Below are 112684 nucleotides of genomic sequence, written 5' to 3'. Positions count from 1 at the left end.
CGCCATCAAGGCCGGGTTGGGCGTTGAGATGGGGGTCGGGCGCCGACTGCTCGGTGTATTCGAGCGCCGCCCGGGATTCGTCCATGCGACGATCACCGGGCTACGGCCTGCGTGGCGCGTCTTCGCTGACATCACACGGGGTTCGACGACGCTGGCGGGCCTGGTCCGCACCAGTGGGGTTGCCCGTCGGGCCCTGGAGACCTTGGACCGCCGCAGCCAGGGGTGACCACTCGCCGATGGCCCCGATGGCCGAGCCGAAGCACCCACATGGGGGCCGACGGGGCGATGAGGGCCGTGCTTGGCTCGGCTCCCTGACGTCGATTCGCCCACCGATGGAGGCCACGGCACCGCCGTGACCGTGGGGTACCGGAACTTCGACGAGATGGGTTCGGCGGTTCCCTGATCCACTCTGGCGCTGCTTCTGTGGTGGTTGTTGCGATGCGGGTGGGACCTGCGGTGGCTGTACGCGCCTAAACGGTGCTGTACGCAGTGGTCTCTGCGGTGGTCTCTGCGGTGGCCTTCGGGTGGCAAGGGCCGCGGCAGTGGTCATGACGGCGGTTCTGTGACAGCTGTTCTGCGTTGGTGGTTCTGTGCCGGTGGTTCTGGACTGGCGGTTCTGTGCCGGTGGTCCTGCTGTGGTGACTCTGCGATGGTTCCGGCCGCTGGGTGACTCTGCGGGAGTGCCGTTTGTTTCCTCTGCTTCCTCTGCTTCCTCGCGGTTCGGTCCGTCGCTCCTCGATCACTCGTCACTCATCGCCCATGGGGCTGGTCGATGGCGGGCCATCGCTCGCTCGGGTGCCGCTCAATGGGTGATCGTCATCCGGAAGGCCGGGTGCCGATGGGCAGCGGCCAGTAGTTCCTCATCCGACGACTTGGCGTTGATATCGCCGAAGAAGCGGCCCACCTCCCAGCCCCAGCGCTCCAGATAGGTGCGCAGGAGCGCCGGCTTCTCGTTGTCTGCCAGTTCCACGACGGTGAACTGTTGCACCTTCCGTCCCACTTTGAGCTGCCCGCCGCCCGCTGCCCGCATATTGCGCACCCACTGGGACTCGCCACGGGCGGAGATCAGATAAGGGCCGCCCTCGTAGGGGAGCGGGTTGACGGGGATGCTCCGCCACTCGCCACTGGTGCGACCGCGCACGGAAAGCTCGGCGGTGCCCATCAGGCTCACGCCATGCCGGGCGAGCCAACCAATCGCCTTGTTGATGATGGTGTCGATGCGGTTGGGCTTGATGTAGTGCGTCTGTGTCATGGCGGGGCTCCAGGGATCAAAGGCCAGGTTTCGCAAAGGTCCGGTACGCGGCTCGCCCATGAAGTACGAGTTCAACGATGAGGCCAATGCGTTCGCATGGACAGCGGGTCGGGACTTCGTGAGCAGTGCTCTCGCTTGAGATCAGTGTGACCGGATCGACGCTCTAAATCAAGAGCAGTGCTCTATAAAGTGAATGATGCTCTGGCTGGTGATCGGCTGAGCCGATCCGAACTCTGGGAGCTCGGCGCTCGGGCCCTTCGCGACCTTGCGCATGCGGTCAATGATTGTGGGCGTGCTACGCCTTCCCGGAGCCCGGAGCCCGGAGCCCGGAGCCCGGAGCCCGGAGCCCGGAGCCCGGAGCCCGGAGCCCGGAGCCCGGAGCCCGGAGCCCGGAGCCCGGAGCCCGGAGCCCGGAGCCCGGAGCCCGGAGCGCCGGCTCAGCGTCGGGGACTGCCCGGCGAACGGAACTGAATCGGCGGAGTCACTCAGTGCACTGCTCTTGCTTCAGTGCATCGATCTTGCTTCAACTCATCGCTCTTCTTTGAGTGCGCCGCTCGTGTTTCGGTACGACAGTCTCGTTATTGGTCACTGCTCTGGAACGTGGCACACTCTGTTTCCATGACCAAGATCCGTGGGGCCAGGGAACGAGCCCGAGTCGAAGTCACCGCCGCCATCAAGGACGAGGCCAGGAGGCAACTCGCCGCGGAGGGGGCGGCGAAGCTCTCGCTGCGCGCCGTGGCCCGTGAGCTGGGCATGGTGTCCTCGGCGCTCTACCGCTACTTTCCCAGCCGCGATGATCTCCTCACTGCTTTGATCATGGACGCCTATGACGCCGTCGGCCAAGCCGCCGAGTCCGCGCTCGCCGCCCCCATCCCTGGCGCCGCCCCCATCCCTGGCGCCACCCCTAGCGCCCCTGGCGCCCCCCGTACATCCGTGGCCCCGGATGCCTCGGCCCCCGCCCCCGCCCCCGCGGCTGCCACTCGTACCTCCGGGGCGCCCGCATCCCCTGTTGGCTCTTCCGATTCCTCCTCCCGCCCCCTCACGGACCAACGCGCCCGCTGGACCGCGCTCTGCTCGGCCATCCGTGCCTGGGCCTTGGCCCACCCCCATGAGTACGCACTGATCTACGGTTCCCCGGTGCCCGGCTACACCGCCCCGATGGATACCGTCGGCCCCGCAGCCAGAGTGGGCATGGCCATGATCGCCATCGTCCGCGATGCCCATCGCACCCGTGGCCTGGCCCTGCCGCCCCTTGATCAAGAGTTGCGCCCCGAGGCGGAGCGACTCACCGCCCAACTGGCCCCTGATCTCCCCCCATCTGTCGTGGTGGCCCTGGTGGCCGCCTGGTCGCAGTTGTTCGGGCTGATCTCATTTGAGCTGTTCGGTCAGTTCAACCGGGTAGTGGCGGAACGGGACATGTTCTTCACCCAAGCCGTCGGTCGACTTGCTTACGAGGTCGGGCTCCTGGGCCCGCTCTCCGGCAGCGCACCACCACGCTGATCCTGTGCCGACGCGTCCGCCGCTCTCGCCGAACATCATCACCCGGTGTGTGCCGGGTGCCGTCCTGGCCATCACCACAGCTCACCCCGCGGCCGTGCCCCCGCCTCTTCTGTCCGTACTCCGCTGGGAGTAGGACCGGGCACCACGTTCAGCGGACGCCTCGGCGCCGCCGTCGGTCTAGCGTGGTCGCCATGGAAGACCACCGCGCCCGTCACCGAGGAGGCCCTCTTTGGGCGCTGGGCGGCCCACCCCGGGTCGAAGGGGCTGAGGGGGCCGGAAGAGGCGCCTCGCCTGTGCTGCGCATTTGCGAGGCCCGCCGTGGCTCCGGCGCAGTCCCCTGGCCCTCGACCCTCCTCGTCGCGGTGCTGGTGCTGGTGGGCACCGGGTTCGCAGCCAAGGGCCAGGACCGAGAACAGCTCGATGCGATCGGCCGGGTGCTACTGCTCCTGGGCCCGGCGTTGCTCCTGCTGCGCAACCGCTGGCCCGTCGTCTCCGTCTTCGGCACCGCGGCAACGACACTGCTCTACCTCGGCGCCGGCTATCCCTACGGACCCGCGTTCGTCCCTCTTGCCGTTGCGGTCTTCGCCGCCGTCGTCTCCGGACATCGGCACGCAGCCTGGTGGGCACTCGGAGGTTTCTGGACGGGCAGTCTCCTCCTGGCGCACTGGCTCTACCGCTATCTCCCACCCAGCGGTGACCAGGGCGCGCCCTGGGGCCAGGAAGTCGCGTTCGCCGCGTGGATCGCGGCGGTGCTGGCGGCTGCGGAGTTGGTACGTCTACGAGGTGAAGCACTGGCAAGGGCCAGGGTGGAGCGAGCGAGAGCGGAAAACCGTCGCGCCGACGAGGAGCGGCTGCGGATCGCCAGGGAACTGCACGATGTGCTCGCCCACTCGATCTCCGTCATCAATGTTCAGGCCGGGGTCGGCCTCGCCCTGTTGGACAGCGACCCTGAGCAGGCTCGCACCGCCCTCACGACCATCAAGGCCGCGAGCAAGGAGGCGCTTGGCGAGGTACGCCAGGTGCTCGATCGGCTCCGTACCCCTGGAGCCGCGCCCCGGGCGCCCGTTCCCGGTTTGGATCGGCTGCCGGAACTCGCCGAACAGGCCGCGAGCGCAGGCCTCAAGGTCACGGTCACCCGGGAGGGCAAGGCCGAACCGCTGCCGCCCGGAACCGACCTCGCGGCTTTTCGCATCGTTCAGGAGGCGCTCACCAATGTCGTTCGGCATTCGGGTTCGCGGGCGGCCCGGGTCGGGATCGTCCGTATCCGGGGGCGACTCGTCCTGAGGATCGACGATGACGGTCCGGCCACCGGTTCCGACGCGGGCGGCAGCGGCAATGGCCTCGCCGGGATGCGGGAGCGTGCCGCCGCGCTCGGTGGCACGATCGACGCCTGCGAACGGTCCGACGGCGGGTTCCGGGTGGTGGCCGATCTACCGGTGCGATCCCCGGGGGACGATGCGATCGAGAGGGAGGCACGGTGATCCGCGTACTGCTCGCCGATGACCAACTACTGGTGCGCGCGGGGTTTCGGGCCCTGTTGGATGCCCAGTCCGACATTGTCGTCGAGGGGGAGGCCGCTGACGGGGACCAGGCGGTGCGCTTGGTGGGCGAACTCCGCCCGGACGTGGTGCTGATGGACATTCGGATGCCGGTGCTCGATGGGCTCGCGGCCACCCGCCGGATCACGGAAGACCAGCGGCTCAGCGAGGTGAAGGTCGTCATGTTGACGACCTTCGAACTCGATGAGTACGTCTTCGAAGCGATCCGCTCCGGGGCGTCGGGCTTTCTGGTGAAGGACACCGAACCGGCTGAACTGCTACGCGCGGTAAGGGCGGTGGTGGCCGGGAACGCCTTGCTCTCGCCGGGGGTGACTCGCAGGTTGATCGCTGAGTTCGCGGCCCGCTCCAAGGCCCCGACACCTGCGGAAGGCCTGGCCGATCTCACCGAACGTGAGCGTGAGGTGATGGCCTTGGTCGGCATCGGTCTGTCGAACGAGGAGATCGCGCGCCGGCTGGTGGTTTCTCCGTTGACGGCGAAGACCCATGTCAGCCGGACAATGGTGAAACTGGGCGCACGAGATCGCGCCCAGTTGGTGGTGCTGGCCTATGAGTCGGGATTGGTGAGGCCGGGCTGGTTGGGCTGACGGACTCGATCGGCTTCGCCGGATGCGGCGGTGAACCGCCAGAGAACGGACACCACTCGTACCACGAAGACCAGGACCGCCGCTGCCCAGGCCGCGAGGAACAGTCCGCGCTCGACGACGTACGGTGCGAGGAACAGCAACTTGATTCCGGCGATCGCGCAGAACACCACGGCCGCGGCGAAAACCCCGCTCAGCAGGGCGTATCCGATCTCGACGGTAATTGCGTCCCGGTGTGCCTGGGTGCGTCGTCCGGCCATTTCCATCCTCGTCTCTTCCCCCCATGGGGCAAGTGTCACAGGGGCGAAGGCCAGCGGGCAAGGATTCCCGTCGAACGCCTGCCCGAAACCCGTGGGTGGGGGTGGGGGAGTGCAGAACAGTCCCGGACGGGAGGCCGAGTGCGTCCGTGACCGGCCGGGCACTCCACACCGAAGCGAAGCCGCTCCCATGCGCAGTGCTCGCCCGGATGCTCGTCGGCCCAACGGCCTCATCGCCCTCGGCCTGCGGGCGCCTTTCCCTGGGCCAGCTGCCTGCCTGGTGAGCCTCCTGGTGAGATGCGGGTGTCGGTCCAGGGCCTGCGGGCGCCTCATGCACCGCCGGTCGGTGCGGTACGGGTCAAACGTGTTCGGATCGTCCGGCCGGTGGAGTGCGCGATCGGTGAAGTGCGTGATCAAAGTCGTAGACAGCTGCGCGGCTGGTGTCAGACAGCCGACCTCTCCTGCCACAGCAGTGCCGGCCCCTGGTCTCCGTCGATCGTCACCGTGCTCAGCGGCAGTCGGTTCCACAGTGTGAGGTAGAGCTGCTGGGCCGTGCCGATCAACTCACAGTCGACAGGCCCGTCCCCATCCCTCACCGTATGGGGAGTATCCGTCGTGATGTGGACCGTCCAGACGTCTTCGGTGTCGGTGGTTCGCACCCGAAGTGTGAGTGGTACTTCGGAGCGCACCCTGCTCTTGGGACGTGCGTGAAAGCCGGTCAACAGTTCATCGATGCCGTCCGCTGCGAACACCGGAGGCAACGGGCTCGGCGCACCGCCCAACGCGGACTCCGCGTCGACCCGGTGGATCGCCGTCTCATGCGCCTGTCTGCGGGCCCAGAAGGAGAGCGGGGACGGGGCGGGCAGAAAGGTCCAACACCGCAACTCATCGGGGGCCCTGACCAGCGCATCGACCAGTGCCTCATGGCCTTCTCTGAACCAGGCGACCAGCTCGGCACCATCCAGGGCCGTTTCACTGACGGCAGGGTGGTACTCGGTGTGCTTCTCGACGAGAAAGGCAGTGGCCCAACGGTGCACCTCACCGGTGTGGCGCAGAACGTCCCGCACCTGCCAGCCGGGGCAGGTCGGCACCGCGGCCTCTAGGCCTGCCGTGCTGGCCGCGGTGGCCAAGGACCGGCCGTCCTCGACGAGTGATGTGATCAGTTCGGCGGTTTCCATGTCGCGATCTTGCCATTGCGGCGGGCGCCCGGTACCGCTCGACGTACCCAAGCCTCTCGGCTCAGTAGTCGGCGGTGAACCCAGCGCACGCTCCCGTACGGCACCCCCAAGCCCCGGCACGCATCCGCGCGTGCCCTCGTACGGGCGGCCCCCAGCCCCCGGTACCGACCCGGGCGGCCATCCAGCCGGCCTGATGCGCTGGTGGAGGGTTGTCGCGTGCCGCATAGCCGAGGATTGCGGCAGCTGCGGAGAGTGCCGCAACCGTGGTCAGCGCCATCGGCGGGGAGAACCAGTCGGCGAGAAAACCGATCACCGGCGGCCCCAGCAGCATTCCGCTGTAACCGAGGGGTTGAGGTGGCCGCCACCCCCGCCGACCCGGCCAGCGCGCCCGCTCTGGCGACGGCGGCGACCGGGACCATAGTCGCCAGGCCGAGCCCCGCCACCCGAAAACCGACCAGTGCCCACCACACGGCTGGCGCCGGCGCACCCAGCAGCATCCCGGTCGCGGCTGTGGCACCGCTGAGAACGAGGGTACGCGTCTGCCCGAGCCGTTCCGGGAGGAGGGTTCCGGACAGTCTGCCCGCGGTCATGGTGAGGGCGAACAGGGAGTATCCGAGCGCGGCGACGCCCGGTTCCGCGTCGAGTTACCGCTCCAGGTGGAGTGCGACCCAGTCCGCCATCGCCCCTTCGCCGCAGGCCGTGCAGAGTGTGATGAACGTAGGGAAACCACTAGCAGAAGGCCTATATGAGGTTTCCCTACGTTCATCGCGCTCAACGCACGAGGCCACCAACAGGTCTTAGGTGACACGAAGAAGCCCCGCCGCAGGAAGATTCCGGTCCTCGAACGGCGGGGCCTTGCCCTACCCAGCCAGGGGATTCCGGCCCTCCAGCGGGGGTGGGCGTTCTGGGGAGCGCGACCCTTGACCCGTCTCGGTGGCGCGTCCAGCTCCAACTGCTGGAGCAGACCCGCCACTGGATCGCCACCCAGGAACAACGCGCCCGCGAACAGGGTGCCGCACCACCCCCTGTCCCGGCCCCGCCCGTGCGGGAGCGGATCGCGTACACCCCGCTGAAGGCCCGCAGCCAGTGAAGATCCATCGGCCGGATTGCTTCGTCAAGCTCTCGGCGCGGCGGACCCGGGCGATCACGCGGAAGCGCGGCAGCTTCTCACCAAGGGCGGTGGCCTGTGAGGCATGCCGGCCAGACCCGGGATCAGGGGATGTGCCGGGGTCGAGCAGGTGTGCCGCATCGGTCAGCCCGCCGAACGGGTGCCGGTCGGAGCCGCCGGAGGGCGCGGCGCCTGGCCTGTAGTCGGCCATGCTCCACAGGCAGAGGAGCGCGCCCTGGGGGGCCATCCGTGGGGAGCACCGAACAGCACCAGGACGAGGCCCAAGGGGAGCGCTGAATGAGTCAACGGAGGGAGGGCGATGCTCAAGGAGGGCAGTGCGGAGCCGGTCACGACCACGGGAGCATTGCCAAAGCGGCGCAGGAGCCGTCCGGTGAGTGTCATCGCCACGATTCCGCCGATGGACACCCCCGGGAGGGCGAGCCCCAAGGCGCTTGCCGATGCCCCGGTCTGCTCCTTGACCGCCGGGATGCGAACGACCCAGTCGGCGAAGAGACAGCCATCCAGGCCGAAGAACACGGTCAGAGCCGTGCGCAGGCGGGCCGGATACGAAGTCGCGGCGCGTCCGTGGGATTCCCCCGGGACGGCCGACCCTAGTTTGTTTCATTGCTGCATAAAGCGTGTGCAGGGGTAGGGGCGCGATCCGGACAAGACGGCTGCACAACCTCCGGACCATGGGAGACTCGCCCCCATGAACGGCAAGGTGACGAGCGCCAGGACAAAGCTTGAACGGGGCCGCAGCGCGCTCGGCCCCGCCCTGGAATTGGTTCATACGGGCCGTGCGCCCACCCGGTCCGTCCTCACCGCCGAACTCGGTGTCACCCGCGCCACGGCGGGCGCCGTAGCCGCCGAGTTGGAAGCCTTGGGACTGATCCGTGTCGACTCCAGGCCGGCCGCGGCAGCCGGCTCGCAGGGCAGGCCGTCCCATCGGCTCTCAGTCGATGACTCAGGGCCGGTCGTTCTCGCCGCTCAGGTGCACGCCGATGGCTTCCGGGCCGCTCTGGTGGGACTCGGCGGCCGTATCGTTGCCACCGCACCTGGTTGTCTCACCGTCTCCTCCGATCCCGCGCACGTCCTCGGTGCGGTGGTCGAAGCGGGCGAAGCCCTACGGCGCGAGAGTGGCAGACGGTGTGTCGGCGCCGGCCTCGCGGTGCCGTCCGCCGTCGCGGAGCCCGAAGGCACCGCCCTCAACCCCTTGCACATCGCTTGGCCCGCGGGAGCGCCCGTGCGCGATATCTTCGCCGAGCAGGTGCGTGCCGCCGGCATCACCGGCCCTGCCTTCACCGCCAACGACATCAATCTCACCGCTCTGGCCGAGCATCGGCACGGCGCGGGCCGTGGAGCCCAACATTTGCTCTGTGTCGCCACGGGACACCGCGGTGCCGGTGGGGCGCTCGTCCTCGAAGGCCGACTCCATACGGGTAGTTCGGGTCTTGCCCTGGAAGTGGGCCACCTTCCCGTCAACTTCGAGGGCCGCCCCTGCCACTGCGGCAGCCGCGGTTGCCTGGACGTCGAAACCGACCCGATGGCCTTTCTCAGCGCGGCGGGCCGCGCCCCGGGGCCGGAAGTCGGGCTGCTCCATCAGACCGCGGAAATGCTGCGGTACGAGTACGACGACCCCGCGGTCAGAGCCGCTGCCGAGGCTCTTATCGACCGGCTCGGCCTCGGCCTCGCCAGCCTGGTCAACATCCTCAACCCCGACCGCATCATTCTGGGCGGTCTGCATCGCGAACTGCTCGCCGCCGACCCGGATCGGCTGCGTGCCGTGGTCGCCGACCGCAGTCTCTGGGGGCGCAGCGGTGGCGTACCGATTCTCGCCTGCACGCTGGAGCACAACACCCTGGTGGGCGCGGCGGAGCTCGCCTGGCAGCCGGTACTGGACGACCCGCTCGGCGCCCTGGCCTGACGACGTCGTTGGTCCGACGTCCTTCCGGCTCCTGTGTATCCGGACCGGTTCCGCGCCGTATCCGGATCGGACTGCGCCGTCCCTGGACCGGTTCCGCGCCGTACCCGGATCGGACTGAGCCACCATTGCCCCGGGGAGCATCCTGGTCTACGGCGATGCGTACCTCCTCGGTCCGCGGGGGGCCCAGGCGCTGGCCCCGCCTCCCCGGTGATGGGGCAGGAACGGCAGGCCCGATCGGGCCGATATCCGGTTCGGTGCCCAGGGCCCGGCGCAGCCGCTCCAGATCGCCCCGCGCCAGCGCCGAGCCAGTGGCTGATCCCGTTGGACACCTGGCGTTCTCGCCGCCGACGACCAGGTAGGCAGGGAGGACCGATTGGGCGGATCACACCGCCGGCGGCAGGATGTCACCATGAACGACGAGGAAGACGAGGCCACCGGCGCCCCCACGGCGGCCCGGGTGACCGACTGGATCACCACCCCCATCACCAGCGACCTGTTGCGCGGCGCGCTCGATGTGGAGCGCACCGAGCACGGGGTACTACCGCACCGGCTGCCCGCCCGGGCCCGCGCACAGTGCGCCGACGGGCAGCTGGCGATGGCGGAGGCCCAGCCGTCGGGCGTCCGACTGGTGTTCCGCACCCGGGCCACCGCCGTCGAACTGGATACGCTCCCCACCAAAATGGTCTACCAGGGCGCCCCACCGCGTCCTGACGGTGTGTACGACCTCCTCGTCGACGGCCGCCTGTTCGGGCAGACCAGTGTGACCGGCGGCAATGTCCTCGCCGTGGACATGGCTACGGGCTCCGCCGAGACCCGGCCGGGCGCGGTCGGCACCGCCCGATTCCCCGGCCTTCCCGGCGGCGCCAAGCAACTGGAGATCTGGCTGCCGCACAACGAGATCACTCAGCTGGTGGCCCTGCGTACCAACGCCGCCATCGAGCCCGTATCGACCGGGGACCGCAAGGTGTGGCTGCACCACGGCAGTTCCATCAGCCAGGGCTCCAACGCGGCTAGCCCCAGTACGACCTGGCCCGCGTTGGCCGCGTCCCTCGGCGATATGGAGCTGATCAACCTCGGCCTCGGTGGCAGCGCCCTGCTCGATCCGTTCACCGCCCGCGCGCTGCGGGACACCCCCGCGGACGCGATCAGTGTGAAGATCGGCATCAACCTGGTCAACACCGACCTGATGCGCCTGCGCGCCTTCACCCCAGCGGTGCACGGTTTTCTCGACACCGTGCGCGAGGGCCACCCCACCACGCCGTTGCTGGTCCTCTCACCCATCTTCTGCCCCATCCATGAGGACGACCCGGGTCCCAGCGTCCCGGACTTCAGCGAGCTCGCGGCGGGACGGCTCCAGTTCCGGGCCGCGGGTGACCCCGGCGAACTGGCCAGTGGGAAGTTGTCGCTCAATGTCATCAGAGACGAACTGGTCCGCGTTGTGAAACAGCGGGCAGCCGACGACCCCCACCTGTACTACCTCGACGGCCGGGACCTCTACGGCGAGGCGGACTTCGCTGAGCTGCCCCTGCCCGACCAGCTCCACCCGGACGCCGCCACCCACCGCCGCATCGGGGAACGCTTCGCGGCTCTGGCCTTTGGCGCAGGCGGACCGTTCACCGCCCTGCGCGCCCGACACAGCCGCTCCTGATCTGGCTTCGTGGCGTACTCGGCCCGGGACAGCGGTCAGCTGCCCGGGCAGACTCCTCCCCGCTCGCGCGGCAGGGCGCGCTGCCTCAACTTCCCGAATCGAGCTGCTGAGCCGCGGCGTCGACCGTCTGCGCCAGCAGCACCGCGATGGTCATCGGACCCACCCCACCCGGCACCGGAGTGATCAGTTCGGCACGGGTGCGGGCCGCGTCGAAGTCCACATCGCCCACATTGCCCGCGTTGTATCCGGCGTCGAGCACCACCGCGCCCGGCTTGATGTCCTCACCCCGTACCAGCCGAGGCCTTCCCACGGCCGCCACCACCACATCCGCCTCCCGGACGAGTGCCGAAAGGTTCCGCGTACGGGAGTGGCAGTACGTCACCGTGGCGTCCTGGGCGAGCAGCAGCATTCCCACCGGCTTGCCGAGAATCGCGCTACGGCCCACCACCACGGCATGCTTCCCGGCGAGATCAACCCGGTACTCGGCCAGCAGCCGCATGATGCCGCCCGGTGTGCAGGACACGAACCCGGGCAACGAGAAACTCATCGCCGCGAAGGAACTCAAGGTGACGCCGTCGACGTCCTTCTGCGGTGCGATGGCCTCAAACGCAGCGCGCTCATCGATATGGGGCCCGACGGGGTGCTGGAGCAGGATGCCATGCACTCCGGGGTCATCGGAGAGCGCGCCCAGTGTGTCCACCAACTCGGCGGTGCTCGTGGTGGCCGGCAGCGCGATATGGCGTGAGGTGATCCCGGCCTTGGCGCTGCGGGACCGCTTCATGCGGACATAGGTGACCGAGGCGGGATCGTCACCGACCAGTACGGTGGCCAGGCAGGGTGTGGCACCCGTCCGGGTGGAGATCTCCGCCGCCCGTGTCGCGGCGTCTTCCACTATGCGCCGGGCGAGGCCGGTGCCGTCCATGAGTCGGGCCGTTGTGGTGGGGGACATGGTCGCCTCCAGGCGTCATCGACCAATCGCCCAGGCGCACGGCATCGACGCGAGTGTCGGGACCGCTCCCCGGTGGTGCTCCACCTCAGCGCCAGTCACGGTCCAGCCGGAAGTGTAGTGCGGTCGGGCGACGGGCCGCGGACGGGGTAGCTCCCTCGCCTTGTTCCCGACCGCTTTTCGCCGGGGCGGCCGTACCGCGCCGGAAGCGTCCCCGGCTGGACAGTGCGGGGACCAGGCCACCCATCCGGGGGCATCGGGGGCGCTTCGCCCACCATGAGCGGGTAGTCCACGACCCATGACCCATGAGCCCATCAGCGCGGACGTTCATCCGCACCGGTTCCAGCGCCTGTACCGAAGATTCCTGGCCTCGCAGTTGAGCCTCGCCTGGAACCGCGGTCGGGAGATGGAACTGCTGCACCGCGCCATGGGCTTTGCCGCACTGGGTTTTCTCACCCTTGTCCCCCTACTGGTCCTCGTCGCCGCGGCGGACCCCGCCAGCAGCCAGGGATTCGCCCGCTGGCTCGGGCAGGCGCTCGGTGTCTCCGAATCCTCCCAGGAAGAGGTCGAACGGCTCTTCGGTGTACCTGGGACCGCCCTGCAACGCACGACGGCCTTCGGACTTGCCGCGCTCGCCGTCTTCGGGCTGACCTTCGGGTCGGCCGTCCAGACCGGCTACGAAAAGGTCTGGGACCTCCCCACGGCGCGCTGGCACACGATGTGGCGCCATATCGTCTTCCTCGCCCTGCTGGTGTTCTTCCTCCTGCTCTCCGTCAACACCCCCACCCCCGCGCCCTCTCGATCGGCCATCGGCACGATCGGCGGTGCGCTCGCCGACCTCGTGGGCACCTTTCTCTTCTTCTGGCTCGCCCAACGGCTACTGCTCGGGGGACGGGTCCGCTGGCGTGCCCTGTTGCCCGGTGCCATCGCCACCGCGCTGGCCATGCTGGGGCTCCGGATCTTCTCCCAACTGGTCTTCTCGCCCCTGATCGCGTCGAACGCGGTGACCTACGGACCCTTCGGCACCGTCCTCGTCCTTCAGTCCTGGCTCGTGGGCGTCGGGGTGGTGGTCTATGGCAGTGCCCTCGTCGGACGGCTCTTCCACGAAGAGCGCCTACGCCGACGGCTAGAGCGAGAAATCCTGACCTCAGACCCAGCGGCACCGAACGAAAACCGCTAGGCGCAGCCGTATGGCGGCCCTCGGGGAGCAGGGGAACGGAGGCGCGCGACAGCGGCACGATCCTGATTCCGGTTCGGCGGTGTCCCTCTTCTGCCTGCTCAACGGGCTCTACCTGCCTGATCACGCCGGTGGTCCCCTGACGAAACCGCGGTACCGGTTCCTTCCCCACGAGGGACACCGCAGGCTGACCGGTGCACCAGTTCAAGCCGCCGTCGATATCGCAGCCCTGGTCTGGGCACTCCTTCAGCAATCGGGAAACCACACGGGCGGCGTCGCCGTCCACACTGGGCAGGCGCGAGCGAGCCGGGGCGGATCGGCCGTTGCAGGCGTCGAGCGCCTGACGGGTCGAGGGGGGAGATGAGGGGGAACGGTCATGGCCAGGGCAGAAGAGTACCCAGAGAGCCCCAAGGACGCCGCTGGCGCAGAGGTGGCCGTTACCGGCACCGGGCGCGCCACGGCCGCATCCGAGGCCACGGCGGTGACCGGCTACCACGGCCCGGCACCAGGTATCGACGGTGTCCCCGCTGCCCCGGTACGGGTATCCAGGACCGGACAGGCGAGGGCCTCTGATGGTGGGCTGGCCAACGCCGGCTATATCCACCAGTTGACCGTGGTGCAGCGCGCGCTCCGCGAGTCAGCCCCCTGGCCGCACCAGGTCGGCGTGATTCCGTCCCGCGCGCAGTCCTTCCAGCACCGCGCCGAGGCGGAGAATCTGCGGGCGGCGGTGGACGGCGGAGGCACGGTGGTGCTGCGCCAGGTCCCGGTTGGCTTGGGCGTGCCGCACCAGGTCCTGACCGGGACGGGCGGGGTGGGCAAGACCCAGCTCGCCGCCGACTATGCCCGTACCGCCTGGGACGACGGCAGCCTGGATGTCCTGGTCTGGGTCACCGCGAGTGCTCGCTCCTCTGTGATCAGCGGATATGCGCAGGCTGCCGTCGAACTGTGCCAGGTCAGCCCGGAGGATCCCGAACGGGCCGCGCGAACGTTCCTGGCCTGGCTGACCCCGAAGGCCGGGGCGACGCCCTGCCGGTGGCTGATCGTCCTGGATGATGTGGCCGACCCCGACGACCTGCGCGGTCTGTGGCCGCCTGCCAGCGGACACGGCCGGATTCTGATCACCACCCGCCGTCGCGACGCCGCCCTGACCGGTGATGGTCGCCGTCTGATCGAGGTCGGCCTCTTCACCGAGCCCGAAGCCCTCGCCTACCTCACGGCATCCCTGGCGGCCCACGGAAGACACGCTTCCGTCGGCCAACTCGCCGCCCTGGCGGCGGATCTCGGCTACCTTCCGCTGGCCCTCGCTCAGGCCGCCGCCTACCTCATCGACTCCGGTGACGACATCCCGACCTACCGGGCGCTGCTGGCCGACCGTGCCACCGGCCTCGCCGACACCGCCCCCGATGTCCTGCCCGACGAGCAGGTCATACCCCTCGCCGTGGCCTGGTCCCTGTCCCTTGAGCGAGCCGACCGACTCCGTCCCCCCGGCCTGGCGCGCCCCATGCTCCATTTAGTGGCTCTGCTGGACCCCCATGGCATCCCGGAAGCCGTTCTGACCAGCGAACCCGTTCTGACCCACCTCGCCCAGCACCGCACCCGAACCGGCCGGGGCTCCACCGGTGCGCCGGCCCCGGTCTCCGCCCGGGACGCCGTGCGCGCCCTGCGGGCCCTCTACCGGCTCAGCCTCATCGACCACGCCCCCGACGTCGCCCACCAGACCGTACGAGTCCACCAACTCATCCAGCGCGCCACCCTCGACACCCTCAGCTCCGCCCAGCACCACCAACTCGCCCGCACCGCCGCCGACGCCATTCTGGGCGCCTGGCCCGATATCGAACGCGACACCGCACTCGCCCAAGCTTTGCGCGCCAACACCAACGCGCTCACCAGCCACTCCGAGGACGCCCTCTACCGGCCCGACGCGCATGAGGTGTTGTTCCGTACCGGCACGAGCCTTGGCGAAGCAGGCCAGGTCGCCGATGCGATCGTCTACTGGCGCCGACTGCTCGGTACCGCCGACAGCGCCTGGGGACCTGACCACCCCGGGACTCTGCGCGCTCGGGGACGCCTTCTGCGCTGGCAGGCGGCGGCAGGGGACAGAGCGGGAGCCGCTACCGCCTACGCGGCCCTGCTGCAGGACATGACCAGGGTGCTGGGAGCCACCCACCCGGACACCCTGCGCACCTGTGGGGCCCTCGTCTGGTGGCAGGGTTGGGCCGGGGACCACAGAGGCGCGGCCGAGGCCAGTGCCGCCCTGCTGCAGGACATGATCGCGGTGCTGGGTCCGGACCATCCGGACACCTTGCGGACCCGTGCCACTCTGGCGTGGTGGCGGGGCCAGACGGGAGATCCGGCCGGCGCGGCAGCCACCTACGCGGAGGTACTCGCCGGCCGACTGCGGATGGTGGGAGCGGACCACCCCGACACCCTACGTACCCGCAGTTACCTGGCTTGGTGGCAGGGCCGGGCAGCAGACCCAGCAGGTTCCGCGGAGGCCAGTGCCGCGTTGCTGCAGGACATGATCAGAGTGTTGGGACCCGATCACCCCGACACCCTGCGCACCCGAAACAACCTTCACTTCATGCAAGGGGTAGCGGGAGACATCGACGGAGCCGTGAACGGTTTCGAACAACTGTTGCCCGACATGGCAAGGGTGCTGGGAACGGACCACCCCGACACGGTGGCCTCCCAGCGCAACTGGGCCTGGTTGCAGCAACGGTAGGGGAATCAGTCAGGCCGATACCGCCGCCGTAGATGACACGCGATCACCAACAGTGCCTGTCGCAGGGGTACCGAGGGCCATAGCGCCCCCGTACTCCCTGGGGGGTATGCCCACTGCCGCTAGCCGTATGACGACTTCGGCCGTGGCTGGCGGCAACCTCGAAGGTGATGGAGAGAGAACACCACCGAGGAGTTGAACCACGATGAACACGCTGGCCTACGGACCGGGCCCCGGGCCCTGGATCCTGCTGATGCCACTGATATGGGCGGCCGTCATCATCGGTCTCCTCACCGTCCTGCGGCGCACGGGAGTCTGGCGCACGGCAGGTCGCCATCCCGGTGTCGGCGGGCGGGGGCCCTGGCAGAGCCGCGGTGGCCAGCCGAGACGGGAGGCGCGGGGTGAGAACTCGCCGATCGCCGTCCTCGGCCACCGGTTCGCCAGGGGTGAGATCGATGAGGATGAGTACTGGCGTCGCCTGTCCGTTCTCGACGAGCAGTTCGGCCGACCCATCCGGGACGGCGACGCCTGACGATCGGCGTACCGCAGGGAGGCGCACCGCCCCAGCCGGGCCGATCGCCGTCGCACAGGGCCCTGCGCCGCAAGGCCGTGCACCGCCCCGCCCGGTCGCTCCGGCGGAAGACCGACGGTGGCCGGGTGGCCCTTCAGTGGCACAAAGCCCCGTGACCTCGGAGTCAGGCGGGGCGGCGTCGGTACTGAGGGTCATGGCCGTCGCGACCGCGGCTGGGGCCCCCGCGGTTCGAGTGTGTTGACGCGCGGGGCGGTCGCATCGCGACCCGTTGGGGCTTGCGCCCCAGGGGTGAGGCGGGTCGCGCACCGCCCGATGTCGCTCGATCAACTGGCGAGCGCGGATCGGGCCTCGGAGTGTTGGTGCGTCCGCTCAGGTGATTCGGCCAACTCGCCCTGGTGCGCCTGGGGATACGCGGAGAACTCCACCGCCGGAGCGGTCACTGATGGCAGGGCGAGCGTGAACCACACACTCTTGCCCAGGTCGCCCCGGGGGAGGATGCCCCACTCCTCACTCACCGCCGCGATCAGTTCAAGGCCCCGCCCCGAAGTGGCGAAAGGATCGGGGTCCTGGACTTTTCGTAGGAGCGGAAGACGTGGATCACGGTCATGGACCGAGACGGTCAGCCGGTCGAGTAGCCACTCGATATCGACCACACACGTCTTGTCCGGTTCCGCATGCTGATGGACGTTGGCCAACAGTTCCGTGACGCCGAGCGCCGCCTCGTCGACCAGTGGATCGAGATGCCAGTAGCGCAACTGCGCCGAAACGATTCTGCGGACCTGGCCTATCCGCGACGGTAGGGCTTGGAGCTCCACCGTGCAGTGCCTGCTTGGCTCGCTGATCACGGCTGCGACTCCCCGAAATGAGTCGGAAGAAGACGAAAGTCCGATCCAGCAGTTGATGCCTGCTGATCCTTGGTCGGCGGCGACCTCATCTCAGCGTCATCGCCGATGCACCCTGAGTTATGTGTGACCAGCGTTAACCAGCCCTGGCCGTCCCGCAACTCAGAGGTACGTCCGGAACGCTCTGAGCCATGCTCGGAGCAGCCGAAATCCAGGTCTCGACCTCTCCCGCCCTCGCCGTGGGACAAGGGAAACCTGAGCCAGGTCAGTCGTCGGCGATGCCTGCCCCGTGTACCGCCTTCAGGAACTGCCCGTTCAGCGCCTCGGCCTCCGACTGATGGTGGCCACGCTGGCCCATGGTCAGCCGATAGCGCTTGCCGTTGACCGTCAGCGCGGTGCTCGCCTCGTCGGTGAACCAGGCCTTCCCCGCCCTGACCGCCCGTACGGGGGCACTGTCGATCACCCGGCCGTAGCTGGTCAGCAGCTCCAAACGGCCATTCCTGATCAGCACCTGCCCGGCCTTGGTGAGCGAGCGTGGCCAACGCTCGATCCGTACGCCCGTGGCCCGAAATTCGAGCTCAGTCATCCCCATCGGCCCTCAGCCCCCTTCGTCGCACTATCTGCTGGCAGTCTGCCCAACTCCGGCCGCTCACACCAGTACATGAAGGGCCAGCCCACCCACAAGAGTCTCCTATGGCTGCCCAAAGCAAACGTTTGTGCAGGTGGGGGGCTTACTGTGGCAGGGAGGGGCAAGCGATCCAGGTATGGCTAGGGATGGCGCATATGAGCATCAATGACAAGCGCGTGACGGGCGGGGCGATGGCGACGGGTGATACGGACCGTAGCGATCCCGATTACCGAGCCTGGCTCAAAGAGGCCGTTCGAAAGGTCCAGGCTGACTCCAACCGCTCCGCCGATACCCATCTGCTGAAGTTCCCCCTGCCCGAGGAGTGGGGTATCGACCTCTACCTCAAGGATGAATCCACCCATCCGACCGGCAGCCTCAAGCACCGACTGGCGCGTTCGCTCTTTCTCTACGGTCTCTGCAACGGCTGGATCAGGCCCGGAAAGCCCGTCATCGAGGCGAGCAGCGGTTCCACGGCCGTCTCGGAGGCGTACTTCGCCAAGCTGGTCGGCGTTCCCTTCGTCGCCGTGATGCCCCGTACGACCAGCCCGGAGAAGATCCGGCTGATCGAATTCCACGGCGGACAGTGCCACTTCGTCGATGACTCCCGGAAGATGTACGAAGAGTCCGCAGCGCTCGCTGAGCGGACCGGCGGCCACTACATGGACCAGTTCACCTATGCGGAACGAGCCACCGACTGGCGCGGTAACAACAACATTGCTGAATCGATTTACCAACAGCTGGAACTGGAGCGCTACCCAGAACCCGCATGGATCGTCGCTACCGCCGGCACCGGTGGTACGTCGGCGACCATCGCCCGGTATGTGCACTACATGCAGTACGACACCCGGGTCTGCGTGCCGGACCCGGAGAACTCATGCTTCTACGAGGGCTGGACGCTGGGTGACCCGCGAGCCACCAGTGCGTCCAGTTCTCGGATCGAGGGCATCGGCCGGCCCCGGATGGAGCCGAGCTTTGTCCCCGGTGCCATCGACCGGATGATGAAGGTCCCCGATGCGGCCAGCGTCGCGGCCGTACGCGCACTGGACGCGGCCATCGGGCGCAAGGCCGGTGGTTCCACCGGGACCGGGCTCTGGAGCGCTTGGAAGATCGTTTCGGAGATGGTGGCCACCGGACAGCGGGGAAGTGTGGTGACCCTGCTCTGCGACCCCGGTGACCGGTACCTCGACAAGTACTACTCGGATGACTGGCTGCGGGACCAGGGGCTGGACATCACGCCCTATGCGCGGGAGATCGAGGTGTTTCTGACGACCGGCAGCTGGCCGCACTGACAGGGGAGGGCGCCGAGTGGCCGTCCAGCCGTGCCTCACCGCCCGGTTGGACCCGTGGCCCGGTCGCTGTGTCCGATGGGTCGAGCTTCCGCGGCGCCGGGCGACCGCCCGGGGCCGGGCCCGTACCGAGGCGGAGTCCTCCGGTGTGATCGTCGACAGACCGCCTGACTCCACCGAGGAGTACGGCCACTCCTCGGTGCGGGCGGTCAGGCCCGCTGCACGGTTGGCATCGACGCGGTACGCCCAGCGCCTACGCGTGGGGCGAGCAGGGATCGTCCCGGTGAAGTGGGCCCCGAGCCGGAGCTTGCTGCTCCGCCCCGCGCCCGGGGTTGCACGGCGCCTTCAGTCATACGGCTGTTCCAGCAACCCGTTGAGCGCGCGACCGAACACCGCCCGTCCCACCCGCGCCACCAGCCGGTCGAACAGCCCCGGTAGGGGGCGAATGTCCAACTGCTCGGTCCACACCACGATCGACCCCGAGCCCTGCCGAAGTACCTCGACCTCCGCCCAACCGCCGACGATCCGGCCCCGCTTCTCCAGCCGGTAGCCGCCCGTCGGCCCCTCTCCCGGAGGCTCCCAGCGGACGACCTCCATCGGATCGTCGAACCCGATGGGTCCCCACGCTGACCGCACGGTGAAGACCGTCCCCACGCCGGTTGGCCCGTCCGTCACCGAGGAGAGCCGTGTCAGCGGCACTTGCGCCGCGTGGGATCGCCAATCGGTCACCCGTTGCCACACCTCGTCGACGGGGAGGGTGACTGCTCGTGTCAGTCGGAACACGGACACGGTGACCTCAGCCGCCCTGCGCGTCCGCGCTACCTGGGCCGCCCGCGACCACCAGTCCCGGCAGATGCTCCGAGATCTGCTCCTGGGCTTGTTTGGACAGCCCCGCATCGGTCACCAGAGTGTCCACTTCGGCGAGCCGTGCGAACGAACTCAGGCCCACAGTGCCCCACTTGGTGTGGTCGGCGACCACCACCACTCTGCGCGCGGCCCGTACGAAACGCCGGTTGGTCTCCGCCTCCGCGAGGTTGGGCGTCGACAGTCCAGCCTCCACCGAGATCCCGTGCACCCCCAGGAAGAGCACATCGAAGTGGAGCGAGCGGATCGCCTGGTCGGCCACCGGACCCACCAGCGAGTCCGAGGGGGTCCGCACCCCTCCCGTGAGGACGACGGTCGCGGCGCCCGGCCGGGCCGCTCCGTTCGCTCCAGCCCGCTGGGCCGTGTGGAAGACGTCAGCGACCCGAACCGAATTGGTGACCACCGTCAGATCCGGCACATCGAGGAGGTGGTGGGCCAGCGCGAAGGTCGTGGTTCCACCCGATAGGGCGATCGCCGTACCGGGCACCGCCAGCGGCGCTGCGAACCGGGCGATGTCCTCCTTCGCGCTCAACTCAAGCGCGGACTTGGCCTCGAACCCCGGCTCGTGGGTACTGGCCTCGACGACCGGCACCGCTCCGCCGTGCACCTTCTCGATGACGCCCTGGCGCGCGAGCGCGTCCAGATCACGACGTACCGTCATATCGGAGACGCTGAGCTTGCGGGTGAGCTCGTTCACCCGCACCCCACCGCGCCTGCGCACCTCGTCGAGAATGAGAGCACGCCGCTGCTCCGCGAGCAGGTTCTGATTGTCGGTCACTGCCGTGGCCGGTCCTTCCATGTCGTCCTGCGCCGCCTGATGTCAAGGCGGCCCAATACTCCCACGGCGGGTTGGGCGCGGTGTCGCGGAGATTCGGTGAGGGCGGTGCGACAAGCCACCGGTATCCGGGATTCTTGGGAGGAATGACGCGCGCCGTAGCGCGGTAGCCGTCCCCGTCGAGAGAGCGAGTCAAACCGGTGCCATCTGCAACCCCGGCCCCGAGAAACGAGGGCCCCGCGCTGGAACTGCTGGTCCACGGAGTTGGTGGGGCCACCCCGGAGGAGATGCTCTGCGATCCCCGTACGGTCCGGATCTCCGGAGACGAGAAGGCGGCCGTCTTTCGGCGCCGTGACGATGAGAAGGCCGAAACAGATCGTCAGCGCGACACCGATCAGCCGATTCCGGAGGCTTACTGCTGGTCCAACCTCACCTCGGGCAACAGCGCCCGGGCGCTCTGGCTGCTGTTGCTCCCCTTTATGGTCGTCAACCTGGCGCACTGGATGCGTCCGCGCGTCAGCGGCAGCGCCAAGACCACCAGGGCCTATGGAGTGTTGGTACGACTGGTCGCGCTCAGTCTCACCGTTCTGTTGACGGCCGCCGCGTGCGAGGTGGCGCTCGATCTGGTCGCCTGGCAGTGCGCCGGCGTCGCCTACTGCTCGAACGACCGTTCCTGGCTCGGGTTCCTCTCGGTTGAGCAAGGTGGCTGGTGGTCCCAGCCAGGCCGCCGGTTGGCACTCGCCTCCCTGGTTCCCGCCGCCCTGGTGGGGCTGCTCTGGTACCTCTCCAACCGGACCTGGAGCGCGTATGAGTCCCAGCGGCCCCCGACGGGCGCCGAAGTGGCGGAAGGCGAGGCGGGCCCCCGGTGCCCGGCACCCGATGGCACTCCCCGGACCATCGGTGGCTCGGCGAACACAAGCGATATCCCCGCCACCCCCGCAGCGGTCGTAGCGGCCGAAGGTGCCGACGACACTGACGCAGCCGACGGCGCGGAGGGCGCCGAGGAGGCGGAGTGCGCGCAGGAGTTCGGAGGCCGCCTCCCCGTACGGCCCGCGCTGGGGCGCCCCGGGTTCTGGTACGGCCGCAGGCTGGTCGCCCGGCTGCGCGCCGCCCACACCGCTGCCGGATTCCTCACCGTCGCCGCCGCCGTCGCCGGGGCCGCTGCCCGCCGGGATCGGGCCGCAGACAGCGTCCTTCTGCAGATCTGGGGTTGGGCGCTGGAGATCCTGCTCGTCCTCGGACTGCTGATCGTCCTCGCCGTCGTCTTCCGCCGGGGCCGCAGTGAACGTCGATTCGACGCGAGGTTCGACCGTGCCGCCGTCCGTCAACTGCCCGGCGCCGCCCTCGGCGTTCTGGCGCTCTCCCTGCTCTACGCCTGCTGGTCCCGGCCTGGCTGGGTTTCCCATGGCACCCTCCCCGGCGATGTCACCTTCCGAGTCATCGCCCTTGCCCAGGGGGTGCTGATCGTCTCCCTGGGCGTGGTCGCCCTGGCGTTGCAACGACGGGCCCGCCAGCCCCGGGCCGCGTTGCGGGGCCTTGCCGGACCCGCCGTCGCGATGCTCGGCTGCGGCCTCGGTGGAGTGATGACCGGAGGCATCGCCCAGCGGGTCGCCGACTGGCTCGATGGACCGGGGACCCCCGGCATGGATGGCGACGGGCACATCCCCGGCCCTCCCGTACTGCTCAGTTGGCAGGCCTCCGTCATCCCGGTGCTGCTGCTCCTGCTGATCGGCCCCGCGGTGGTCCTCGCCGTACGCACCTGGCTGACGGCCCGCCGCCTCGCCGACCCGATCGAAGCGGAGTACGCGGCGAGGGAACGAACGCGGCCGGACGGGGTGTGGCGGCCAGATCAGGTCCGCACCCGGCGGATCGCGAGCGCCCGGGCCCGCGCCGCCGTCACCGACGCGGCACCCTGGACGGTGGGGATCGTCGCCGGTGCCACGCTCCTCCTCGGGGCGGGGGCGGTCATGGGGGCCTGGGCGACCGGGGAGGTACCCGGGCAGGTCTTCGCGAACGACGGACTGGCCGACACCATGGCCACCACCGCGCAGGCACTGGGCTCCTGGCTGGTCGGCGTCGGTTTCATACTGCTGGTGACCTGGGGCCGACGCGCCTACCGCGATGCCGCCGCCCGGCGGACCATCGGAACCCTGTGGGACGTCGGCACCTTCTGGCCCCGCGCCGCCCACCCCTTCGCCCCGCCCTGCTACGCGGAAAGGGCGGTTCCGGACCTCACCTGGCGCATGTGCACCTGGACCGAACGGACGGGCGGCCGGCTGGTGATCTCCGGGCACTCCCAGGGCAGTGTGCTGGCCGCTGCCGCCGTCTGGCAGCTCCCCGCCAAGACACGTGGCCAAGTCGCGCTGCTCACCTACGGTTCACCGCTGGAGCGGCTCTACGGACGCTGGTTCCCGGCCTACTTCGGCCCCGGCGCCCTCACGTCACTGAGCGACGAGGTGGACAGCTGGCGCAATCTCTGGCGGCCCACCGATCCCATAGGAGGTCCGGTGCTGGTGCCGGCGGAGGCCGGACACCGCCCGGTCGACGGCGCCCCGCTCCATGACCCGGTGGTCTACGGACGCTCCCGAAGCCATCCCCTGCCCGAGCCGATCCGAGGCCACTCCGACTATCAGGCCGACCCGCGCTTCGCCCTCGAACGCCAGGGACTGCTGGAACGGCTGCCACCGGCCATCCCCACCCAGCAGCGGTCCAACGAGGCCCCGGTTCAGGGCAGCTCGGGCAGATCCTCGGGGTAGAGCAAGGTCAGATCGTCGGTACTGACCTCGGCCAGATCGGCTACCCGGCTGGCGTGCCGCTCCACCATCGACTCAAAGGTCTGGCGTGCGGTACGGCCGTTACCGAACGCCGGGCCCTTGGGCAGCACGGCGAAGTACTTCAACAGCGCCTCACCCGTACCGTCCGCGAGCCGGTACTCATGCTCGTCGGCCTGCCGCTGGACGATGTTCAGCAGCTCATCGGCCTCGTAGTCCTGGAAGGTGATGGTTCGGGAGAATCGCGATGCCACTCCGGGGTTGACCGAGAGGAAGCGCTCCATCTCCGCCGTGTAGCCGGCGACGATGACCACCACCGCTTCCCGATGGTCCTCCATCAACTTCACCAGCGTGTCGATGGCCTCCTTGCCGAAATCCCGGCCGGAGTCCTCGGGGGAGAGCGCATAGGCCTCGTCGATGAAGAGCACTCCGCCGCGGGCCCGGTCGAACGCCTCCTGGGTACGGATCGCGGTGGAACCGATGTGCTCACCCACCAGATCCACCCGCGACACCTCCACGAGATGACCGCGCTTGAGCACGCCGAGCGCGGCGAGGATCTCGCCGTACAGACGTGCCACCGTCGTCTTGCCGGTGCCGGGGGAGCCGGTGAAGACCAGATGCCGGCGTACCGACGCGGCCTTCAAGCCCGCCTCCTGGCGGCGCCGGCCGACTTCGATCATGTTCGTCAGTGACCGGACCTCACGTTTCACGCTGTCCAGACCGACCAGCGCGTCCAGATCGCCGAGGACCGCGTCCGAGCTCCGGGCCAGGGCGGTCTCCTGCGGCTCGGGTGTCGTCGGTGTCACGGGTGGGGTGGGCGACGACGCCAACGGCCCGGCGGGTTGAGGGGACGGCAGACGGTTGGCAGAGGGCTCCGGTACCGCCCGTCCATGCGCCCCCAGCACCGCCGACTCATCGCTGGTGCAATCCTCGATGACCGGGAGCGAGGGATCGACGAGTTCGTATCCGCCGCGCGTACAGCGCTCGGTGCGGCACTTGCTGAGCGTCGTACGGCAACCGTCCATGACATGGAAGCCGTAGCCGCCGCTCCCGGTCACCCGGCAGCCGCGGAAGGTGCCGCGGCCCTCCGCCGACACATAGAACCCCGCCTCCGCCGGCGAGGTGACCGTACAGCGCTCTATCACCGGGTCAGCGCCCTTGGTGACGATGACACCCGTCTGCGCCGCGTCGATGGTGCAGGAGTTCAAGGTGCCGCCGCTGCCGTGGTCGCGGAACCAGGCACCCGTGGAGGCCTCCCTGATCCGGCAGTCATCGAGCTGTGCGCTTGCCCCGTCGCTCACGGACACCGCCGTGTTGCGGATCTGGGAGAGATCGCTGTCGACCACGTCGACCCGGGAGCCCCGATCAAGCACGAAGAGGGCGTCGGGGACATCGTGCACCCGGCAGGAGTCCAGTACCGCCGTCGCCCCGTCGCTGACCCAGACGGCCGGATAGTCGCCCGTACTGTCATGTATCTCGCACTGGTTCGCATCCACCCGGGTGCCCGGGTCCCACACCGAAAGGCCGTTGCGGCCGAACCGCCGGACCGTGGACCGGGTGAGGGTCAGCACGGAACGCGAGCGCAGATCGATCGCGTTCTCCGGAATGTCATGGATGTCGCAGTCCGAAAGGGTCAGGACCGCGTCCGTGTCCAGGGTCACCCCATCGGCGGAAGTGCGGTGCACACTGGAGTCGGTCAGATGCGCCGTGGCCCGGGAGGCGATCTGCAACCCCGCGCCCTTGATCTCGTACACCTCGCAGCCGACGGCCTCCAGACCACTGCCCTCGCCGGTGATGGTCAGCCCGGCACCCGAGGTGTGATGCACCCGGCAGCGCTCCAGCCGCGGATGGCCACCGCCGCGGACCGAGACGCCCGACTGGCCGGCCGAGACCACCTCGCACTCCTCGAACACCCCGCCCGCGCCGTCCAGTACGGCGATGCCTACCCCGGCGGGGTTGTCGATCGTGCAGCGGCGGACCGTGGGGCGGGCCGCGCCGCGCACTTCGAGCCCGGCGGCCGAGCGGGTGGAGATGCGTATGTCGATCAGCTCGGGGGTGCCGTCCTCGACCAACAGCGCCGGCACGGTCGTGTCCTGGCCCTCCACATGGAGGTCCTGCACGGTGGCGGAAGCCCGCACGGTCAGGGCCACGCCGTCGGCGGGCGCGATGCGCACCGAGCCCACGGAGCCTTCGGGGCCGCGCAGTGTGACGGCTCGCTGGACCACGAGGTTCTCGCGGTACGTCCCCGGGGCGACGGTGAGGATATCGCCGTCCCCGGCTGCCTCCAGGGCTGCTGCCAAAGAGGCGTACTCGCCCGTGCGGCGCCGCCACCGGGATGTGCCCGTGTGGGTCACCTGGACCGTGCCCTGTGCCATCGTGTTGCTCTGCCCCCACCTCGTGTAATCGGTTTCGGCGCGCCTCGGGGAGGGGAACGCCCCCTGCAGACCTGTCACCATCGTGACTGACTCGTCGACGGCTACCGCGCCCGCCCGAAACTCTGTCCTGACTGCGCCCTGATCGGGCGACAGGTCCCGACCCCGCGATGGGGTCGCCCCACCGTAGCGCGCGCATCGGTCGGGAGTTGACGAATCGGGAGGTCAGCTGCCCGTACCGGTGCGGCCCCAGTCCGGCCCAACAGCGGCCCAGGCCCGGTCCAGCCGCTCATATCTGCGTCGTACCAGTCGCCACAGCACCAGGCGTCTGGCGCATTCGAGCGTTCCCGCGGCGGTCAGCGCGCCACCCACGCCGGTGAGGGCCGCATGCGTCCGCACGGTCGTGCCGTTCAGCGGACGGCCGACCGCATGGCCCTGAGCATCGGTCCAGATGGTGATCCGGTCGCCCGCCCGAGGTTTCGCCAAGACGGTTGAGACGGTCCCGGTGCGCCGCTGGCCGTCCACCGCCCGCCATTGAGCCCGCACCGCACCTCGCTGGCGATGGGACGCGGTGGCGTCGGGGTCGTACGAGGGGGGCTTCGCCGGCGGTGCGGGGCTGAGCACCGTCGCGGTCGTCGGGTGGCGCTGCTGACGCTGGAGGCGCATGGACTGGCGCAGCGAGTCCTCGGTGGCCGAGCCGACCAGCCAGCCGATCGCCGGACTCAGGGTGACCAGAAGCAGCGCGGCGATCAACGCCACCCATGCCTCGATCAGATCGGTGGCCCGGCGCAGGGGATTGCCGCGCCAACGCCAGACTCCTCGTACCGCCCCCATGTCCGCACCCCCTTCGCCGTCCTGGACAGCGCAGTGCCGCACAACATCAGCACGCATCTTACGAGCCCTGGCTGAGCATCGGTGCGTGCTGCTGTCGTACGGCGACTCTGCGTTGTCCCGCTCCTCCTCTCCCAACGTGCGCGGCGGGGTGCCGTGTTCCCACAGACCTCACCGGAAGGGAACATCTCGCACCAAGGGGCCGTAGGCCCAAGGCAGCCAAGGGCGCCCGGCTACGCGGGAGATGGGAAGCGGGGGAAGGGGGACGGGCCGACGAATGCCCGCCCGCGCGCGAACGCCCTTCCGCGCGGGGCTAGTAACCCTGCCCCGGATACGGGCGGTTGTAGGGGTCGGTGTAGCCGGGCCCCGGTGCGGGTGCGGGCCTGGGAGCGGCCGGACGCATCGCCTCGTAGCCGGTGGCCGGCGGGCGCTGCTGCGGGTAGCCCTGTTGGCCGGGGTAGCCACGCGGGGCGACCGGCTGTTGCTGCGGGATGTACGGGGCCGGAGCCTGCTGAAGCGACATGGGCTGGGGAGTCTGCTGCCCATAGCCGTACGCGGGCTGCGGTGCCGAAGGGCCGGCAGGGAGGGCGGGCAGAGCCGCGGGGAGCGCCGGCAGGTAGTTGCTGCCGGTGTCATAGGCGGCAGGCACTCGGATCGGAGCGATCTGAGGCGTGCCCCGCTCTGCGACCAGCGAGTCGTAGATCGGGGTGTCAGCGAACGAGGGAGCGGAGTAGTAGCCGCCGCCGTAAATGGAGCGGGGGGAGGTCATGGCACATAAGTTAAGCGCACGATGTGTCTTTGGGGAGCCCGATAAGAGGGTTGTTTCCGGAGATATGACCGGCCGCTGAGCCCCAATGTGACCGAACCCGGGAAAATCGGTCGCGCAGCGGCGCAAGAATCGTGTAAAGGGCGAGCTGGAAGTGGGTTACCCGTGGGTCGGCGGGGGCGCCCGAGGGCCCCTCAAGGTTAGGTTTGGCCATCGGTGAACCAATTCGGATGCCGAACTCGTGATGGGGGCAAGCATGTCCATGCCTAAGGGAGGCAATACTCCGGTGCCTGCGCCGCAGGTCCGGGTCGAACTGGGATGGCGCTCGGGTAACCGCGCGCCTGATGTGGACGCTTCGGCGCTGCTGCTCGACTCCAGTTCGGGCAAGGTCCGCTCCGACGCGGACTTCATCTTCTACAACCAGGCGACCCATGCCTCTGGTGCTGTTCGCCATGAGGGGAAGCAGACCGGCCCCGACGGGGTGACCGACACGCTGTGGGTGGACCTCGCGGCAGTGGAACCCTCGATCGAGCGGATCGTTCTGGCGGCCTCGGCCGACGGGGGCGCTTTCGGTCAGGTCCCCGGCCTCTACATTCGGGTGAGCGATGCCTCATCCGGCGCCGAGGTCGCCCGCTACGACAGCCAGGACGCCACCGTGGAGACGGCGTTCGTGCTCGGTGAGCTCTACCGACGTCAAGGAGCGTGGAAGTTCCGGTCGGTGGGCCAGGGGTACAGCACCGGCCTGGAGGGTCTGGCGACCGACTTCGGCATCACGGTCGACGAGCCTCAGAAGGCCTCCGCCCCGGCTGCTCCGGCGCCGCCCACCCCGTCCGGCGCCACCATGCATCTTCGCGCCGAGCCCGTCACACCCCCGGCCCCGGCCACCGCACCCCCGGCCCCCGCGGCCCCCGCGCCCACTCCGGTGCGGCTGTCGAAGGTGACCCTGACCAAGGAGGCCCCGTCCGTCTCGCTCACCAAGCAGGGCGGCACCTCCGGCGCGATGCGCGTCAACCTGAGCTGGAAGGTGCGTAAGCAGTTCCAGGGCTGGGGCGCGAAACTCGGTCGAGCCATGGCCATGCACGGCGACCTCGATCTCGACCTCTGCGCCCTCTACGAACTGACCGACGGCCGCAAGGGAGTCGTCCAGGCCCTCGGCAACGCCTTCGGAGCGCTGAACCAGGCCCCGTACATCCATCTCGACGGCGACGATCGCACCGGCGGCACCTCCGGCGAGAACCTCACCATCAATCTCGACCACAAGGACGAGCTCCGCCGGGTCGTCATCTTCGTCACCATCTACGAGGGCGCGCGCAGCTTCGCGGACCTGGACGCGACGGTGACTCTCCAGCCGCAGCACGGCGCGGCCATCGAGTTCTCGCTCGGCGAATGCACCGTGCCCTCCACGGTCTGCTCCCTCGCGCTGATCACCAACACGGGTTCCGACCTCGTCGTCCAGCGCGAGGCCCGCTTCCTGGTCCCCGATCGCGGAGTGAGCCCGCAGCGCACCATGGACAAGACCTATGGGTGGGGTATGAACTGGACCCCGGGCCGCAAGTGACCCCGTCAGCTCGTTAGTTCAGCGTTCCGGTGCCGGCCGGGGACGGGCGTAGGTACGCCCCTTCCAGGCCGCGCCGCGGCCGCGATAGTGCTGAACCGCCGAGTCCGCCGTCATCAACAGGTACAGGAACGCGGTGAACGGCAGCAGTGGCGCCAGCAGCGGCGACTGCCGGTAGTAGCGGAGCACCGGCAGATAGGTACCCGCCATCACCGCCCAGGCCAGCCCGCCGGCCCACCCCGCGGCCGTATCGCCGGTGAGCAGGCCCGCGCCGAGGGCGATGGGCGGTACCAGATAGACCAGGACCAGCCCCGCGACGGTCGCCGTGAGCAGGAAGGGGTTGTGCAGCAGTTGTGCGTAGGCGCTGCGCGACACCATCCCCCACAGATCCGCCAGACCCGGATAGGGCCGGACGCTGTCCACCCGATCGGCCAGCCCCAACCAGATCCGCCCACCGGACCGTTGTACGGCCCGCGCCAGCGACACATCGTCAATCACCGCCTGCCTGATCACCTCCGGCACACCGGCCCGCTCGGCCGCCTCGGTGCGCAGCAGCACACAGCCACCGGCCGCCGCCGCCGTCCGCGCCCCCGCCCGGTTGACCCAACGGAACGGATAGAGCTGACCGAAGAAGTAGACGAAGGCGGGCACCACCAGCCGTTCCCAGCGGCTCACCGTCCGCAACCGCGCCATCTGGGAGACCAGGTCGAAACCGCCCGCACGGGCCGACGCCACCAGGACACGCAGACTGTCCGGTGCATGGGCGATGTCCGCGTCCGTCAGCAGCAGGTAATCGGGGGCATCCGCGCGGGCCACCTCGATTCCATGCCGTAGCGCCCACAGCTTCCCGGTCCAGCCGGGCTCCGGTTCACCCGGATGGACTACCGTCAGCGGCAGCCCTCGGTACCGCGCCGCCAAGTCCCGGGCCGTGTCGCCCGTACCGTCCGTGCTCCCGTCGTCCACCAGCACCACCCGGGCACGCCCCGGATAGTCCTGTGCCAGCAGGGACGGCAGGCTCGCCGGAAGCACTTCCGCCTCGTCCCGTGCGGGGACCACGACCGCGATATCCGGCCAGGGGCCCGCCCATGGCGCATGGTGCGGCAGACGCTGGTCGGTACGCCAGAAGAAGCCCTGGCCAAGCAGCAGCCAGCCCCAGGCACCCAGTGATCCGGCGGCGGTCCAAGCGAGCGCTGTCATGAGCCGCAGTCTGCCCCAGCCGACCGGTGCACCAGCGGGTGTCGACTATGGTGACCGGGTGAAGATCGCGCTCATGGATTCCGGAATCGGCCTACTCGCGGCGGCGGCTGCGGTGCGCAGACTCCGGCCGGACGCGGATCTTGTGCTCTCCTCGGATCCCGACGGAATGCCCTGGGGTCCGCGTACGCCGGACGATGTCACCGAGCGCGCCCTCGCCGTGGCCAGAGCGGCGGTGGCCCATGAACCCGATGCGCTGATCATCGCCTGCAACACCGCGTCCGTGCACGCCCTGGCCACGCTGCGCGCCGAGCTGGAACCGACCGTGCCCATCATCGGCACGGTCCCCGCGATCAAGCCGGCAGCCGCGGCCGGTGGACCCGTCGCCATCTGGGCGACACCCGCCACCACCGGCAGCTCCTACCAGCGCCGGCTCATCCAGGACTTCGCCGGCGGCGCCGACGTCACCGAGGTGCCCTGTCCGGGGCTCGCGGACGGCGTCCAGCACGCCGACGACGCCGGAATCGACCGGGCCATCGCCGCCGCGGCAGCGCGCACCCCCGGTGACGTCCGGTCCGTCGTGCTCGGCTGCACCCACTACGAACTCGTCGCCGACCGCATCAGCGCCGCACTCAGCGCACCCGTCGTCCTCTACGGGTCGGCGCGGGCGGTCGCCGCGCAGACCTTGCGCCGACTGGGAGTTGACAGGTTCCCGGCGGAGCCCGGCGCGGTCCGACCGGGACGTCTCACCGTGCTGCTCAGCGGCCGGGAGTCCGCCCTGTCCGAACAGGCCCTGAGCTATGCCGAGGGCCGGCTGCTACAGACGGTGGCCCCGGTGCGCTGACCCCAGCTCGGTCCGTTTTGTCGGCTTACGTACTGCTCTGTGATGTTCGTCATGGAATCGGGCCGACCTTTCGGAAGCTGGGTACTCTGCTCGCATGAGGGACCACTTCGATGACTCGACGCGTCCCGCCGCGCACTCCGTCGAAACCGTGCCCGCGGTGTGGACCGGCCGTGCCACCAATCGGATGCAGTGGCTGCTCGCCGTGGCGGGAGCCGCCTGTATCGGACTCGGCGTAGAACTCGCCATCGTCTCCACCTGGACATCCGGGATCGCCCCCTTGCTGATGTCGGTCATCGGCTGTGTCGCCGCGGGCCTGCTGATCCTCTACGGGACCCTTGCCTTCGTTCATGTGGCGGTCACCGTGACCAGCGACTTCATCGAGATCCGCTGTGGCCATATGGGGCTACCGCGCCGAAGGATCCCGCTCTCCCACGTGGTGGGGGCGGAATTCGCACCGACGGTCACCCCACGTCATTGGGGCGGCTGGGGTTACCGCTGGCGCCCGGAAATGGGCACGGCGGTCATCGTCCGCCGAGGGGAAGCAGTGGTCTTCACCCTGGGTGACGGCAGAACCTTCACCGTGACCGTCGACGACGCCGAAGCCGCCGTACGCGCGGTGCGCGACCGACTCACCCCCGGCCCGGGGCCCGCAGCGCCCGTACAGGCCTGAACCCGTGGCCCTCCCACCCCCGAACCCGTAGCCTCCTGGACTCAGTCGGCCAGGAATCCTGCCGTCGCCGGGGTCAGTCCGCCGCTCGGCTCCGGGGCGTCACCGCCTGCCAGCCGTGCGGTGGCCACCCCCGCCAACAGGCCCGCACCCGCGGTCACCGGTGCGAAGCTCAGCGCGTTGCTCGCCGATGCCACCACCGCGAGCGCCGCGAGTGCCGCACCCGCGCTGAGCACGGTCGGGGTGGGCCGCGGTGAACGCCAGAGCCCCAGGAGCAACCACCCGAATGCCCCTACGAGCAGCACCACCCCCCCCACCCCCTGCTCGGCCGCTTGCTGAAGCGGTGCCGAATGGGGTTTGCCGTCCGAGCCCACCGACTGCTGGGCGGTCAGGCTCCGTTCCCCGAAGCGGCCCGGCCCCACGCCCCGTATCGGTTCAGCCTCGGCCAGTGACACCGCGTCCTGCCACAGGGCTGCTCGATGGTGGGTCAGCCCGCCCTTCAAGGAGTCGGTCAACCCGTTCGGCAGCGCGTCCTTGGCCACCCCCCACGAAACCACCGCCACCAGAGCGGGGATCAGCGCGAGGGCGCCGAGTGCCACGGTCCGGCGCCGCATGCGTGAGGTCGCCAGGGAGCAGAGCAGCACGCCCGCACCCGCCACCGCCCCGGTGATCGACTCCAGCACGAGCGCCGTACCGACGGCCGCGATCGCCAGCACCCGCGAGATGACCCGGCCGGTTCCCGAGCCGGCCGCCCCCGCCGCGCAGCAGGCGGCGCCGACCGCGAGCACCAGCAGACCGGCGGAGGCCCCCAGATGGCCGGGCTGGATGGGGGCGCTCGTATGCGCGCCCGGCACCCCGTCCGGCGATGCGATGGCAAGACCGAGGGCCGCGACGGAGATCGCGGTGGCCGCCGCCACCGGTAGCAGGGTGCCGCTGATCCTGCCGCCCGCGTATCCCGCGGCCACGGCGAACACGGCCAGGAGCACGCCCTCAGGTCTGGCGTCCCGTCCCACGGCGCTGATCAGCGACCACACGGCGCAGCCGCCCAGCACAAGAACCCCGATGACATCAGCCGTGCGGCCATGCTCCCGCGCCCCGGCACGCATGCCCGGTCCAGCCATTCCGCCGACCCCCCGACCTATGACGGAACCCCCGTACGCCCTTGCGTTCGGTGTGAAGCCGTACGGCAGGGCTGGCGCACACGGTAACGGCAGAGACACGGCTTTGTGGATGGGGGGTACGGGAACACCCGATTGGCGGACATGAGCCATGATGCTGTTGGGGCGGGAAAAGCGCTGTTGCACCTCATATGCGGACAATCGTCTGAGGGTTGTGCAGGGAGGCGTCTCGATTGGACTGAGGTGCGATTGCGCTGGGATCACAATTGGCGCGGGCACTCCCCAGGTAGATCATTTGACCGTCGCACGGCATACATTCGGGCCTCACGACGATTCCGAGTGAGTAGCGCCGAGATGAACTCCGCGCCGGGGAAGCGTCGTTCACCGACTCGAAGGAAAGCCCCTCTCATGCGCCGCACGACCGTCCGCCGTACTGTTCTTGCCGCTTCCGCCGTCTCGCTGGCCCTGTTGGTGACCGCATGCGGTTCGGATGAGCCCGCGGCGAAGGACAAGCCGAAGGCCGAGGCGTCGAAGAGCGCGCCCGCCGCCGCCCCTGCCGCCAAGGCACTGTCCCAGGCGGAGGTGGACAAGCTGATGCTGACGCAGAGCGACCTCCCGCGCCACAAGATCAACCCGGCCACCAAGGCGGATTTCGCCGCCGCCAAGGCGGCCAGCGCCGACAGGAAGGAGTGTGCCCCGCTGGTGGACGGCATGGCCCTGCGAGGCACCGGCGACGCGGCCGCCTCCTCGGTGCGCAAGGTCATCGCCATCCCGGAGAACCCCGGCAAGGACGCCACCGAAGAGGAGAAGCTGGCGGCGGCCATGGAGACATTGAGCGGCACCATCACCGCCGACACCGTGGCCTCGTACGAGGGCCAGGGCGCCGCTGACACCCTGGCGGCCATCAAGAAGGCCGGCACGGACTGCGGTAGCGGTTTCACCATGCTGGTCGGTACCGACAAACTGAAGTTCACCAAGGTCGCGCCGGCCGCCTACCCGGCCGGAGACGAGGCGGTGAACTTCGCGCTGACCGTTGACATGGAGGGCAAGCCGGGCAACGCCTACTTGACGGCGGTCCGCAAGGGCGGCACCGTCGCCACCTTCTACGCCCTGAGCCTCGCCGGGAAGAGCGAGCTGCCGAAGGCCGTCATCGACGCCCAGGTGAAGAAGCTCGGTTGATCGTTCGGCCGGCCCCGGTGCCGTACCGCTCTCCGCCGGGCGGTACGACACCGATGGGCTCGCTCCGCACGGCCGGGCCGGGCGGGTGGTCAGCGGCCCGGGCCGCAAGGGGATCGGGCACCCCCGCGCGGTGCCCGGACTGCCGGGCACCTGCCCCCTCGCCGTAGACTCCGGCAGGTGAGCGCCACCATGACCCCCGTAGACGCCCCGCGACCCGAACCCATCGGGCGGCGGCCCCTGCTCCGTCGGCTGCTGCGTCCGGGGGCCGCCGCGCTCTCCGGGGTTCTCCTCTATCTGAGCTTTCCGCCCCGCCCCCTGTGGTGGCTGGCGGTGCCGGCGATCGCGCTCCTCGGCTGGAGCCTGTACGGACGCCGGGCACGGACCGCCTTCGGGCTCGGCTACCTCAACGGCCTGGGCTTTCTGCTCCCGCTCCTGATCTGGACGGGGGAGGAGGTCGGCCCGGTGCCCTGGATCGCCCTGGCCGCGGTGGAGGCGCTCTTCATCGCTGGCGCCGCGGTCGGGATCGCCGCCGTCAGCCGGCTGCCGGTGTGGCCGGTGTGGGCCGCGGCGATCTGGATCCTCGGCGAGGCGGCACGGGCACGGGTGCCCTTCGGTGGTTTCCCCTGGGGCAAGCTCGCCTTCGGGCAGGCGGACGGGCTCTTCCTGCCGCTCGCCGCGGTCGGTGGGACACCACTGCTCGGTTTCGCCGTGCTGCTCACCGGTTTCGGACTGTACGAGTGCGTGCGACGCGGGCTGGCGTACCGACGCACCGGTGCTCTTCCCCGCGGGCCCCTGGCGGCGGCGCTGCTCACGCTCTTCGCCCCGGTCACCCTGGCCCTTGCGGCCCTGCCGTTGGTCGACGCCTCGGCCGAGGACGGCACCGCGACCGTCGCGGCCATCCAGGGCAATGTGCCCCGCCTCGGTCTGGACTTCAACGCCCAGCGCCGAGCGGTCCTCGACAACCATGTCCGCCGCACCGAGGAACTCGCCGCCGAGGTGAGCGCCGGCAAGGTGGCGAAGCCCGACTTCGTGCTCTGGCCGGAGAACTCCTCCGATCTGGACCCCTACCGCAATCCGGACGCCCGCCAGGTCATCGATCGCGCGGTGCGCACGATCGGGGTGCCGACGGTGGTCGGTGCGGTCCTCACCCCCGAAACCGGCAAGCTCCGCAACACCCTCATCAAGTGGGACCCCGAGCGCGGGCCCGTCGACACCTATGACAAGCGCCATGTGCAGCCCTTCGGTGAGTACATCCCGATGCGTTCCGTGGTGCGGATCTTCAGCTCCGACGTGGACCGGGTACGCCGGGACTTCGGGCCCGGCGACAAGGTGGGGGTCTTCGATCTCGCCGGTACCAAGGTGGGCCTGGTGACCTGCTACGAGGCCGCGTTCGACGACATGGCCAGGGACACCGTCACCGGTGGCGCGCAGCTCATCTCCGTACCGAGCAACAACGCCACCTTCGGCCGGAGCGAGATGACCTATCAGCAGCTGGCCATGTCCCAGGTGCGAGCGGTCGAGCACGGTCGGTCCGTGGTGGTGCCCGTCACCAGCGGGGTGAGCGCGGTGATCATGCCGGACGGGGAGGTCGTGCGGAAGACCAAGATGTTCACACCGGACGCGCTGGTGGCCGAAGTACCGCTGCGCTCCTCATTGACCCTGGCCACCCGGCTTGGAGCCTGGCCCGAGGCGATCCTGCTCCTGCTCGCCGGCACGGGGATCGGCTGGGTGACCATGCGGGCCGTACGACGCAGGAGGGAGTCATCGGGGCCGACCGCGGGCGGTCGGGAAGCTGCGGCGGACCAGTAGGGTCGGCCCAATGGGTACCCCTGACTTCATTCTCGACATCCGCGCCACAGCGGGAAATCAGCTGCTTCTGCTGCCGGGAGTGACCGCAGTCGTCTTTGACGACAAGGGCAGAGTGCTGCTGGGCAAGCGGGCTGACAACGGCCGCTGGTCGACCGTCGCCGGTATCCCCGAGCCCGGCGAGGAACCGGCCGACACCGCCGTGCGGGAGGTGTACGAGGAGACCGCGGTGCATTGCGTCCCGGAGAGTGTCGTACTGATCCAGGCGGCGGCCGAGCCGGTCGTCTACCCCAACGGTGACCGCTGCCAGTATCTCGACATCACCTTCCGCTGCCGTGCCACCGGGGGTGTGGCGCGCGTCAACGACGATGAGTCGCTTGAGGTGGGCTGGTTCGCCGCGGACGAGCTGCCGGAGCTGGATGAATGGTCTCGCTTCCGGGTCGAGCGCGCCATGGCCGGTGGACCCCTGTGGTTCCAGCCGCCGGGAGCGATGACACTCCCGGCCCACTAGCCCACCCGTGGGGCGAGGGGAGCGACCCCGAGTCCGTTTGCGTGCCCGGTGTTCGACCGGGGTCGCGGACGGTCGAGGGGGATCGCCGCGGCTGTCAGCTCCGGTCGGGAAACGAGTGGTGTTCGTGTGCGACCATCCAGCGACCGTTCTCCTTGCGCAGGCCCAAGGTCAGCCGCAGCCGTTGAGCCGGCTCGGTGCGCAGTGACTCCGCCGTGGCGCAGCGCAGCAGCGCGTGGGCGAAGGCGACCTCGTCCCCCGCGGTGATCTCCATCGAGTCGATCTCAAAACAGGCCCCCTGCCGCTGCCAGGTGAAGAAGGGCGGCCAGGTCCGTGCGTACGCGTCGATCCCCCGGACCCCTTGATCGGGTGGGGGTACGTCGAACATCACGATGTCGTCGGTGTGGTCGGCGAGCACCCCGTCGAGGTCCCCTTCGTGCACTGCCCTGGCCCAGCGGTTGACGATGGCGGTGATCTCCGCTGTGTCGTCGGTCATCGGTGGTTCCCTCCGGGAGCGGTCGTTGTGAGGTGCGTACTGCCGATGGGGGACTCAATCATCGCCGCTGTCCGATGCCCGGCGGTGCCGGGCTCGGCGACGGCGGGAGAACACCACCGGATCACCCGAAGCGGGCGAGCCACCGGGCCGTACGTCGTAGTGCCCACGTGATCGCGTCAGGGGAGGCGCCGAGCCGCTGAATGTCAACTTCGGGTTGACGGTCAGTGGCCTGTCAACCTATGGTTGACGCATGGAGAAGCCAACTCAAATGAACAACCCGGTCCGTCTCGACGATCTGATCGATGCCATCAAGACGGCTCACCCCGACACCCTGGACCAGCTCTCGGGGGCGGTCATCGCCGCTGACCACCTCGGCGATGTGGCGGACCATCTGATCGGTCACTTCGTGGACCAGGCGCGCCGCTCGGGTGCTTCGTGGACGGATATCGGCAAGAGCATGGGGGTCACCCGACAGGCCGCCCAGAAGCGATTCGTGTCCAAGGAGGGTGGCGAATCATCGGATCTCGATCCCCGTCAGGGGTTCAGCCGGTTCACCGCCCGCGCCAAGAACGTGGTCATGGGCGCGCAGAACGAGGCGCACGCGGCGCGCAACGGGAACATCGGCCCCGTTCATCTGGTTCTCGGGCTGCTGACCGAGCGCGAGTCACTCGCCGGCCGTGCGATCGTGGCGCAGGGCGTCGCGCTGGACACCGTTCGCCAGGCCGCGACCGACGCGCTTCCGCCCGCGGTGGAGCAGGTGCCCGACCTCGTCCCCTATGACGCCGGAGCCCGCAAGGTGCTGGAGTTGACCTATCGCGAGGCGTTGCGGCTCGGGCACAACTACATCGGCACCGAACACGTCCTGCTCGCTCTGCTGGAGCAGGAGGACGGCCGGGGGATCCTCGCCGCGGCCGGTGTGGACAAGGCTGCCACTGAGGCCCATATCGCGGATGGCCTGGCGGCCGCACTGGCGGCCAAGCAGGACGGCTGATCCCACCGTGGGGATTATGGCGGCCTCGGTCCAGGGGTAGACCGAGGCCGCCGAAGGGGCGTCCGCAGGGGACGGACTGCCCTCACGGATCACCACGAAGCAACGCGAGGAGGAACAAGCGTCTCTTCTTCGGTGTCCGGCTCTAGGAGGCCCGCAGGGGCCTAAGGGTGTTCGGTTCCGCCGATGCCGCCCGCGGGTGGGACGGGTCCCAACTCCGGGAAGCGGTGCGCACCTCTTAAGGCGGTGCGAGGGGTGATGAGCATCGTTGCGGGCTGCCGAATCCTCGATGGCGTGGGCCTTCCGGTGATCCGAGGATCTCCAGCTACTCGAACAGTAAATATATATACCGTTGAGTAATCAAGGGTATGAAAAAATTCATGCATATTCACCCATCGGGCAACTACCCCCTCAGACGGTGAGGAGTCAGTCCTCCAGGAAGAAGTCGTGCTGCTCGGTGGCGTGCTCGTAGCCCTCCAACCGGGTCTGTGTGCGCTGCGGATCGGCGTCCGCCATGGCCTGGAGCAGCGCGGCCGACAGCACCCCCGGCGCCGCGTAGGAGTCGAAGACCAGCCGGGAGCCGGTCGCGGCGGCAAAGGTCACATCCGCCTCGTCCACCAGCGGCCCGAGTGCCACGTCGGTGATCAGGGCGATACGCAATCCGGTGCTACGGGCGGCCCGCATGGCCGCCAGGGTCTCCTTGGCGTGCCGTGGCATCGCGAACGCCAGCACCCAGCTTCCGCCCGCCTCCCGGGACTGCAGAAGCGCGTCATAGGCGACACTGCCCCCCCGGGTCACCGTGCGTACATCGGGGTGGATGCGGCGGGCCGCATAGGCGAAGTACTCCGCGAGCGAGACGGAGATGCGCAGCCCGAGAACGGTCAACGGAATCGATTGCGCCAGTTCACGGCCGAGGTCGAGGACCTGCTGGGTATCCGCGACCAGCCTGCGCAGACTCTCCAGATTGCCGATTTCGGCGTCCACGGCGGCCTGCAACTCATTGCGCCGGTTCTCCTCGCGTGACTCCGGCGACGCGGCGACCGCGCTCAGCGCGATCGGCTGGAGGGCCTCGCGCAGCGCGGGATATCCGCTGAAGCCCACCGAGGCGGCGAACCGCGTCACCGAGGGCTGACTGACGCCGACCCGCTCCGCGAGGTCGGTGATCGACAGGAACGCGGCTTCGGTGAGGTGCTCGGTGATGTACTGCGCGATACGTCGCTGACCTGGGGAGAGCCGATGGCCGCCGAAGAGGGCCAGAACCCTGTCCGTGGGGGCGAGCTCCGTCTCCGGAGCCGGTCTTCCCGGCGTGATCGCAGACGCCTGTGCGCGTGCCTGCTGATCTGATGGCACCGGTGTCACTCCTTCTCGTCCCAATCCGGCCTCAACATAGCCCAGGAGCCGCTGTCGTACGGCGGAAGTACGTTCGGGTAGCACCTGTCGTCTCAGATGTCGGACAGCTGCTGGACCTCATGACCACGGGGAAGTGGCCGAGCCGGACCAGATGTCGCGGTGGACCTCTGCGGCAGAGGTCCACCCGGTGCGAACCCCGCTGCTGGCCTCCGGGGGTGCTCCCCCTCCACGGAGATGCGCGGTGGCGCGTCTCAGGAGCATATTGGCCTTGGGCGTGTCTTTCGGTCAGGCAGGATCACAGAGCGGGGTCGCTGACGTGCATCGCAAGGCGGAGCAGGGAGTCCGGCGGACGGGGGGCTCCGCCGTGCCGAAGGCTGGAGGCGGGGCGGCGCGCGGGGGTCGGGGGCGGGACGGGAGGGTCCTGCCGCGTCCGACGGACAGACCCTGATGACCTGGTACGACGCCACCGGCCGTACCCCGCCGGAGCGGCCAGCGACCTTCCCGGCGGCGCCCGGAGCACCTCAGAGCGGTAGCCGCGCACCCGATGAGCTGGAGGTGGTGCTCGCCCAGGCCGCCGTCAGCGCCGCCGAGGCGGTCGGTGGATACGCCGGCGGTGTCTACCTGCGTTCGCGTACGGAGGGCATGCTCCGGCTGGCCGTACTCGCCGGGCTGCCGGCCAGGCTCTTCCACCCGTGGTGGCGCATGCATGTGAACCGCCCCTTCCCGGTTGCCGAGGCCTACCGCTCGGGACGCGCCATCCACCTCGCCGACGCCGAGGAATCCATGCGCCGCTTCCCCCAACTGATGGCCGGGCTGCCCTTCCCCTTCAGTTCGCTGTACGTACCGGTCGTCAGCGGCAAGGAGAAACGCGGGGTACTGGCCGTGCTACGGCGAGCCACCCCCGGGAATCCCGTCGAGAACAGCGATCGTCATCGCATCCACAACGTCGCCCGCCGACTGGGCTCCTCGCTCGGCGAGTTGAGCGACCAGGGAGTCTCCCTTGAGTGGGAAGCCGAACCCCACCCCGTCCAACTCCCGTCCGTCACCACCCCCCTGGTGCGGATCGGCCACTTCACCTGGGAGCTGGACAGCGGGGCCCTCACGGTCGACGACGAGCTCTGCGCGATCCTCGGCCTCGACCCCGCGCGCTTCAGCGGAACCCTGGACGCGCTCACCGACCGGCTGATGCCGGCAGACGTCCTGGGGATCTGGGCGCTCGCCCGGCAGACGGCCGCCGCCAGCCGGCGGACCCGTCGCAGAATCCGGGTGCGGGGACCGGACGGTCGTCCCTATCTCTTCGAGATCTCCGCCGCGGGGGATGGGCCGTCGGGTACCCACCGGCCGGCTGCGCTCACGGGCTGCCTCGTCGACCTCGGCTCCGCGCCGATCGTCTTCGAGGCCACCGACCGGCTGCCGCGCGGGGTGTTCTCCCTCGACCGGCTCGGTCGCATCACCTATCTCAACAACAGCGCCGAAGCCCTACTCGGGCGAGCGGGACCCGAGCTGACGGGCCGTGTGTTGTGGGATGTGCTGCCCTGGCTGGGCCACACCATCCATGAGGACCACTTCCGGGCCGCCCTGATGTCCCACAGCCCGGTCCACTTCGTGGCCCGCCGCACCCCGGACGAGTGGCTGGCGTTCTCGCTCTACTCCGGCCATGACGGACTCACCGTCACCATCGTCGCCGCCGATGAGCCCAGTCATGCACCGGGGCCCGAACCCGAAGCCGCACCCGGCACGGCGATGGTGCCCGGGCCCAGCTCACCGGCCGACCGGGCTTCGGCGCTGTACCGGCCGGTCGCCCTCGCCATCGCCCTGACGGAGGCGGTGACCGCCCGTCAGGTCTCGGCCGTGGTCACCGAGGAACTGCTTCCGGCCTTCGGCGGCCGGCAGTTGGCGATCTACCTCCTGCATGAGCGCCATCTGTTCCTGGCCTGGGAGACCGGCTTTCCCCAGGGCTTCCTGGACCGCTTCGACGGGGTGGCGCTCGATGCCCGGCTACCCGGGGTGGAGACCCTCACCTCCGGCCGACCCCTCTTCTTCGAGTCGATGGAGAAGCTGGGGAACTCCTACCCCGGCATCCCCCTCGACGCCCATGTCGGCGCCCGGGCCTTTCTGCCGCTGATCGCCTCCGGGCGTCCGGTGGGTTCCTGCATCCTGGGCTTCGACCAGCCGCGGGATTTCGGCCCCGAGGAACGCGCGGTGCTCACCGCGCTCGCGGGACTGATCGCCCAGGCCCTCGCCCGCGCCCAGCGCTACGACACGGAGGCCGCGCTGGCCCGCGGCCTCCAGGACGCCCTTCTGCCGCACCAGTTGCCCGAACTCGACAACGTGGCCACCATCGGCCGCTATCTCCCCGGCACCCAGGGCATGGACGTGGGCGGTGACTGGTACGACGTGATCGAGACCGGCGATCGGCTGGCGCTGGTCATCGGAGACGTCCAGGGACACGGTGTCTCGGCGGCCGCCACCATGGGGCAACTGCGCAGCGCCGTACGGGCGTTCGCGCTGAGCGGGCACGATCCTCGGGAGGTGATGAGCGGGACCAACCGGCTGCTCATCGACCTCGACCCAGGCCAGTTCGCCAGTTGCTGCTACATCGTCGTCGACCCCAGGACCGGCCACACCCAGGCAGTGCGGGCCGGCCATCCCCAGCCCCTGCTCCAACACCCGGACGGTCCGACGGAGGTTCTCGACCTTGCCGGAGGTGTCGTACTCGGCGTGGACGCATCGGCTTCCTACCCGGTCACCGAATGGCGACTGGACTCCGGGGCAGTCCTCGCCCTCTACACCGACGGCTTGGTGGAACGACCCGGAATCGACATCGACCTCGGTGTGGAGCGACTGCGGAGCGCACTCGCCGAGTGCGGCTCCGCACCACTGGCCGAGACGGCCGACCGGTTGATCCGCGGGGCGGGCGCGGCGACCGACCGCCCGGACGACATCGCCCTGCTGCTCGCCTCGCGCTGGGGTGAAGACGACGGTGGAGGGCGCCGGGGTCCGGGGCGCTAGCCTCGCTGAAGCGTCAGTTGCGTGTCGCCCGCGGTCAGAACCGTCGGGAACGGCACCAGGCCGTGCGAGAGGTCCAGTTGGATCAGGGTCGCCTCCCCGCGTGCGGCCCCCGGCCGGAACGTGCCGGAAGCCTGGCCGGTGGCCCGCCAGGTCCGCTGCTGACCGTCGCAGTTCGCGACGATGCCGTCGAGACTCGCACGGGCGTCACCCTGAACCGCCTTGGAACCGATGAGGACCGGGCCCAGACGAGGTGATGAACAGCGGTAGGTTCCGGTGAGGGTGATCGCTCCGTCTTCGGCGATCTGGCCGATGCGATCGATGGTGACGGTGTCCGAGGCGAAGTGCGCACCCGCACTGACCGATAGGGGGCCGGTCACGAGAGCCGCCGCGATGCATGCCGAGGAAACGAGCGCTGAGCGCCGAGCGATGATCATGCCCGCCCAACGAGCACCCTTCGAAGAGGTGTCGACTGTCCGTGCGAACGGGTGAGTCGCCCGCAAATTCGATGTCCGGTCACCTTCACGATCGGTGATCAGGAGCCCGATGTGGTCATTCTTTCGCCATCGAACAGGCCAGGAACCTCTGCTATGGCGTACACGTTCGAGAAGAGTCCGGCAATCACAGGTGCGCAGGAGACGGCATATGCCAGTGCCCTCTGTGATGTGCAATAGACCCGGCCAACGTTCCCTGGATGACTGTTTTCCCTCTCACTCCGTCCTGAGTAGGGTGTGATCCCGCTGCCGGTGATCCACAGTGATCCGGCATTGTCCGGCGTGGCCGGAATGCGGGCGGACGGTGCCGTCCGGGGGGAAGGGGGAACAGATCGTGGCCGCTGGCCCGTTCCATGGGCAGTACGTTTGGCATCCGGCAGCCGATGACCACCAGCTTGCCCGCGCCTGCATCGACGTAAGGGCGGGTCGCTACCTCAGCGCACAGGAACTACTCCGGGAAGCACGCGGGGATTTCGAGATCAGGGCCCACCGTTCCCTGGTACTCGCATCCGAAGCGGCCGACTCGGATCTCGCCGAGCGCTGGCTGGACGAGGAGCCGGGGCCCGAATCCGCGCTGTTGTGGGCCCGTGTCGCGATGCTTCGCGCACTGCGCTCAGCGGACGAGCAGGGGCCGCACACAGAGGCCCTGGTGGACATCGCCAACGCCGCGGCAGAACGCGCCGCCCGGCTGCTTCCCCAGGATCCCACCCCCTGGGTCGCTCAATTGGCCGTCACCCGGATCAGACGACCCCTCGACCGTGCCCCCCTCGGGTTGTTGACCGCTCCCCCCGGGCCTTGGCAACTATTCGCCCGCATCCTCCGACTTGACCCCTGGAATCGCGAGGCGCACCACCGTTTTCTCGCCTTCTTCTTCACCCGGTACGGTGGGACGGCGAGCGCACGCTGGGATGTTGCCGCCTTCCTCAGCAACCGTGCGCCCATCTCTTCGCCGCTGCGCCTGCTGCCGCTGATCGCCCTCGCCGAGGAGTACGATCCTCACTCGCTGCTCGCTCACCACGCCTGGCGACAGCCCCAGTGCGTGGCCACCGCGGCAGCGGGCTACACCCACTGGTTCCCCCAGCTCTCCCGCTATCGCTACACCCCTGTTCTCGATCTCTCCTATCTGGCGCATGCGCTCTATCTGGGGCGCCGTGAATTCGAGGCACGCGAAGTCCTTTCGGCCATGGGCCCTTATGCCGCGCGTATGCCATGGAGTGTTTTCGGTGCCCCGGCAGCTCAATTGAGTAGAGCGAGACGGGCCTGTGGGTTGCCAGTACCCAATTCCGGCTGAATCTCAACCTTCGGTCTGCCCAGCGATGAAGGGAAATAACGCGGTTGTGTCCGAGCGAATGACTGCCATCCGACCGAGAAAACGTCATCACGATGATCGCGCCGTCGTTCTCGATGATGACGCGACACTCCATGCGATGGGATACCCGCGAAAACTCACCCGTCGCTTTCGAACGTTCGACAACTTTGCGATCTCCTTCACGATCATCAATGTCATCTCCGGAATCTTCTCCGCTTTTGGTTACGGCATGGGCGCCGGCGGCCCCTTGATTCTTGTGTTCGGTTGGATCGGCGTTTCCCTCATGGTGCTGTTTGTCGGGGCGGCCATGGGGGAGATCGCCTCCGCGTACCCCACGAGTGGCGCGCTCTACTTCTCCGCCGGCAAACTCGCCAAACGGCATCGTGGCGCCTGGTCCTGGTACACCGGCTGGCTGAACTTCGTCGGGCAGATCGGAGGCACCGCTGCCACCGGTTATGCCGCCGCCACCTTCATCCAGGCCTTCATCGTCATGCAGTGGCCCGGCTATCAGGTGACCGGGCACCGAACCGTGGCCATCACCACCGTGATTCTGCTGCTCCAGGCGCTCGCCAACACCTACACCGTGCAACTCGTCGCGGCCCTGAACCGTATCTCCGTGTGGTGGTTGGTCATCGGTGTGACCATCATCGTGCTCAGCCTGGCGCTGATCCCAACGGACCATCAATCAGTCGACTTCAGTACGCATTTTGTGAACAACACCGGCTTCTCCAATGCTGTTTACGCCGCAATGCTCGGGCTCCTGGTGAGTAGTTGGACCTTCACAGGATTCGACGGAAGCTTCCACATGTCGGAGGAGACGGTGAAGGCGACCGTGAGTACTCCCAAGGGCATCATGTGGTCCATCGCCTGCTCCGCGATCGCCGGCCTCATACTCATGATCGCCCTGGTGTGTGCGATCCGCGATTACGCGACTACAGCGAGTTCGTCCGCGCCGCCCGTGCGGATTCTCATTGATGCCCTTGGCGCCGGAACCGCCCGACTGCTCTTGCTCATCGTCATCGGCGCGATGCTCTTCTGCGGGCTCGCCAACATGACCAGTAATACCCGGCAGATCTTCGCCTTTGCGCGCGATGGTGCCATGCCAGGATCCCGGTGGTGGCATTCGGTGTCCCCCCGTACCCGTACACCCGTCAAAGCGGTCTGGTTGGCGGCTGGTTGCTCCTTCGTTCTGATCACTCCGGCCTGGTGGTCGCACACCGTGTTCGCCGCGATCGTCAGCGTCAATGTCGTGGGGCTCTATCTCGCCTATGGAGTGCCCATCTATCTCCGGCTGCGCCTGGGCGACGAGTTCCAGCGCGGCCCCTGGCATCTCGGGCGCTGGGGCCGGCCCGTGGCACGTACGGCGGTGGCCTGGATCGTCTTCAGCAGTGTGCTGTTCATGCTGCCGCACTCCTCGCCCATCACCCACACGACCTTCAACTACGCGCCGATCGCCCTGGGGGTGGTCCTCCTTGTCGCCGCCGCGTGGTGGTTCGCCAGGGCCCGGAGGAGTTTCCAGGGCCCCGTGAGTTACGGCAGCCCCGACGAAGTAGCGGCCATGGACCTGATCTAGGCCAACTCCAGCCCCCTGGGGCGGCGTTCCCACACGGGTCCGTACCGGTGGTCGAGAGCATCGGTAGCCCAGAGCCCGACAGCCCCGTCAACCGACAGCGAGAGAAGGGACAAACCCGCTCATGACCAATCCACTTGGCGAGACGGTCCAGACGTCCGACACCACCGGAGCGGCCCGCTTCAGCGTCAGCAGCGCCACCCGGGAGGAATGGCGCCTCGTCGCCGAATGGTGCGCCGCCGAGGGGTGGAACCCCGGCGACGGTGATGCGGAGTGCTTCCACCCCACCGACCCCGCCGGGTTCTTCATCGGCCGCCTCGACGGGGAGCCCGTCTCCTCGATCTCCGTCGTCAACTACTCGGACGAGTACGCCTTCCTCGGCTACTACGTGGTCCGTCCCGATCTGCGGGGGCAGGGGTGGGGGCTCGCGACCTGGCGTGCCGCCTTTCCCCATGCCGGCAACCGGCTGGTCGGCCTCGACGCCGTGCCCGCCCAGCAGGACAACTACCAGCGCTCCGGCTTCAGCCCCGCCTACGGCACGGTTCGCTACGGCGGGGTTCCCCAGCGGGTCGACGTCGTGGACGAGGGTGTCACCCCCATCACCGCGCAGGACCTGGAGGCGATCGCCGAGTACGACCGTGACTGCTTCCCCGCCGATCGGCGGGCCTTTCTCTCCCGCTGGCTGACCGCACCCGGGCACATCGCCCACGCCCGGTGGCGGGACGGACGCGTCACCGGGTACGGCGTCATCCGGCCCGGTCGGGACAGCCACCGGATCGGTCCGCTGTTCGCCGACACCGCACCGGACGCGGCGGCAGTCCTCGACGGTCTCACCGCACATCTCGGCCCGACCGACGAGGTCGCCGTCGATATGCCCCAGACCCAGGAGGCCGCCGCGGCCCTTGCCACCGACCGCGGGCTGACCGCGCAGTTCCCCACCGTACGGATGTACACCGGCCCCGCCCCTCAGATCCGTGCCGACCGTGTCTTCGGCGTCACCACCCTGGAACTCGGCTAGCACTGGCCTCCGCTGACGCCCTGTCTGCCCTGCTCCGGCGGTGCAGGGCGCCGCGGAAGGTGTCCTCAGCGGAGATAGGCCAGGCCCGGATGGACCTCCCTGTATCCATCGAGGAGCCGTCGGGCGACGCTCACCGAGTCAATGAGCGGATGCAGGGCGAACGCCTTCACCGCTCGCGCCCGTGAACCGCTCTCCGTAGCCGCCAGTACCTCGCGCTCCACCGCCTTCACCGCGCACACCAGGCCCGTGGCATGGTCCGGCAGGGGCGATACGGCGACCGGGTGCGCCCCGTTGGCGTCGACGAAGCACGGCACCTCGACCACCGCTTGCTCGTCCAGCGGCGCAAGCGCCCCTCGGTTACGGACATTGAGGATCAACGTGGTGCGCTGGTGATGGGCGATCGCGCGCATCAGCGCCAACGCGACATGCTCATAGCCCCCGGACTCCAGATCGGTGGCATCACGCTCGCCGGCGTCCACCGCCTCGCGGTTGTGCGCCATATAGGTCGACTCGCGCTCGGCCCGGGTACGGTCCCAACTCTCCCACGCCGGCGCGTCCGGCCGTTCCAACTCCGCGTAGAAGCGCGCCTGCTGCCGGTTGAGGAAGGCCCCGCGGGTCTGCTCGGCCTCCTGGTAGGCGCGAACCGTCTCCCGGTTGAAGTAGTAGTAGTGCAGATACTCGTTGGGGATCGATCCCAGGGACTGGAGCCACTCGGGCCCGAAGAGCCGTCCCTCCTCGAAGGAGCCCAGGGCGGTCGGGTCGGCCAGCAGCCCCGGGAGTTCATCGCGGCCGTCGACAACGAGCCCGCGCAACCAGCCGAGGTGGTTGAGGCCCGCGTAGTCGAACCAGGCCCGCTCCGGGTCCACGCCCAGTGCCCGCGCCACCCGGCGGCCGAGGCCGACCGGGGAGTCACAGATCCCGATCACCCGGTCGCCCAACTCGCGGGACATCGCCTCGGTGACCAGCCCCGCCGGATTGGTGAAGTTGATGACCCAGGCGTCCGGCGCGAGCCGTGCCACCCGGCGCGCGATCTCCCTGGCCACCGGAACCGTCCGCAGACCGTAGGCGATCCCGCCCGCCCCGACGGTCTCCTGCCCGAGCACCCCTTCCGCCAGGGCGATGCGCTCATCGTCGGCCCGGCCGGCCAGACCGCCCACCCGAATCGCCGAGAAGACGAAGTCCGCCCCGCGCAGGGCCTCATCCAGATCGGTGGTGACGCTCACCTCCGGTGCGTCCGACACCCCCTCGGCCTGGTCCGCGAGGACGCGGGCGATGGCGGTCAGCCGGCCGGCGTCCACATCGTGCAGAACCACCTCGGTGACCCTGCCCTCAGCGCGGTCGCCCAGCAGCGCGCCGTACACCAGCGGCAGCCGAAAGCCTCCACCGCCCAGGACCGTGAGCCTCATCCTTCAGCCACCTTCGCTTCCCTTACCCCTATGCCCCCCGGCCCGTCCGTAGGGGTGCGCGCGATACAGGCCGCACGCTACCCGTCGGTTGCGAGGCGCTCGCGGACACCGGGCACACCAGCGGTGGAATCCGCCGCCCGGGCAACCCCGGACGGCGGGTGACGTACGGCGCAGGATCAACCGTAGCCACTGCTCCGTTCGAAGACGTCCCAGCTCAGAACCTATGACCTCACCAGCTGGTGGGACCGGCCGGCCGCTGTCGGCAGGGAAGTCACCCCCGCCCGGGTGCAAGTTAGGGTTACCTAACTAGAATGGCGCTTCTGTCGTCGCACCGCATCGCCGACACCACCCAGGAGAGATGACTATGGAGCCTCGGACCACACACGCGCCCGATCTGGAGGAGATCCAGCAACCCCCGCTGTTCTTGCTGGGCGCCAGAGCCATGGACACAGCGAAGCGCCGAGGCGTGCTCCAAGACCTGCGTTCCGTGGAGATGGTCGACTCCATGGACGACGACTTCCCGCGGTTCAACGGTGCGCGCGGCCTGCTCGGCGCCAGCATCCGCACACTCCTCTTCGACACCTGGGTTCAGGACTTCCTCAACGACCACCCCCACGGGACCGTCATCGAACTCGGCACCGGGCTCAACTCCCGCTTCGAGCGACTCGACAACGGGACCGTGCACTGGTTCGACCTCGATCTGGCCGATGCACGCGAACTGCGGCACGCCCTCCGCCACGGCACCCACCGCAGACGCACCCTTGCCGCCTCCGTGACCGACCCCTCCTGGATCGAGGCCGTACGCCAGAGCCCTGGGCCGTACTTCCTCGTTGCCGAAGCCGTACCGATCCATCTCGACGAGGCTGAGGCGCGTCAGGTGTTCCGCATGCTCGCCCAGCAACTGCCCGGAGCCCAACTGGCCCTGGAGACCGCCTCCGCCACGATGCTGGACGGCCAGGACGGTCATGACGTCCTCAGCAGGGTCGCCGCGCGGATGCGCTGGCGCTGCGACGACCCGGCGGAGCCGGAGCGCTGGCACCCGGACATCGCCCTCACCCGGACGTGCACCTTCGCTCGGCTGCCCGCTGCCGTCAGCCGCCGCATCCCCCAGCGGCAGCGCGGAATGCTGCGTGCCATGGCCACCGTGATGCGCCGCCAGATCCAGGGATACCGCTTCAACCTCTACCAGCTCGGCCCCAAGGGCTGGCCCGCGCTCTGAGGCGGATCGGCCCGGTGCCAGCTGCGGTGCACCGCACGGCGGAAGAGCATTCCCACACGGGCCGCAGGGGGGCGAAACGGCAACGCGGCGTGGGGGTACGCCCGCGCTACGGGACGACTGCGGGACCAGGGGAAGCGCGGTCGTGCTCGCGCGCCAGCCCAGGCGCCCCGAGCCAAGCCGGCATGGGGGAGAGAGCACGGCAGGGGATGGGCCGCACCCCACCCCCTGCCCGTCTCCAGAGAGCGCCCCGATCACTACCGGGGCAGCTGGAAGGCGTCCAGGATACGCTCCGCCGCGACGGTGGCCGTCAACCGCCCGTCCCGTAGCTGCTGTTCGAGCTCCGGAGCGAGCGTCCGCACCTCGGGGTGGCTGCGCAACCGGTCCTTCAACTCATCGTGCACCATCGACCAGGCCCAGTCGACCTGCTGATTCCTCCGCTTGACGGCAAGCCGCCCGGTCGATTCCAACAGGGCACGGTGCTGGTCGATCCGCTCCCACACGGTGTCAAGGCCCATGGACTCACGGGCGCTGCACGACAGCACCGGGGGAGTCCACGCCGCGTCCACGGGGTGCATCAGCCGCAGCGCGCCGGCGAGTTCCCGGGCCGCGGACCGAGCGTCCCGCTCATGGGGACCATCGGCCTTGTTCACGGCGATCACATCGGCCAGCTCCAGCACACCCTTCTTGATGCCCTGCAACTGGTCACCGGTCCTGGCCAGGGTGAGCAGGAGGAACGTGTCCACCATATTGGCCACGGCGGTCTCCGACTGTCCCACCCCGACCGTCTCCACCAGGACGATGTCGTACCCCGCCGCTTCCATGACCAGGATGGTCTCGCGAGTGGCTTTCGCCACCCCGCCGAGTGTTCCCGCCGTGGGGGAGGGCCGGACAAAGGCCGCCGGGTCCGTCGCCAACCGCTCCATCCGGGTCTTGTCGCCCAAGATGGAACCACCGGTACGACTGGACGAGGGGTCGACGGCAAGGACCGCGACCCGATGTCCGAGCCCGGTGAGCATGGTGCCCAGCGCATCGATGAAGGTGGACTTGCCCACCCCCGGCACTCCGCTGATCCCCACCCGTCGGGCCCCGCCCGCATCCGGTAGCAGCCGGGTCAACAGCCGCTGGGCCAGCACCCGGTGGTCGGGGCGGGTGGACTCGACCAGGGTGATCGCCCGGGCGATGAACGCCCGGGAACCCTTCCGCACCCCGTCCGCGTACGTGTCGATGTCGATCGTCGGTGGCATCGAAGGCACGGACTACACCTCATGGCCGAGCGCGGCGGCCAGGGTCTTCAGAAGATCGTGGGCCGCGTCCGGGATCACCGTGCCGGGCGGGAACACCGCCGCCGCACCCGCCTCGTGCAGGGTCGGTACATCCTGCGGCGGAATCACCCCACCCACCACGATCATGATGTCCTCGCGGCCCTCCGCCGCCAACTGCTCCCGTAGCGCCGGCACCAGGGTGAGGTGCCCGGCGGCCAGCGAGGACACCCCGACGATATGGACATCCGCCTCGACGGCCTGGCGCGCCACCTCGGCGGGCGTCTGGAACAGCGGGCCCACATCGACGTCGAAGCCGAGGTCGGCGAAGGCCGTGGCGATCACCTTCTGGCCCCGGTCGTGTCCGTCCTGGCCCATCTTGGCCACCAGGATGCGGGGGCGGCGGCCCTCCGCCTCCTCGAACGCGGTCACCGCGGTCCGGGTGCGCTCCACGGCCGGGGACTCGCCCGACTCATTGCGATACACACCGGAGATCGTACGGATCTGACCCGAGTGGCGTCCGTAGACCCTCTCCAAGGCGTCCGAGATCTCACCGACGGTCGCCTTCGCACGGGCCGCGGCCACCGCGAGCGCCAGGAGATTGCCCTCAAGGCCGGGGCCTGGCCCGCGCTCCGCGGCCGCGGTCAGGGCACGCAGGGAGTCCTGGCACACCGCCTCGTCGCGTTCCTCCCGCAGCCGCCGCAACTTGGCGATCTGCTGGGTGCGCACCGAGGAGTTGTCGACCTTCAGCACATCGATCTGCTCGTCGGTCTCCACCCGGTACTTGTTCACACCGATGACGGGCTGCCGTCCGGAGTCGATGCGTGCCTGGGTGCGGGCCGCGGCCTCCTCGACGCGCAGCTTGGGGATGCCGGCGTCAATGGCCTGCGCCATGCCCCCGGCCGCCTCCACCTCCTCGATGTGCTGCCAGGCACGCCGTGCGAGGTCATGGGTCAGCCGCTCCACATAGGCACTGCCACCCCAGGGGTCGATGACCCGGCAGGTACCGGACTCCTGCTGGAGCAGCAGTTGGGTGTTGCGGGCGATGCGTGCGGAGAAGTCGGTGGGCAGCGCCAACGCCTCATCGAGGGCGTTGGTGTGCAGCGACTGGGTGTGGCCCTGAGTCGCGGCCATCGCCTCCACACAGGTGCGGGTGACGTTGTTGAAGACGTCCTGGGCCGTCAGGGACCAACCCGAGGTCTGGGAGTGGGTGCGCAACGAAAGCGACTTGGGGTTCTTGGGGTCGAAGGTCTTCACCAGCTTCGCCCACAGCAGCCGTGCCGCCCGTAGCTTGGCGACCTCCATGAAGAAGTTCATCCCGATCGCCCAGAAGAACGACAGCCGCGGCGCGAACGCGTCGACGTCCAGCCCCGCGCCCCGCCCGGCCCGGAGGTACTCCATCCCGTCCGCGAGCGTGTACGCCAACTCCAGGTCGGCCGTCGCCCCCGCCTCCTGGATGTGGTACCCGGAGATCGAGATGGAGTTGTAGCGCGGCATCTTCTGGGAGGTGTAGGAGAAGATGTCCGAGATGATCCGCATCGATGGCGTCGGCGGATAGATATAGGTGTTGCGGACCATGAACTCCTTGAGGATGTCGTTCTGAATGGTCCCGGCCAGCTTCTCGGGCGGTACGCCCTGCTCCTCGGCGGCCACGATGTAGAGCGCCAGTACCGGGAGCACCGCACCGTTCATGGTCATCGACACACTCATACGATCCAGCGGGATGCCGTCGAAGAGCTGTCGCATGTCGTAGATCGAGTCGATGGCGACCCCGGCCATGCCCACATCACCCGTGACCCGCGGGTGGTCACTGTCGTAGCCGCGGTGGGTCGGCAGGTCGAAGGCGACCGAGAGGCCCTTCTGGCCGGCCGCGAGATTGCGTCGGTAGAAGGCGTTGGACTCCTCGGCGGTGGAGAACCCGGCGTACTGGCGGATGGTCCAGGGCTGGTTCACGTACATCGTCGGATACGGTCCGCGCAGATACGGCGCGATCCCCGGGTAGGTGGCCAGGAAGTCCACACCCGCGAGGTCCTGCTCCGTGTAGAGGGGCTGGACGGGAATGCCTTCCGGGGTGTCCCACACCAGATCCATGGCGCTCTTGCCGGTGGCCTCCTTGACGGCGCTCTGCCACTGGTCCTTCGAGCCCGCGGCGCTGCTCGGCCCGAGTGCGATCCCGGTGAAGTCCGGAATGCCCATCACGCCACTCCCATCCGGTCGAGTGCGAGGGTGAGGACGGCAACGGCGTTGCCGCCCGCGAAGACGAACTCGTCCACCCCCGCCTGGAGATATGCCTCACGCTGCTCGCCGGGACGACCGGCGAGGTAGACGCGCTGTGCTCCGGCGGCCTTCAACGCCTCGGCGACCGGAACGGCCTGATCGGCGTAGAGGGCGTCACTGGAACAGATGCAGACGAGATCGGCGCCACTGGCGGCGAACGCCGCGGCAGCCGATGAGGCGTCCACCGAGACCGGGTCGTGGATCGTTTCGATACCGCCCGCCTGGAAGAGATTGGCGGCGAACGAGGTACGCGCGGTGTGCGCCGACGCGGGGCCGAGCGCGGCGATAAAGATGCGCGGTCGGTTTCCGGTCCCCGCGAGCCAGGCGTCCGAGCGGCTGCGCAGCTGTTCGAACTCCTCGTCGCGGCGAACCCTCGGCAGCCCACCGGACGGCCCTTCGGGTGCCCGATCGCGGTGTACCGGAGCCTCTGCGAGCAGGGGGAACTCGCTGACGCCCGTGATCGGCTCCTTGCGCTGGGCGATCTTCGCCTTTCGGGACCGCCAGGTCGCGTCGATCCGCTCGGAGATCAGTCCGCCGCGCAGCGCGGCGAGTGAGCCGCCGGTGCGCTCGATCTCCTGGAACCACTCCCAGGCCGCCTGCGCCAACTCATCCGTGAGCTGCTCCACGTACCAGGAACCCCCGGCCGGGTCGATGACCCGGCCGATATGGGACTCCTCGATAAGGATGGTGGAGGTGTTGCGGGCGATGCGCCGGGCGAAGGCGTCCGACAGACCGATGGCGTGGTCGAAGGGGAGCACGGTGACGGCGTCCGCGCCGCCGACGCCCGCGGCGAGGGAGGCGACCGTGGTCCGCAGCATGTTGACCCAGGGGTCGCGGCGGGTCATCATCACCGGCGATATCACGGCATGCTGCCGCTGCGCGCCGGCCGATTCAGCGCCGCTCACCTCGGCGATCCTGGCCCAGGTGCGTCGGGCCGCACGGAGTTTGGCGATGGTCAGGAACTGGTCGGCGGTGGCCGCGTAGCGGAACTCCAGTTGCCCGCAGGCCGCGTCGCTGCTCAGCCCGGCGGCGGTCAGCTCACGCAGGGCCGCCACGCCGGCGGCGAGGGAGCAGCCGAGTTCCTGTGCGGCCGACGCGCCGGCCTCGTGGTAGGGCAGGGCATCCACGGTCAGCGCGCGCAGCCCGGGGTACCGCTCGTGGCAGAGCCGGGCGAGTTCGGCGGCTGCCGCACTGAGCGTCGGCACCTCGTCATAGGCACCGGTCCGCGCGGCGTGACCCAGCGGGTCGGCACCCAGATTGCCCAGTACCGAGCCGGCCGGGGTACCCCGTTCACCGTGGATGCGCAGCAGTTCCCGCGCGGCGGCGTCGAAGGCGGCTCCGGCGTCGAGCACGATCGGAGCAAGGTCGAGATAGACCCCCTCCAGGACCCTGTCGAGCGCGGAGACGGGGATGCCGCCCTCGCCGATCGAGAGCCAGAGCGAGGTGACACCGTTTTCCAGATCGGCGAGCACGGCCTCGTTGGCGTGGGCCGGGTCGGGTCGATCGTGGCGTTGGCGGACGTCCCAGCCGGCGATGGCGCCGCCTTCCGGCCTGCCGCCCCGGGTGAAGGGGGCGAAGCCGGGGAATCCCACACCGCCGGTGTGGCCGTCCGCTGTGCCAGCCGTACTGCCCGCTGTGCCCGCCGTGTAGAGGGGACGGGTGGCGAGCCCGTCCTCCAGGGCCGTGGACAGCGCTTCCTCGGCGGCCGACTCCGGAACGTCCTTGCCCGATTTGCGCAGCACACCGGCGACAAGCCGCTGCCACTGCTCATGGGAGGGATTCGGGAATTCGGCGGCCAGCGAGAACCCGTCATCGGGGAGGACCGTCATGGGTCGGATGCTAGGACAAGGACACAGTGAGGCAGCAGGGGCACAGACTGTGACCTTGCACTCTCTGTGAGGACTTGATCCTTTTCGTCCTATGGACTACTCCGTTGGGGCGTACACCGGCTTCCTCTCGGCCGGCGCTGCGGTACGAGCCCTTGACCAGGTCGGTAGCGGAAGATTGGGGTCCGCCGGGTGCGACCCCGGGGTGTCAGCCGTACGGTGAGGGGACTGCCATCTGATGGAAGGCGGCCCCCGCTGTGACTGGTGAGATTTCCTTCTTCGAACTGGGCGTGGCCGATGCGGAGCGGGCCCGCGCCTTCTACGGCGAGTTGTTCGGCTGGACCTTTCGGCCCGGACCAGGTGGTGAGGGCGGGTACGCGATCGAGACGCCGACCGTTCCCGGTGGGGTGCACAGCGGGGATTCCGCCGCGGCTCCCTATCTGTTCTTCCGGGTCTCCGACATGAGCGCCGCACGGGAGCGGGTCATGGCACTCGGCGGAACGGTCGATGACTTCGACCTGGGTGAGGACGAGGCGACGGTTGCTCGTTTTGGCCGGTTCACCTTCTGCCATGACGATCAGGGCTCGCCCTTCGGACTGCATGAGCCTCCGTCCTGAGAGCGGTTCCGCGGCAGCCCGGCTGGGCTCGGTTCCCGGCCCATCGCGGCGATACCACGTCCCTGTGACGGTGACAGTGGGTGCGGGGAGTACGGTGCACTGCGCCGATGGCACCCGGTCCGCCTCCTCACTCCAAGGACGTCCATGCGTATCGCCCTGAGCCAGATCACCACCGGCCCCGACCCCGAGCACAATCTCCTCGTCGTACGGGAGCAGGCGCAGCGTGCGGCCGAATCCGGTGCACAGCTCATCGCCTTCCCCGAGGCCACGATGGCGTGCTTCGGCACCCGACTCGCCCCGTTGGCCCAGCCGCTGGACGGCCCATGGGCGGACCAGGTGCGAGGGATCGCCCAAGAGACCGGACTGGTCGTGGTCGCCGGGATGTTCACCCCCGCGCCGGACGGCAGAGTGGCCAACACACTGCTGGCCACCGGCCCCGGTGTGGAAGCCTCCTATGACAAGATCCACCTCTTTGACGCCTTCGGTTTCACCGAGTCGGCCACTGTCGCCGCCGGATCGAAAGTGGTCACCATCGAGGTTGACGACGTCACCGTGGGCCTTGCCACCTGTTACGACGTCCGGTTTCCCGAACTGTTCCGGGCCCATGCCGATGCCGGGGCCGCCCTCAGCCTGCTGCCGGCGTCCTGGGGAGCCGGTCCTGGCAAGCGCGACCAGTGGGAGTTGCTCATCCGGGCCCGAGCGCTGGACGCCACCCTCTGGGTCGCCGCCGTGGACCAGGCCGACCCGGTCGCCTCGGGACGGGAGACGCCCGCGAAGACTCCCGCGGGGATCGGGTACAGCGCGGTGATCGGGCCGGATGGGACGGTACGGGAGCGGCTGGAATCGGCGCCGGGGCTGCTGGTGGCCGATCTTGACCTCGCCGAGGTGACCACCGTGCGCAAGGCGGTGCCCGTGCTGGCCAATCGCCGGCTGGTCTAGCAGCCGGGGACGGTGCCCCGTTCCGCCACTGAAGAGGACCGGCCACGGTGGTACCCCCCAGCGCCCGGAGGACGCGCCAGGGAAGTCGCGCAACTGCGGCTACTCACCGGCCCGGCTCGGCCAGGATGGGCGCACCGAGGGAGGGCGGGGCGCTGATGCGTGTGGTGACCTGGAACGTGTGGTGGCGGTTTGGGCCTTGGCGGCAGCGGCGGGAGGCGATCCTCGCCGTCCTCGCCGAACTGAGGCCGGATGTGGTGGGCCTCCAGGAGGTCTGGGCGGATGGTGACGACAACCTCGCCGGCTGGCTTGCCGACCGCCTCGGAATGCGTTGGACCTGGGCCGCGTCCGACACCCCGGACCGCTGGCGCGGACAGGCCGGTGAGACCACGGCCGAGGTCGGTAACGCGGTTCTCAGCCGCTGGCCCATCGTCGATCGGGCGGTACTGCGGCTACCCGCCGAGGGCGGCCGGGACGATGGGCGGCTGGTACTGCACACCCTGCTCGACGGGCCCGAGCATCGGCTCCCCTTCTTCACCACCCATCTGAACCCGGGCCTCGGCGAGTCGGCGACCCGCTGCGGGCAGGTCGCCGCCCTCGCCCGGTTCGTCGCCGCCCAGCGGGGGGAGGGCCCCCTCCCGCCCGTGGTCACGGGTGATCACAACGCCTGGCCCGACTCCGATGAGATGCGACTCCTCGGCGGCTACCGCACGGCCCCGGTCGTCCCCGGGCAGGTACTCGTGGACACCTGGGAGTTCGCCGACCCCTCAGCCCCCGCGGCCACCTGGCTTGCGTCAAACCCGTACGTCCCGCGCTCCTTCGCACTCGATCTGCGCTGCGACTACATCCATCTTGGACAGGGGCCTGGCACGGTCCGCTCGGTGCGGCGCGCGGGTGACGGCCCCGTCGGCGGGGTGTGGCCGTCGGACCACACCGCGGTCGTGGCGGATCTGGATTTCGACGCGCCGGCGTGAGGTCCGGCGAGGGTGCGGCCCGCGCGTGGTCAGATGGGGCGGCGGCCGATGTCAGGGTCGGCCGGACCAGGCGCGGGAAGCGCCCGCTCGGGATGCGGCCGTCTTCGTTCCGTCCACTACGGCCCTGGGGTGTGCGCCATGTGCTGGAGCGCCACGGCGGATCTTGTCGCCGGTGCCGCCGTGGGTGCGACCGGGGTGTACTGCGTCAGCCAGGTGCACACGGTCCGTCAGTTGCCACTCGCCGCGCTACCGCTCCTGCTGGGCGCGCATCAGATCGTGGAGTCCCTCATCTGGCGCCACGGCGGCGGCACGGGATGGGCGACCCTCATCTGGGCGGTGATCGCCCTACCGCTGTTGGCTTGGTGGGTGCCGCTCGGGGTACTTCTCGTGGCGCCGGCCGCAGCCCGAAAACGCCTCACCATCCCCCTCGCGGCGGGACTTCTCACCACGGCCGTGCTGACGTACTGCCTGGCCACCCGGACGGTCGTGGCGGAAATCCGGGGGCACCAGGTCGGTTATCTGCTGGACCTTCCCCAACCACAGCTGATCATCGCCGGGTATCTGCTGGCGACGGTGGGCGCGCTGTTGCTCAGCGGCGATCCGACCCTACGAGTGCTGGGAGCCTTGACCGGGGTGGGCGCGGCGGTGTGCGCAGTGCTCTGGCGCACCGAGTTCGTCTCCACCTGGTGTGCGCTCGCGGCAGTGGTCTCGATGATCCTCGTCGTGTGGGTGCGCGGACAAGGACCGCACTCGCCCGATCAGCCCTCAACCGCCTGAAGGCTCTCCAGGGCCGGTGGTGCCGTGCCGTGATCGGCGGCGGTTCTCCGCATCGGTGGCTGATTCGGGGATTTCGGCGTTCTTCGTTACTCCTGGGGCAGACGGGTACCCGAGGCGTCGGTGAGTGCCGGCGATCGACTCAAGCCCCCAGGAGGACCGATGACAACCGGCAGGGTTCATCCCTTGCATCTGTCGATGGAACGAGCGACGCCGCGGCGGGAGCGGATACGCACCTGGGTCCCAGCCCTCGCCGAGCGGCAGCCGGACGACCCGCGGAGAAGCGCCCCCGACCCCGGGCGCGAGGGCAACGTCGTCCGAGGCGAGGACTGATCGCATGCGTCAGCCACCGCGCTTTCGAGCGGCTGTGCCAGAAGGCGTCCAGACCATGGAATGGCAGCGCGACGCCGCGTGCGTGAGCGAGGACCCAGAGCTCTTCTTCCCGATCAGCGCGGTGGGACCCGACGCCGAGCAGGTGGACCGCGCGCGGCAGGTGTGTGAGCGCTGCCCGGTGGCGGACGCTTGCTACGACTGGGCGAAGAGCACCGGCCAGCGCAGCGGCGTCTGGGGCGGGGTGAACGCCACCCAGCGCCGCTCCGTCAGCTACGACGGACCCTACGGCCCTCCCCAGCGCGCCGCAGTGCACTGAATCCGCCGTCCGACCCGCCCGCGACAACCGCGGGACAGCCTCGCCGATGTGGAGTCATCACCATGGCCGACACCCGCCAGCAAGACCGGGACCAGGACCAAGACCAGGACCGGGACCAGGAACAGGAACAGCACCCCGATCAGCCGGTGCCGAGGGATCTGCCCGATCAGCAGGTACAGGAAGGCGGCGACTATCTCGACGTCCCTCCGCCGCCGTCGTCCGACGAGTCCGCCGATGAACCCGATGAATCCGCAGACGACCCCGGTGACCAGCGGCTTCCCGAAGCGGACGAGGCCGGCGCCGGCCGTGGCGAGCCACGCAGCGGGTCCGTCCACCCCGAACAGCCCGTGCCGGATGAGCCCACCGGCTGATCACCCGCACCACGGGCGTACGCGCTTTCCGACTCGCACCCCGCCCCAGGTCGGGTGAGCCTGGAAGTGACACCCCTCAGGGAGAGTGAGGCACCACGGTGAACAGCGCCGAACAGTCCGGCTCACCGGTCGCGGTGACGATCAGCGACTGCGCCAAGGAAGACGCCGACACGGTCTTTCGCGTACTGGCCGAGTCCTACGCGTCCGATCGCGCGGCCGATGAACTCGCGGAGCATGTCTCCGAGGGCCATACGACCGTCTGGACCGGGACCTTTGAGGTCACCGGAGCACCGAGGGCCCCCGCTGGGCCCCTCACCCTGGGCTCCCCGGTGGTAGCTGAGTTGCAGGGCGGCTACTGGGCGGTCGACCGGATGCGGGAGACCCTGGCCACCGCGTTCCAGGTCAAGGACGAGGGCATGGCGGCCGGCGACCAGGAGAAGGACGTCCAGTTGCGGCTGGAGAGCCACGCACCGGCACATCGCTGAGCGACCCAGGCCCCAGCCCCCCGTGGCCGCACCCGGACCGGCCGCACGAGCAGGAGACAGCCCATGCCCATCGCGACCGTCAACCCCGCCACCGGTGAGACGCTCAAGACCTTCGAGGCCCATGGCCCCGATGAGATCGAAAGGCGCATCGCCCTCGCCAGGGCGGCCGTCGATGAGCAGCGAACCCTCGACTTCGACACCCGCGCCCGGCTGCTCAACCGTGCTGCCGCGCTGCTGGATGAGGACCAGGAACACATCGCCCGCACGATGACCGTCGAGATGGGCAAACCGATCGCGGCGGCCCGCGCGGAAGCGGCCAAGTGCGCCAAGGCGATGCGCTGGTACGCCCACCACGCGCCCCGACTGCTCGCCGATGAGCATCCCTCACCCGATGACATCAAGGACGCGGGCGCCGCCCGGGCGATCGTGCGCTACCGCCCACTCGGCGTGGTGCTGGCCGTCATGCCCTGGAACTTTCCGCTCTGGCAGGTCGTGCGCTTTGCCGCCCCCGCGCTGATGGCGGGCAACACCGGGCTGCTCAAGCACGCGTCGAACGTTCCCCAGACGGCGCTGTACCTCCATGACCTCTTTCGGCGCGCGGGCTGGCCGGAAGGCAGCTTCTCGACCCTGCTCGTGGGTTCGGGCGCGGTGGAGGGTGTGCTGCGCGACCGTCGGATCGCGGCAGCCACCCTGACCGGCAGCGAACCCGCCGGGCGCTCGGTCGCCGCGATCGCGGGCGATGAGGTGAAGAAGACCGTCCTTGAACTCGGCGGCAGCGACCCCTATCTGGTGATGTCATCGGCCGATGTCGACCGCGCGGCCGACACAGCCGTCAAGGCCCGGGTTCAGAACAACGGTCAGTCCTGTATCGCCGCCAAGCGGTTTATCGTCCACACCGCCGTCCACGACGCCTTCCTGGAGCGATTCACCGCGGGGATGCGGAAGCTCAACGTCGGCGATCCGCTGGATGAGTCCGTACAGGTGGGGCCGCTCGCCATGGAACAGGGGCGCGCGGATCTGGAAGAACTGGTCGAGGACGCCCTGGCACACGGCGCCGTCGCGCGGTGCGGTGGCAGGCGACCCCCGGGGATGGACCGCGGCTGGTTCTACGAACCCACGGTGCTCACCGGAGTGGACGCCACCATGCGTATCCACCAGGAGGAGACATTCGGGCCGGTGGCCACGGTCTACCGGGTCGCCGACCTCGACGAGGCGGTGGCCCTCGCCAACAACACCCCGTTCGGACTCAGCTCCAACGCCTGGACGCGGGACGAGGAGGAGATGGCCCGGCTCGCCCAGGACATCGAGGCGGGCGGTGTCTTCTTCAACGGGATGACAGCCTCCCATCCCGCGCTTCCCTTCGGCGGCGTCAAACGGTCCGGCTACGGCAGGGAGCTCTCCAGCCACGGCATCCGGGAGTTCTGCAACATCACCACCCTCTGGTACGGCGAGGACTAGCCGGGCCGATCACAGCTCCCCCGCCTGCTCATCCCCCCAGGGCCTGATCAGCGCTCCCCGCGCTGACCGTGCGCCATCGGACCGTGGCGGAGCGGTGCCCGTGCCGGTGCGGCAGCGGTTTGGGACACCCCAGGCGAAGACCCGGTCCGGAGAGAGAAGGCGACACCATGACCGATGCCCCCACCGTCACCGGCCTCCCCGACCGGCTCGGTGAAACCGAACTCGCCGCCCTCGACGCCCACTGGCGCGCCGCGAACTACCTCTCCGTGGGGCAGATCTACCTCCAGGCCAATCCGCTGCTGCAAGAGCCGCTGCGCCCCGAGCACATCAAACCCCGGCTGCTGGGCCACTGGGGCACCTCGCCCGGGCTGAACCTCGTCTACACCCACCTCAATCGGCTCATCGCCACCCGCGGTGTGGAAACCCTCTGCGTCTGGGGGCCAGGACACGGCGGACCCGCGGTGCTCGCGGGCTCCTGGCTGGAGGGCAGCTACACGGAGACCTACCCCGATGTGACCCGAGACCGTGCGGGGATGGAGCGGCTGTTCCGGCAGTTCTCCTTCCCCGGTGGGGTACCGAGCCATGTGGCGCCGGAGACACCCGGGTCGATCCACGAAGGGGGTGAGCTGGGCTACTCGCTCGCCCACGCCTTCGGCGCGGCCTTCGACCACCCCCATCTGCTCGTCGCCTGCGTCATCGGCGACGGGGAGGCCGAGACCGGACCGCTCGCCGCCTCCTGGCACTCCAACAAGTTCCTCGACCCGGTGCACGACGGAGCCGTACTGCCCATCCTCCATCTCAACGGCTACAAGATCGCAAACCCAGCGGTGCTCGCCCGGCTCCCCGAGCCGGAACTCGACGACCTGCTGCGCGGCTACGGCTATGAGCCGATCCAGGTGACCGGCGACGAGCCCGCCGCCGTACACCGTGCGCTGGCCATGGCCTTCGACACCGCACTGGACCGGATCGAGTCCATCCAGCGCGCGGCGCGCCGCGACGGCGCCCGGGAACGACCGCGCTGGCCCATGGTGGTACTGCGCACCCCCAAGGGCTGGACCGGCCCTCGCACGGTGGACGGCCTCCCGGTCGAGGGGACATGGCGCTCCCACCAGGTGCCGCTCGCGGAGGTCCGTGACAACCCGGAGCATCTCCAGGAGTTGGAGGCCTGGCTGCGCTCCTACCGCCCCGAAGAACTCTTCGACGGGTCGGGACAGCCCGTCCCCCAGGTGCTGTCCTGTGTGCCGAGCGGCAGCCGACGCCTCGGCGCGGTGCCGTACGCCAACGGCGGGGTACTGCTCCGTGAGCTACCGCTACCCGCCCTTGAGGAGTTCGCCGTCGAAGTTTCCCGTCGCGGTGGCAGTGTCCATGAGCCGACTCGGGTTCTGGGTGATCTGCTGGCCGCGGTGATGGAAGCGACCGCGCCACGGAGGGACTTCAGGGTCGTCGGCCCGGACGAGACCGCCTCCAACCGCCTCGATGCCCTCTATGAGGTCACCGGCAAGGCATGGCAGGAGCGCACCCTCGCCACCGACGAGCACCTGTCCCGTGAGGGCAGGGTGATGGAAGTCCTCTCGGAGCACCTCTGCCAGGGCTGGCTCGAAGGCTATGTGCTGACCGGTCGACACGGTCTCTTCTCCTGCTACGAAGCCTTCGCCCACATCGTCGACTCGATGGTCAACCAGCACATCAAGTGGCTGCGTACCTCGCGCAGACTGCCCTGGCGGCGCCCCGTCGCCTCGCTGAACTACCTGCTGACCTCACATGTCTGGCGCCAGGACCACAACGGCTTCTCCCACCAGGACCCCGGCTTCGTCGACCATGTCCTCAACAAGAGCCCCGAGGTCGTGCGGGTCTACCTCCCACCGGACGCCAACACCCTGCTCTCCGTGGCCGATCATGTGCTGCGCAGCCGTGACTACGTCAATGTGATCGTCGCGGGGAAGCAGCCCTGCTTCGACTGGCTCACGCTCGATGAGGCACGCGCGCACTGCGCCAGGGGCGCGGGTGCCTGGGCTTGGGCGAGTACGGAGCAGCCGGACCGCGAGCCCGATGTGGTGCTCGCCTGCGCCGGGGACGTCCCCACCCAGGAGATCCTCGCGGCGGCGCAACTCCTGCGTGAGCACGCACCCGAACTCTCCGTACGGGTGGTCAACGTGGTCGACATGGCCAGACTGCTGCCCAACGGTGAGCACCCCCACGGGATGACGGACGCCGAGTACGACACGCTGTTCACCCGGGACAAGCCGGTGATCTTCGCCTACCACGGCTATCCCTGGCTGATCCACCGGCTCGCCTACCGCCGCCACGGCCATGCCAACCTCCATGTCCGCGGCTACAAGGAGGAAGGCACCACGACGACCCCCTTCGACATGGTCGTCCGCAATGACCTGGACCGGTATCGCCTGGTGATGGACGTGGTGGACCGGGTCCCCGGTCTCGGGGCGCGTGCCGTGGTGTTGCGGCAGGCGATGGCGGACGTCCGCTCCCGCCATCGGGCCTGGATCCGGCAGCATGGGATCGACCTTCCCGAGGTCGCCGACTGGACCTGGAGCGGCTGAGCCCGGGCGAAGTCTCAGGGGTGGGATCCAGGGCGGTTCCACCATCGCCTTCCGCGGTGCGGGGTGGTCGCCGCGGGTCCGGCCCGGCAGCACCGCAGCGATCGGGGAAGATCATCCCGAGCGGGTGCGCAGATGGCCCGGTCCCGGCTGGACCGCACCGGCCCCGTGGGCCGCTGGATCGGCCGGGGAGAGGGCAGCGCCCGTCTTCGGTGAGACGCGCGCGCCATCGAGTGGACCGGTGCGGGCCTGTGGGTCGATCCACTTCACCGGTACGGGATCGAGGAAGGCCTCGGCGTGGGAGACATGCTCTCGCGGCTGGATCGACAGCGGCTGCGGATCACGGATCAGAGACCCTTCGGGCAGTCCGCACTCGAACAGCAGCTGGGCGGTCTCCTCGACGAACATCACCGGACCACAGAGGTAGACGCTCTCGTCGGGCCAGTCCCTGCGGGCCCTGAGATGGGTGTGCAGCCGTTCCGCCGCCCGCATCTCGCCCTCGCCGCGCTCCTGGTACCACCAGTAGGCGCTGAGACAGGGGTGATCACGAAGGAGGTCGTCCAGTGCCGCACCGTCATAGAAGTGCGCCTCGCCGCGAGCCACGGCGTCGATCCGCACCCGGGGGGCGGGCCTGCGGTCGAGTAACTCGTGGAGGACGGATTTCACCGGGCCCCAGCCCGTCCCGGCGGCGATGAGGGTGACGGTCGGGGTGCCCGGCGGCGGGGCGAGAGCGGCACCCGATGCGGCACCCAGCCGAAGCACCTGGCCGGGCACCGTGTGATCGCAGAGCAGCGTACTGAGGAGACCACCCTTGACGCGGCCCACGTGGAATTCGAGCAACTGGTGGTGGGCGGTCGATCCGGAGATCACGGACAGTGAGTAGGGCCGCCAGACGCCCGGCAGCTCCCGATGCTGAACCGTGGCGTACTGACCAGGCAGCCAGGGGTAGGGAGAGCGAACCTCCGCGCGGATGATGGCCGTGTGGTTTCCGTGGAGCCGATGGGAGACAACGGTGGCCTCCCAGCAGGGCGGCTCATTCTCGGCCTCGGAACGGTGCGCGCCGCTCATCATGGCGTCCGCCGTGACCGCGTACATCCGTCGCCAGGCCAGCTCGGTCCGCTCGTCCCAGCTGGCGGGGCTGTGCTGGCGGATCGCCGCGATCAGGCTCTCACCCACCGCCGCGTAGTCCGCGTCGACGACCCCGAACTTGCGGTGGTCCCTGCCGAGACGCTCCAGGTGAATGCCCAGGCCCGGGTGGTCGAGATGGCCCACCACCTGGACCAGCGCGGCGAACAGCCGCTCGTACTGATCGCCCATCGCGGTCGGAAACAGCGACCTGAGATGGGGGTGGTGGTGGAACAGATGGGCGTAGAACAGCTTGACCACATGGGCGGCCCGTCGTCTGACGCGCTCCAGGCTCGCAGCGACCAGTTGGATGTCATGGGCCCTGCCATCGTGCATAAAGATCCCCCGGGGCTGCACTGAGGCACGTCAGTTGAACGTGCGACTAGTGCTGAGCGACCGCACCGTATCAACTCGGCGGTCGAAAAAGAGCCGTTGTGAGCGGATTCTGTTCTGGCCGGAGCGAAATTGATGCAATGGCTGACACAAGATGTGTCGGGCGAGACAAAAAGGAAACGGCCGGCCCGAAGGCCGGCCGTGCGAGTCGCTCTTAGATGCCCTGCCACTCAGGCTTGGCGGCGAAGGTTGCGCGGAAGTAGTCGGCGAGCTTGAGCTGGGAGGCGGCGGCCTCGTCTACCACCACGGTGGCGTGCGGGTGGAGCTGGAGCGCCGACGCCGGCACCAGAGCGGAGAGCGGGCCCTCGACGGCCAGCGCGACCGCATCGGCCTTCGCCTCGCCGGTGGCGAGGAGAACGAGGTGGCGCGCCTCCAGGATCGTGCCGATTCCCTGGGTGATGACGTGGTGCGGCACATCGTCGATGCTGTCGAAGAACCGTGCGTTGTCCTTGCGGGTCTGCTGGGTGAGCGTCTTGATGCGCGTCCGGGAGGCGAGCGAGGAGCACGGCTCATTGAAGCCGATATGTCCGTCGGTGCCGATGCCGAGCAGCTGTAGATCGACCCCGCCCGCCGCGACCAGCGCCTGGTCGTACTCCTCGCAGGCGGCCGCTATGTCGTCCGCGGTGCCGTCGGGGCCGATGAAGGAGGATTCGGAGAGCCCCAGCGGCTCGACGACCTCACGCAGCACCACCGAGCGATAGGACTCCGGATGCCCGGACGGTAGGCCCACATACTCGTCCAGCTGGCATATCCGGGCCTGTGACGCGTCTACCGCGGCGGCGCGCACCTTGGCGGCGAAGGCTTCGTAGATCGGCAGAGGCGTCGAGCCGGTCGCCACGCCCAGCAGGGCGTCAGGCTTGCGGCGCAGCAGGTTGGCCATGGCCTCGGCGATGAGCTCGCCGCCGGCGGCGGAATCCGGAACGATGACAACTTCCACGAAGATCCCTGTCTCTGTGTGCGTCTCATACGCGCAATGGTGTAGACCAATCTACCGGTTCTCTGGTGTTCCTGTCGCGTATCGGGACGTGTGGGTACCACCACGCCGACTTCGCCTTCCTGCGACCCCGGGGCAGCGGGCTGATCCGGATCGGAGGGCAGGGCACGTTTCGGCCAGCTGGCGGCTGGCGGGCCCGGGGAGGCTGGTCCCGGGCCCGTCGGTACTAGTGGTGAGTGTCGGTGCCACCTTGTTCGGCCAGCGAGTCGAAGTACGCCTTCTGCGCTGGGTAGTAGGAGCCGAAGGACGGGAGCGCGGCACCCTGCCGCGCCGCGACGAACCTGTCCAGGTAGAACTCCCAACCAGGACCGATCTCACCGATGCCCGCCTCACCCGGATTCCCCGTCAGCCGGTGGACCAACTCCACCGTGGTGTGGCCGTCGGCCTCGGACAGCCGCAGCTCCAGCGGCCAGCCACCCGCGTCATCCCTGATCACGACGGCCAGTCTGCGCGGCGGCTCGCACGCCTCGATCCGCAGCTGGGACCAGGGGGCTCCTTCCTCGGACGTCATCCGCACCTCGACAGTGCGGCCGGGGCCCGCCTCACCGCGCCAGGGGCCGACCCACCGCGCGGTCAACTCCGGCTCGGTGAGCGCCGCCCAGATCGAGGCCTGGGAACCGGGGAGCGTACGGGTGAAGGCGAGGGCGCTGCCCTCTTCGGTGGACAGTAGGCGGCCGGTTGGATCGGGAGATGCCATGGGTCTCCTCCATGGGGGGAGTGCCGTCGCCCGTCGAAGGCGCCCGCCACTCGAAAGGGCTGGTCGCCATCACGGTAGTGGCCGATACTGACAAGCGCCGTGGAGACGCTCGCGACCTGCGGTGGCGACGCTGCCGATGCGTCGGCCCGCTGTCCGATGGATCAGCGCACATCGACGAGTCGGGCGAACACCACCACGTTCTCCTCGTACCCATCGCGCTCGCTGTACCGCCCACCGCAGGTGATCAGCCGCAGTTCGGCCCGAGGCCCGTCCGCGTAGACGCGCTCGGCGGGAAAGTCCCGCTGCCGATGGGTCTCCGTTCCATAGGTTTCGAAGACGGCGGTCCGGCCGTCCTTTCGCAGGATCTCCACCCGGCTGCCGGGTGCCAGCGCTCCGAGCAGGTAGAAGACCGCGGGGCCGGCCGTGTTGTCGAGATGACCGACGACCACGGAAGTCCCCCGTTCGCCGGGGGCGACGGCCCCCGTGTACCACCCGGCCAGATCGGGACGGGACAGCGGTGGCGTGATGATCGAGCCATGCTGATCCAGACCGACCCGGGCCAGCGGAGCGTCCACCCGGATCGAGGGCAACGAGATGCGCAGTGGCGGCGAGTGGGGGAGCGGTCCCGCTGCGGATGGCTTGGACACCACACGTTGGTGGGCGGCAGCGGGCTGTGGCGGGCCACCGTTCGGGCCGGGCCCCGGGGAGACTCCGGTGCGCAGGAGGAAGAGGCCGAGGAGCAGTACACAGAGGAGGGTGCACCACCTACCGCGCTGGGACGCCGTCCACATGGTCGATCCCTACCGTCGCTCAGACGCCGTTCCCGGTGCGACGCAGCAGCACCAGCCCGCCGCCGACCGCACCCGCCACAAGGAGTGAGCCAACGGCGATCTGGGCCGGACTCAGCCCCGCCAGACTGCCGCCCGCACCCGCCCTCACACCGCTCCCCGGCTTGCTGGGCGGCGTCGGGGTGCGAGTGCCGTCAGTGCCGATATCGGAGTGTCCTCCCGTACCGGTGTGGGAGCCGCTGTCGGTACCGGGGCTCGGGCGTCCGGCACCGGTACCGGTACCGATGGCGAGGGTGGCGGTGCCACGCTCACCCTCGCAGTCAAAGACCACGTCATACTCCGCGCCCGGTTCGGCGTCCGCGAACACCTTCGCCGTGGCGGGCAGCCCCTCGCTCAACGTCACATCGTCGAACACGCCCGAGCTGGCCGTGACGATCGGGGACTCGCACGCGCTGGCATGGAGCGTCACCGTCCCTCCCGGCGCGATGTTCTCGGGCGTGACGGTGAATCCGAATGAGGTGACACCGGCTGAGTCGTTCGAGACGTCATCGTTCGAGACGTCATCGTTCGAGACGTCATCGTTCGAGACGTCATCGTTCGAGACGGCATCTGAGACGGCATCTGAGACGGCGTCCGAGACCGACACGGATTCCGGGTTCGACGGGCTCCCCGTACTTGTTCCGGCATCCGGCCCCGGCACCGATGCGGCGAGTGCGGAGGGAGCCGCGATGCTCAGCGCGGCGGCGCAGATGAGGGCGAGGGACGTGACCCGTATGGTGGCGGACATGGTCAAATCTCCAGGAGTAGGAAACGCACCATAGCGAGACCGACGCTAGGAGCGCGGTCGCCACCCCGCCACTCAAGTGGGGCCATCCGGCGTCGACGCCCCTACTGCTTGCGGTAGCCGTACGCCTCCGAGGCCGCCGCCTCCACCGCGTCCAGATCGCCGCCCGCCGAGGCGGTCACCACCGCGGCAACCGCCCCCTCCACAAAGGGGGCATCCACCAGCCGGGTTCCCTCGGGCAGTTCATCCCCCTCGGCGAGCAGCGACTTCACCGTGAGGACGGCGCTGCCCAGATCGACCAGTACGGCCACTCCGACGCCCTGGTCCACTGAGGCAGCGGCCTGAGTGATCAACTCGGAACTGGTGCCGAGCCCCCCGTCCGGCGTGCCGCCAGCGGCGGCGATGGGGACCGTCACCCCCCGTCCCGCGAGGCCCCGCGCCAGTGCGGCCACGGCCGTGGCCAGCTCCGCGCTATGGGAGACAAGAACGATCCCCACCTGCTGTTCCCCACTCACTTGGTTGCCTCCGAGGTGTCAGCGAGTGCCGCGATGATCAGTGCGGATGAAGCCGCTCCGGGGTCCTCGTGCCCAGCGCTGCGCTCACCCAAGTAGCTGGCCCTGCCCTTGCGGGCGACCAGGGGCACGGTCGCCAGCGTTCCCTTGGCCGCGGCCTCGCGAGCCGCACCGAAGGAAGCGGACGAGTCATCGAGGGCCGCGACCGCAGGTTCGAGTGAATCCAGCATGGTCTTGTCGCCGGCCTTCGCACCACCTAGTTGGGCGACCGCCGCCACTCCCGCGCGAAGTGCTTCGCCGAGCTCCCCTGGGCTGACTTCGGTCGATTCGCCGAGCTCTTTCCCCGTACGTCGCAGCAACGTCCCGTAGAGCGGGCCGGACGCACCACCAACCGTGGAGATCAGCCGCCGGCCTGCCAGCATCAGCACCGCTCCCGGAGTCGCGGGCGACTCCTGCTCCAGCGCTGTGCGCACCGCGGTGAAACCCCGCTGGAGATTGCTGCCGTGGTCGGCATCGCCGATCGCCGAGTCGAGCTCCGTGAGGTGTGCCGCGTCCCGGTCGATGAGGTCGGCGGACAGCAGCAGCCAGCGGCGGAAGAATTCTGCGTCGAGCAACTGAACTCCCTGTGAGTGAGTCGGTCACGAGTGCTTCAGCGGCCCCAGCGCAGCCCCGGGGTCTGTACGGGTGCGTCCCACCACCGCAACAGCTCCTCGTCGGCCTGGCAGATGGTCACCGAGCAGCCCGCCATGTCGAGCGAGGTCACATAGTTTCCGACGAGGGTACGAGCGACGGTGACCCCCCGTTGCGTCAGCACCCGCTGCACCTCGGCGTTGAAGCCGTAGAGCTCCAGTAGGGGAGTGGCGCCCATGCCGTTCACCAGGACCAGTACGGGGCCGGTGGGCGGGCGGTCCTCCAACACCGCGTCCACGGCGAAGTCCGCGATCTCCCGGGAGGTCATCGTCGAACGCCGCTCCCGTCCGGGCTCCCCATGGATGCCGATGCCCAGTTCCAGCTCGCCGCTCGGGAGATCAAAGGTGGGGGTGCCCTTCGCCGGTGTGGTGACCGAGCTCAGGGCGACTCCGAAGCTGCGGGAGTTCTCGTTCACCTGCCGAGCGATGGCCTCAACCCGGTCCAGTGGCGCACCCGCCTCAGCCGCCGCTCCGGCGATCTTCTCCACGAACAGTGTTGCCCCGGTGCCACGACGGCCAGCGGTGAACAGACTGTCGATCACGGCCACGTCATCGTTGACCAGCACCTTCGCCAGCCGGATGCCTTCGTCCTCGGCGAGCTCGGCAGCCATGTCGAAGTTGAGGACATCGCCCGTGTAGTTCTTGACGATGAACAGGACCCCCGCCCCGCCGTCCACCGCGGTGGCGGCCCGGAGCATCTGGTCCGGAACCGGACTGGTGAAGACCTCGCCGGGGCAGGCCGCCGAGAGCATCCCCGGGCCGACGAACCCGCCGTGCAGTGGCTCGTGCCCCGATCCGCCTCCGGATACCAGTCCCACCTGTCCCGCCACCGGGGCGTCCCGCCGAACGATGACCCGGTTCTCGACATCCACGTTGAGTTCGGGGTGCGCGGCGGCCATCCCGCGCAGCGCGTCGGCGACGACGGTCTCGGGGGCGTTGATGAGCATCCTCAACGGTTCCTCCTAGGAGCGTTTCCAGTCGGCCCCCGTACGAGGTTCTGACTGGTCATCGGGTAGGTACGTCGGTCATGGCCGTTGGAGTTCGACGGCGGTGGTCATGCGGTTTCCGGTGGTGCTGATGCTGGTTCCTACCGAGGTGTCCGACCGGGCGTCACCGGTTATCCGGCCTGACGTTCGGCATTCTCGGTGACACCTTCAGTATCGGGGAGCCACTCCATATCGCCGAGCGACGCGGCGGCCGTAGCGGCGCTCCGCTGAGGTGGAGCAGCGCTACGCGTCCGAACTCGAACACCACTTCGAACTCTTCGGGGGATTGCAGCCAGGTGCCGGCGACCGAGACCAGTGCTCCCGAGACGCTGGCACCTGGGGCGGGTCTCGTTCTCCAGTCCGGGCAGAGCACGTCGGGTGACAGAGCCTGACCGGGAGGAACGCGGGTTGCGACCGGGGTCAGCTCACCCGGCGCCGGATCCGCCACACCGCGAACGCGGTGAGCACCCCGCTGAGCGCCAGGTAGATCCCGGTCTCCAGCCATTGGAACGCCCAGTAGCGGCTGCTGGGGTGGTAGCGGACGTCGATATGGAGGTCATGCTTGGCCAGACACACCGCGGTGTCACCGAATGTGCCTCCCCTGCCGGTCTTGGGCGGGCTGTCCAGGCAGGAGTTGAACTCGGCACCGTCGAGGGTCTTGCCGTCCTTGGTGCGCAGCGGGCTGGTCTGGGCGATCCACGCGTCGGGTTCGTGGGGCATCTTCACCCCGCCGATGACGGAGCCACCGCCGATGCTGCCCAGATTCTGTGCCCCGTTGATGGCTTCGACCGACATCGGCAACGTGGCCCTGTCCGGTGGTATGAGGCTGGGCCGCACCACGTTGGGGAAGAAGAACTGGAAGGCGAGGAAGACAACGAGCGTCACGGCCATCGAGGGCAGCGTCCGGCGCAGCAGCAGCCCGGCCACGGTGCCGAGGGTGACGGCCAGCGCGGCGTAGCCGATCGGCGCGACATCGCGCGCGCCGAAGACGAAGGTGCTGAACTCCTCCTTGACGACCTCGTCGAAGGGGCGGGCCGCCCAGGTGAGCAGGGCAGCGGCCGCACCCGTGAGGGCCATGGCGGCCAGCCCGACGAGCAGGACCTTGGTGAGGAGCCAGCGCGAGCGGGTGACGCTCTGGTTCCACACCAGCCGGTGGGTGCCGTTCTCCAGCTCCCGGGCGATCAGCGGAGCGCCCCAGAAGGTGCCGATGACGGCGGGGATCAGGGCGAGTCCGGTCGCCAGGAACAGCAGGGTGTTCTGGTAGGCGCTGCGGAACTGGCTCGTGGCCTGGGCACAGTCGGCCTGGTCCCGACAGGCGGCCTGGCGGGCGTCGTAGGCGTCGCGGATGTCCCCACCGAGGTACGCCGTATACGCGGCGGCAACGACCAGCGCGCCGACGGCGACCAGCGCCTGGATGCGGAACTGCCGCCAGTTCAACCACATCATCGCTGCGCCCTCCGGACCGCGGCCGTCGCGGGGGCGGTGGGGACGGCAGCCGCCCGGGCCATGTAGCCGAGGACCAGCTCCTCAAGCGTGACGGGCTCGACCCGACAGGGCAGGGCCTCGGGCGCGGTGCCCCCGCGGACGATGGCGCCACTGTGATCCGTCGAGATCACCTCGAACCCGGTGGGCATCCAGCCGGACTCGCCCCGAGGCGAGATGAGTCGGGCATGCCCGGCCAGGAGGTCCCGGGTGTCGCCGGCGAGTTGTATCCGCGAGTCGCACAGCACGATGAGGTAGTCGCAGACCTGCTCGATATCGCCGAGCAGGTGGGAGGAGAACACCGCGCTGGCGCCGAGCTCCCGTACGAACTCCCCGAGGCTGTGCAGGAATCCCCTGCGGGCCAGTGGGTCCAGAGCCGCCGCCGGTTCGTCGAAGATCAACAACTCGGGCCGCTTCGCCGCCGCGATGGTCAGAGCCAGCTGCGCTCGCTGGCCACCGGAGAGCTGCCCCGCCCTCTGGGTGGGGTTCAGCCCCACCTGGCTGATGCGCCGCTCGGCCAGGGACCGGTCCCACGCCGGGTTCATCGTCGCGCCGAGCTTGAGGTGTTCGGCGACGGTGAAGGAGCCGTACACCGGCGTGTTCTGCGCGACGAACCCCACCCGGGCCAGATGCGAGGCGTTCGCAGCCGGAGGTGACCCGAGCACGGTCAGGGAGCCCGAAGTCGGCTCGGTCAGCCCGCAGGCCAGGTGCAGCAGGGTCGACTTGCCGGCCCCGTTCGGACCGACCAAGCCGATGACGCGACCGGAGGGGACGGCGAGGTTCACATCGCTCAGGGCCAGTCTGCCGCGGCGGCCGTATCTCTTGGTCAAGCCCTCCGCGTGGAGCGTCGGAGGGGATTCTGTAGGTGCCATGCCGACATCCTGGAATTCCCCGGCGTGCCCGGCATCAGTCCACGGCACGGTTCCCTCCGCGCTGTTCCGTACTTTCGGCCGGTACCCGACGCGCGTTGGGGCTTTCTAGCCTGAGCGGCATGGACAGAGGAGATCGGTCGGCAGGCCCGGCCGGCAGGATGCCCAGTACGGGACTCGGCGTTGTGTTCGCCATCGGGACCGTCTTCACGGCCGTTGCCTTCATGACCAGCTGGGGCGGCACCTCCTGGATGTTCGGTTCCGCCGTCTCGGTCATCGTGGGCGGCCTCGCGCTGATGCGCGAGCGGCAGAAGACGCTGCTCGCGTTCGCGGGCCTGGTGGTGACCTTCGGTGCGGTCGTGGTGTCCCTGATCGCCGGGGATGACCTGCCGCAGGAGCCCGCGCCCATGACGGCGCTGGCCCTGTCGGTACTCGTCGGCTCCGCGATCAGGACGCTGCCGACGGGGGCGGCCGCCCAGATCGCCACGGGCGGTGTCGTGGTGACCGGAGTCATCTGGTTCGACGGATTGAGCGGTGTGACGACCCTGGCCACGATGGGGATGATCGCCGCCCTGGTGATCGGGCCGGTACTGCGCGGCCTCGACCGCGACCGGCACACCAACACCCGCGTACCGCGGGGGCCCTGGACCGAACCGCCGAGATCGTAGTGCGTTCCGAGACCTGGTGGACTCGGTGAGCGCCGCCGAGTCCGCCGTCAGGGCCGAGGAGTCGACCGGCACCCCGCGCAAGGGCCCGCCGAACGCCGCGGATCGCGGGTGGGGTTTCGGTAGCCTGATCAATGTGATCATTCCGGACCGATGGGCCAGAGGCATCTCCACCGTCGGGCTCGGTACCACCTTCCTCGCGGCGATCGCTTTCCAGTCCTTCGCGGTCGCACAGACCTGGGGAGCCGCGTTCTGGGTGCCCGGCGCCGCCGCCACCGCGGTGGTGTGCGCCCTCGCGCTGCTGCGCCATCGCGAGCGGACCTGGACGGCGGCCACGGGCCTTGCCGTCGCCGCGCTCTCGGTCCTTGCCCCGCTGCTTCCCGGCACCCGGCTTCCCGCTGGACTCGGACCCTCCCTGGCACTGGGCCTGGCGGTGCTCATCGCATCCGCGGTCAGGGTGCTGCCGCCGGTGCGGGCCGGGGCCATCGCGGGCGGCGGGCTGCTGGTGATCGCGGCCCAGTTCGCCGCCCGGCCGACATCGGCCGTGGCGGCCATCGCCGCAGTGGCCTGGCTGGCCGCCCTCGGGGTCGGGCTGTCGCTGCGCATGCTCGATGACCGGGCGGAGGCCGCCGCCGACCGGGTGCGCCGGGCCGAACGGCTGGAACTCGCCCGGGAACTGCACGACATCGTGGCCCACCACATCACGGGAATGCTGATCCAGTCGCAGGCCGCCCAGATCGTCGCGCGACGGAACCCGGAGAGGGTGTTGGACTCACTGACCGAGATCGAGACCGCAGGCTCCGAGGCCATGGCCGCGATGCGCCGCGTCGTAGGGCTGTTGCGCGACAGCGCCGACGCGCCTCCCGCTTCGCCCGGCCCCGAAGGGTTGAGCACGCTCGTCGAGCGCTTCAGCAGCCAGGGCCCGAAGGTGCGGCTGAGCATGCCCGACGACGACACGCAATGGCCACCGGAGGTGACCAGCACCGTGTACCGCATCGTCCAGGAGGCACTGACGAACGTCCTACGGCACGCGCAGCACGCCCGCTCCATCGAGGTCACCGTCGACCGCGCCCCGGACGGTGTCACCGTCGAGGTCGTGGACGACGCCCCGCCGGACTCCGCCCGCCCCCAGCACCGGAGTGGGTACGGTCTGATCGGCATGCGTGAACGCGTCCAGACACTCGGTGGTTCGCTGTGCGTCGGGCCCCGGCCCGGCGTCGGCTGGTCCGTGCGGGCGACCCTGCCCGTCCCGACCAGGGAGCCCGGATGACCACCAAGCCGCTGGTCGCCGACGACCAAGCGTTGACACCACCGCCGCGGACGTGTGCCGCTACCCGGTCGACTGCGAGGACCTGTTGTGTACGGAGTCGGCGGCGGTGAACGCGGAGCCCACGGGGACGGCCACCGTCCGCCGTGTATCCGTGCGCTCACCAGGGAGGTCGGCGTCAGCTTCGGCGAGCCAGTGGGTGAACAGGCCCGCCCCGGCACTCCGGTAGCTTGCCGGATGAACTCAACTCCCCCTGGAAGGACAGCCGATATGGGTAGGTCGCACGCCGTCGAGGTTCCGCAGTCTCTGGCGTCGTCGTACGCCAGCGGCTTCGGTGAGGAAGGGCGAGCCTGGATCGCCGCTCTGCCGGCTCTCGCCGAGGACCTCCTCGACCGTTGGGAACTGACCCGGGACGGGTCAGCCAGCGCCGGACAGGCCTCGCTGGTGCTGCCGGTACTGCGCGCTGACGGTGTGCGCGCGGTCCTCAGACTCCAACTGCCCAGGGAGGAGACCACTGCCGCACTCATCGGACTGCGCACCTGGAACGGGATGGGCATGGTGCGGTTGCTCGACCACGACCCCGAGACCAGCACCATGCTCCTGGAACGGCTCGACGGTGCCCGAACGCTGGCGTCGATGCAGAACGACGACATGGCGATGGGCGTCCTCGCCGAGCTTTTGAGCCGGCTGGTCTCCGTCCCCGCGCCGCAGGGCCTGCGGCGCCTCGGTGGTATCGCCGCGGAAATGCTGGCACAGGTTCCACAGGCGGTCACCGCTCTGGCCGACCCCGTCGACCAGCAACGACTACGCGGTTGGGCGTCGGCAGTGGCCGAGTTGATGGGCGAACCCGGCGACCGGATGCTGCATTGGGATCTGCACTACGACAATGTTCTCGCCGCGGAGCGCGAGCCATGGCTCGCCATCGATCCCGAGCCGCTGGCGGGAGATCCTGGCTTCGACTTCTGGCCCGCACTGGACAGCAGATGGGACGACGTGGTTGCGAAGGGCGACACGCTGCGCGTGGTGCGGCGCCGCTTCGACCTGCTGACCGAGGCCCTCGGTCTGGAGCGCCCACGGGCGACCGGGTGGACACTCGGACGGCTGTTGCAGAACTCGCTGTGGGACATCGCTGACGGCCGGACCGGGCTGGCCCCGCCCGCCGTCGCCATCGCGCAGGCGTTGTCGAACCGCTGACCAGGCCCATGAGCGAGGATGATCCAGCGCCGAGCCTTGCTCCCCTGTGAACGGCCTCATGGGAAGGGATCGCAGTGTGCTCCGCGGTGGTGGCGTCGTTGTCCGGAGCCCGCTCCGGGGATACCCGGGGTCCGTTGTGGGCATGGCGACCCCGCTGCCACGAGGCGGAGTCGGGCCGCGCTGACGACCTCGATCTCGGAGTGCGAGTCTGATCAGCGGCGGGCCAGGCTGATATGAGTGGCGGCTGCGGAGCTGATCTGCTCCACCACCCGGTAGCCGTCGAGAGCGTCGCCCATGCCGTCGAAGAGGCGCTCCCCCCGTCCGACCAGGATCGGGGCGATCACCAGGTGAAGCTGATCCACCAGCCCGGCACGGAGATACTGCCGGATGGTGGCCGGGCCGCCGCCGATCCGTACGTCCTTGCCGGCGGCCGCTTCGAATGCGCGCTGCAGCACGGTCTCGATGGGCTCGTCGGTGAAGTGGAAGGTGGTCCCGCCCTCCATCGAGAGGGCTGCCCGCTGATGGTGGGTGTGGACGAACACGGGGTGGCGGTAGGGCGGGGTGTCGCCCCACCAGCCCGTCCAGGTCTCGTCCTGCCACGGTCCACGCACTGGCCCGAACATATTGCGCCCCATGATGGTGGCGCCGATGTTCTCCTCGCCGAGATCGAGGCGATCGACATCGACTCCGGTCCTGCCGTTGGCCCGGTCCCGCATCGCGGCGAACATCCAGTCGTGCAAGCCGTCGATTCCGTCGCCGAAGGGCGCCTCCAGGCGCTGACGCGGGCCAGCGGCATAGCCGTCCACCGAGAGGGTGAGGTGGTGTACGCGCAGCTTGGGCACGGTGTTCTCCTGGTTCTTCGTCATGCGGCTGCTGGATCGCCGAGTGACTCAGCGGCCGGAGGCGGGGTGGTTCCCGCTCTCACCCCTGCGTCGAACAGGAGACGGCCGAATCGACAGCGCTCCCCGGAATCTTCCCCGGCACTCCGCTGCGACGGCGGGTGGGCGGCCGGCCCGTCGACCATCGCAGGCGTCGCGGCGTGCAGGGTGATCAGGCGGTCACCGGCACTGAAGGACCGCTGCGGAAGGGCGTCAGAACCACCGGTACTGAAGGGCGTCAAAGGGGACGGTCGCCATGCACCACAAACCAGATGGCCCGTGCCGTCGTCGTGCCCGCGTTGCGGAAGACATGCGGGGTGACCGAGTTGAAGGCGATGGAGTCACCCGGCCCAAGGACGTACTCCTCGTTCCCGGTTCGGATCGTCAACGCACCCGCGGTCACCACGCCGTACTCAAAGCCCTCATGTCCGGCCGAGTGATCGTCCTCCGTCGACGATCCGCCCGGTTCGTACACGATCTCCAGAAAATCCACCTGCGCGTTCGATGTGGTGGTGAGGCGTTCCCATCGGACTCCGTTGCCGAAGTCGATGGCCCGGCGGCTGTCCGCCCGCTGGATCTGGGCCTGGTAGGAGGGAGGGAGTTGCCGCAGTGAGCGGAAGCCCTCGGACGCCATGGCGGTGATGGAACCGGGAGGCCTTCCCTTGGCCCTGGTCCCGGCCGGGTGGGTGCGCTGGCCCTGACCCGCGGTGAAATCCCCCGCGGAGGGTGCGTCGGCCTCCGGCCTCAGCAGGAAGTCGATGGAGACATCGAGTTCATTGGCGAGGCTGTAGAGGACGCCGACCGATGGAGCGGTCTTACCCAACTCGATCTGCGACAGCAGGCTCGCCGAGCAGCCGAGTTTCCTCGCGAGCCCACGCACCGACTCGCCGCGTTCCTGACGTACGGCCCTGAGCCGGGTGCCGAGCGCCGTGGTGCGGGAGTCTGGGGCCGGATGCGCGGTCGTATCAGTCACGGATGTCAGTCTAGGCGGTACGAATGCTGTGCAGTGTGACTGTACGTATGCGGTTCATTGGTCACGGTAGCTGCTCGTCGGGATCGCTGTCCGCTGGCTTCCGATCGGGATCATGTGCCTATCTCTGCTGGTAGAAGTGCGTTTCTCAATCGAGGGGTGAGGGGGTCACGTAAAGGGGACTGTCCAAAATCTCCTGATGCTGTTCATTCATCCTTGACATGCTGTCCAGTGCGTTCGTACGCTCGCCGGGGCAGTGAGGCGCGCCACAGCGGCCCCACGCCCACGACGGCGGATCAGGGCACGACAGAGGAGCACGTGGTGAACCGGACTCTCATCCAGAACGCCAGCATCATCAGCGTCGACCCGGGAATCGGGAATCTCGACGGCGCCGACCTGCTGATCGAGGGCACAAAGATCGCCGCCGTCGGGCACGGCCTGCCCGTCGACGGAGCTCAGGTGGTGGACGGTCGCGGGTCCATCGTGATGCCCGGAATGGTCGACACCCACCGCCATCTCTGGCAGACCGTGCTGCGGAACATCGCGGCCGACTGGACGCTCAGCCAGTACTTCGCCGGTGTCCGGGTTCAACTCGGCGGGCACTTCCGCGCAGAGGACGTGTACGCCGGCAATCTGGCCGGAGCGTATGAAGCGCTCAACGCCGGGGTGACGACCGTCCTCGACTGGTCCCACAACATGAACACCCCCGAGCACGCGGACGCGGCGATCGAGGCCCTCAAGGAGACCCACGGCCGGTTCGTCATGTGTTACGGAAACGCCAATGACGAGTGGCTTCCGGTGAGCGATCTGCCGACCAACGCCGCGGACGCCCGGCGCGTACGATCGCAGCACTTCTCCTCAGACGACCAGCTTGTCCAGATGGGTATGGCCCTGCGCGGACCTCAGTACGCGACCCCCGGTGTCACCCTTGACGACTGGGCGCTCGCCCGAGAACTCGGGGTGCTGATCTCCGTACATGTCGGTGACGGAGCATGGGGGCGAAACCGTCCCGTCGCCTGGCTCGCCGAGAACGGTCTGCTCGGGCCCGATGTGGTCTGCGCCCACTGCAACTCTCTCGCGGACGATGAATTCCAGATCATGGCCGACTCCGGCTGCTCGGCCGCGATGACCCCCGAGATCGAGATGCAGATGGGGCACGGTTGGCCTGCCACCCGACGGCTGCTCGACGTCGGGATGTCACCCTCGCTGGGTATCGACATCGCCACCTGCAACAGCGGTCACCTCTTCCAGGTGATGCGTACGGTGTTGCTGGTGGAACGTGCTTTCGCCCATGCCGACGCCGCCCGCCGGGGCGGGGTCCTGGAGGAGCAGCTCCCACTGAACACCAGTGACGCGATTGCGTTCGCCACCCTCAACGGAGCGAAGGCACTACGACTGGACCACAAGATCGGCTCCCTGACCCCGGGGAAGGACGCCGACCTCGTACTGATCAGGGGGGACGGCATCGAGATGGCACCGATGAACAACGCGGCCGGTGCGGTGGTGTTGGCAGGCCATCCCGGTCTGGTGGATTCCGTCTGGGTGGCCGGTCGGCGGGTGAAGGCGGACGGCAAGCTCGTCGGTGTCGATGAGCGGAAGGTGGTCGGACTGGTCGACCAGTCCCGGGACTTCGTCCTCGCGCAAGCCGGTGTCGAGCCGGGTGGGCGCTTCCACCCGCCCGGTTACTGAAACCGGCGGCGAGCACACACGGGTGGCGAAACCCACTCCTCATGGCCCGGAACAAGACTCGCCAGAGGCGTAGGCGTAGACGGGTGGTGTGGACGGCCGGATCGGCCTTCCTCACCGCTTAGATCTTGTCACTGGGGTTCTTCGATACAGATCGAGAAAGAGCATCAGCGAGCTGTAGACAGCGGTAGAAGTGCGCCTTTTCTCATGGCATTTACTGATATGTCATGTGACATCAAAAGCATCGATCCTCGATGGCTGAAGGAGAGAAGGCTGCGGCGGCGAACGGACGCCCCGCAGCCTCCCCACGAGCGATGGCCCGCAAGGCGCCCGCCCCCTCCAGGACGTAAACCCCTCGGGGCGCGTTCGGACGGGTGCTCCCTCGATGGACAGGTGCGCGGGCCGCACCGCCACCGGCGGCCATGAGGCCATCGCCCACCCGCGACACCGGGCTGGCTCGGCTGGATATCGCCCCTTCCCCAGCGGATTTCCGCGCGGCGGACGACCCCGACTCCCCCTTCTCCGGGCAGAGTAACCCCAGGTCAGCACCTCCCTTCCGCGCCGGCGGACGGACCTGGGCCGGGTAAACGCGGAACCTGATCGCCACTCAGTCGAAGGATCGACCAATCCGGAGACCCATCGGTTCCGAATGATGGGTGTGACGATCAAACGAACAGCCATCACGCGCGGCGCGTTGGCAGGTGTGAGTGGCCTGCTGGCCGGCTTCGCCTCGCTGGCCGCGGCGGAACTGGTGGCGGCTGCCGTTCGTCCGGAAGCCGGCCCGATCACGGCGGTGGGGGGTGCGGCCATCGATCTCACCCCCGCGCCGGTGAAGGACTGGGCGATCCGTTCCTTCGGTACCAACGACAAGTTGGTTCTCCAGTTGGGCATCGTCAGTGTCCTGGTGCTCCTCGCCCTGGCGCTCGGGATGTTGGCGCTGCGCCACCGAAGGGTTGGGGCCGCCGGAGTACTGGTATTCGGCGCCGTTGGTTCCGTCGCCGCCCTCAGCCGACCGGATTCCGAGAGCTGGACCGACGCCCTGCCCTCTGTCTGCGGGGCGGTGATCGGGACGGCGGTGCTCTATCTCCTGATCGGAGCGCTCTCGACCGATCGTGCCGCTGCGGGCGAATCCCCATCGGATTCCCGATGGGATCGCCGTGGTTTCCTGCTGGCCGCTTCGGCGGCCGCCGTCGCCTCGGCGGGAGTCGGCGCGCTGGGCCGCTCGCTGACGGGCCGCCACGGCATGGACGCTGTGGCCTCCCGGGGGGCGGTGCGGCTACCGCCCCCCGCCTCAACCGCGGCGGCGATCCCCTCCGGAGCCCGGTTGCACCTTCGCGGGATGAAGCCCTTCACCACCCCCAACAAGGACTTCTACCGGGTCGACACGGCGCTGGTCGTGCCGAAGGTGGACGCCATGGACTGGCGTCTACGTCTGCACGGCAAGGGTGTCCGACGCCCGCTCAGCCTCACCTTCCAGGACCTACTGGATCGCGAGCTGATCGAGCGGGACATCACCCTCACCTGTGTCTCCAACGAGGTCGGTGGACCCTATGTCGGCAACGCCCGTTGGATCGGTGTGCGGCTCGCGGACCTACTGCGCGAAGCCGGTGTGAAGCCCCCGTCGAAGGGCGGTCCGGCCGATCAACTGGTGGCCCGTTCGGTGGACGGCATGACACTGGGGAGCCCGGTCGATGACATCATGGACGGTAGGGACGCCCTGCTCGCCGTGGGTATGAACGGTGAACCTCTGCCGCTGGACCACGGCTTCCCCGTCCGTATGGTGGTTCCCGGCCTCTACGGCTTTGTCTCGGCCTGCAAATGGATCGAGGACATAGAGCTCACCACCTTCGACGACTATGACCCGTACTGGGTGAAGCGTGGCTGGGCTCGTCGGGCGCCGATCAAGACCCAGTCCCGGATTGACACGCCGAAGCCCTTCGCCCGGCCGAAATCCGGCACCGTGATGGTTGCCGGTGTCGCCTGGGCGCAGCGCCGTGGCATCGACCGGGTGGAAGTCCGTATCGATGACGGCCCCTGGCGGCAGGCCGACTTGGCGGCACAGCACACCATCGACACCTGGCGTCAGTGGTCGCTGCCGTGGAAAGCCACTGCCGGCAGTCACACCCTCACGGTCCGCGCCATGGACCGTGACGGCGAGATCCAGACCCAGAGGCGGGCGAAGACCGTTCCCGACGGTGCCAGCGGATGGCACTCGGTGGTGGTCATCGTCGAGTGACCGCCCCGGCCGTCCCATCGGTTCGCCACACCCCAAAGCCACTACTCAGAGTAATGACACGAATGCTCAAGGAGAAACTCATGAACGCGTTCCGTTTCCGTCGTACCGCCCTCGCCCTGTCCGCTGTTGCCGTACTTCCCCTCACGCTCACCGCATGCGGCAGCGACGACAGCTCCGACAAGTCCGCCAAGTCGGCCAACTCGGCCCCGGCCGAGGAGAAGTCCACCCCGCCGGCCGCTGAAGCCGCCCCGACGGACGGCCCGTTCGGTTCCGCCTGCGCCTCCGTGCCCAAGGACGGGGCCGGCTCCTTCGACGGGATGTCCAAGGACCCGGTCGCGACCGCCGCCTCCAACAACCCGGCCCTGTCCACGCTGGTGACCGCGGTGAAGAAGGCCGGCCTCGTGGACACCCTGAACAGCGCGGAGAACATCACCGTCTTCGCTCCGACCAATGACGCCTTCGCCAAGATCCCGAAGGCGGACCTGGACAAGGTCCTCGCCGACAAGCAGGCGCTGACCGACATCCTCACCTACCACGTGGTCGGCCAGAAGCTCGCTCCCAAGCAGTTGGAGGGCGGGACCTACCCCACGCTCCAGAAGTCGAACGTGACCACCGTGGGCGCGGGCGCCGAGTACACCGTCAACGACTCGGCAAAGGTCGTGTGCGGCAATGTCCCCACCGCCAATGCGACCGTCTACATCATCGACACCGTGCTCATGCCCAAGAAGTAGGACCTGGGCGGCACGGCGGGCTGCCCACGCGAGAAGGGGTGCGGTTTCGGGGGACAGCCCGGGACCGCACCTTCTTCTGTCCGTGCCGGGCGCCTCCTCCTCGGCCGCGGGAAGCCGCGGTCCTCATCCGCCCGCACCACATCGGCGTCCCGATGTCCGAAGGGGCCGCGTGAAGAGACCCCATGAGGTGCCGACTCCGCGGACAGCCGACAGAACCGATGCCTCCGTACGGGTGACGCAGAGCCCGGGAAGCAATCCACTGGGCATCGGGAAACGAACCCCTCGTGGCCGGAGCGTTTGAGCGGACGCAACCGGTCAGTCCGCCCTGACGAGTCCATCGGGGAGCGTGTGAGGGCGGAGTCCGACGCCGTGGTGGCGAGGGCGACCACGGCGTCGGACACCATTTCGCATCCTGAAAGGCAGTACCCCACGACCCCGGGGCGGCGTTGGACACCCGAACCACATTCCCCGATCCAGCCCTACGGAGTCCCTGTGCCTGCCATCGACAGCACCGCCACCCTGGAAGGCGTCTCGCCCTCCCTTATCTGGCCCACCGCCCTGGGAGAGGAGGTCAGCGAGCGGGAGTTGAGCTTCGCCGGCTTCCGCTACATCTGTCGCACCGTCCCCAGCAGTCGGCCGAGCACCGAACCCGTGCTGATCCTCGGCGGATCCTCGCAGGACCGGAACTCGTGGGTGCGCCATGAAGCACGGCTCGCCGAGGTGGGCGAAGTGATCACGGTTGACCTGCCCGGCTACGGTACGGCCGACTTCCTCCCCGTCGGCTACGGCATCGACTTCCTCGCGGCAGCCGTGCGTCATCTGCTCGACGAACTCGGTCTGTCACGGATCAATCTGGTCGCGGCCTGCTTCGGAGGTGCCATCGGGCTTCGTTTCGCCCAGCACTATCCGCACTTGCTGCGGCGCCTGATGCTGGTCGGCATGACCTCGGCCATCCCCGACGACTACGCCGCCGCCATGCAGCGCTGGGACACCATGATCCGTCAGGGGGAGACCCAGCCCATCGCCCGGGAGCTCGCCGACCACTTCATGTCCCCTCCGGGCGCCGCGACCGTACGCAGGCACGCAGCGATCTCCCGACTGGTCTACCAGCAGATCGCCGGCCAGGACCAGCAGCAACTGGCGAAGTCCGCCGAGCACAACAGCCGACTCATGCGCCATGAGTGGCACCGACCCGAGCCGGTTCCCGTCCTGCCCATCCTGGTCGTGACCGGCGAGCACGACACCCTCACCACCCCGGCCATGGGCCGAGCCCTCGCCGCCGATCTCCCCGGCTCCCGGTTCGTCACCGTCAAGGAGACCGACCACCTCGCCCCCCTGGAACGCATCGCCGACTTCGCCGACCTGATGGCCCGCTTCTGCGTCGATGACCCCCTGGAGGGCCTTACCTACCTCAACCCGGCCGAGCACTACGGCGGCATCCCGCTGCCCCGCTCCTAGGAAGTGCCCTCACCGGAGCGCCGTCCGCCCGGAGAGCGGGTCTGGCAGAAGGGACTTCGAAGGCACGACCCAGCGGAGATCGTTCCGCCAATCCCGTCCCGCCTCGGCGATGCGCAGATCTCGCCGCATCGGCTGTCCCCACCCGTACGAGAGCGAAGCATCCGCCCGCTGCCAGCGCAGAACCCCGCCGCCCGGCCACCCCAATGGCCCTGCCAGTGATCGCCGGGCCCTTTGGACAGGGCCGGTCGGCCCAGGCCGGAGGACCTGAGGCCACTACCGCGGGACCTGCGGCCCCTCGCGTTTATGTGTATCGGCGCTCATGCTGGACAGCGAGATCACTGACGATCTCATCCGCTTCTGGAGGTAAGCACCATGTCCCGCACCGTCATCGCCGGACTCGATGGTTCCCGTGAGAGCCTGGCCGCCGCAGATTGGGCCGCCCAGGAAGCGAAGCTCAGGGGAGTTCCGCTGAAGCTGGTCAACGTGTGGGAGTCGGTACCCCTGGTTCAGGCGCCGTTCCTCAGCGCTGAGAACGAGCAGCACTGGGCGGAACAGCTTCCCCGCGAAGCCGGCGAAGAACTGCGAAAAGCCCACCCCGACCTGGACATCACCGTGGAGCAGCTCACCGGGCGCCCCGCCGATGTCCTCCCCGAACTGTCCAAGGACGCGGAGTTGCTGGTCCTCGGCTCCAGCGGGCTCGGCGGCTTCACCGGCTTCCTGGTGGGGTCGGTCGGACAGGCGGTGGTCTCCCGCACCGAGGGGCCGGTCATCCTCGTCCGCGCCGTTTCCCCGGTGGAGCAGCCGGGCGAGGAGCCCCAGGAGGGCCCCGCGGTGCAGGGTGATGTCCGCGGCCCGATCGTCCTCGGCCTGGACGCCAATGAGCCCGATGACGCACTGATCCAGTTCGCCTTTGACGCGGCACAGCGCCGGGCGGTGCCGCTGCGCGTTGTCCACAGCTGGAATCTGCCGCCCTACTTTGCCTATGGGCTGCCCCCGGACCCGCAGCTCAACGCCGAACTCGGCAGGATCGAGACGGAGAAGCTCGCCGAGGTGCTGGAGCCCTGGCGCCCGAAGTATCCGTCCGTCGAGGTCATCGAGCAGGTGGAGCCCGGCAAGGCCGTCGAACAGCTGGTGACAGCTTCCCGCGGTGCGTCCCTGCTGGTCGTCGGCCGGCGGATGCGGCGCGCGCCCTTCGGTGGTCGCATCGGTTCCGTCGCTCACGCGGTCTTGCACCACGCCATCGCGCCCGTCGCGGTGATCCCCCACCAGTGATGGCGGAGCGAGCAAGCGCGGGCAAGCTCAGCGCGGTACCCCGGGAAGGGCGGGCTGCCGAGTCGGCCTGAAGGGCCCCAACCGCCGTATCTGGCCGTATCCCCCAACGGGTACGGCCAGATCGGTGTGCTACGAGGCCAGACCCGCCGCGTGGTCGGGCACATAGGTCTGCAGATCGCGCGGCGGACGAACGTACCCCGTCGACGGAGGCCGGGCCGGGATCTCGATCACGGGTGGCGGTACCTCTCGATAGGGCACCGACGACAGCAGATGCGCCATCATGTTCAGCCGGGCGCGCCGCTTGTTGTCGCTCTCCACGACATACCAGGGCGCCTCCGGAATGTCGGTGTGCACCATCATCTCGTCCTTGGCCCGGGAGTACGCCTCCCAGCGGGTGATGGACTCCAGATCCATCGGCGACAGCTTCCAGCGCCGCGTCGGATCGTCCAGCCTTCGGCGGAACCGCTGCTCCTGCTCGGCATCGCTCACAGAGAACCAGTACTTGCGCAGCAGAATCCCGTCCTCCACCAGCATCCGCTCGAAGATCGGGCACTGGTGGAGAAAGCGCTGGTGCTCCTCCTTGGTGCAGAAACCCATCACCTGCTCGACGCCCGCCCGGTTGTACCAACTGCGGTCGAACAGGGCGATCTCCCCGGCGGCCGGCAGATGCTCGATGTACCGCTGGAAATACCACTGGCCGCGTTCTCGCTCGGTGGGCTTGGGCAGCGCCACGGTCCTGGCGACACGCGGGTTCAAATGCTCGGCGACCCGCTTGATGGTGCCGCCCTTGCCCGCCGCATCCCGACCCTCGAACACCACCACGAGCCGTACGCCTTCGACGCGTACCCACTCCTGAAGCTTGACCAGCTCGGTCTGGAGCCTCAGCAACTCCCGTTCGTACGCCGCACGGGGAACCTTCGCCGCGGCCCGTTTCTTCGCGTCGCCCATACTGACTGCACCTCCTGGCTCGCTGCCCTCTTCCGATGATCTTACGGAGCGAAGAGGACCCGGCGAGGGAAGCTGCCGCGTCGGAGAGCGCCGGTGCCGAGCCCGGCAGTCCCGTGGGCCCTTGTCCCTGATCGAACCGAGCTGCCGCCAGGTGCTCCCGGCGCGTCGTTCTCGAAACAGGGCAGCGCCGAGCTCGATGAGAGACGAGCCGACCCGGGGGAGTACTTGATGAGAGTCGAGCTGACCTGGGGGATAGGTGGCGATGGGCTGGTATGCCCTGGTCTGCGGGCCTGCTCGTCGTCTCCATGGGACGCTTCTCTCCGCCCCAAGGCGGCGCCTGGGCTGCTGACCAGCGGCGATGGGGGGTTCTTGGCCGCTATCTCCGGGAAGGGGCCGTCTCCGCGTTGCCGACCCCACACTGCTTGGGCATGGTGGAAGGGTGACAGGGGCGTGATACTGGCCGGGAACGTCTCGCTGTATCGCGTCGTTCTTCCGGCACCAGGCCAGCAGCCGCACCGAGCGACTGCGGCTCCATCCCCACCAGCCGTCGATGCGGACCACCCATGGCTGCTTCCCGAGCAATCCCCCTCGCGCTCACCGGAGCGCTGATAGCACTGCTCGCAGGCTGTTCCTCAGTTGATGTGTCCGCTGCGGACACATCAACCGCGAGTGCCCGCCCCACCGCGGTCACCTCCCCGACCGCGAGCCCGCTTCCGGTGACCACGTCCCCGACGGGTTCCCCGGTCGGGCAGCCCGTTCCCGAGCCGACCAAGGCCACCGCCCGTACGGAGACCGCGGTTCTCTCCATCCCGGCGATCGGCGTCGAAGACCTCCGTGTCGTCCCCTACGAGGGCACGACGGATGACGCACCGGGCACCGCCATCCAAAACCGCGGAGTCGCCGCGAGCCCCTACGGCGAGGACGGCGGTGTGGGCCCCGGTGAGATAGGCAACTACCTGGTCACCGCCCACCGGCTCTCGGCCGGCGGCCCCCTGCGCCAACTGCCCGACCTCCGGGAGGGAGACACGGTCGTCGTCACGGCGGGTGGCAGGACCTATGAGTACGAGATAACCGAGACCCGGAAAACATCCTTCCGCTCCGAACGCTCACTCTCCGAACAGCGCGCGGCAGTTCCGGGTGACCCCGGTGCGAAGGCCACCCAAGCGATGATCACGATCTCGACCTGTGCCACCCCGGAGGACGATGCCGCGGGGAACTTCTGGCGCGACGAGTTCGGCAACCCGGAGCATCGTATTGACAAGATCGGTGTGCTCAAGGGGGAGTGAACCCGCCCTGACACCGCTCCGCTCCGAAGGGACGCGCGGCACCGACTGAGCCAGGTGTGTTCGCAACCGGCCCCGCGCGGGCGCCGGCTGACGGCTACTCAGTCCGCACGTCCCGACCGGGCGCCGTTGCCAACATCCCACCCGGCATCCGAGGACCGGCGCGCCCAGGCGTTGGTGCGCTTCACCGCTGAGGTGGCAGTGGGGAGACCGCGAGCGAGAAGGAATGTCCGGCCGGATCCGAGTAGATCCGCACATCGCGCGGTCCACTGTTGTCCTTGGTATCCACTGGTCTTGCCCCCAGGCCGATGGCCTCCCGTTCGGCTTCGTCCATGTCGCCGCGTCCCACCAGGATCCGCAGGTGCGCCTGTTGTGAGTCCTCTGGGCGCGGCCAACTCGGCGGCGCGTAACCGAAGTCCCGGCGGATCGCGAGATGCACCCCGCGATGACCGATGATCTCCACGAAGTCGGGGTCACTTCCGATGTGCGCCTCCGCACCGAGCAGTGCGGCGTAGAACTCCGCCAACTCCATGGGTTCGGCACAATCCAGAACCAGCACACTTGTCTTCTCGACCGTCATGACGGCTCGTCTACCCCCGAGCGCGACAGCCATACGGCCAGGATGAGACCCCGTCCGGGTCCACTCACCCATGTGTCCACTCCAGGAGGTCGGACGCACTCCAGGTGTTGATCACCAGCTCAGCTGCCACCCCGGCCCGCTCCGCCCGATCGCAACCGATGAGCTGCCAGTCCAACTGCCCCGGGGCATGGGCGTCCGTATCGATGGCGAAGTGCACCCCCGATTCGACCGCCAGCCGCAGGAGCCGCATCGGAGGGTCGAGACGTTCAGGTCGGCTGTTGATCTCCACTGCCGTGCCATGAGCGGCGCAGGCGTCAAAGACCCGCTGGGCATCGAACTGTGACTCCGGTCGCGGTCGGTCCCGACCCGTTCTTCCGCCACCCCTCCGCTCCCGTCCGATGAGCAGCCGCCCCGTGCAGTGGCCGAGCACATCGACCAGCGGATTCGATACGGCGGCGATCAGACGGCGGGTCATCTTCGCCGACTCCATCCGCAGTTCCGAGTGGGCCGAGGCCACCACCAGGTCGAGCTGATCCAGCAGGTCCGGCTCCTGGTCGAGTGAGCCGTCCGACAGGATGTCGCACTCGATACCGGTGAGCAGCCGAAACGGCGCCCACCGCGCGTTCAGTTCCGCCACGATCCCCAACTGCTCGCGCAGCCGCTCCGGTGAGAGACCGTGGGCAACCGTCAGCCGAGGCGAGTGATCGGTGAGTACGGCCCACTCGTGCCCGATGGCGATTGCGGTGCGTCCCATCTCCTCGATCGGGCTGCCACCGTCCGACCAGTTGGAATGCAGATGACAGTCGCCCCGCAGCAGTGCTCGCAGCCGCTGCCCGCTCTCGGCCAGTGGCACCGTTGCCTCCTCCTCCAGCCGCTGGAGGTACTCCGGTAGCTGTCCGGTGAGCGCCTCCCGTACGACCTTGGCGGTCTTGGGGCCGACTCCCTTCACCCGTTCCAGCGAACCCGCCGACGCGCGGGCGGCGATCTCATCCGCCGACATCTCGCCCAGCGCAGCCGCGGCCGTGCGGAAGGCCCGCACCCGGTAGGTCTCGGCGCGCGAGCGCTCCAACAAGAAGGCGACGCGCTCCAGCGCCTCCAGCGGCTCCATCGCTACTCCTTCACCGACAAGCACCGAAACACCCAGCGAAATCGCGTCCACGAACATGCGCCGAAGAACATGTGCGACGACCCACGAGCGCCGCTGTCGCGCTATGTCGGCGACGGCGTTCGCGGAGCCTTCTCCCACTCTCGCCCGATCCGCCCCCAACGGCATGCTGAAGGCCACCGCGGGCTGCCGCGCCGGCGCTGCGCGGACCCTCCCACTCAATTCCATCCGTACCCCTCCCGCACCCCCTCCTGAGCCGCTTCAGCTGGCCTTTGCGGGTCTGCGGCAGAGACCGTTGTCGAGGACCGGGGTTTGGAAGTGCGCTGACGTGCAACACGCAGTTGGGAGGCGTTATGACTGACTCAACGAAGAACACCCAAGAGACGTCGTCAGAGCGGGACCGGGGTGGGGCGTCCACACCGGGACCGACGGAGGTGCTGCGTAGGGCGTGTGCACAGCTCGCCGAACTCACCGGCCGACAGGCCGAGTCGGTCTCCTCGTTCACACGGCAGGAGAACGGTTGGGTCCTGGAGATCGAAGTCCTCGAAGTGGCCCGTGTCCCCACCACCACAAGCCTTCTGGCGACGTATGAGGTCACCCTCGACGAAGAGCACGAACTGAACGGATACCGGCGCATCCGCCGTTACCAACGCGGCAGGGCCGACCCCGGGTAGCAGTTTGGACCGCCGCCCGAATATCGCCCCATGCGCACCACATCGATAGGAAGGGCTGGCAACGATGACCGTTGTACCGGCACAGCAGCAGTCAAGGGGATCGGGAGGCTCAAGTGGCCTCTACGACGTCCTGGAACTCGTCCTCGACCGGGGGCTCGTCATCGACGCGTTCATCCGCGTCTCCCTGGTGGGCATCGAGATCCTCAAGATCGACATCCGGATCGTGGTCGCCAGTGTGGACACCTACCTACGATTCGCCGAGGCGTGCAACCGCCTCGACCTGGAGGCAGGCCCCCGCAAGGATCCCGGCCTGCCCGATCTGCTCGGTGAAATGACCGAATCCGGGGCCCGCGGCAAGACCAAGGGTGCCCTCTCCGGCGCGGCGCAGACCATCGCGGACTCCTTCCAGCAGGGCCGCGACGAAGAGACCGAGGAGTCCGATGCCAAGCCCCGCGCCACGCGCACCCGGCGCCCCGCGACCCGTAAGCCGAAGGAGGATTCAGAGTGAGCGTCTACGTCTACGGCATCGCAGCCAGCGCACACCCCGACCTTCCCGAGAACGCGGCGGGCATCGGCGATCCGCCTCGCCCCGTCCGTATCGTCAGCCAGGGCCGTATCAAAGCCCTGGTCAGCGATGCGCCCGAGAAGATACGTCCCAAACGGCGTGATCTGCTCGCCCACCAGGACGTCCTACGCCAGGCGGGCGAGTCGGGCCCGGTCCTCCCCCTGCGGTTCGGCGGTGTCTCCCCGGACGACGAGACACTTCTGTCCGTCCTCGCGGAGAAGGAGGAGTACTACGTCGAACGGCTCGCGGCCCTCGACGGCATGGTCGAGTACAACCTCAAGGCCACCCATGACGAAGAAGCGGTTCTGTACCGCGTGCTCTCCGATGACCCGGCGCTACGGGAGAGCGTGGAAGCCGGCCGACGCACCGGGGGTGGATCGCACGAGGACAAGGTCCGGCTCGGCGAACGGGTCGCCCAGGCGGTCCAGACACGCGAGGTCCAGGACGCCGACCTGGTTCGGGCGACACTGCGGAACCTCTCCGAGGAAGTGAGCGCGGGACCCAAGAGCGTCGGCTGGTTGGCGAATCTCTCCTTCCTGGTCGCCCGGGACCGCAGCGCCGAACTGGTGAACGCCGTCGACGTCATACGGCAGGAGAACCCCCACCTCGTCCTGACCGTGACCGGGCCCCTCCCTCCGTACAGCTTTGTGGAGTGAGGCATGGGCCTGATCGGTGAACTGCTGCTCCTGCCCGCGGCCCCCGCCCGCGGCTCCCTCTGGGTGCTGCGTCAGGTGGTGGACGAGGCGGAGCGGCAGTACTACGACCCCGCGACGATCCAGGGCGAACTCGGGCGCCTCGCAGAGCAGTTCGAGGCCGGCGAGATGGACGAAGACGAATTCGACCGCCGGGAGGACGAACTCCTCGACCGGCTGGAGATTTCGCAGAACAGAGAGCAGGGACAATGAACAGCAGGCTGGCGTTTGGCCTCGCCGTGGGCGCGGGATATGTGCTCGGGCGTACGAAGAAGGCAAAACTGGCGTTTGCCGTCGGCACGATGGTGGCGGGCAAGCGGCTGAATCTGAACCCGGGAGCCCTGGGCGAGTTCATCACCCATCAACTGCGCGACAATCCGCAGTTCAAGGCGGTAGGTGAGCAGCTGCGCACAGATCTGGGCGGGGTGGGCAAGGCCGCCACCGGAGCCTTCGTCAGCAGGCATCTCGACGGACTCGCCGACCGACTGCACGACCGGACGGCGGATGTACAGGATCGGGTGAAGGACGCCCTCTCCGGTTCGAACGGCGAGAAGCACGACTCCCCGAGCAGTGCGGACGACGAGGAGCGCGAAGACCTCGAAGACCACGCCGATGACGAGTCCGAAGACGCCCCCGCCGAGCGGGAGAAGGCGGCGCGGCCGGCACGGCGCCCGGAGAAGCCCGCTGCGAAGCGGGCCCCCGCGAAGAAGACGGCGCGGGCCCCCGAGAAGAGGGCCCCTCGCAAGGCCGCACCGAAGGGAGACCGGACCCGTGGCTGAGAAGACAAGTCTCCTGAGCGCCGACAATCCAGCGGTGAGCCGGCTGAAGGAAGAAGCCCAGAGCTATCTCGTGGCCCGTGCTGAGCAGGCGCTGGCATCCACCGGCCGCCTGCTCGGCAAGACCACGACCCGGCTCAACGGCATCGCCGACGGCAGCAGCCCGGGCCTCGCCCGACTGGCCGTGGAGGGCGGACGCAAGGCCGCCCAGGGCAAGGGACCCGTCCGCAGCGCCATCGAGGCGGGTGCTTCGCAGCTCAAGGACAAGGCCACCGACGCGCTCAAGGGTCTGGGCGGAAAGCGCTCCAAGGGCGGTGGGGGTAAGCACCCGGTCGTCATCCTTGAGTCCGTCGACGTCGGCGTCCCGGTGCGTACCGCCTACGACCAGTGGACCCGCTTCCAGGACTTCGCCTCGTTCGCCAGGGGTGTCAGGAGTGCGACCGCGGCCGATGACACCTCGTCGGACTGGCAGGTCAAGGTCTTCTGGTCCAGCCGTAGCTGGAAGGCCCGTACCACCGAGCAGATACCGGACTCCCGAATCCAGTGGACGTCGGAGGGCGCCAAGGGCAGCACCAAGGGCGTCGTCACCTTCCATCCTCTCGGCGACAACCTCACCCGGGTCCTCCTGGTCCTGGAGTACTACCCCAAGGGGCTCTTTGAGAAGACCGGCAACATCTGGCGCGCCCAGGGCCGCAGGGCCCGGCTCGACCTCAAGAACTACGCCCGTCACATCTCCCTCCTCGGCGAGGTCGAGGACGGCTGGCGCGGTGAGATCCGCGACGGCGAGGTGGTGCTGAGCCACGATGACGCCCTCGCCGATGAGGCTGAAGAAGACGCTCCCGACGAGGCCGACGCCAAGGGCGGGGCGTCCGCGCACGGGTCGGACGATGAGGCAGCGGACGGCGAGGACGGCGAGGACGGCGAGGACGGCGACGAGGACGCATACGACGAGGAGTACGACGAGGAGCCGGGTGAGTTTGAGGATGAGCCGGAAGACGCCGCAGAAGACGCAGAAGACGCAGAAGACGCCGAAGAAGATGCTGACGAAGAGCACATAGACGAAGCGGACGAAGCGGATGGGGCCGATGAGGCAGATGAAGCGGATGAAGCGGAGGAAATGGAGGACCTAGAGGAGGCGGAGGAAGAGTACGACGAGTCCGAGGACGACCGGGAACCGGCGCGGGCAGGAAACCGTGACCGCCGATGAGCCTCTCCAACGGCCTCCCCGACCCGTACTCCTCCCAGGGGGGCAGCGCCAACCTCGCCGACATCCTCGAACGGGTGCTCGACAAGGGAATTGTGATCGCGGGTGACATCCGCATCAACCTGCTGGACATCGAACTCCTCACCATCAAGCTGCGGCTGGTCGTCGCCTCCGTCGACAAGGCCAAGGAGATGGGCATCGACTGGTGGGAGCGCGACCCCGAGCTGTCCATGGGGGCACGCGACAGGGAACTCGCCGCGGAGAACGAGCGATTGCGCCAGCGCATAGCCGAGCTGGAGCCCGCACGCTCGGCACCCGGGGAACCGGCACCCAAGGAGTCCGCGTGAACGAGCTGCGCTATGTCTACGCCGTCACCAGGCCCTTCGGCGCCGCATTGCCCAAGGATCTGGTCGGGGTCGCGGGTAGCTCGCCCTATCAGCTGCGCCATCACGAGCTGGCCGCCGTGGTCTCCGACGTTCCCGCGACGGACTTCGACGCGGGCCCGCTCAAGGAGCGGCTGGAGGACATCGACTGGCTCAGTGACACCGCGCGCGCCCATGAGGCGGTGGTCGCCACCCTGGTCTCGGTCGGTTCTCCGCTGCCGCTGCGGCTGGCCACCATCTGCCGGGGCGACAGCGGTGTGCGCCGACTGCTCGAAGCCGGAAACGACCGCTTCGTACGGACGCTGGAACGGCTCGACGGGCGTGTCGAGTGGGGCGTGAAGGTCTACGCCCGCGTCCCCGCCTCCCAGGTGTCTTCCCCGGCGCCCACACGCCTGCGGGCCTCCACCGACCAGGCACCGGGTACGGGTCGGGACTTCCTCCGTCGTCGGCTCGGCGAACGTCGGCAGGAGGAGCACTCCTGGCAGTCGGCGGCGGTCGTGGCCCGTGCTCTTCACGCGGAACTCACCAGTCGAGCGCAGGCCACCCGACTGCACCGGCCGCAACAGGCCAAGCTCTCCGGGGCCTCGGGGCAGAACATTCTGAACGCCGCCTACCTCGTACCCCGGGACGACAGCGCCGACTTCATCGGCGCGGTCAACCGGCTACTGCCCGATGAGCCGGGGATGTCCGGCGAGGTGACCGGCCCTTGGGCTCCGTACTCCTTCACCGAAGACCCCTCTGATGACAACCCCTTCGCCGAGGTCGACGCCTCCGACGGCGATGTCGTGGGGGAGCGGGAGGAGCGCCGATGACAAGCACCGGCTCCGATCCCCTCGCCGAACGCCAGGTGGCCCTGGTCGACCTACTCGATCGCCTGCTGGCGGGCGGTGTGGTGATCAGTGGTGACCTCACCCTGCGGATCGCCGATGTCGATCTCGTTCGGATCGATCTCAAGGCCCTCATCAGCTCGGTATCGGCGGAAGTGCCATCGCCCTGGGAGGTTGGCCCATGAGCCGGAATCGCGCCCTGGATCTCGCTCCTGACACGGTGGAACGCGATCTCGCCCAGCTCGTCCTCACCGTGGTGGAACTGCTGCGTCAGCTCATGGAGCGTCAGGCGCTACGACGCGCCGACACCGGCGAGCTCACGGAGGAGCAGGAAGAACGCATCGGGCTGACGCTCATGCTGCTGGAGGACCGTATGGAGACCCTCCGGGAGCAGTTCGGTCTGGAACCAGGCGATCTCAACATCGATCTGGGCCCACTCGGCCCGCTTCTCCCAAGGCAGTGAACTGGCCTTCGGCCGTCCCGAAGGGACTCCAGATGGCCCACGACGGCGATCACGATCTTGTGCATTCCTTGGAAAACCACGATCACACGTGCTCATGGCAGCCCCAACGGGAACGGCAGTACTTATGAGCAACATGACAAAAGAGCCCTTGGTGAGGAGGGCGAAAGCGTGCCCGGACGCACCAGCAGAGAACACACCGGCCCCCGCCCGCCCCGCCCACGCGTCCGCCCGTGGCTAAAGCCCGGCCGGCCGAAGGCCGACTGGCGGACCTCATCCGACGGTATCGCAGCGAACCCGCGGTCGCCCAGACGCTGCGCTCCACGGCGGCGGCCACTATCGCCTACGTCGTCGCGCTCTGGCTGAGCAGCGAACCCGCGCCCCTCACCGCGCCGCTCACCGCCCTGCTGGTGGTGCAGGTGACGCTCTACTCCACCATCACCACGGGCATCCGCCGGGTGAACGCCGTGGTGGCAGGCGTGCTGATCGCCAGCGGTTTCAGTCTGCTCGTCGGACTGAGCTGGTGGAGCCTGGGGCTGATCATCCTGGCGTCACTCATCGTCGGGTACATGGTCCGCGTCGTTGAGTTCGTGCCCGAGGTGGCCATCAGCGCCATGCTGGTCCTCGGGGTCACCCGGGTGGCCGACACGGCCTGGGACCGGGTGCTGGAAACCCTCATCGGCGCGGTGGTGGGTCTGCTGTTCAACGTGCTGTTCGTGCCACCGGTCTGGGTCGGGACGGCGGGGGAGTCCATCGCCGATCTGTCCCGCTGGATGCGACAACTACTGCTGCGCATGGGTGAGGAACTGAGCGACCACGTATCGGTGGAGACGGCCGCCGCTCGGTTGCACGAGGCCCGCAGGCTCGACAATGACGTTGCCGAGGTGGACGCGGCACTGAGGCAGGCCGAGGACAGCCTGAGGTTCAACCCTCGGGTCAAGGAGGGGCTTCTCAACCGGGTGGTGCTGCGCACGGGTCTGGACACCCTGGAGATCTGTGCGGTGGTCCTGCGGGTGCTGGCCCGGACGATGACCGACCTGGCTCGCAAGCGGGGTGATGAAGTCCTCTTCTCCCCCGAGGTCGCCCGTTCCCTCCATGAGCTCCTGGCCCATCTCGCCGACGCGCTGGTGAGCTTTGCCGTCCTCGTCACCTCACAGGTCAGCGAGAGCGCACAGGCGGCCGAGGACCGACTCGCCGGGGAGTTGGCCTCCGCCGCCATCAGCCGGGACCGAACGGCCAACCTCCTGCTCGAAGACGTACAGCGGCATCCCAGCCACTGGCAACTGCATGGTGCGCTGCTCACCGAGATCGACCGGATTCTCGATGAACTCGACCCTGAACACCGCTCCCGACGGCTGATGGAGGAGTTGGACCGCAGCGCGCGGGAGCAGCGTGAGAGGTACCCCCGAATGGCTGCTATCCGGCAGTGGGCGCTGACCAAGCGACGGCGACGCCCTCAGGCGCGCTAGCGCCGTCCGTTCGAGGGACCACCCGGTCCCTCGGGTTCGATGGGGCGTCCGCGATTGGCCTGTCGCGGCCGGGACGGAAGGTCGCCGCCGCTCGGGAGGCATCCATGAGCGGTGACGGTAGGGGCCGGGCGCGGAGGTACGGACCGACCCCCACGACCAGAGTGCCGGCGCGGCTCGACCGCCCTCCCTGATGTACGGGGCACCCGCTGACCGGCCCCGAGGGTGGAACGAAAGGGTTCTCGACGGCCTCCCAGGGACCGCCGTCGGCAGTGTCGCGGGCGGGCTTTCGCAGGACGGCGGCAGCCACCACGACATCGACCTGTGGTCGAGGCCGAGACTTCTCATGCCAGCAGGAGTTTCGCTTGGTCTTTTGCGGGCACTGTGGGGACATCCGGAAGCACCCGGACGAAGGAACAGCTGATGGCGGGCGGCCGCCTCTGCCCACCACAGCGAGCGCACCCGCTTCCGGGTCGCCGGACACAGGTCAGGAGGGAGAGACCCATGGTGTCGGGAGTCTCTGGGCAACCCCGGGAAGGGGAAGCGGCGGCCACGGGCCGCTTCGGCATCGAGGTGCGACCCGTCGCCGGCACACTCGTACTGGTGCTGGCGGGGGAACTCGACTACGACACGGCCGAGCCGTTGCGCGATGCGCTCAACGAAGGAGTCAAGGCCCTACCGGGCCGGATCGTCGTGGACTGCGCCGGCCTGGAGTTCTGTGACTCGACCGGACTCAACGTCCTCTTGCGCGCCCGGATCGAAGCAGCTGAGGCGGGCAGCGGACTGGAACTGTCCGCGCTTCAGCCCCAGGTGGCCCGTATGTTCGACATCACCGGCGCAGACACCGTCTTCCAGGTTCACAACAGCCTGGACGCGGCTCTGGCGGATCGGCGGCAGTCATAGCGGAGGAGCTGATGGGCACAGACGTCCGCGGACAGGGGCAGACCCGACGGCTGGCGCTGTTCGGGACCAGAGGAGTGGTGAGCCGCTGCCGGGACTTCACCTCCCGGGCACTGGCCGACTGGGGGTGGACCCCGGCGGTGGGTGAGGCCGCTCAGCGCGCTGACGACGTGCTCCTCATCGTCTCCGAACTCGTCACCAACGCATGTCTGCATGCCGATGGCCCCACCGAGTTGGTGCTGCGCCACACCTCGGGCTGTGTGCGCATCGAGGTGGCGGACCGCAGCCCCAAGCCGCCCAGGCCCCGACCACGGGAGGTTTCCCTGCCCGGTGGCCATGGGCTCATCGTTTTGGAACGGCTCACCCACCGCTGGGGTTCCACCCCCGCTGGGGACGGCAAGGTCGTCTGGGCGGAGATCGCTGCCGCACCCCACATCACGGGCGACCTCAGCGGCCCCCGCGGCACGGGCTGAGGTAGGTCGCCGGATCCCGTGGACTGCCGTCAGAGGCCATCGCCAGGCCCTGCTCGGCGGTGGCCTCCCATGACAGGGCCGCGCTCGCGCGATGCGGGGCGGCCCTCGGCAGGGTGGGTCAGACGGCTCCCAGGGAGCGTCACTGACCGCCCGTACCGCCCCGTTCGCCTCAGCGCGCTGGGAGTCGTACGGTCGGGTCGAGTACGTGCCGTACGGCCCGGGCGCCCCGGGGCCGGGCTTGAGGCAATGACCACCGACACACCCCCGTCAGGGAAGGCGACACTCATGGGCTGGGTGAAGGCGAAGATCAAGCAGGCGATGGGCAGCAAGAAGGAAGCCGACGGCATCGCCCTGCGCAATGAGGAGCTGAAGGAGCGCGGGCGCCGTGAGCGGGAGCAGGCCCGCGCGCAGGCGGCTGCGCTGCGGGAGGCCTCTCGGCATCACCACCACCGCCGGGACGAGCGGTGAAACCGGTGACTCCGCTGCGTCAGCCCGCTCTGTGCCACCGTGCGCGCTTCCGTGCTCTGTGACTCCTGTGTTGACTCCTGCCGATCAGTTTGGTGTGCCGGGTCAGCGGCGCCCAGCGAGGCTGCGGATGGCACTGGTCTGCGGTACACCGGGAAGAGTGCTGAAGAGCGGTGCAGGAAAGCCGCTCACCACAGACGGCCCGTGGGAAGGAAACGCCATGCCTCGCGGTTCGAGCCCCAAGCGGGAGCGCCAGTACGAACACATCAAGGAGAGCGCCGTGGACCGCGGCGAGAGCCCGAGGAAGGCAGCGGAGATCGCCGCCCGCACGGTCAACAAGGAGCGGGCACGAGCCGGTGAATCCCGTACGGCGAGCAAGAGCTCGATCGACGATGTCTCGTCGTCACGGCGCGGTGGGAAACGCTCGCACAGCGGAGCCGAAGGCTCCACCTACGACCAGCTCTACGCGGAGGCCCGGCGCCGGAACATCGACGGCAGGTCAGCCATGAACAAGGCCCAGCTCAAACGGCGACTCGGCAGCTGACGAACGCTCTGGCGGACACGGGCCGGTGTCGGGCGAGGGCCGGCGGGGGCGAGGGTCATCCGCCACGCCCGGCTCTGGCGGTGTACACCGCCCGCAGTGCCGCGCGTACCGGTGACGGAGGCTGCGGGCCGTGGGTGCTCGCGACGATGTGTCGTGCGACGTCGCGGAGTTTGACGTTGCTGCGTTGTGAGACCTGGACCAGCATCTGCCAGGCCTCCTCAGGAGTACACGAGGCCGTGGCCATCATGATGCCCCGGGCCATATCGATGATGGGATGCGAGGCCATCGCTTTCCGTAATCCTGCGATCTCCTCGCGTAGCTGATCCGCGCTGAGTCCGACATCGCGCTCGGTGTCCCGTCCACCAGCGCACTCCGTGACCGCCAGGGGGTTCATGGCATGGGCCGGGGCGGACGCCATGCCTCCCATGCGCTCGCTCCCCTGACGGTGCCGCGCTGCCTCAGGGGCCATCCAGGGCTCCCGAGGTCCTGTCCTGCCTGCTGCCGTTCATCGAGGTCATCCCCCGTTCCCCTGAGCGCAACTGCTTTCGATCGGGAGACTGCGCATCCCTGAACCGCTCCTGCTGTCCCGCACACACACCAAGACACCGCCAGGCGGAACGCCCATGTGCCGAGGGACGTTGACCTGCCGGAATCCGCGCCCCTCGGCGTCTGTGCAAGGCGCCGAGCGAAGCGGTATCACCGCTGGTCAGAGCCGCTCGGTGATGGTGAAGAGGGCGCCGTCCGGGTCGCGGAGCGCGGCTTCGGGCTTTCCCGCCTTGGTGATACGCCGATCGAGTACCTCGCCACCGCGCTCCTCGGCGGCGCGAGTCGTGGCATCCACGTCGTCTACGGGAAAGTGGACGTCCCAACGCGGGCGCACCATGGGATCAGGCGCTGCGCCCTCTGCCCCCGAACTGATCCGGGCCAGCACATGTCCATGGCTGACCAGAACGACTTCGCCGTCCTCGTAGCGCACATCGCAACACCCGGGATGCTCGCTCGCCCAGTCCAGCACCTCCCCGTAGAAGATCGCCGCCTCGAAGGCGCTACGCGTACGCAGCAGCAGCCACGCAGGGGCGTTCTTATGGCCGGACTGCCAGTCGGGAATCCTGGCGCCCTCCCAGATACCGAACACCGCGCCGTCGCGATCCGCTGCGAGCGCTCCCCGCCCGAGGGGGAAGGCGAGCGGTCCCACGGCGACCGTGCCACTGCGTTCGCGGATACGCGAGGCGGACACATCGACATTGGCCACGGCGAAGTAGGGCGTCCAGGAAATGGCCATCTGAAGTCGAGGAGCGAGTGCGCCGATGCCTGCGACGGGAGAACCGTCCTGATAGGCCACACTGAACTCATCGCCGAGCTTGCCCTGATGGAAGGACCAACCCAACACAGCGCCGTAGAACTCCTGCGAAGCCTGGAGATCGCGTGCCATCAGGCTGACCCAGCACGGCGCGCCGATGACCTCCGCGCTCGATGCCATGCCCGGAGCCGGTTCTGCCTTCTCTGCCATCGCGATCGTGTCCTGAGGTCTGGGTCTTGGCACGCCCCCGACATGTGCCGTGGGCCGAGGGACGAGACGCCCGGCCGAGGAAGCGGCCACCCTCATCCTGCCTTCACCCCCGCGAACTCGCGAGTCGCTGCCCACCCGACGGAGTGGTGGCCCTGGCCTCTGCTACCGAAGGGTGCGTGGACGATGACCCGGTGGAGTTGCATAACTTCCTTTCAGAATGCCGGATGGTGCGGCGAACCCTTCGACTACCCGTATCCGAGCGTCTGACACCGAGATTGGTCTCGGGGACTGCATGGTGGTGCGGGACGGAAGGGTTCTGTCCGGGTATGGGCAGAGGTGAGGGAAGGAGTACGGCCGATATGACAGAGGCTGCTAACCACCATCGGGGCATTGAAGCCGCGCGCCTGGGGGACCAGGAACTGATCCGGGAGCTGGAGAACATCCACCGCAGCAGGCACGACACACTGCTGCACGGTTCCTCGGCCGCGCTCTCAGCGCACACCACCCGGATGGCCGAGCTGGAAGAGGAGTATCTACGCCGTCACCCGGACCGTCGTGTCTCGGCGGGGAGGACACGTGAGGGGGCCCGCGCCCGGACGCCGCGCAAGCCGACGTCGTGAACCACCCCGCGGCTCGCCCGGATGGGCGGTGCGCTGGTGTTCGCGCGCCAGAACACCAGCGCCCCTCATCCCGCACTGGTCTGAGGGGCGCTTGGAAGGGCCGCCCACGGGGGCGTTACACCGTCACCAGCCCCCGTGAGCGGCGTTTGAGGGCCCGCAAGGCGTCCGGCTCGGCGTTTGCAGTGTGACTCCACTGCGCCGGTGCGGTAGCGCAGGCGCGCCTTGGCGGGGCCGAGAGTTAGCCGTTTGCTGCCTTGGTGAACTCTGCGGTGAAGGTGCTGGTGAAGGCCTTGAGGCCGGCCGGCCTGCGGCCGTTGGTTCAGATGGTGGCGTTCGCGGTCACACACCGTCACTGGTTTGTCGTGCCAGTCACCGCCGACGTTCGGGATGTTCGTCCGCAGGTTCGGCCATGAGGCCATGCTACGACCACCGGGCGCATCCGCCTCGATCGGCTTCCACGGTGCACGGCACAGGACAGCAACGGGCCCATCCGCCGCGAAGACGTCCTTCACCAACGCGACCACGCGCTCATCCCTGAGTGACTGCTCCGGATCGGTGACCCCGTTGGCCCAGCACTCTTCGATGCCACCCGCAAGGAGTCGTCCTTCCCGTTACGTCCTCGGGAAAGCCGCTGTCGCTCGCACTACCCCTGATCGTCCCCGTCATGCGCCAGCCAGCGCGTAGCGGGCGGTCGACCAGAGAGAGCCAGCGGCACCGGAATGATTGCTCACACCCTGGGTACCCGCGAAGAATCAAACGTCCCGCACAGGAAGGTGAGACCTATGGGCCTGGGAGGGTGCATCATCCTGATCGCCGTCGGGGCGATCCTGACTTTCGCCACCGACTGGGAGATGAAGGGCGCCAACCTCGATGTGATCGGTCTGATTCTGATGGCCGTTGGAATCATCGGGGTTGTGACCTTCACCAGTATCGCCAAGCGTCGCCGAGTCGTGGTGCCGCCTTCGACCCCGATCATTGACGAGGAGCGAGGCCACCGTCCGTACTGATTGATTCCCTTGCGCCGATTCCCTTGAGGATGGGGATGTCTGGCCGCGGCGTTGGGCGAGGGCACCGACAACAGCCCTCCGCCGCACGGAGTCTGACCGTATGCCACCCGGGCATACGGGCGGGCTCCAAAGCCATACGCCCCCGCCTTCAGCGGAGTTGCTGCGGCCTACGAGTTGACTTCAGTGAGATGTCCCCGCCGAGCTGCGGGGATTTTCTCTGCCCTTTCTCTGTCCTTTCCCTGTCAGGTTCTACGTCAGGGGATTCCCCACAGAGGAGGATGGCGGGGCTCCGCTCAATCGGATGGGAGAGCGGATGGGCCGGTCGAAGATGCGGATCGGACATGCGGAGAGGGGGGAGGACAACCTTGAGGTTGTCCTCCCCCCTCTCCGCATCAGGGGCTACCAGCGGTACCAGCGCGACCTCCCGCCCGAGGCGTTGGTGCTCCTCATGGCGAATCCAAGCAACCAGATGACCAGGACGGCCACCGCAATCCACCACAGCGCCTTCACGGCGAATCCCACACCGAACAGAAGCAGTGCGAGCAGTAGTACAAGAAGAATCGGAACCATAGTTTTTTACCTCCGGCAGATCGGGTTCCCACATTCATTCCCGCCATGCCCGCAACCGGGAAGATCTCGACGAGAAACCCTCACGTTTGGCGTAGGGGTTCGGGGGCAGCCGAATTGTGTGCTTCGGACCGGAGGTACGCCCGCGGAGTAATTCAAGATCCCTGACGCAACAGACGTAAAAAGATGTAAACACGTGCAAGTAAACCGATCCAACCTCCGCGGTCGCCATCATCCGTCCGTACCGCCTGAGGGAGTGGCGTACATGATGCGCACACATGCGAACAGCAGTCGCCCACACGACGACACCCCCGACACCGACGCGGCCTTCGCCCGGCTGGTCGATCTACCCGACGGGCCAGAACGGGAAGCCCTGCGGCAGAGTCTGGTGAGCGCCTGGCTGCCGGTGTCTGAGCGGCTCGCCAGCCGCTTCAGGAATCGCGGCGAGACATGGGAGGACCTCTGCCAGGTCGCGGCGCTCGGTCTGGTCAAGGCGGTTGACCGCTATGACCCCAGGCGCGAATGCGCCTTCATCAGCTTCGCCGTGCCCACCATCACCGGCGAGGTGAAGCGCCACTTCCGGGACCATATGTGGAGCCTCCATGTGCCTCGCCGGGTCCAAGACCAGCGCAATCGTGTTCGCGCCGCCCAGCGTGAGCTGCTGCAGGTCTTCCCCGGGCGCGCCCCCACCGAAGCGCAGATCGGCGAGCGTGCCGGGTTGACCGTGGCGGAGGTCCGAGCCGGCCTGGAGGCCATCGGCTGCTTCAACGCGCTTTCCCTGGATGCGCAACCGCAGGGCGGTGACCACGGCTTCACCCTGGCGGACGCCATGGGCGGGCCGGATCCCGCGCTCGATGCGGTCATCGACCGGGAGGCGGTCAAGCCACGGCTGCGGCAACTGCCCGAGCGGGAACGGAGGATCCTCTACATGAGGTTCTTCCGCGATATGACTCAGAGCCGCATCGCTGAGGACCTGGGAATCTCACAGATGCATGTATCCCGGCTGATCACCAATTCATGCGATCGGCTGCGGCGCGAAATAATGCAGGATGCCGTCTGAGGGCCGTCCTGCAATCCTGGGCGGAGCAGCTCTCGGCCGGCAAAACCCCCGCCAGGTTTCCACTTCCGGTAGAGGTCGTGCGAGGCCCACCCTGAAAGCTCGTCTCATGAGCATCCCATGAGGGTGCTCATTTCCCTCGCCGCACGGCGAGTAGGGGCCCGCTGCGTCGATCCGGCACTGCCGGCCGGTGAATTCCTCGATGTGCTCGCGCAGGCCCGGATCGACGGCCCCTTTCATCGGATGATCGCGGACATGGCGACCGAACCGGTGGGCCATGTACGCCCATCGAGCGCGCTGCCTCGGAACAGTAGCGCGGCGACGGCGTCAGGGGACTACGGGATATACCTCGGGCCGGCATCGCTTCCCTGGCGCGGCCGTTTACGTCCTTTCGCCTGATCTTTCGCTGAGTCGCTGGTGCGGCCGGGAGCGCTCCCGTGATGCTGACTCCCGGACTGGGCCCGCAGATACGCGACCGGCCGTGATCCAGGAGGCGTTATGGACCCAGGCAGCACAGCACGACGGGCCGTCGTGCTGATCGCGGCCTTCGCCGCACTGGGGGCGACGGCCATGTCCCCGGCCACCGCTGACTCCAGCCCCGACCCTCATCCGCAACGACCCACCGAGGTGCTGCGGCCCATCGCGCCGCCGCCCGCCGGTTCATCCGCGGATTCCACCGAATCCAACCGCGCGACGGCCGATCCCGACGGTATCGAAATCGCCCGCACATCCCGCCCCGTTGCTCCCGGCCTGCGGCTCACTTCCTACGACCGGCTTGAGCCCGGTCGATGGCTGCGCGTCGACACCCTCACTGTCGACCTCCACCGCGGCGATGTGACGGCGGACTATCTCTCGTCAGCCAGAGTCACCGACCGGGACACCCTCTCGCGGCTCGCCGCACACCATGATCCAGGCGTGGGCCGTCGTACTGCCGCCGCCGTCAACGCGGACTTCTTCGACATCAACCAGACCGGAGCACCGCAGGGGCCGGGCATCCGCGACGGGCGGATCACCCACTCGCCCGTCCTCGGCACCCACCGAGCCGTTGGTATCGGGCCCGGGGGCGTTGGACGCGTCCTTCAACTCTATTTCGACGGCACGCTCACCCTGCCGACAGGCAACCACCCCCTCACCGCGTACAACGCCGCCGATGTCCCCGCCCAGGGCATCGGTGCCTACACCGCGTCCTGGGGAGACGCCGACCGCGCCCTCACCGTGGAGCGGGCGACCGCGGTCGCCGAGGTGGTCGTACGGGACGGGAAGGTGATCTCCATCGCCGCCCGACCGGGCCAAGGCCCCATCGCGTCGGGCTCCACCGTCCTCGTCGGCCGGGAAGTGGGCGCGCGGACACTGGCCGCCTTACGCCCGGGAGACCCCGTGTCCTGGACCTACCGTCCGCGTACCGACGGCGGACCGGTGCCGCGTACCGCGGTCGGCGGCCGGGAACTCCTCGTCGTTGACGGCGTACCGCAGAACCACGAGGGACGGCCCAACAACACGGCGGCACCACGCACCGCGGTCGGCTTCTCCCACGACGGCCGCACCATGCAGATCATCACCATCGACGGACGGCAGGCCGACAGCGCCGGTGTCACCCTCACCGAACTCGGCCGTATGCTCCAGCGGGCCGGTGCCCACAACGCACTCAACCTCGATGGCGGCGGCTCCTCCACCCTCCTCGCCCGCCCGGTCGGCGGCGACGAACTGAGAGTGGAGAACAGCCCGTCCGACGGGAGCGAGCGCACGGTTCCCAACGGACTCGCCCTGACCGCACCGGACGGCAGCGGAACCCTACGGGGCTACCGGCTCTCCCCCCGGATGGCCGCCGCCCAGGCACCCACCGCCGACCCGGTCGCCGGCGGCCACCCCGACCGTGTCTTCCCCGGTCTCAGCCGCCGACTCGACGCGGCCGGACACGACGAGACCTTTGGCCCGGCCGCCGGCACACCGCGGTGGCGCTCCCTCCATCCGGCGATCGGCCAGGTCGATGCCGACGGTGTCTTCCGGGCCCACCACAGCGGCCGGGTTCGGGTACGGGCCGAACGGGCCGGTGCCCAGGGCAGCGTCGATCTGACCGTCCTTGGCGCGCTCGCCCGGATCGAGCCCACCACCCGGCGGGTCTCGCTGGCGGACCCGGCGGCCTTCGGCGGCTTCGGCATCATCGGCTTCGATGCCCAGGGCAACAGCGCACCGGTGGAACCAGCCGATGTCGCGCTCCACTACGACCGTGGCCTCTTCGACGTCCGCGCCGGTGACAACGGCCGCTTCGTCGTAACCTCCCGTACCGGCGGCGGAGCCGGGCGGATCACCGCCACGGTCGACGGCGTCACCACTGTCCTCGCCGTCGGCGTGGGTCACACCGCGCAATCCGTCGCCGAGTTCGATGACGCCGGGACATGGACCTTCAGCCAGGCGCGCGCCCGCGGCGCGGTAGCTCCCACCCCCGACGGCCGCGACGGCACCGGCCTCCAACTGACCTATGACTTCACCGGGTCCACCGCGACCCGCGCCGCCTACGCCAACCCGCCGCGCCCAATCGAGGTACCCGGCCAGCCGCAGTCCTTCACCCTCTGGATCAAGGGTGATGCACAAGGCGCCTGGCCGACCCTCCACCTCAAGGACGCCACCGGCTCGGATCAGTTGCTGCGTGGTCCCCACATCACCTGGACCGGCTGGCGGCAGGTGTCCTTCCCCGTACCCCAGCAGGCCGCCACCCCCCTGTCGGTGCATCGCTTCTACCTCGCCGAGACCGCGGCCGCCAGGCAGTACCGGGGCCAGTTGGCGATCGATGGGCTCACCGCCCAGGTGCCGCCCGCCGTCGAGCTGCCCGCGCGGCCGCGCGTCACGGATCCGCTGATCGACACCGCGGCCGGGACCCAAGGCAGGGACTGGCGATTCGCGGTGATGTCCGATGCCCAGTTCGTCGCCCGTGACCCCGCGAGTCCCATCGTCTCGCAGGCACGTCGTACCCTGCGGGAGATCAAGTCAGCGCATCCCGACTTCCTGATCATCAACGGGGACCTCGTCGACGAGGGCTCCCCCCAGGACCTCGCCTTCGCCCGAAAGATCCTGACCGAGGAACTCGGCGCGGACGTCCCCTGGCACTATGTGCCCGGCAACCATGAGGTGATGGGCGGACGGATCGACGACTTCATCGCCGAGTTCGGCCCCGCCCATCGCTCGTTCGACCATCGCGGAACCCGGTTCCTGACCCTGGACACCTCCAGCCTCAGCCTGCGCGGTGGCGGATTCTCCCAGATCAGGGAGGTGCACCAACAGTTGGCGGCGGCGGCGAAGGACCCGGGTGTCGGCGCCGTGGTGGTCGTCCAACACGTCCCACCCCGCGATCCGACCCCGCAGCGGGCCAGCCAGCTCGGTGACCGGAAGGAAGCCGCGCTGATCGAGGACTGGTTGGCTGACTTCCGCCGTAGGACCGGCAAGGGCGCGGCACTCATCGGGAGCCATGTCGGGGTCTTCCACGCGGAACGGGTGAACGGGGTGCCCTACCTGATCAACGGGAACTCCGGGAAGACACCTGCCGGCCCGGTGGATGAGGGCGGTTTCACGGGGTGGTCGCTCGTCGGCGTCGACCGGGTGAGCCAGAGGGAACGGCTCACCGCTCGGCGGCGGCCCTGGACGAGTGGCCCCGACTGGCTCTCCGTCCAGATCCGGGCCCACGTCGACTCACTGACCATCGACGCACCGGCCGCCCTACCGCCCGGTGCGAGCGGCGAAGCGCGCGCCACAGCGGCGCAGGGCACGCGGAGGACTCCCGTTGCCTATCCGATGAGCGCGGACTGGACCGGCTCGCCCGGCCTGCACATCGGGAAGGCCGGCGACGCCCGCCCCCGCCACCTGGCGACCTTCGACCCGACCACGGGCCGACTCACGGCGCTGCGCCCGGGGAATGTGGACCTCGCGGTGACGGTGAACGGCGTCACGGCACATGCCGAGGTCCGGGTGGCCGCGCAGAGTGCGGGCAGCGGGCGGGCCGCCCCCGGCGCGCCGATGGAGACGGAGAGCGTCGTCGCACAACGACCAGCGCCCGCGGGTCCCCCTGGCCTCACGCACCCGCCGGGGGAGCCGACACACTGGGTAGCGTGCCGGAGCCCTCGCACGAGCAGGGGCGGGCTTCCCCGAAAACCGCTGGTCCCCGCCATCGCGTCCAGCTGAAATCCGCTGGCCCGCCGCCCTGCCCGTCAGCCCGTCCGCCCCCGATCGGCCCAGCGGAAGACGACCGGTGCGGCCTGGAAAGGGCGTCCGGCAGCCGCGTCGCGTTCCGTATCCCCGAGCCGTCCCGTATCCCCACCGTGCGAGAACCCACCACAACGGGCAGCCTTGGTGATGAGCGCTGCGGAGGAGGTGGTTCCCCTTGACCGGGCCGAGTGCCTCTGAGGCGGCACCTTCCGGCCGCGGCGACGAGGGTTCCCCGCTGCTGCTCTCGCTCGCCCTCGCCGAGATGCTGGACGATGTCCAGGCCCAGTCCGGGGGGCTCTATCTGCTCTCCGAGAGCCCGGGGGGACAGATCCTCCAGATGGCCGCCAAAGCGGGCCTGCCACGGGACTTCTCCGCACCCTGGGAACGGCTCTCGCTCTCCTCGCCCATCCCCGTAGCGGTCGCCATACGCGAGCGGCGACTCGTCTGGGTCTCCGGCGAGGAGGAGATGGCCCAGCGCTTCCCCAGGATCGCCATCGTGCTGCCCTACCCGTACTGCCTGGCCGCGCTCCCCATCGCCACCGCGGACACCACATACGGCGCCGTCTACGTCACCTGGCCCAGCACCCACCCCCGACAGCTCTCGGGCGCCGAGCGTGAGCGGCTGACCGCCGCCTGCGACCGGCTGGCGATCAACCTTCGGCGCACCGCCGAGAAGGGGCGAACCATCCTCCCGGAATTCCCTCCCGACGTCCGCGACGACACAGCCGTCGCCCCGACGGACGAGGCGGTCCGCACCCTGGCCAGACTCCCCGACGGCATCTGCTCACTCGACGTCGACGGCCGACTCACCTACGCCAACCCCGCCGCCGCCGAACTCCTCGGCGTACCCCCTTCGGGACTGCTGGGGAAGCTGCTCTGGACAGCACTGCCCTGGCTCGACGACCCGCTGTTCGAGGACCGCTACCGCGCGGCCATGATGAGCCAGCACGAAACCTCCTTCACCGCGCTCCGACCGCCCCGCAGCTGGCTTGCCTTCCGCCTGCACCCCGGCCGCGGCGGAATCACCGTACGGATCACCCCGGCGCGTGAAGCGGTGCGCACCCCATCGGCCGAGGCCTCGCCGCATCAATCCACCCGGCTGGTCACGATCTCCCACATCCTGAGCCTTGCCAGTGCCCTGACCGAGGCGGTCGGTGTCTCGGAAGTGATCGAACTGGTCGCCGACGAGATCATGCCCGCGCTCGGCTGCAGCGCCCTGGCCATGCTGGCAGCCGAGAACGGACGTCTGCGCGTCCTGGGCCAGCGTGGCTACCAGGACCGCTACATAGTGGAACGGTTCAATGGCACCCCGCTCACCGCGCGGATTCCCGGCACCCAGACGCTCGCCACCGGTGTGCCGTCGTTCTTCGCCTCCCGGATGGAACTGGAACACGCCTACCCCGTCCGCCACGCGACCCCCGACGGCATGGCCGCCTGGGCCTACCTGCCGCTCGTTGCCTCCGGGCGTCCCGTCGGCACCTGCGTACTCGGCTATGCGCAGGAGCACCCCTTCTCCCCGCACGAACGGGCGGTCCTCACCAGCCTCGGCGGATTGATCGCCCAAGCACTGGAACGCGCCCTGCTGTACGACGCCAAGCACCGTCTCGCCCACGGTCTCCAGGCGGCGCTGCTCCCACGTTCCCTGCCCACCCTCGGCGGCTTGGAGGCGGCCTCCCGCTATCTGCCGATCACCCAGGGCATGGACATCGGTGGCGACTTCTTCGACCTGGTCCCCATCGGGGACATGGCGGCCGCCGTCATCGGTGACGTCCAAGGCCATGACGTCACCGCGGCCGGACTGATGGGCCAGGTACGCACGGCCGTACGGGCGTACACCGCGGTCGGCCAGCCACCGGGGCAGGTTCTGGGGTCCACCAACCGGCTGCTGATCGATCTGGAAGGCGATCTGCTCGCCAGTTGCATCTACCTCCATCTGGACCTCGCGTCACACCGTGCCTTCATCGCCCGCGCCGGCCACCCGCCACCGCTGCTACGCGAACCGGACGGCCGGGTAAGCGTTCTGGAACTGGCGGGAGGTCCGCTTCTCGGGGTCGACCCCACGGGCGGCTACCCCGTCACCACGGTGCCGCTGCCTCCCGGATCAGTGCTGGCGCTCTACACCGACGGTCTGATCGAACTCCCCGGGATCGATGTCGACGATGCCATCGCGGCGCTGGCCGAGCGACTCAGCCAAGGAGGCGGGGACTCACTCGAAGCCCTGGCCGACGACCTGACCGGCCCGGTGGGCAGTGCCGGCGAACGAGCCGATGACACGGCGCTGCTGCTCCTGCGCCCGCTGTACTAGGGGAGCGTCACCATGGCCATTCGACGGCCGGAGCCTGGGCCTTGAGCCGGTCCGGCGGGTGGTGAACCTCTGTGAACAGGGCGGCGAAGGTGTGCGGGCGATTCGTCCTAGACGTGGGACAAGCCCAGTTCACGACTGCCCAGCGAGGTGAAGAAGCGCTGGACATCCGCTTGCGTCACCTCGGCGAGAGTCGCTGGTGACCAGCGTGGCCTCCGGTCCTTGTCAATGACCTGAGCCCGTACGCCCTCGATCAGGTCGGGCGATGCGAACGCGGCACAGGACACCCGGAACTCCTGGTCCAACACCGGCTCCAGCGCCCCGAGGGCGCGTGCTCGACGCAGGGCGGCGAGGGTGACCTTCAACGAGGTGGGCGACCGGGTGAGCAGCGTTCGGGCGGCGTCCTCAGCGGCCGGGTGGCCATGGCCGTGGGGTCGATCCACGATCGACTCCACCGAGTCATCCGCGTAACAGGCGTCGATCCACTCGCGATGCCCGGCCAACTCACCCTCGGGTGCGCGCCCCGCATACCGGACGACCAGAGCGGAGACATCCGTATGCGCGAGTGCGGCGCTGAACGAAGCAAGCCGCTCAGACGGTACGAAATGGTCAGCGAGCCCACACAGCAGGGCGTCGGCCGCTCCGATCGGAAGGCCGGTGAGCCCCAGATGGGTGCCCAGTTCGCCCGGTGCCCGCGCCAGCAGATGCGTACCGCCCACGTCCGGCACAAAGCCGATCCCGGTCTCTGGCATGGCCACGGTCGACCGTTCGGTGACTATCCGCACCTGACCATGCGCCGAAACCCCGACCCCACCGCCCATCACAATGCCGTCCATCAGCGCCACATAGGGCTTGGGAAACCGGGCGATACGGGCATTGAGCCGGTACTCATCCCGCCAGAACTCCCATGACGCACGGCCGCCGGCGACAGCATCGGCATGGATCGCCCGGATGTCACCTCCCGCGCACAGCCCCCGCTCCCCGGCGCCCGCGATCACCACAGTGGCGATGGAGTCATCCTTCTCCCACGCGTCCAGGGCCGCACCGATGGCCAGAACCATGGGATGGGTGAGCGCGTTGAGCGCCCGGGGGCGGTTGAGGGTGATGTACGCCGCGCGGCCCTCGGTACGCAGCAGCACTGAATCGTCGCGGACCATCGGCTCTTCCTTCCGGTACGGATCTTCCCTGACCCCATCCTCGCTCACCCGATCAAGCCCCTGGGACTTCGGACCCTTGGCGCGTCCCCTCATCCCCGGATCGCACGAGTCCGCTGGGCCACATCCGTCCTGCCATGGATCGGCACTCTGGAGGGGGCCCGCTGGGGGTTCGGCCGTTTTCTCCGTCCGATCCTGTAAGAACTGCGGCCACCGGGACATCTACTGAGGCGGAGGGGATGTGAACGAGAACATCGCTGAAGAGGATTTCACGGCGCTGTACCGCCGCCACCACGGCGACATCAGCGCGTATGTCAGGCGGCGCATCGATACGGATCAGGTGGCCGAAGTGGTGGCGGAGGTCTTCACCATCGCGTGGCGCAGATGGGACGAGTTGCCGGCCGCACGGCCGCTTCCCTGGCTGTACGGGGTCGCACGTCGGACGCTGGCCAATGCCTATCGCGCAGAACGCAGACGACTGAGCCTCACGACGCTGCTGGAGAACGGGCCCGACCACAGCGCGGGTGACCACTCGGACGCTGTGATCGAACGATTACAGCTGGCCGACGCTTTCGAGAGACTGAGCGACAAGGACCAGGAGGCTCTGAGGCTGATGGTCTGGGAGGAGATGGCCCCGTCGGACGCGGCGAAGGTCATCGGCTGCAGCGTGGCGACCTATCAAGTGCGGCTGCACCGGGCGCGCAAGAGGCTTCGCTCCCATCTGGCCGCGGCCTCGTCGCGGGATTCGGTCGATAGCGGTGCAACCGTGTGGCAGTCGCGCAAGAGTCAATGGGGTGGTGCAGATGCGTGAAGTTGAGGATCGACTGCGATCGCTGGACCCCGCTCGGGGGCATGTTGACGAGCCTGACGAGACATTCCTGGAGGGCCTGCTCCAGCAGCAGCGTCTTGATACGGCTCAGGTTCGACGGCTGAAGGGGCAAAAGCGCACATGGCTGCTGGGCGGCGCGTTCCTTGCCGCCGCTTCCGTGCTCGCGGTCGTCGCCGTCGATCTCCAGGGAACCTCGGCCCAACCCGTCTATGCCGTGACGCCGATGAAGCTCGCGTACAGCGGCGTCAACCGGCCGGCCGCGGAGGTCCTGGAGGAGATCGCGGCCCGCACCGAGAAGCTGCCCACCGGGAGCGGCGGAGAAGGTACGGAGCGTTTTGTGCAGGAGAGTTGGTCGCTGTCCACACGCATCGACGGTGTGCAGGTGACCTCTGCCGTGATCCCTGAGCGCCGGACTACCTGGAAGAAGCCTGATGGTTCCCTGAAGTGGGTGGTGGAGTCCGTCAAGCCCAGGTTCCAGAACGCGAAGCAGCGTGAGACCTGGGAGGAAGCGGGAGCGGTGGGCAACACCACGCAGCGTTACGAGGGTTCGTCGGGTCCGGCGGCCGCGACGGACGCGCGCGGTCAGGAGCCGCCGACTGATCCGGCCGGTATGCGCCGGTGGCTCGCGCTCGGGTACGAGTCTGCAGGCCCAGGTGAGACCTTTGACTCCGTGTCGGAGAGATTCCTGACCACACGCTTCTCAGCCGCCCAGCGGGCAGCGCTGCTCCGCTCCCTCATAGGTGTTCAGAAGATCGAGTACCGGGGACAGGTGACCGATCGCGCCGGCAGGCCGGGGGAGGCGTTCTCAGTGGACTCCGGCTACGGGGGCCTACCGACGAAACACACGCTCGCCTTCGATTCGCGTACCGGGGATCTCCGGTACTACGAGGAGGAGCTCACCGGGAATGCGGGAAAGCTCAATGTGAAGACACCCGCCATCATCATGTATGTGACCTACCAGGCGGAATAGAAGGTGGTGCGGGGCACGGCCAG

The 112684-nt window shown here is 68.9% G+C and carries 107 protein-coding genes, 2 pseudogenes and 1 riboswitch (1 of these 110 running past the window's edge); of the genes and pseudogenes, 67 read left to right on the top strand and 42 right to left on the bottom strand.

Going from position 1 to position 112684, the window contains the following annotated elements; all coding sequences use genetic code 11:
- Positions 1-226: the 3' end of a geranylgeranyl reductase family protein gene (locus tag NBG84_RS20940; RefSeq protein WP_250921063.1), read on the top strand. 1049 nt of this gene lie to the left of the window's left edge; 226 of the gene's 1275 nt are visible here — the last part of the coding sequence; its start codon lies off the left edge, out of view; the stop codon is at positions 224-226.
- Positions 227-802: 576 nt separating this feature from the next.
- On the opposite strand, the gene NBG84_RS20935 is transcribed toward NBG84_RS20940, so the two are convergent.
- Positions 803-1252, bottom strand: coding sequence for a nitroreductase/quinone reductase family protein (locus NBG84_RS20935; RefSeq protein ID WP_250921062.1), 450 nt, complete (start codon positions 1250-1252; stop codon positions 803-805).
- Between the two features lie 618 nt (positions 1253-1870).
- Here NBG84_RS20935 and NBG84_RS20930 point away from each other — a divergent pair.
- Genes NBG84_RS20930 through NBG84_RS20920 form a run of 4 tightly spaced genes read left to right on the top strand, consistent with a single transcriptional unit; the run spans position 1871 to position 4895 of the window.
- Positions 1871-2752, top strand: coding sequence for a TetR/AcrR family transcriptional regulator (locus NBG84_RS20930; protein WP_250921061.1), 882 nt, complete (start codon positions 1871-1873; stop codon positions 2750-2752).
- Positions 2753-2756: 4 nt separating this feature from the next.
- Positions 2757-2885, top strand: a complete 129-nt coding sequence (locus NBG84_RS40715) for a hypothetical protein (protein ID WP_285367210.1) — start codon at positions 2757-2759, stop codon at positions 2883-2885.
- Positions 2886-2943: 58 nt separating this feature from the next.
- Positions 2944-4233 (top strand): sensor histidine kinase, encoded by a 1290-nt coding sequence (locus tag NBG84_RS20925; protein WP_425608670.1) that lies wholly within the window; start codon positions 2944-2946, stop codon positions 4231-4233.
- The gene (locus NBG84_RS20920; protein ID WP_250921059.1) at positions 4230-4895 is read left to right on the top strand and encodes a response regulator transcription factor; all 666 of its coding nucleotides are present in this window, start codon (positions 4230-4232) and stop codon (positions 4893-4895) included. The genes NBG84_RS20925 and NBG84_RS20920 overlap by 4 nt, the downstream gene beginning before the upstream one ends.
- Here NBG84_RS20920 and NBG84_RS20915 read toward each other — a convergent pair.
- The 3 genes and pseudogenes from NBG84_RS20915 to NBG84_RS20905 form a co-directional block, all read right to left on the bottom strand.
- The gene (locus NBG84_RS20915; RefSeq protein ID WP_425608669.1) at positions 4856-5152 is read right to left on the bottom strand and encodes a DUF6332 family protein; all 297 of its coding nucleotides are present in this window, start codon (positions 5150-5152) and stop codon (positions 4856-4858) included. The genes NBG84_RS20920 and NBG84_RS20915 overlap by 40 nt on opposite strands.
- Positions 5153-5592: 440 nt before the next feature.
- A complete protein-coding gene (locus NBG84_RS20910) occupies positions 5593-6327 on the bottom strand; it encodes a maleylpyruvate isomerase family mycothiol-dependent enzyme (protein WP_250921057.1) in 735 nt (244 codons plus the stop codon).
- A 61-nt stretch (positions 6328-6388) separates the two neighbouring features.
- Positions 6389-7040, bottom strand: a pseudogene (locus NBG84_RS20905) (MFS transporter); the annotation flags it as partial.
- 182 nt (positions 7041-7222) lie between these two features.
- Between NBG84_RS20905 and NBG84_RS20900 the strand changes: the two are divergent.
- A complete protein-coding gene (locus NBG84_RS20900) occupies positions 7223-7417 on the top strand; it encodes a hypothetical protein (RefSeq protein WP_250921056.1) in 195 nt (64 codons plus the stop codon).
- Positions 7418-7654: 237 nt separating this feature from the next.
- On the opposite strand, the pseudogene NBG84_RS20895 reads toward NBG84_RS20900, so the two are convergent.
- A pseudogene (locus tag NBG84_RS20895) lies at positions 7655-7972 on the bottom strand (MFS transporter); the annotation flags it as partial.
- A gap of 172 nt (positions 7973-8144) precedes the next feature.
- On the opposite strand from NBG84_RS20895, the gene NBG84_RS20890 reads away from it, so the two are divergent.
- Positions 8145-9359 carry an ROK family protein gene (locus NBG84_RS20890; RefSeq protein ID WP_250921055.1) on the top strand — a complete coding sequence of 405 codons (1215 nt, stop codon included), beginning with the start codon at positions 8145-8147 and terminating at the stop codon, positions 9357-9359.
- Between the two features lie 409 nt (positions 9360-9768).
- Positions 9769-11007 (top strand): GDSL-type esterase/lipase family protein, encoded by a 1239-nt coding sequence (locus NBG84_RS20885; RefSeq protein ID WP_250921054.1) that lies wholly within the window; start codon positions 9769-9771, stop codon positions 11005-11007.
- Positions 11008-11092: 85 nt separating this feature from the next.
- Here NBG84_RS20885 and NBG84_RS20880 read toward each other — a convergent pair whose 3' ends face one another.
- Positions 11093-11956: a bifunctional 5,10-methylenetetrahydrofolate dehydrogenase/5,10-methenyltetrahydrofolate cyclohydrolase gene (locus tag NBG84_RS20880; protein WP_250921053.1), complete on the bottom strand. Its 864-nt coding sequence runs from the start codon at positions 11954-11956 to the stop codon at positions 11093-11095.
- A gap of 21 nt (positions 11957-11977) precedes the next feature.
- Positions 11978-12065, bottom strand: a riboswitch (ZMP/ZTP riboswitch).
- 186 nt (positions 12066-12251) lie between these two features.
- Between NBG84_RS20880 and NBG84_RS20875 the strand changes: the two genes are divergently transcribed.
- The 3 genes from NBG84_RS20875 to NBG84_RS20865 all read left to right on the top strand — a co-directional run bounded on the left by NBG84_RS20875 (position 12252) and on the right by NBG84_RS20865 (position 16381).
- A complete protein-coding gene (locus NBG84_RS20875; RefSeq protein ID WP_250921052.1) occupies positions 12252-13133 on the top strand; it encodes a YhjD/YihY/BrkB family envelope integrity protein in 882 nt (293 codons plus the stop codon).
- A 373-nt stretch (positions 13134-13506) separates the two neighbouring features.
- Positions 13507-15852, top strand: coding sequence for a tetratricopeptide repeat protein (locus NBG84_RS20870; RefSeq protein WP_250921051.1), 2346 nt, complete (start codon positions 13507-13509; stop codon positions 15850-15852).
- Positions 15853-16054: 202 nt separating this feature from the next.
- Positions 16055-16381, top strand: coding sequence for an SHOCT domain-containing protein (locus NBG84_RS20865; protein ID WP_250921050.1), 327 nt, complete (start codon positions 16055-16057; stop codon positions 16379-16381).
- Positions 16382-16704: 323 nt separating this feature from the next.
- Here the strand turns inward: NBG84_RS20865 and NBG84_RS20860 are convergent, their stop codons facing one another.
- Positions 16705-17226 (bottom strand): ATP-binding protein, encoded by a 522-nt coding sequence (locus NBG84_RS20860; protein WP_250921049.1) that lies wholly within the window; start codon positions 17224-17226, stop codon positions 16705-16707.
- A gap of 262 nt (positions 17227-17488) precedes the next feature.
- Complete coding sequence (locus tag NBG84_RS20855; protein ID WP_250921048.1) at positions 17489-17815, bottom strand: hypothetical protein; 327 nt, start codon at positions 17813-17815, stop codon at positions 17489-17491.
- A gap of 191 nt (positions 17816-18006) precedes the next feature.
- Here NBG84_RS20855 and NBG84_RS20850 point away from each other — a divergent pair, with 191 nt between their 5' ends.
- A complete protein-coding gene (locus tag NBG84_RS20850; RefSeq protein ID WP_285367206.1) occupies positions 18007-19140 on the top strand; it encodes a PLP-dependent cysteine synthase family protein in 1134 nt (377 codons plus the stop codon).
- A gap of 342 nt (positions 19141-19482) precedes the next feature.
- On the opposite strand, the gene NBG84_RS20845 is transcribed toward NBG84_RS20850, so the two are convergent.
- Together NBG84_RS20845 and NBG84_RS20840 are read right to left on the bottom strand one after the other, a co-directional pair.
- The gene (locus NBG84_RS20845) at positions 19483-19920 is read right to left on the bottom strand and encodes an SRPBCC family protein (protein WP_308312092.1); all 438 of its coding nucleotides are present in this window, start codon (positions 19918-19920) and stop codon (positions 19483-19485) included.
- A gap of 13 nt (positions 19921-19933) precedes the next feature.
- Positions 19934-20779: a DeoR/GlpR family DNA-binding transcription regulator gene (locus NBG84_RS20840; RefSeq protein ID WP_250921046.1), complete on the bottom strand. Its 846-nt coding sequence runs from the start codon at positions 20777-20779 to the stop codon at positions 19934-19936.
- 197 nt (positions 20780-20976) lie between these two features.
- Between NBG84_RS20840 and NBG84_RS20835 the strand changes: the two genes are divergently transcribed.
- On the top strand, positions 20977-23532 hold the full coding sequence (locus NBG84_RS20835; protein ID WP_250921045.1) for a hypothetical protein: 2556 nt from the start codon (positions 20977-20979) through the stop codon (positions 23530-23532).
- On the opposite strand, the gene NBG84_RS20830 is transcribed toward NBG84_RS20835, so the two are convergent.
- The 3 genes from NBG84_RS20830 to NBG84_RS20820 all read right to left on the bottom strand — a co-directional run bounded on the left by NBG84_RS20830 (position 23502) and on the right by NBG84_RS20820 (position 27519).
- Positions 23502-25922 (bottom strand): right-handed parallel beta-helix repeat-containing protein, encoded by a 2421-nt coding sequence (locus tag NBG84_RS20830; protein ID WP_250921044.1) that lies wholly within the window; start codon positions 25920-25922, stop codon positions 23502-23504. The two genes, NBG84_RS20835 and NBG84_RS20830, sit on opposite strands and share 31 nt — an antisense overlap.
- A gap of 222 nt (positions 25923-26144) precedes the next feature.
- Positions 26145-26810 (bottom strand): Rv1733c family protein, encoded by a 666-nt coding sequence (locus NBG84_RS20825; RefSeq protein WP_308312091.1) that lies wholly within the window; start codon positions 26808-26810, stop codon positions 26145-26147.
- Between the two features lie 253 nt (positions 26811-27063).
- Positions 27064-27519, bottom strand: a complete 456-nt coding sequence (locus NBG84_RS20820; RefSeq protein WP_250921043.1) for a DUF6643 family protein — start codon at positions 27517-27519, stop codon at positions 27064-27066.
- A 253-nt stretch (positions 27520-27772) separates the two neighbouring features.
- On the opposite strand from NBG84_RS20820, the gene NBG84_RS20815 reads away from it, so the two are divergent.
- The gene (locus NBG84_RS20815; protein WP_250921042.1) at positions 27773-29074 is read left to right on the top strand and encodes a TerD family protein; all 1302 of its coding nucleotides are present in this window, start codon (positions 27773-27775) and stop codon (positions 29072-29074) included.
- Between the two features lie 18 nt (positions 29075-29092).
- Here the strand turns inward: NBG84_RS20815 and NBG84_RS20810 are convergent, their stop codons facing one another.
- Positions 29093-30268 (bottom strand): glycosyltransferase, encoded by a 1176-nt coding sequence (locus tag NBG84_RS20810; RefSeq protein WP_250921041.1) that lies wholly within the window; start codon positions 30266-30268, stop codon positions 29093-29095.
- On the opposite strand from NBG84_RS20810, the gene NBG84_RS20805 reads away from it, so the two are divergent.
- Positions 30267-31109: a glutamate racemase gene (locus tag NBG84_RS20805; RefSeq protein ID WP_250921040.1), complete on the top strand. Its 843-nt coding sequence runs from the start codon at positions 30267-30269 to the stop codon at positions 31107-31109. The genes NBG84_RS20810 and NBG84_RS20805 overlap by 2 nt on opposite strands.
- Positions 31110-31203: 94 nt before the next feature.
- Complete coding sequence (locus tag NBG84_RS20800; RefSeq protein ID WP_250921039.1) at positions 31204-31779, top strand: hypothetical protein; 576 nt, start codon at positions 31204-31206, stop codon at positions 31777-31779.
- 41 nt (positions 31780-31820) lie between these two features.
- Here the strand turns inward: NBG84_RS20800 and NBG84_RS20795 are convergent, their stop codons facing one another.
- Positions 31821-32897: an O-antigen ligase family protein gene (locus NBG84_RS20795; protein ID WP_250921038.1), complete on the bottom strand. Its 1077-nt coding sequence runs from the start codon at positions 32895-32897 to the stop codon at positions 31821-31823.
- Between the two features lie 405 nt (positions 32898-33302).
- On the opposite strand from NBG84_RS20795, the gene NBG84_RS20790 reads away from it, so the two are divergent.
- The 3 genes from NBG84_RS20790 to NBG84_RS20780 all read left to right on the top strand — a co-directional run bounded on the left by NBG84_RS20790 (position 33303) and on the right by NBG84_RS20780 (position 36390).
- Positions 33303-34073, top strand: a complete 771-nt coding sequence (locus NBG84_RS20790) for a hypothetical protein (protein WP_250921037.1) — start codon at positions 33303-33305, stop codon at positions 34071-34073.
- A gap of 177 nt (positions 34074-34250) precedes the next feature.
- Entirely contained in the window at positions 34251-35882 is a 1632-nt protein-coding gene (gene lnt / locus NBG84_RS20785; protein WP_250921036.1) for an apolipoprotein N-acyltransferase, read from the top strand.
- 10 nt (positions 35883-35892) lie between these two features.
- The gene (locus NBG84_RS20780; protein ID WP_250921035.1) at positions 35893-36390 is read left to right on the top strand and encodes an NUDIX hydrolase; all 498 of its coding nucleotides are present in this window, start codon (positions 35893-35895) and stop codon (positions 36388-36390) included.
- A gap of 94 nt (positions 36391-36484) precedes the next feature.
- Here NBG84_RS20780 and NBG84_RS20775 read toward each other — a convergent pair whose 3' ends face one another.
- Complete coding sequence (locus NBG84_RS20775) at positions 36485-36883, bottom strand: YybH family protein (RefSeq protein WP_250921034.1); 399 nt, start codon at positions 36881-36883, stop codon at positions 36485-36487.
- A gap of 250 nt (positions 36884-37133) precedes the next feature.
- Here NBG84_RS20775 and NBG84_RS20770 point away from each other — a divergent pair, with 250 nt between their 5' ends.
- On the top strand, positions 37134-37874 hold the full coding sequence (locus NBG84_RS20770; protein WP_250921033.1) for a Clp protease N-terminal domain-containing protein: 741 nt from the start codon (positions 37134-37136) through the stop codon (positions 37872-37874).
- 423 nt (positions 37875-38297) lie between these two features.
- Here NBG84_RS20770 and NBG84_RS20765 read toward each other — a convergent pair whose 3' ends face one another.
- Positions 38298-39221 (bottom strand): MurR/RpiR family transcriptional regulator, encoded by a 924-nt coding sequence (locus NBG84_RS20765; RefSeq protein ID WP_250921032.1) that lies wholly within the window; start codon positions 39219-39221, stop codon positions 38298-38300.
- 447 nt (positions 39222-39668) lie between these two features.
- On the opposite strand from NBG84_RS20765, the gene NBG84_RS20760 reads away from it, so the two are divergent.
- Positions 39669-42233, top strand: a complete 2565-nt coding sequence (locus NBG84_RS20760) for a SpoIIE family protein phosphatase (protein WP_250921031.1) — start codon at positions 39669-39671, stop codon at positions 42231-42233.
- Here NBG84_RS20760 and NBG84_RS20755 read toward each other — a convergent pair.
- Positions 42230-42610, bottom strand: coding sequence for a DUF6299 family protein (locus tag NBG84_RS20755; RefSeq protein ID WP_250921030.1), 381 nt, complete (start codon positions 42608-42610; stop codon positions 42230-42232). The genes NBG84_RS20760 and NBG84_RS20755 overlap by 4 nt on opposite strands.
- Before the next feature lie 448 nt (positions 42611-43058).
- Here NBG84_RS20755 and NBG84_RS20750 point away from each other — a divergent pair, with 448 nt between their 5' ends.
- From NBG84_RS20750 to NBG84_RS20740, 3 genes are all read left to right on the top strand, one after another.
- Positions 43059-44015 carry a hypothetical protein gene (locus NBG84_RS20750; RefSeq protein WP_250921029.1) on the top strand — a complete coding sequence of 319 codons (957 nt, stop codon included), beginning with the start codon at positions 43059-43061 and terminating at the stop codon, positions 44013-44015.
- 136 nt (positions 44016-44151) lie between these two features.
- A complete protein-coding gene (locus NBG84_RS20745) occupies positions 44152-45606 on the top strand; it encodes an amino acid permease (RefSeq protein ID WP_308312090.1) in 1455 nt (484 codons plus the stop codon).
- Between the two features lie 121 nt (positions 45607-45727).
- Positions 45728-46621: a GNAT family N-acetyltransferase gene (locus NBG84_RS20740; protein ID WP_250921028.1), complete on the top strand. Its 894-nt coding sequence runs from the start codon at positions 45728-45730 to the stop codon at positions 46619-46621.
- 65 nt (positions 46622-46686) lie between these two features.
- Here NBG84_RS20740 and NBG84_RS20735 read toward each other — a convergent pair whose 3' ends face one another.
- Entirely contained in the window at positions 46687-48027 is a 1341-nt protein-coding gene (locus NBG84_RS20735; RefSeq protein ID WP_250921027.1) for a 6-phospho-beta-glucosidase, read from the bottom strand.
- A gap of 364 nt (positions 48028-48391) precedes the next feature.
- On the opposite strand from NBG84_RS20735, the gene NBG84_RS20730 reads away from it, so the two are divergent.
- A complete protein-coding gene (locus NBG84_RS20730) occupies positions 48392-49246 on the top strand; it encodes a class I SAM-dependent methyltransferase (protein WP_250921026.1) in 855 nt (284 codons plus the stop codon).
- A gap of 254 nt (positions 49247-49500) precedes the next feature.
- Here NBG84_RS20730 and meaB read toward each other — a convergent pair whose 3' ends face one another.
- From meaB to NBG84_RS20715, 3 genes are read right to left on the bottom strand one after another with little or no spacing between them, the layout of a single operon-like run.
- Positions 49501-50490: a methylmalonyl Co-A mutase-associated GTPase MeaB gene (gene meaB, locus NBG84_RS20725; protein WP_250921103.1), complete on the bottom strand. Its 990-nt coding sequence runs from the start codon at positions 50488-50490 to the stop codon at positions 49501-49503.
- Positions 50491-50502: 12 nt separating this feature from the next.
- Positions 50503-52701 carry a methylmalonyl-CoA mutase gene (scpA, locus tag NBG84_RS20720; RefSeq protein ID WP_250921025.1) on the bottom strand — a complete coding sequence of 733 codons (2199 nt, stop codon included), beginning with the start codon at positions 52699-52701 and terminating at the stop codon, positions 50503-50505.
- On the bottom strand, positions 52701-54611 hold the full coding sequence (locus tag NBG84_RS20715) for a methylmalonyl-CoA mutase family protein (RefSeq protein ID WP_250921024.1): 1911 nt from the start codon (positions 54609-54611) through the stop codon (positions 52701-52703). The genes scpA and NBG84_RS20715 overlap by 1 nt, the downstream gene beginning before the upstream one ends.
- A gap of 254 nt (positions 54612-54865) precedes the next feature.
- Between NBG84_RS20715 and NBG84_RS20710 the strand changes: the two genes are divergently transcribed.
- The 10 genes from NBG84_RS20710 to NBG84_RS20665 all read left to right on the top strand — a co-directional run bounded on the left by NBG84_RS20710 (position 54866) and on the right by NBG84_RS20665 (position 63430).
- Positions 54866-55225 carry a VOC family protein gene (locus NBG84_RS20710; RefSeq protein WP_250921023.1) on the top strand — a complete coding sequence of 120 codons (360 nt, stop codon included), beginning with the start codon at positions 54866-54868 and terminating at the stop codon, positions 55223-55225.
- 144 nt (positions 55226-55369) lie between these two features.
- Positions 55370-56164, top strand: coding sequence for a carbon-nitrogen hydrolase family protein (locus tag NBG84_RS20705; protein WP_250921022.1), 795 nt, complete (start codon positions 55370-55372; stop codon positions 56162-56164).
- 155 nt (positions 56165-56319) lie between these two features.
- Positions 56320-57135 (top strand): endonuclease/exonuclease/phosphatase family protein, encoded by an 816-nt coding sequence (locus NBG84_RS20700; protein ID WP_250921021.1) that lies wholly within the window; start codon positions 56320-56322, stop codon positions 57133-57135.
- 138 nt (positions 57136-57273) lie between these two features.
- On the top strand, positions 57274-57912 hold the full coding sequence (locus NBG84_RS20695; protein WP_250921020.1) for a DUF6629 family protein: 639 nt from the start codon (positions 57274-57276) through the stop codon (positions 57910-57912).
- 159 nt (positions 57913-58071) lie between these two features.
- Positions 58072-58242: a hypothetical protein gene (locus tag NBG84_RS20690; protein WP_250921019.1), complete on the top strand. Its 171-nt coding sequence runs from the start codon at positions 58072-58074 to the stop codon at positions 58240-58242.
- A 55-nt stretch (positions 58243-58297) separates the two neighbouring features.
- Entirely contained in the window at positions 58298-58558 is a 261-nt protein-coding gene (locus tag NBG84_RS20685) for a WhiB family transcriptional regulator (protein WP_250921102.1), read from the top strand.
- Between the two features lie 62 nt (positions 58559-58620).
- Complete coding sequence (locus tag NBG84_RS20680; RefSeq protein ID WP_250921018.1) at positions 58621-58929, top strand: hypothetical protein; 309 nt, start codon at positions 58621-58623, stop codon at positions 58927-58929.
- Between the two features lie 98 nt (positions 58930-59027).
- Positions 59028-59414 carry a hypothetical protein gene (locus NBG84_RS20675; RefSeq protein WP_250921017.1) on the top strand — a complete coding sequence of 129 codons (387 nt, stop codon included), beginning with the start codon at positions 59028-59030 and terminating at the stop codon, positions 59412-59414.
- A 63-nt stretch (positions 59415-59477) separates the two neighbouring features.
- A complete protein-coding gene (locus NBG84_RS20670) occupies positions 59478-60872 on the top strand; it encodes an NADP-dependent succinic semialdehyde dehydrogenase (RefSeq protein WP_250921016.1) in 1395 nt (464 codons plus the stop codon).
- 167 nt (positions 60873-61039) lie between these two features.
- A complete protein-coding gene (locus tag NBG84_RS20665) occupies positions 61040-63430 on the top strand; it encodes a phosphoketolase family protein (protein WP_250921015.1) in 2391 nt (796 codons plus the stop codon).
- A 111-nt stretch (positions 63431-63541) separates the two neighbouring features.
- Here NBG84_RS20665 and NBG84_RS20660 read toward each other — a convergent pair whose 3' ends face one another.
- The 10 genes from NBG84_RS20660 to NBG84_RS20615 form a co-directional block, all read right to left on the bottom strand.
- The gene (locus tag NBG84_RS20660) at positions 63542-64888 is read right to left on the bottom strand and encodes a globin domain-containing protein (protein WP_250921014.1); all 1347 of its coding nucleotides are present in this window, start codon (positions 64886-64888) and stop codon (positions 63542-63544) included.
- 211 nt (positions 64889-65099) lie between these two features.
- The gene (gene nagB, locus NBG84_RS20655; protein ID WP_250921013.1) at positions 65100-65882 is read right to left on the bottom strand and encodes a glucosamine-6-phosphate deaminase; all 783 of its coding nucleotides are present in this window, start codon (positions 65880-65882) and stop codon (positions 65100-65102) included.
- A 223-nt stretch (positions 65883-66105) separates the two neighbouring features.
- Positions 66106-66636 carry an SRPBCC family protein gene (locus NBG84_RS20650; RefSeq protein ID WP_250921012.1) on the bottom strand — a complete coding sequence of 177 codons (531 nt, stop codon included), beginning with the start codon at positions 66634-66636 and terminating at the stop codon, positions 66106-66108.
- A gap of 161 nt (positions 66637-66797) precedes the next feature.
- Positions 66798-67427, bottom strand: coding sequence for a class F sortase (locus NBG84_RS20645; RefSeq protein ID WP_250921011.1), 630 nt, complete (start codon positions 67425-67427; stop codon positions 66798-66800).
- 19 nt (positions 67428-67446) lie between these two features.
- On the bottom strand, positions 67447-68211 hold the full coding sequence (locus NBG84_RS20640; protein WP_250921010.1) for a hypothetical protein: 765 nt from the start codon (positions 68209-68211) through the stop codon (positions 67447-67449).
- Positions 68212-68312: 101 nt separating this feature from the next.
- On the bottom strand, positions 68313-68723 hold the full coding sequence (gene dhaM, locus NBG84_RS20635; protein WP_250921009.1) for a dihydroxyacetone kinase phosphoryl donor subunit DhaM: 411 nt from the start codon (positions 68721-68723) through the stop codon (positions 68313-68315).
- Positions 68720-69334, bottom strand: coding sequence for a dihydroxyacetone kinase subunit DhaL (gene dhaL / locus NBG84_RS20630; protein WP_250921008.1), 615 nt, complete (start codon positions 69332-69334; stop codon positions 68720-68722). The genes dhaM and dhaL overlap by 4 nt, the downstream gene beginning before the upstream one ends.
- Positions 69335-69369: 35 nt before the next feature.
- Positions 69370-70362, bottom strand: coding sequence for a dihydroxyacetone kinase subunit DhaK (gene dhaK, locus NBG84_RS20625; protein ID WP_250921007.1), 993 nt, complete (start codon positions 70360-70362; stop codon positions 69370-69372).
- Between the two features lie 453 nt (positions 70363-70815).
- Positions 70816-71841 (bottom strand): ABC transporter permease subunit, encoded by a 1026-nt coding sequence (locus NBG84_RS20620; protein WP_250921006.1) that lies wholly within the window; start codon positions 71839-71841, stop codon positions 70816-70818.
- Positions 71838-72749, bottom strand: a complete 912-nt coding sequence (locus NBG84_RS20615) for an ABC transporter ATP-binding protein (RefSeq protein ID WP_250921005.1) — start codon at positions 72747-72749, stop codon at positions 71838-71840. The genes NBG84_RS20620 and NBG84_RS20615 overlap by 4 nt, the downstream gene beginning before the upstream one ends.
- A 119-nt stretch (positions 72750-72868) precedes the next feature.
- Between NBG84_RS20615 and NBG84_RS20610 the strand changes: the two genes are divergently transcribed.
- The 3 genes from NBG84_RS20610 (at position 72869) to NBG84_RS20600 (ending at position 75872) form a co-directional block, all read left to right on the top strand.
- Positions 72869-73414 carry a metal transporter gene (locus NBG84_RS20610; protein WP_250921004.1) on the top strand — a complete coding sequence of 182 codons (546 nt, stop codon included), beginning with the start codon at positions 72869-72871 and terminating at the stop codon, positions 73412-73414.
- A gap of 25 nt (positions 73415-73439) precedes the next feature.
- Positions 73440-74681, top strand: a complete 1242-nt coding sequence (locus NBG84_RS41170; protein WP_250921003.1) for a sensor histidine kinase — start codon at positions 73440-73442, stop codon at positions 74679-74681.
- A 267-nt stretch (positions 74682-74948) separates the two neighbouring features.
- Positions 74949-75872, top strand: coding sequence for an aminoglycoside phosphotransferase family protein (locus tag NBG84_RS20600; RefSeq protein WP_250921002.1), 924 nt, complete (start codon positions 74949-74951; stop codon positions 75870-75872).
- A gap of 212 nt (positions 75873-76084) precedes the next feature.
- Here NBG84_RS20600 and NBG84_RS20595 read toward each other — a convergent pair whose 3' ends face one another.
- Both NBG84_RS20595 and NBG84_RS20590 read right to left on the bottom strand, forming a co-directional pair.
- Complete coding sequence (locus tag NBG84_RS20595) at positions 76085-76738, bottom strand: dihydrofolate reductase family protein (protein WP_250921001.1); 654 nt, start codon at positions 76736-76738, stop codon at positions 76085-76087.
- Between the two features lie 250 nt (positions 76739-76988).
- Positions 76989-77723, bottom strand: a complete 735-nt coding sequence (locus NBG84_RS20590) for a helix-turn-helix domain-containing protein (RefSeq protein ID WP_250921000.1) — start codon at positions 77721-77723, stop codon at positions 76989-76991.
- 318 nt (positions 77724-78041) lie between these two features.
- On the opposite strand from NBG84_RS20590, the gene NBG84_RS20585 reads away from it, so the two are divergent.
- From NBG84_RS20585 to NBG84_RS20565, 5 genes are all read left to right on the top strand, one after another.
- Positions 78042-79409, top strand: coding sequence for an amidohydrolase family protein (locus tag NBG84_RS20585; RefSeq protein ID WP_250920999.1), 1368 nt, complete (start codon positions 78042-78044; stop codon positions 79407-79409).
- Between the two features lie 646 nt (positions 79410-80055).
- A complete protein-coding gene (locus NBG84_RS20580; RefSeq protein ID WP_250920998.1) occupies positions 80056-81642 on the top strand; it encodes a molybdopterin-dependent oxidoreductase in 1587 nt (528 codons plus the stop codon).
- 80 nt (positions 81643-81722) lie between these two features.
- On the top strand, positions 81723-82373 hold the full coding sequence (locus NBG84_RS20575; RefSeq protein WP_250920997.1) for a fasciclin domain-containing protein: 651 nt from the start codon (positions 81723-81725) through the stop codon (positions 82371-82373).
- A 492-nt stretch (positions 82374-82865) separates the two neighbouring features.
- Positions 82866-83831: an alpha/beta fold hydrolase gene (locus NBG84_RS20570; protein ID WP_250920996.1), complete on the top strand. Its 966-nt coding sequence runs from the start codon at positions 82866-82868 to the stop codon at positions 83829-83831.
- A 372-nt stretch (positions 83832-84203) separates the two neighbouring features.
- Positions 84204-85103: a universal stress protein gene (locus NBG84_RS20565; RefSeq protein ID WP_250920995.1), complete on the top strand. Its 900-nt coding sequence runs from the start codon at positions 84204-84206 to the stop codon at positions 85101-85103.
- Between the two features lie 129 nt (positions 85104-85232).
- On the opposite strand, the gene ppk2 is transcribed toward NBG84_RS20565, so the two are convergent.
- The gene (ppk2, locus tag NBG84_RS20560) at positions 85233-86051 is read right to left on the bottom strand and encodes a polyphosphate kinase 2 (RefSeq protein WP_250920994.1); all 819 of its coding nucleotides are present in this window, start codon (positions 86049-86051) and stop codon (positions 85233-85235) included.
- Between the two features lie 563 nt (positions 86052-86614).
- Here ppk2 and NBG84_RS20555 point away from each other — a divergent pair.
- Positions 86615-87337, top strand: a complete 723-nt coding sequence (locus NBG84_RS20555) for a class E sortase (RefSeq protein WP_250920993.1) — start codon at positions 86615-86617, stop codon at positions 87335-87337.
- A 181-nt stretch (positions 87338-87518) separates the two neighbouring features.
- On the opposite strand, the gene NBG84_RS20550 is transcribed toward NBG84_RS20555, so the two are convergent.
- Both NBG84_RS20550 and NBG84_RS20545 read right to left on the bottom strand, forming a co-directional pair.
- A complete protein-coding gene (locus NBG84_RS20550) occupies positions 87519-87914 on the bottom strand; it encodes a VOC family protein (RefSeq protein WP_250921101.1) in 396 nt (131 codons plus the stop codon).
- Between the two features lie 64 nt (positions 87915-87978).
- Complete coding sequence (locus NBG84_RS20545; RefSeq protein ID WP_250920992.1) at positions 87979-89022, bottom strand: PHP domain-containing protein; 1044 nt, start codon at positions 89020-89022, stop codon at positions 87979-87981.
- 350 nt (positions 89023-89372) lie between these two features.
- Here NBG84_RS20545 and NBG84_RS20540 point away from each other — a divergent pair, with 350 nt between their 5' ends.
- The 15 genes from NBG84_RS20540 to NBG84_RS20470 all read left to right on the top strand — a co-directional run bounded on the left by NBG84_RS20540 (position 89373) and on the right by NBG84_RS20470 (position 98448).
- Entirely contained in the window at positions 89373-89693 is a 321-nt protein-coding gene (locus tag NBG84_RS20540) for a gas vesicle protein GvpO (RefSeq protein ID WP_250920991.1), read from the top strand.
- A 64-nt stretch (positions 89694-89757) separates the two neighbouring features.
- The gene (locus NBG84_RS20535) at positions 89758-90201 is read left to right on the top strand and encodes a gas vesicle structural protein GvpA (RefSeq protein WP_250920990.1); all 444 of its coding nucleotides are present in this window, start codon (positions 89758-89760) and stop codon (positions 90199-90201) included.
- A complete protein-coding gene (locus NBG84_RS20530; RefSeq protein WP_250920989.1) occupies positions 90198-90914 on the top strand; it encodes a GvpL/GvpF family gas vesicle protein in 717 nt (238 codons plus the stop codon). Before NBG84_RS20535 ends, NBG84_RS20530 begins: the two co-directional genes overlap by 4 nt.
- 3 nt (positions 90915-90917) lie before the next feature.
- Positions 90918-91163, top strand: coding sequence for a gas vesicle protein GvpG (locus NBG84_RS20525; RefSeq protein ID WP_250920988.1), 246 nt, complete (start codon positions 90918-90920; stop codon positions 91161-91163).
- Positions 91160-91729, top strand: coding sequence for a DNA primase (locus tag NBG84_RS20520; protein WP_250920987.1), 570 nt, complete (start codon positions 91160-91162; stop codon positions 91727-91729). The genes NBG84_RS20525 and NBG84_RS20520 overlap by 4 nt, the downstream gene beginning before the upstream one ends.
- On the top strand, positions 91722-92933 hold the full coding sequence (locus NBG84_RS20515; protein ID WP_250920986.1) for an SRPBCC family protein: 1212 nt from the start codon (positions 91722-91724) through the stop codon (positions 92931-92933). Before NBG84_RS20520 ends, NBG84_RS20515 begins: the two co-directional genes overlap by 8 nt.
- Positions 92930-93277 carry a gas vesicle protein gene (locus tag NBG84_RS20510; protein ID WP_250920985.1) on the top strand — a complete coding sequence of 116 codons (348 nt, stop codon included), beginning with the start codon at positions 92930-92932 and terminating at the stop codon, positions 93275-93277. The genes NBG84_RS20515 and NBG84_RS20510 overlap by 4 nt, the downstream gene beginning before the upstream one ends.
- Positions 93274-94125, top strand: coding sequence for a GvpL/GvpF family gas vesicle protein (locus NBG84_RS20505; protein ID WP_250920984.1), 852 nt, complete (start codon positions 93274-93276; stop codon positions 94123-94125). Before NBG84_RS20510 ends, NBG84_RS20505 begins: the two co-directional genes overlap by 4 nt.
- Positions 94122-94325: a gas vesicle protein gene (locus NBG84_RS20500; protein WP_250920983.1), complete on the top strand. Its 204-nt coding sequence runs from the start codon at positions 94122-94124 to the stop codon at positions 94323-94325. Before NBG84_RS20505 ends, NBG84_RS20500 begins: the two co-directional genes overlap by 4 nt.
- Positions 94322-94603 carry a gas vesicle protein K gene (locus tag NBG84_RS20495; protein WP_250920982.1) on the top strand — a complete coding sequence of 94 codons (282 nt, stop codon included), beginning with the start codon at positions 94322-94324 and terminating at the stop codon, positions 94601-94603. The genes NBG84_RS20500 and NBG84_RS20495 overlap by 4 nt, the downstream gene beginning before the upstream one ends.
- A gap of 230 nt (positions 94604-94833) precedes the next feature.
- On the top strand, positions 94834-96069 hold the full coding sequence (locus NBG84_RS20490) for an FUSC family protein (RefSeq protein WP_250920981.1): 1236 nt from the start codon (positions 94834-94836) through the stop codon (positions 96067-96069).
- Positions 96070-96570: 501 nt separating this feature from the next.
- The gene (locus NBG84_RS20485) at positions 96571-96969 is read left to right on the top strand and encodes an STAS domain-containing protein (RefSeq protein ID WP_250920980.1); all 399 of its coding nucleotides are present in this window, start codon (positions 96571-96573) and stop codon (positions 96967-96969) included.
- Positions 96970-96980: 11 nt separating this feature from the next.
- Complete coding sequence (locus NBG84_RS20480; RefSeq protein ID WP_250920979.1) at positions 96981-97439, top strand: ATP-binding protein; 459 nt, start codon at positions 96981-96983, stop codon at positions 97437-97439.
- A gap of 246 nt (positions 97440-97685) precedes the next feature.
- Positions 97686-97907, top strand: coding sequence for a hypothetical protein (locus NBG84_RS20475; RefSeq protein WP_250920978.1), 222 nt, complete (start codon positions 97686-97688; stop codon positions 97905-97907).
- Positions 97908-98124: 217 nt separating this feature from the next.
- Positions 98125-98448 (top strand): plasmid stabilization protein, encoded by a 324-nt coding sequence (locus tag NBG84_RS20470; protein ID WP_250920977.1) that lies wholly within the window; start codon positions 98125-98127, stop codon positions 98446-98448.
- A gap of 55 nt (positions 98449-98503) precedes the next feature.
- Here NBG84_RS20470 and NBG84_RS20465 read toward each other — a convergent pair whose 3' ends face one another.
- Together NBG84_RS20465 and NBG84_RS20460 are read right to left on the bottom strand one after the other, a co-directional pair.
- On the bottom strand, positions 98504-98917 hold the full coding sequence (locus tag NBG84_RS20465; RefSeq protein ID WP_250920976.1) for an ANTAR domain-containing protein: 414 nt from the start codon (positions 98915-98917) through the stop codon (positions 98504-98506).
- 237 nt (positions 98918-99154) lie between these two features.
- The gene (locus tag NBG84_RS20460) at positions 99155-99958 is read right to left on the bottom strand and encodes a VOC family protein (RefSeq protein WP_250920975.1); all 804 of its coding nucleotides are present in this window, start codon (positions 99956-99958) and stop codon (positions 99155-99157) included.
- A 359-nt stretch (positions 99959-100317) separates the two neighbouring features.
- Between NBG84_RS20460 and NBG84_RS20455 the strand changes: the two genes are divergently transcribed.
- Positions 100318-100578 (top strand): DUF6158 family protein, encoded by a 261-nt coding sequence (locus NBG84_RS20455; protein ID WP_250920974.1) that lies wholly within the window; start codon positions 100318-100320, stop codon positions 100576-100578.
- 65 nt (positions 100579-100643) lie between these two features.
- Here NBG84_RS20455 and NBG84_RS41580 read toward each other — a convergent pair whose 3' ends face one another.
- On the bottom strand, positions 100644-101162 hold the full coding sequence (locus NBG84_RS41580) for a DJ-1/PfpI family protein (protein WP_425608672.1): 519 nt from the start codon (positions 101160-101162) through the stop codon (positions 100644-100646).
- Between the two features lie 198 nt (positions 101163-101360).
- Between NBG84_RS41580 and NBG84_RS20450 the strand changes: the two genes are divergently transcribed.
- On the top strand, positions 101361-101585 hold the full coding sequence (locus tag NBG84_RS20450; protein ID WP_250920973.1) for a DUF6458 family protein: 225 nt from the start codon (positions 101361-101363) through the stop codon (positions 101583-101585).
- A gap of 399 nt (positions 101586-101984) precedes the next feature.
- Here the strand turns inward: NBG84_RS20450 and NBG84_RS20445 are convergent, their stop codons facing one another.
- On the bottom strand, positions 101985-102155 hold the full coding sequence (locus tag NBG84_RS20445; RefSeq protein WP_250920972.1) for a hydrophobic protein: 171 nt from the start codon (positions 102153-102155) through the stop codon (positions 101985-101987).
- Positions 102156-102420: 265 nt separating this feature from the next.
- Here NBG84_RS20445 and NBG84_RS20440 point away from each other — a divergent pair, with 265 nt between their 5' ends.
- The 4 genes from NBG84_RS20440 to NBG84_RS20425 all read left to right on the top strand — a co-directional run bounded on the left by NBG84_RS20440 (position 102421) and on the right by NBG84_RS20425 (position 109711).
- Positions 102421-103212, top strand: coding sequence for a SigB/SigF/SigG family RNA polymerase sigma factor (locus tag NBG84_RS20440; protein WP_250921100.1), 792 nt, complete (start codon positions 102421-102423; stop codon positions 103210-103212).
- Between the two features lie 117 nt (positions 103213-103329).
- The gene (locus NBG84_RS20435) at positions 103330-103608 is read left to right on the top strand and encodes a hypothetical protein (protein ID WP_250920971.1); all 279 of its coding nucleotides are present in this window, start codon (positions 103330-103332) and stop codon (positions 103606-103608) included.
- Between the two features lie 99 nt (positions 103609-103707).
- Entirely contained in the window at positions 103708-107382 is a 3675-nt protein-coding gene (locus tag NBG84_RS20430) for a phosphodiester glycosidase family protein (RefSeq protein ID WP_250920970.1), read from the top strand.
- A 286-nt stretch (positions 107383-107668) separates the two neighbouring features.
- Entirely contained in the window at positions 107669-109711 is a 2043-nt protein-coding gene (locus NBG84_RS20425) for a SpoIIE family protein phosphatase (RefSeq protein ID WP_250921099.1), read from the top strand.
- Between the two features lie 107 nt (positions 109712-109818).
- Here NBG84_RS20425 and NBG84_RS20420 read toward each other — a convergent pair whose 3' ends face one another.
- Positions 109819-110865, bottom strand: coding sequence for an enoyl-CoA hydratase/isomerase family protein (locus NBG84_RS20420; protein WP_250920969.1), 1047 nt, complete (start codon positions 110863-110865; stop codon positions 109819-109821).
- Positions 110866-111103: 238 nt separating this feature from the next.
- Between NBG84_RS20420 and NBG84_RS20415 the strand changes: the two genes are divergently transcribed.
- Complete coding sequence (locus NBG84_RS20415) at positions 111104-111673, top strand: RNA polymerase sigma factor (RefSeq protein WP_250920968.1); 570 nt, start codon at positions 111104-111106, stop codon at positions 111671-111673.
- Positions 111666-112661 carry a CU044_5270 family protein gene (locus NBG84_RS20410; RefSeq protein ID WP_250920967.1) on the top strand — a complete coding sequence of 332 codons (996 nt, stop codon included), beginning with the start codon at positions 111666-111668 and terminating at the stop codon, positions 112659-112661. Before NBG84_RS20415 ends, NBG84_RS20410 begins: the two co-directional genes overlap by 8 nt.
- Positions 112662-112684: the final 23 nt, after the last annotated feature.

Source organism: Streptomyces albipurpureus (genome assembly GCF_023701525.1).
GTDB classification, from domain to species: domain Bacteria; phylum Actinomycetota; class Actinomycetes; order Streptomycetales; family Streptomycetaceae; genus Streptomyces; species Streptomyces albipurpureus.
The sequence above is the reverse complement of the archived record's forward strand: the minus strand, read 5'-3'. Positions and strand labels throughout refer to the sequence as shown.

What these genes read in the sequence shown, in the direction of transcription:
- NBG84_RS20935 (WP_250921062.1), bottom strand. Translation starts at nt 1,252, where the DNA reads ATGACACAGACGCACTACATCAAGCCCAACCGCATCGACACCATCATC.
- NBG84_RS20930 (WP_250921061.1), top strand. Translation starts at nt 1,871, where the DNA reads ATGACCAAGATCCGTGGGGCCAGGGAACGAGCCCGAGTCGAAGTCACC.
- NBG84_RS20925 (WP_425608670.1), top strand. Translation starts at nt 2,944, where the DNA reads ATGGAAGACCACCGCGCCCGTCACCGAGGAGGCCCTCTTTGGGCGCTG.
- NBG84_RS20915 (WP_425608669.1), bottom strand. Translation starts at nt 5,152, where the DNA reads ATGGCCGGACGACGCACCCAGGCACACCGGGACGCAATTACCGTCGAG.
- NBG84_RS20910 (WP_250921057.1), bottom strand. Translation starts at nt 6,327, where the DNA reads ATGGAAACCGCCGAACTGATCACATCACTCGTCGAGGACGGCCGGTCC.
- NBG84_RS20890 (WP_250921055.1), top strand. Translation starts at nt 8,145, where the DNA reads ATGAACGGCAAGGTGACGAGCGCCAGGACAAAGCTTGAACGGGGCCGC.
- NBG84_RS20885 (WP_250921054.1), top strand. Translation starts at nt 9,769, where the DNA reads ATGAACGACGAGGAAGACGAGGCCACCGGCGCCCCCACGGCGGCCCGG.
- NBG84_RS20880 (WP_250921053.1), bottom strand. Translation starts at nt 11,956, where the DNA reads ATGTCCCCCACCACAACGGCCCGACTCATGGACGGCACCGGCCTCGCC.
- NBG84_RS20875 (WP_250921052.1), top strand. Translation starts at nt 12,252, where the DNA reads ATGACCCATGAGCCCATCAGCGCGGACGTTCATCCGCACCGGTTCCAG.
- NBG84_RS20870 (WP_250921051.1), top strand. Translation starts at nt 13,507, where the DNA reads ATGGCCAGGGCAGAAGAGTACCCAGAGAGCCCCAAGGACGCCGCTGGC.
- NBG84_RS20865 (WP_250921050.1), top strand. Translation starts at nt 16,055, where the DNA reads ATGAACACGCTGGCCTACGGACCGGGCCCCGGGCCCTGGATCCTGCTG.
- NBG84_RS20855 (WP_250921048.1), bottom strand. Translation starts at nt 17,815, where the DNA reads ATGGGGATGACTGAGCTCGAATTTCGGGCCACGGGCGTACGGATCGAG.
- NBG84_RS20850 (WP_285367206.1), top strand. Translation starts at nt 18,007, where the DNA reads ATGAGCATCAATGACAAGCGCGTGACGGGCGGGGCGATGGCGACGGGT.
- NBG84_RS20830 (WP_250921044.1), bottom strand. Translation starts at nt 25,922, where the DNA reads ATGGCACAGGGCACGGTCCAGGTGACCCACACGGGCACATCCCGGTGG.
- NBG84_RS20825 (WP_308312091.1), bottom strand. Translation starts at nt 26,810, where the DNA reads ATGCGTGCTGATGTTGTGCGGCACTGCGCTGTCCAGGACGGCGAAGGG.
- NBG84_RS20820 (WP_250921043.1), bottom strand. Translation starts at nt 27,519, where the DNA reads ATGACCTCCCCCCGCTCCATTTACGGCGGCGGCTACTACTCCGCTCCC.
- NBG84_RS20815 (WP_250921042.1), top strand. Translation starts at nt 27,773, where the DNA reads ATGTCCATGCCTAAGGGAGGCAATACTCCGGTGCCTGCGCCGCAGGTC.
- NBG84_RS20805 (WP_250921040.1), top strand. Translation starts at nt 30,267, where the DNA reads ATGAGCCGCAGTCTGCCCCAGCCGACCGGTGCACCAGCGGGTGTCGAC.
- NBG84_RS20810 (WP_250921041.1), bottom strand. Translation starts at nt 30,268, where the DNA reads ATGACAGCGCTCGCTTGGACCGCCGCCGGATCACTGGGTGCCTGGGGC.
- NBG84_RS20800 (WP_250921039.1), top strand. Translation starts at nt 31,204, where the DNA reads ATGAGGGACCACTTCGATGACTCGACGCGTCCCGCCGCGCACTCCGTC.
- NBG84_RS20795 (WP_250921038.1), bottom strand. Translation starts at nt 32,897, where the DNA reads ATGGCTGGACCGGGCATGCGTGCCGGGGCGCGGGAGCATGGCCGCACG.
- NBG84_RS20790 (WP_250921037.1), top strand. Translation starts at nt 33,303, where the DNA reads ATGCGCCGCACGACCGTCCGCCGTACTGTTCTTGCCGCTTCCGCCGTC.
- NBG84_RS20780 (WP_250921035.1), top strand. Translation starts at nt 35,893, where the DNA reads ATGGGTACCCCTGACTTCATTCTCGACATCCGCGCCACAGCGGGAAAT.
- NBG84_RS20775 (WP_250921034.1), bottom strand. Translation starts at nt 36,883, where the DNA reads ATGACCGACGACACAGCGGAGATCACCGCCATCGTCAACCGCTGGGCC.
- NBG84_RS20770 (WP_250921033.1), top strand. Translation starts at nt 37,134, where the DNA reads ATGGAGAAGCCAACTCAAATGAACAACCCGGTCCGTCTCGACGATCTG.
- NBG84_RS20760 (WP_250921031.1), top strand. Translation starts at nt 39,669, where the DNA reads ATGACCTGGTACGACGCCACCGGCCGTACCCCGCCGGAGCGGCCAGCG.
- NBG84_RS20745 (WP_308312090.1), top strand. Translation starts at nt 44,152, where the DNA reads ATGGGATACCCGCGAAAACTCACCCGTCGCTTTCGAACGTTCGACAAC.
- NBG84_RS20740 (WP_250921028.1), top strand. Translation starts at nt 45,728, where the DNA reads ATGACCAATCCACTTGGCGAGACGGTCCAGACGTCCGACACCACCGGA.
- NBG84_RS20735 (WP_250921027.1), bottom strand. Translation starts at nt 48,027, where the DNA reads ATGAGGCTCACGGTCCTGGGCGGTGGAGGCTTTCGGCTGCCGCTGGTG.
- NBG84_RS20730 (WP_250921026.1), top strand. Translation starts at nt 48,392, where the DNA reads ATGGAGCCTCGGACCACACACGCGCCCGATCTGGAGGAGATCCAGCAA.
- meaB (WP_250921103.1), bottom strand. Translation starts at nt 50,490, where the DNA reads ATGCCACCGACGATCGACATCGACACGTACGCGGACGGGGTGCGGAAG.
- scpA (WP_250921025.1), bottom strand. Translation starts at nt 52,701, where the DNA reads ATGGGCATTCCGGACTTCACCGGGATCGCACTCGGGCCGAGCAGCGCC.
- NBG84_RS20715 (WP_250921024.1), bottom strand. Translation starts at nt 54,611, where the DNA reads ATGACGGTCCTCCCCGATGACGGGTTCTCGCTGGCCGCCGAATTCCCG.
- NBG84_RS20705 (WP_250921022.1), top strand. Translation starts at nt 55,370, where the DNA reads ATGCGTATCGCCCTGAGCCAGATCACCACCGGCCCCGACCCCGAGCAC.
- NBG84_RS20700 (WP_250921021.1), top strand. Translation starts at nt 56,320, where the DNA reads ATGCGTGTGGTGACCTGGAACGTGTGGTGGCGGTTTGGGCCTTGGCGG.
- NBG84_RS20695 (WP_250921020.1), top strand. Translation starts at nt 57,274, where the DNA reads ATGTGCTGGAGCGCCACGGCGGATCTTGTCGCCGGTGCCGCCGTGGGT.
- NBG84_RS20690 (WP_250921019.1), top strand. Translation starts at nt 58,072, where the DNA reads ATGACAACCGGCAGGGTTCATCCCTTGCATCTGTCGATGGAACGAGCG.
- NBG84_RS20685 (WP_250921102.1), top strand. Translation starts at nt 58,298, where the DNA reads ATGGAATGGCAGCGCGACGCCGCGTGCGTGAGCGAGGACCCAGAGCTC.
- NBG84_RS20680 (WP_250921018.1), top strand. Translation starts at nt 58,621, where the DNA reads ATGGCCGACACCCGCCAGCAAGACCGGGACCAGGACCAAGACCAGGAC.
- NBG84_RS20670 (WP_250921016.1), top strand. Translation starts at nt 59,478, where the DNA reads ATGCCCATCGCGACCGTCAACCCCGCCACCGGTGAGACGCTCAAGACC.
- NBG84_RS20665 (WP_250921015.1), top strand. Translation starts at nt 61,040, where the DNA reads ATGACCGATGCCCCCACCGTCACCGGCCTCCCCGACCGGCTCGGTGAA.
- NBG84_RS20660 (WP_250921014.1), bottom strand. Translation starts at nt 64,888, where the DNA reads ATGCACGATGGCAGGGCCCATGACATCCAACTGGTCGCTGCGAGCCTG.
- NBG84_RS20650 (WP_250921012.1), bottom strand. Translation starts at nt 66,636, where the DNA reads ATGGCATCTCCCGATCCAACCGGCCGCCTACTGTCCACCGAAGAGGGC.
- NBG84_RS20645 (WP_250921011.1), bottom strand. Translation starts at nt 67,427, where the DNA reads ATGTGGACGGCGTCCCAGCGCGGTAGGTGGTGCACCCTCCTCTGTGTA.
- NBG84_RS20640 (WP_250921010.1), bottom strand. Translation starts at nt 68,211, where the DNA reads ATGTCCGCCACCATACGGGTCACGTCCCTCGCCCTCATCTGCGCCGCC.
- NBG84_RS20620 (WP_250921006.1), bottom strand. Translation starts at nt 71,841, where the DNA reads ATGATGTGGTTGAACTGGCGGCAGTTCCGCATCCAGGCGCTGGTCGCC.
- NBG84_RS20615 (WP_250921005.1), bottom strand. Translation starts at nt 72,749, where the DNA reads ATGGCACCTACAGAATCCCCTCCGACGCTCCACGCGGAGGGCTTGACC.
- NBG84_RS20610 (WP_250921004.1), top strand. Translation starts at nt 72,869, where the DNA reads ATGGACAGAGGAGATCGGTCGGCAGGCCCGGCCGGCAGGATGCCCAGT.
- NBG84_RS20600 (WP_250921002.1), top strand. Translation starts at nt 74,949, where the DNA reads ATGGGTAGGTCGCACGCCGTCGAGGTTCCGCAGTCTCTGGCGTCGTCG.
- NBG84_RS20595 (WP_250921001.1), bottom strand. Translation starts at nt 76,738, where the DNA reads ATGACGAAGAACCAGGAGAACACCGTGCCCAAGCTGCGCGTACACCAC.
- NBG84_RS20580 (WP_250920998.1), top strand. Translation starts at nt 80,056, where the DNA reads ATGATGGGTGTGACGATCAAACGAACAGCCATCACGCGCGGCGCGTTG.
- NBG84_RS20575 (WP_250920997.1), top strand. Translation starts at nt 81,723, where the DNA reads ATGAACGCGTTCCGTTTCCGTCGTACCGCCCTCGCCCTGTCCGCTGTT.
- NBG84_RS20565 (WP_250920995.1), top strand. Translation starts at nt 84,204, where the DNA reads ATGTCCCGCACCGTCATCGCCGGACTCGATGGTTCCCGTGAGAGCCTG.
- ppk2 (WP_250920994.1), bottom strand. Translation starts at nt 86,051, where the DNA reads ATGGGCGACGCGAAGAAACGGGCCGCGGCGAAGGTTCCCCGTGCGGCG.
- NBG84_RS20555 (WP_250920993.1), top strand. Translation starts at nt 86,615, where the DNA reads ATGGCTGCTTCCCGAGCAATCCCCCTCGCGCTCACCGGAGCGCTGATA.
- NBG84_RS20550 (WP_250921101.1), bottom strand. Translation starts at nt 87,914, where the DNA reads ATGACGGTCGAGAAGACAAGTGTGCTGGTTCTGGATTGTGCCGAACCC.
- NBG84_RS20545 (WP_250920992.1), bottom strand. Translation starts at nt 89,022, where the DNA reads ATGGAGCCGCTGGAGGCGCTGGAGCGCGTCGCCTTCTTGTTGGAGCGC.
- NBG84_RS20540 (WP_250920991.1), top strand. Translation starts at nt 89,373, where the DNA reads ATGACTGACTCAACGAAGAACACCCAAGAGACGTCGTCAGAGCGGGAC.
- NBG84_RS20535 (WP_250920990.1), top strand. Translation starts at nt 89,758, where the DNA reads ATGACCGTTGTACCGGCACAGCAGCAGTCAAGGGGATCGGGAGGCTCA.
- NBG84_RS20525 (WP_250920988.1), top strand. Translation starts at nt 90,918, where the DNA reads ATGGGCCTGATCGGTGAACTGCTGCTCCTGCCCGCGGCCCCCGCCCGC.
- NBG84_RS20520 (WP_250920987.1), top strand. Translation starts at nt 91,160, where the DNA reads ATGAACAGCAGGCTGGCGTTTGGCCTCGCCGTGGGCGCGGGATATGTG.
- NBG84_RS20510 (WP_250920985.1), top strand. Translation starts at nt 92,930, where the DNA reads ATGAGCCTCTCCAACGGCCTCCCCGACCCGTACTCCTCCCAGGGGGGC.
- NBG84_RS20500 (WP_250920983.1), top strand. Translation starts at nt 94,122, where the DNA reads ATGACAAGCACCGGCTCCGATCCCCTCGCCGAACGCCAGGTGGCCCTG.
- NBG84_RS20495 (WP_250920982.1), top strand. Translation starts at nt 94,322, where the DNA reads ATGAGCCGGAATCGCGCCCTGGATCTCGCTCCTGACACGGTGGAACGC.
- NBG84_RS20485 (WP_250920980.1), top strand. Translation starts at nt 96,571, where the DNA reads ATGGTGTCGGGAGTCTCTGGGCAACCCCGGGAAGGGGAAGCGGCGGCC.
- NBG84_RS20480 (WP_250920979.1), top strand. Translation starts at nt 96,981, where the DNA reads ATGGGCACAGACGTCCGCGGACAGGGGCAGACCCGACGGCTGGCGCTG.
- NBG84_RS20475 (WP_250920978.1), top strand. Translation starts at nt 97,686, where the DNA reads ATGACCACCGACACACCCCCGTCAGGGAAGGCGACACTCATGGGCTGG.
- NBG84_RS20470 (WP_250920977.1), top strand. Translation starts at nt 98,125, where the DNA reads ATGCCTCGCGGTTCGAGCCCCAAGCGGGAGCGCCAGTACGAACACATC.
- NBG84_RS20465 (WP_250920976.1), bottom strand. Translation starts at nt 98,917, where the DNA reads ATGGCCCCTGAGGCAGCGCGGCACCGTCAGGGGAGCGAGCGCATGGGA.
- NBG84_RS20460 (WP_250920975.1), bottom strand. Translation starts at nt 99,958, where the DNA reads ATGGCAGAGAAGGCAGAACCGGCTCCGGGCATGGCATCGAGCGCGGAG.
- NBG84_RS20455 (WP_250920974.1), top strand. Translation starts at nt 100,318, where the DNA reads ATGACAGAGGCTGCTAACCACCATCGGGGCATTGAAGCCGCGCGCCTG.
- NBG84_RS20450 (WP_250920973.1), top strand. Translation starts at nt 101,361, where the DNA reads ATGGGCCTGGGAGGGTGCATCATCCTGATCGCCGTCGGGGCGATCCTG.
- NBG84_RS20445 (WP_250920972.1), bottom strand. Translation starts at nt 102,155, where the DNA reads ATGGTTCCGATTCTTCTTGTACTACTGCTCGCACTGCTTCTGTTCGGT.
- NBG84_RS20440 (WP_250921100.1), top strand. Translation starts at nt 102,421, where the DNA reads ATGCGCACACATGCGAACAGCAGTCGCCCACACGACGACACCCCCGAC.
- NBG84_RS20435 (WP_250920971.1), top strand. Translation starts at nt 103,330, where the DNA reads ATGAGGGTGCTCATTTCCCTCGCCGCACGGCGAGTAGGGGCCCGCTGC.
- NBG84_RS20430 (WP_250920970.1), top strand. Translation starts at nt 103,708, where the DNA reads ATGGACCCAGGCAGCACAGCACGACGGGCCGTCGTGCTGATCGCGGCC.
- NBG84_RS20425 (WP_250921099.1), top strand. Translation starts at nt 107,669, where the DNA reads ATGCTGGACGATGTCCAGGCCCAGTCCGGGGGGCTCTATCTGCTCTCC.
- NBG84_RS20420 (WP_250920969.1), bottom strand. Translation starts at nt 110,865, where the DNA reads ATGGTCCGCGACGATTCAGTGCTGCTGCGTACCGAGGGCCGCGCGGCG.
- NBG84_RS20410 (WP_250920967.1), top strand. Translation starts at nt 111,666, where the DNA reads ATGCGTGAAGTTGAGGATCGACTGCGATCGCTGGACCCCGCTCGGGGG.